This is a genomic window from Algoriphagus alkaliphilus (assembly GCF_900103735.1).
Taxonomy (GTDB): Bacteria; Bacteroidota; Bacteroidia; order Cytophagales; family Cyclobacteriaceae; genus Algoriphagus; species Algoriphagus alkaliphilus.
In genome coordinates this window covers 1,904-97,403 of record NZ_FMXE01000018.1, presented here as the reverse complement: position 1 = coordinate 97,403, position 95,500 = coordinate 1,904, and the positions used below count along the sequence as shown (strand labels likewise).

At 43.9% G+C, this 95,500-nt stretch carries 73 protein-coding genes and 1 pseudogene; 47 read left to right on the top strand and 27 right to left on the bottom strand.

Translation table 11 applies throughout. The annotated features are described in order from the left end of the window. Positions 1 to 306 precede the first annotated feature (306 nt). Together BLQ81_RS13270 and BLQ81_RS13265 are read left to right on the top strand one after the other, a co-directional pair. Positions 307 to 564: a hypothetical protein gene (locus BLQ81_RS13270; RefSeq protein WP_092730771.1), complete on the top strand. Its 258-nt coding sequence runs from the start codon at positions 307 to 309 to the stop codon at positions 562 to 564. Continuing rightward, the gene (locus BLQ81_RS13265) at positions 561 to 1,334 is read left to right on the top strand and encodes an XRE family transcriptional regulator (protein WP_092730769.1); all 774 of its coding nucleotides are present in this window, start codon (positions 561 to 563) and stop codon (positions 1,332 to 1,334) included. Before BLQ81_RS13270 ends, BLQ81_RS13265 begins: the two co-directional genes overlap by 4 nt. On the opposite strand, the gene BLQ81_RS13260 is transcribed toward BLQ81_RS13265, so the two are convergent. Next, positions 1,331 to 2,413 carry a toll/interleukin-1 receptor domain-containing protein gene (locus BLQ81_RS13260; RefSeq protein ID WP_092730767.1) on the bottom strand — a complete coding sequence of 361 codons (1,083 nt, stop codon included), beginning with the start codon at positions 2,411 to 2,413 and terminating at the stop codon, positions 1,331 to 1,333. The genes BLQ81_RS13265 and BLQ81_RS13260 overlap by 4 nt on opposite strands. A gap of 66 nt (positions 2,414 to 2,479) precedes the next feature. Beyond that, entirely contained in the window at positions 2,480 to 3,244 is a 765-nt protein-coding gene (locus tag BLQ81_RS13255; RefSeq protein ID WP_092730765.1) for a hypothetical protein, read from the bottom strand. Positions 3,245 to 3,316: 72 nt separating this feature from the next. Between BLQ81_RS13255 and BLQ81_RS13250 the strand changes: the two genes are divergently transcribed. Further along, complete coding sequence (locus tag BLQ81_RS13250; protein WP_092730763.1) at positions 3,317 to 3,928, top strand: 2OG-Fe(II) oxygenase; 612 nt, start codon at positions 3,317 to 3,319, stop codon at positions 3,926 to 3,928. Here the strand turns inward: BLQ81_RS13250 and BLQ81_RS13245 are convergent. Together BLQ81_RS13245 and BLQ81_RS13240 are read right to left on the bottom strand one after the other, a co-directional pair. Further along, positions 3,925 to 4,350 carry a DUF2141 domain-containing protein gene (locus tag BLQ81_RS13245; protein ID WP_092730761.1) on the bottom strand — a complete coding sequence of 142 codons (426 nt, stop codon included), beginning with the start codon at positions 4,348 to 4,350 and terminating at the stop codon, positions 3,925 to 3,927. The two genes, BLQ81_RS13250 and BLQ81_RS13245, sit on opposite strands and share 4 nt — an antisense overlap. Beyond that, on the bottom strand, positions 4,347 to 5,459 hold the full coding sequence (locus BLQ81_RS13240; protein WP_092730759.1) for an AMP-binding protein: 1,113 nt from the start codon (positions 5,457 to 5,459) through the stop codon (positions 4,347 to 4,349). The genes BLQ81_RS13245 and BLQ81_RS13240 overlap by 4 nt, the downstream gene beginning before the upstream one ends. Before the next feature lie 71 nt (positions 5,460 to 5,530). Here BLQ81_RS13240 and BLQ81_RS13235 point away from each other — a divergent pair, with 71 nt between their 5' ends. Further along, positions 5,531 to 6,364 carry a 1,4-dihydroxy-2-naphthoyl-CoA synthase gene (locus BLQ81_RS13235; RefSeq protein ID WP_092730790.1) on the top strand — a complete coding sequence of 278 codons (834 nt, stop codon included), beginning with the start codon at positions 5,531 to 5,533 and terminating at the stop codon, positions 6,362 to 6,364. Positions 6,365 to 6,993: 629 nt separating this feature from the next. Here the strand turns inward: BLQ81_RS13235 and hutG are convergent. Continuing rightward, entirely contained in the window at positions 6,994 to 7,950 is a 957-nt protein-coding gene (hutG, locus tag BLQ81_RS13230) for a formimidoylglutamase (protein ID WP_092730757.1), read from the bottom strand. A gap of 84 nt (positions 7,951 to 8,034) precedes the next feature. Between hutG and BLQ81_RS13225 the strand changes: the two genes are divergently transcribed. Beyond that, a complete protein-coding gene (locus BLQ81_RS13225) occupies positions 8,035 to 8,658 on the top strand; it encodes a Uma2 family endonuclease (protein WP_092730788.1) in 624 nt (207 codons plus the stop codon). Positions 8,659 to 8,736: 78 nt separating this feature from the next. Here the strand turns inward: BLQ81_RS13225 and BLQ81_RS13220 are convergent, their stop codons facing one another. From BLQ81_RS13220 to hutH, 5 genes are all read right to left on the bottom strand, one after another. Next, complete coding sequence (locus BLQ81_RS13220) at positions 8,737 to 9,039, bottom strand: type II toxin-antitoxin system RelE/ParE family toxin (RefSeq protein WP_092730755.1); 303 nt, start codon at positions 9,037 to 9,039, stop codon at positions 8,737 to 8,739. Next, positions 9,027 to 9,194 carry a hypothetical protein gene (locus BLQ81_RS13215; protein WP_217636667.1) on the bottom strand — a complete coding sequence of 56 codons (168 nt, stop codon included), beginning with the start codon at positions 9,192 to 9,194 and terminating at the stop codon, positions 9,027 to 9,029. Before BLQ81_RS13215 ends, BLQ81_RS13220 begins: the two co-directional genes overlap by 13 nt. Positions 9,195 to 9,425: 231 nt before the next feature. After that, the gene (locus BLQ81_RS13210; RefSeq protein ID WP_092730751.1) at positions 9,426 to 11,429 is read right to left on the bottom strand and encodes a urocanate hydratase; all 2,004 of its coding nucleotides are present in this window, start codon (positions 11,427 to 11,429) and stop codon (positions 9,426 to 9,428) included. 162 nt (positions 11,430 to 11,591) lie between these two features. Beyond that, a complete protein-coding gene (hutI, locus tag BLQ81_RS13205) occupies positions 11,592 to 12,845 on the bottom strand; it encodes an imidazolonepropionase (RefSeq protein ID WP_092730749.1) in 1,254 nt (417 codons plus the stop codon). 250 nt (positions 12,846 to 13,095) lie between these two features. After that, a complete protein-coding gene (gene hutH, locus BLQ81_RS13200; RefSeq protein WP_092730747.1) occupies positions 13,096 to 14,661 on the bottom strand; it encodes a histidine ammonia-lyase in 1,566 nt (521 codons plus the stop codon). Between the two features lie 252 nt (positions 14,662 to 14,913). On the opposite strand from hutH, the gene BLQ81_RS13195 reads away from it, so the two are divergent. The 3 genes from BLQ81_RS13195 (at position 14,914) to BLQ81_RS13185 (ending at position 18,182) form a co-directional block, all read left to right on the top strand. Then, positions 14,914 to 15,780 (top strand): LysR family transcriptional regulator, encoded by an 867-nt coding sequence (locus BLQ81_RS13195; protein ID WP_092730745.1) that lies wholly within the window; start codon positions 14,914 to 14,916, stop codon positions 15,778 to 15,780. Positions 15,781 to 15,994: 214 nt separating this feature from the next. After that, a complete protein-coding gene (locus BLQ81_RS13190; RefSeq protein ID WP_217636666.1) occupies positions 15,995 to 16,798 on the top strand; it encodes a helix-turn-helix domain-containing protein in 804 nt (267 codons plus the stop codon). Positions 16,799 to 17,066: 268 nt separating this feature from the next. Beyond that, positions 17,067 to 18,182 (top strand): glycoside hydrolase family 16 protein, encoded by a 1,116-nt coding sequence (locus BLQ81_RS13185; protein WP_092730741.1) that lies wholly within the window; start codon positions 17,067 to 17,069, stop codon positions 18,180 to 18,182. Between the two features lie 17 nt (positions 18,183 to 18,199). Here BLQ81_RS13185 and menD read toward each other — a convergent pair whose 3' ends face one another. From menD to BLQ81_RS13170, 3 genes are read right to left on the bottom strand one after another with little or no spacing between them, the layout of a single operon-like run. Continuing rightward, a complete protein-coding gene (gene menD, locus BLQ81_RS13180; protein WP_245693263.1) occupies positions 18,200 to 19,927 on the bottom strand; it encodes a 2-succinyl-5-enolpyruvyl-6-hydroxy-3-cyclohexene-1-carboxylic-acid synthase in 1,728 nt (575 codons plus the stop codon). Then, positions 19,885 to 21,102 carry a chorismate-binding protein gene (locus BLQ81_RS13175; RefSeq protein WP_092730739.1) on the bottom strand — a complete coding sequence of 406 codons (1,218 nt, stop codon included), beginning with the start codon at positions 21,100 to 21,102 and terminating at the stop codon, positions 19,885 to 19,887. Before BLQ81_RS13175 ends, menD begins: the two co-directional genes overlap by 43 nt. Beyond that, a complete protein-coding gene (locus BLQ81_RS13170; protein ID WP_092730737.1) occupies positions 21,099 to 21,521 on the bottom strand; it encodes a hotdog fold thioesterase in 423 nt (140 codons plus the stop codon). The genes BLQ81_RS13175 and BLQ81_RS13170 overlap by 4 nt, the downstream gene beginning before the upstream one ends. A gap of 53 nt (positions 21,522 to 21,574) precedes the next feature. Between BLQ81_RS13170 and BLQ81_RS13165 the strand changes: the two genes are divergently transcribed. Beyond that, entirely contained in the window at positions 21,575 to 22,204 is a 630-nt protein-coding gene (locus BLQ81_RS13165; protein WP_092730735.1) for a histidine phosphatase family protein, read from the top strand. On the opposite strand, the gene BLQ81_RS13160 is transcribed toward BLQ81_RS13165, so the two are convergent. The 3 genes from BLQ81_RS13160 to BLQ81_RS13150 form a co-directional block, all read right to left on the bottom strand. Further along, complete coding sequence (locus BLQ81_RS13160; protein ID WP_092730733.1) at positions 22,194 to 22,604, bottom strand: hypothetical protein; 411 nt, start codon at positions 22,602 to 22,604, stop codon at positions 22,194 to 22,196. The two genes, BLQ81_RS13165 and BLQ81_RS13160, sit on opposite strands and share 11 nt — an antisense overlap. Before the next feature lie 100 nt (positions 22,605 to 22,704). Next, entirely contained in the window at positions 22,705 to 23,475 is a 771-nt protein-coding gene (locus BLQ81_RS13155; RefSeq protein ID WP_092730731.1) for a zinc ribbon domain-containing protein, read from the bottom strand. A gap of 3 nt (positions 23,476 to 23,478) precedes the next feature. Next, on the bottom strand, positions 23,479 to 24,579 hold the full coding sequence (locus tag BLQ81_RS13150; RefSeq protein ID WP_092730729.1) for a Nif3-like dinuclear metal center hexameric protein: 1,101 nt from the start codon (positions 24,577 to 24,579) through the stop codon (positions 23,479 to 23,481). 40 nt (positions 24,580 to 24,619) lie between these two features. On the opposite strand from BLQ81_RS13150, the gene lpxK reads away from it, so the two are divergent. The 7 genes from lpxK (at position 24,620) to BLQ81_RS13115 (ending at position 34,391) form a co-directional block, all read left to right on the top strand. Beyond that, positions 24,620 to 25,681, top strand: coding sequence for a tetraacyldisaccharide 4'-kinase (lpxK, locus tag BLQ81_RS13145; RefSeq protein WP_092730727.1), 1,062 nt, complete (start codon positions 24,620 to 24,622; stop codon positions 25,679 to 25,681). 95 nt (positions 25,682 to 25,776) lie between these two features. Beyond that, positions 25,777 to 27,633: a putative porin gene (locus BLQ81_RS13140; RefSeq protein WP_092730784.1), complete on the top strand. Its 1,857-nt coding sequence runs from the start codon at positions 25,777 to 25,779 to the stop codon at positions 27,631 to 27,633. 153 nt (positions 27,634 to 27,786) lie between these two features. Beyond that, positions 27,787 to 28,398: a tRNA-(ms[2]io[6]A)-hydroxylase gene (miaE, locus tag BLQ81_RS13135; protein ID WP_175454232.1), complete on the top strand. Its 612-nt coding sequence runs from the start codon at positions 27,787 to 27,789 to the stop codon at positions 28,396 to 28,398. Between the two features lie 170 nt (positions 28,399 to 28,568). Continuing rightward, the gene (locus tag BLQ81_RS13130; RefSeq protein WP_092730725.1) at positions 28,569 to 29,813 is read left to right on the top strand and encodes an ABC transporter permease; all 1,245 of its coding nucleotides are present in this window, start codon (positions 28,569 to 28,571) and stop codon (positions 29,811 to 29,813) included. A 286-nt stretch (positions 29,814 to 30,099) separates the two neighbouring features. Then, positions 30,100 to 31,791: a GMC oxidoreductase gene (locus BLQ81_RS13125; RefSeq protein WP_092730723.1), complete on the top strand. Its 1,692-nt coding sequence runs from the start codon at positions 30,100 to 30,102 to the stop codon at positions 31,789 to 31,791. Between the two features lie 117 nt (positions 31,792 to 31,908). Beyond that, the gene (locus BLQ81_RS13120) at positions 31,909 to 33,201 is read left to right on the top strand and encodes a prolyl oligopeptidase family serine peptidase (RefSeq protein WP_092730721.1); all 1,293 of its coding nucleotides are present in this window, start codon (positions 31,909 to 31,911) and stop codon (positions 33,199 to 33,201) included. 116 nt (positions 33,202 to 33,317) lie between these two features. Beyond that, positions 33,318 to 34,391, top strand: coding sequence for an acyl-CoA dehydrogenase family protein (locus BLQ81_RS13115; protein WP_175454231.1), 1,074 nt, complete (start codon positions 33,318 to 33,320; stop codon positions 34,389 to 34,391). Between the two features lie 53 nt (positions 34,392 to 34,444). Here BLQ81_RS13115 and BLQ81_RS13110 read toward each other — a convergent pair whose 3' ends face one another. Continuing rightward, complete coding sequence (locus BLQ81_RS13110; protein ID WP_092730719.1) at positions 34,445 to 35,005, bottom strand: YdeI/OmpD-associated family protein; 561 nt, start codon at positions 35,003 to 35,005, stop codon at positions 34,445 to 34,447. A 249-nt stretch (positions 35,006 to 35,254) separates the two neighbouring features. On the opposite strand from BLQ81_RS13110, the gene katG reads away from it, so the two are divergent. Next, on the top strand, positions 35,255 to 37,471 hold the full coding sequence (katG, locus tag BLQ81_RS13105; RefSeq protein WP_092730717.1) for a catalase/peroxidase HPI: 2,217 nt from the start codon (positions 35,255 to 35,257) through the stop codon (positions 37,469 to 37,471). 478 nt (positions 37,472 to 37,949) lie between these two features. Next, the gene (locus BLQ81_RS13100; protein WP_092730715.1) at positions 37,950 to 38,480 is read left to right on the top strand and encodes a UpxY family transcription antiterminator; all 531 of its coding nucleotides are present in this window, start codon (positions 37,950 to 37,952) and stop codon (positions 38,478 to 38,480) included. 34 nt (positions 38,481 to 38,514) lie between these two features. On the opposite strand, the gene xseB is transcribed toward BLQ81_RS13100, so the two are convergent. The 8 genes from xseB to ligA form a co-directional block, all read right to left on the bottom strand. Continuing rightward, entirely contained in the window at positions 38,515 to 38,703 is a 189-nt protein-coding gene (gene xseB, locus BLQ81_RS13095) for an exodeoxyribonuclease VII small subunit (RefSeq protein ID WP_092730714.1), read from the bottom strand. Beyond that, positions 38,700 to 40,007, bottom strand: a complete 1,308-nt coding sequence (xseA, locus tag BLQ81_RS13090) for an exodeoxyribonuclease VII large subunit (RefSeq protein WP_092730712.1) — start codon at positions 40,005 to 40,007, stop codon at positions 38,700 to 38,702. Before xseA ends, xseB begins: the two co-directional genes overlap by 4 nt. A gap of 7 nt (positions 40,008 to 40,014) precedes the next feature. Further along, on the bottom strand, positions 40,015 to 40,875 hold the full coding sequence (gene dapA, locus BLQ81_RS13085; protein ID WP_092730710.1) for a 4-hydroxy-tetrahydrodipicolinate synthase: 861 nt from the start codon (positions 40,873 to 40,875) through the stop codon (positions 40,015 to 40,017). Positions 40,876 to 41,171: 296 nt separating this feature from the next. Further along, a complete protein-coding gene (locus tag BLQ81_RS13080; protein WP_092730708.1) occupies positions 41,172 to 43,514 on the bottom strand; it encodes a cation:proton antiporter domain-containing protein in 2,343 nt (780 codons plus the stop codon). Between the two features lie 257 nt (positions 43,515 to 43,771). After that, complete coding sequence (locus BLQ81_RS13075) at positions 43,772 to 44,491, bottom strand: LytR/AlgR family response regulator transcription factor (protein WP_092730706.1); 720 nt, start codon at positions 44,489 to 44,491, stop codon at positions 43,772 to 43,774. Next, positions 44,475 to 45,215, bottom strand: coding sequence for a sensor histidine kinase (locus BLQ81_RS13070; protein ID WP_092730704.1), 741 nt, complete (start codon positions 45,213 to 45,215; stop codon positions 44,475 to 44,477). Before BLQ81_RS13070 ends, BLQ81_RS13075 begins: the two co-directional genes overlap by 17 nt. A gap of 171 nt (positions 45,216 to 45,386) precedes the next feature. Then, entirely contained in the window at positions 45,387 to 46,394 is a 1,008-nt protein-coding gene (locus BLQ81_RS13065; protein WP_092730778.1) for a virulence RhuM family protein, read from the bottom strand. Between the two features lie 130 nt (positions 46,395 to 46,524). Further along, positions 46,525 to 48,978, bottom strand: coding sequence for an NAD-dependent DNA ligase LigA (gene ligA / locus BLQ81_RS13060; protein WP_092730702.1), 2,454 nt, complete (start codon positions 48,976 to 48,978; stop codon positions 46,525 to 46,527). Between the two features lie 378 nt (positions 48,979 to 49,356). Between ligA and BLQ81_RS13055 the strand changes: the two genes are divergently transcribed. From BLQ81_RS13055 to BLQ81_RS13000, 12 genes are all read left to right on the top strand, one after another. Beyond that, positions 49,357 to 50,043: a GNAT family N-acetyltransferase gene (locus BLQ81_RS13055; protein ID WP_092730700.1), complete on the top strand. Its 687-nt coding sequence runs from the start codon at positions 49,357 to 49,359 to the stop codon at positions 50,041 to 50,043. Positions 50,044 to 50,103: 60 nt separating this feature from the next. Beyond that, positions 50,104 to 50,736, top strand: a complete 633-nt coding sequence (locus BLQ81_RS13050; protein WP_092730698.1) for a TetR/AcrR family transcriptional regulator — start codon at positions 50,104 to 50,106, stop codon at positions 50,734 to 50,736. 97 nt (positions 50,737 to 50,833) lie between these two features. Beyond that, on the top strand, positions 50,834 to 52,894 hold the full coding sequence (metG, locus tag BLQ81_RS13045; protein ID WP_092730696.1) for a methionine--tRNA ligase: 2,061 nt from the start codon (positions 50,834 to 50,836) through the stop codon (positions 52,892 to 52,894). Positions 52,895 to 53,390: 496 nt separating this feature from the next. Next, positions 53,391 to 53,531, top strand: coding sequence for a PAS domain S-box protein (locus BLQ81_RS23140; RefSeq protein ID WP_092730777.1), 141 nt, complete (start codon positions 53,391 to 53,393; stop codon positions 53,529 to 53,531). 67 nt (positions 53,532 to 53,598) lie between these two features. Next, entirely contained in the window at positions 53,599 to 54,240 is a 642-nt protein-coding gene (locus BLQ81_RS22955) for a PAS domain-containing protein (protein WP_262481057.1), read from the top strand. A 68-nt stretch (positions 54,241 to 54,308) separates the two neighbouring features. Beyond that, on the top strand, positions 54,309 to 59,426 hold the full coding sequence (locus BLQ81_RS13030) for a PAS domain S-box protein (protein WP_092730694.1): 5,118 nt from the start codon (positions 54,309 to 54,311) through the stop codon (positions 59,424 to 59,426). Positions 59,427 to 59,434: 8 nt separating this feature from the next. Continuing rightward, positions 59,435 to 59,857, top strand: coding sequence for a response regulator (locus BLQ81_RS13025; RefSeq protein WP_092730692.1), 423 nt, complete (start codon positions 59,435 to 59,437; stop codon positions 59,855 to 59,857). Positions 59,858 to 59,973: 116 nt separating this feature from the next. After that, positions 59,974 to 61,437, top strand: coding sequence for a potassium/proton antiporter (locus BLQ81_RS13020; protein WP_092730690.1), 1,464 nt, complete (start codon positions 59,974 to 59,976; stop codon positions 61,435 to 61,437). A gap of 712 nt (positions 61,438 to 62,149) precedes the next feature. Next, on the top strand, positions 62,150 to 63,577 hold the full coding sequence (locus BLQ81_RS13015; protein WP_092730688.1) for a circularly permuted type 2 ATP-grasp protein: 1,428 nt from the start codon (positions 62,150 to 62,152) through the stop codon (positions 63,575 to 63,577). Positions 63,578 to 63,588: 11 nt separating this feature from the next. After that, the gene (locus BLQ81_RS13010) at positions 63,589 to 64,569 is read left to right on the top strand and encodes an alpha-E domain-containing protein (protein WP_092730686.1); all 981 of its coding nucleotides are present in this window, start codon (positions 63,589 to 63,591) and stop codon (positions 64,567 to 64,569) included. After that, on the top strand, positions 64,566 to 65,309 hold the full coding sequence (locus tag BLQ81_RS13005; RefSeq protein WP_092730684.1) for a peptidase: 744 nt from the start codon (positions 64,566 to 64,568) through the stop codon (positions 65,307 to 65,309). The genes BLQ81_RS13010 and BLQ81_RS13005 overlap by 4 nt, the downstream gene beginning before the upstream one ends. 3 nt (positions 65,310 to 65,312) lie before the next feature. Further along, complete coding sequence (locus BLQ81_RS13000) at positions 65,313 to 66,179, top strand: transglutaminase family protein (protein ID WP_092730682.1); 867 nt, start codon at positions 65,313 to 65,315, stop codon at positions 66,177 to 66,179. Between the two features lie 135 nt (positions 66,180 to 66,314). Here BLQ81_RS13000 and BLQ81_RS12995 read toward each other — a convergent pair whose 3' ends face one another. Further along, entirely contained in the window at positions 66,315 to 67,091 is a 777-nt protein-coding gene (locus BLQ81_RS12995) for a DUF6503 family protein (protein WP_092730680.1), read from the bottom strand. Between the two features lie 213 nt (positions 67,092 to 67,304). On the opposite strand from BLQ81_RS12995, the gene BLQ81_RS12990 reads away from it, so the two are divergent. The 7 genes from BLQ81_RS12990 (at position 67,305) to BLQ81_RS12955 (ending at position 79,282) form a co-directional block, all read left to right on the top strand. Further along, positions 67,305 to 68,522, top strand: coding sequence for a PepSY-associated TM helix domain-containing protein (locus BLQ81_RS12990; RefSeq protein WP_092730678.1), 1,218 nt, complete (start codon positions 67,305 to 67,307; stop codon positions 68,520 to 68,522). Positions 68,523 to 68,963: 441 nt separating this feature from the next. Further along, on the top strand, positions 68,964 to 70,061 hold the full coding sequence (locus BLQ81_RS12980; protein WP_092730674.1) for a glycoside hydrolase family 130 protein: 1,098 nt from the start codon (positions 68,964 to 68,966) through the stop codon (positions 70,059 to 70,061). Positions 70,062 to 70,140: 79 nt separating this feature from the next. Continuing rightward, positions 70,141 to 70,809, top strand: a complete 669-nt coding sequence (locus tag BLQ81_RS12975) for a response regulator transcription factor (protein ID WP_092730672.1) — start codon at positions 70,141 to 70,143, stop codon at positions 70,807 to 70,809. Continuing rightward, entirely contained in the window at positions 70,806 to 72,185 is a 1,380-nt protein-coding gene (locus BLQ81_RS12970) for a sensor histidine kinase (RefSeq protein ID WP_092730670.1), read from the top strand. The genes BLQ81_RS12975 and BLQ81_RS12970 overlap by 4 nt, the downstream gene beginning before the upstream one ends. A 72-nt stretch (positions 72,186 to 72,257) precedes the next feature. Then, entirely contained in the window at positions 72,258 to 76,580 is a 4,323-nt protein-coding gene (locus tag BLQ81_RS12965) for a CusA/CzcA family heavy metal efflux RND transporter (RefSeq protein WP_092730668.1), read from the top strand. Further along, positions 76,580 to 77,737, top strand: a complete 1,158-nt coding sequence (locus BLQ81_RS12960) for an efflux RND transporter periplasmic adaptor subunit (RefSeq protein ID WP_092730666.1) — start codon at positions 76,580 to 76,582, stop codon at positions 77,735 to 77,737. The genes BLQ81_RS12965 and BLQ81_RS12960 overlap by 1 nt, the downstream gene beginning before the upstream one ends. A 435-nt stretch (positions 77,738 to 78,172) precedes the next feature. Beyond that, positions 78,173 to 79,282: a sulfatase-like hydrolase/transferase gene (locus BLQ81_RS12955; RefSeq protein ID WP_245693261.1), complete on the top strand. Its 1,110-nt coding sequence runs from the start codon at positions 78,173 to 78,175 to the stop codon at positions 79,280 to 79,282. A 318-nt stretch (positions 79,283 to 79,600) separates the two neighbouring features. On the opposite strand, the gene BLQ81_RS12945 is transcribed toward BLQ81_RS12955, so the two are convergent. Next, a complete protein-coding gene (locus tag BLQ81_RS12945; protein WP_092730662.1) occupies positions 79,601 to 79,948 on the bottom strand; it encodes a single-stranded DNA-binding protein in 348 nt (115 codons plus the stop codon). Between the two features lie 274 nt (positions 79,949 to 80,222). Here BLQ81_RS12945 and BLQ81_RS23135 point away from each other — a divergent pair, with 274 nt between their 5' ends. From BLQ81_RS23135 to BLQ81_RS12890, 10 genes and pseudogenes are all read left to right on the top strand, one after another. Beyond that, a complete protein-coding gene (locus BLQ81_RS23135) occupies positions 80,223 to 80,417 on the top strand; it encodes an ORF6N domain-containing protein (RefSeq protein WP_092730660.1) in 195 nt (64 codons plus the stop codon). Continuing rightward, positions 80,408 to 81,322, top strand: a pseudogene (locus BLQ81_RS12935) (ORF6N domain-containing protein). Before BLQ81_RS23135 ends, BLQ81_RS12935 begins: the two are co-directional and overlap by 10 nt. Positions 81,323 to 81,355: 33 nt before the next feature. Continuing rightward, positions 81,356 to 81,592 (top strand): UPF0158 family protein, encoded by a 237-nt coding sequence (locus BLQ81_RS12930; RefSeq protein WP_092730658.1) that lies wholly within the window; start codon positions 81,356 to 81,358, stop codon positions 81,590 to 81,592. A 253-nt stretch (positions 81,593 to 81,845) separates the two neighbouring features. After that, positions 81,846 to 82,424 carry a YdeI/OmpD-associated family protein gene (locus BLQ81_RS12925; protein ID WP_092730656.1) on the top strand — a complete coding sequence of 193 codons (579 nt, stop codon included), beginning with the start codon at positions 81,846 to 81,848 and terminating at the stop codon, positions 82,422 to 82,424. Between the two features lie 112 nt (positions 82,425 to 82,536). Continuing rightward, positions 82,537 to 83,373 carry an N-acetylmuramoyl-L-alanine amidase-like domain-containing protein gene (locus BLQ81_RS12920; protein WP_092730654.1) on the top strand — a complete coding sequence of 279 codons (837 nt, stop codon included), beginning with the start codon at positions 82,537 to 82,539 and terminating at the stop codon, positions 83,371 to 83,373. A 635-nt stretch (positions 83,374 to 84,008) separates the two neighbouring features. Then, positions 84,009 to 85,499 carry a hypothetical protein gene (locus BLQ81_RS12915; RefSeq protein ID WP_092730652.1) on the top strand — a complete coding sequence of 497 codons (1,491 nt, stop codon included), beginning with the start codon at positions 84,009 to 84,011 and terminating at the stop codon, positions 85,497 to 85,499. Between the two features lie 105 nt (positions 85,500 to 85,604). Then, the gene (locus tag BLQ81_RS12910; protein WP_092730650.1) at positions 85,605 to 90,710 is read left to right on the top strand and encodes an adenylate/guanylate cyclase domain-containing protein; all 5,106 of its coding nucleotides are present in this window, start codon (positions 85,605 to 85,607) and stop codon (positions 90,708 to 90,710) included. Positions 90,711 to 90,990: 280 nt separating this feature from the next. Next, positions 90,991 to 92,814 (top strand): Xaa-Pro dipeptidyl-peptidase, encoded by a 1,824-nt coding sequence (locus BLQ81_RS12905; RefSeq protein ID WP_092730648.1) that lies wholly within the window; start codon positions 90,991 to 90,993, stop codon positions 92,812 to 92,814. 1,043 nt (positions 92,815 to 93,857) lie between these two features. Next, the gene (locus tag BLQ81_RS12895) at positions 93,858 to 94,301 is read left to right on the top strand and encodes a nucleotidyltransferase family protein (RefSeq protein ID WP_245693260.1); all 444 of its coding nucleotides are present in this window, start codon (positions 93,858 to 93,860) and stop codon (positions 94,299 to 94,301) included. Continuing rightward, positions 94,291 to 94,641 carry a HepT-like ribonuclease domain-containing protein gene (locus BLQ81_RS12890; RefSeq protein WP_092730642.1) on the top strand — a complete coding sequence of 117 codons (351 nt, stop codon included), beginning with the start codon at positions 94,291 to 94,293 and terminating at the stop codon, positions 94,639 to 94,641. The genes BLQ81_RS12895 and BLQ81_RS12890 overlap by 11 nt, the downstream gene beginning before the upstream one ends. The last annotated feature ends 859 nt before the right edge of the window (positions 94,642 to 95,500 follow it).

The window sequence follows — 95,500 nt, the reverse complement described above, 5'->3', positions numbered from 1 at the left end:
GGAAAGCCAAATCTTTTTGCTCACTGGCAACTGGTACCACCAACTCTTGGTAAGAAAAGGAGGCCTAACTTTGGAAGCGTCCGCCGCGGCGGAGAGACTATCACGCACGGTGCTGTGAGAGGTTTGGGGTGAAATTCCCCTTACCTACTCGACTAAAAAATCAATTACTAACATATCAAAAATGTCCGATTTAGAAGTTTGAGAAAACTATGACAAATGATGTCAGAAATATTTGTTTATTTTTAAGTAGTTTGAATGTTTATAATAGCAACATTTCTATCTTAGCTGGCGTTATATGAATCAGTTATGGAATCAGCAGAAAAAATCAGCATCACCACCAAGACTCTAGCTTCGGGCAATTGTCAGGTTAAGTTTTTTGTAGAAGATGAGCAACGGCCTCAGTATGGGTATTTGCTTGTTACAGAGCCTAAGCCTGTAGGTGATATAATTGAGGAAATAAAGAATCGCCTCGAAAAAAGAAGAATGGCCACAATGAATTTGAATCCGTTTTTCCCCTTGTCTCCTTCATCTGATGACCCTAATTTTTACCTCTTTTCGGCATGAGTTACCTGGCATCAAATCTTCGTTTTCTGCGCAAGCAAAAAAATATCACCCAAAATGATCTGGCAGACCAACTGGATGTGCAGCGCACCATGATCTCGGCTTATGAAGACGGTAGGTCTGAACCTAAGCTGGCTACCCTGCAAAAATTGGGTGATATCCTTGGGGTTGGAGTGGAGGAACTTCTTGAGCATGACATTGAAAAGTTGGGAAGAAAGGCTATTCAGAATCGCGGAATCAATATACTCACCATCGCTGCAGATGATTCCGATAAGGAAAATATTACCCTAGTAGGTCAAAAAGCCTCAGCCGGATATCTGAATGGTTTTGCGGATCCGGAGTACATGGAGACACTCCCACAGTTTCATCTACCCAATCTTTCGCGACAGGCTACTTATAGGGCTTTCGAACTTTCCGGCGACTCAATGCTTCCGCTGGTTCCCGGTACGATCGTGATCGGTGGATATGTGGATCAATTGAAGCAAATCAAAAGTGGTAAAACCTATGTCCTAGTCACTCAGACAGAAGGGGTTGTTTACAAACGGGTCTTCAATTATTTGGAAGAGAACGGAAAGCTGTTTTTAGTCTCTGACAATGAGCACTACAAGCCCTATGAAGTTCGTGGTGAACATGTTCTGGAAATATGGGAAGCTAAAGCGTTTATCAGCACCGATTTTCCCAATCCCGGTGATAAAAAGAAACCTCTCACGCTGGATGATCTCGGTGAAATGATCCGGGATATTCATGCAGATCTCAGGAAAATCAAAGGCTAGTTTCTTGTCAGTGTTATTTGAGATGAGGAACCTGCAGATGGGAAAATCACCTGGCCAGTCCAGCTTTTTCCTGAATTGCCTGTACTCATTTGGATTTGCCCACCAATCCCGACAAAAGAATTAAAGTAGTCGGAATTCAGCTTGTTTCCTTCGATCCGTCCCGAACCATAGCCGATTTGTACGTTTAGGATGTTGTATTCATAAAATGCGAATTCCGATCCGTTCTGTGAAAAAGCAAGTGTGGATTGGTTTCCCTGAAGATCCTGGAGAATCCAATAGCCTGAAATGTCAAAATAATCAGGGGAATCCACTTTAGGCTGAGTGGGCGCAGGATCTTTGCTGTCCAACTGAAGACTGTTGTAAATGTCGTCCCCACCCGGATTTTCGGTTCTGATATCCGCTTTATTTTCAGTTCCTACATCTGTGTTTTCAATGGTAAAGGGATCGGGATAAATGTTCTCCTCAGGAACGCACATTCCAACCAGTATCAAAAATCCCACAATTCCGCCCAAAGCCCACAAGTAGTTTCTTGCCCACCAACTTTTTGGCTTGGAAATAGGGGGGACAAAAGGTCTTGGAGTTGGACGCGGTTCTGGTGTAGGCTCCGGTTTTTTTGTAATTAGTTTTTCGAGAACCTCAGTCAATTTGCCTACATCATAATTCCATCTCGAACTGGTTAATTCTTGGGCATGTTTGAGTGACAGCTCTTTCAAATCATCCGGAAGTTCATCCGAATCAGGCATTTCCGCTCCGTTTACAAGCACTGGAATAACCCTTAGTTCTCTTTTTAAAGCCTCTGCTATTTCTTTTCTGACCCAATCGTCCGGCTTTTGAATCCGCTTTGTGCCAGTTGAGTCGCTTACTTTTAGCCAATGCGGGCCAATCATGGCCAAAAGAACCTTACTGTCATTTAGTGCTTTGGCGATCGATTGGTCAAAATTCAATCCTGCCTCCAGCGTCTCAACATCGTAAAAGATATTCTCTTGACCGAATATCTGTTCCAACTTATCCTTAAGTCTTCCTGATTCACCTGAGGTGTCCTCGCGACGGTAGCTTATAAAAATTTTTCCATTTCCCATAAAAAAAGCCAATATATACCTATCTAAAGATAAATAAATCAGGTAATTAAATGCAAATATGGAGGATTATTCTCCTTCGATTAAATCAGCAAAACCCGTCCTGATTTTCTTAACGGCATCAAAACTTGGATCAATATTCATGACTCCTTTTCCAAGTTCGTGCCAATAGCCATCTCCGCAATTGATGTAAGCGCCTCGCTTAGTTCCCGCTTCTTCTTTTGCCAATTCATAGTGATAGTCGGGCGTGAATACGATCTTTATCAATTGAATGGCATATTCCCAATTGACCACACGAGAAGCTCCTTTTTTTTCAAAAATGACTTCCCGAACCGAAAAATGAACGGTTAGGCTACAGTCGGTGATTTGATCTCCTTCGACTTGTCGGTAATCGATTTTAAGTGGGGCTTCTTTTTTGACGGTTTCATAGATGGCCTGAATTAGATCTTGCGCCATCAATTGCCATTCTTCTTGATTGGAAGGGATTTTCACACCCTCATCTTTCCCTTTTTCCAGGGGTGTCACGGTTATTCCTCCGTCTTCGATTTCTTTGCTCGACCAGCGGGTTGTTTCATACAGTTGTAGCAAAGGCTTGATCCATACCGAATTCAAGGTGCCCTTGTGGCTGTAATCGTCATTTGGGGTAAAGCCTTCGTCAAAAATCTCCTCTTCACTCAGCTCTTCCCGCTCTGTATAGTGTAGATCCAAAACTGTACTCAAGTCACCACTCGACCAATCTAAGGCCAAACGAAAAACATGGCTGTAAGGAGGGGGGATAATTCCTGAGTCGTATTCCAAAACCAGACCCGTGATGCTGTTTTTTGTTGATGTCATTGCGTAAGCTTTGCGCAAAAGTATGGTTTTTCGGTCAATTTAGTGGTTATTTTGCGCTCCAAACAAAAATCCATGGAAGAGCAGCTCGATCATATTTCTGCAGAGATATATCAGAAATCCTATGTCATTGTCGATAATTTCGTCGACAAGGAGTTTCAAAGCGCCTTACTCGCGGAACAGATGCAGCTGCTCGGTCAGGGGAAATTCCGCCATGCTGCTGTGGGAAAAGGAGGGCAGAAGCAAGTCCGGACGGAAATCCGAGGTGATGAGGTGCATTGGATGGATGCCGATGATTTGAGCCCCTTACAGGCTGCTTATTGGGAAAAATTGGAAGAAATCCGAAAAGCCCTGAATCAAAACTGCTTTCTGGGATTGAGGTCTTTCGAAGGACATTTTGCAAGATACCCTATCGGGTCTTTTTATAAACGACACCTGGATCAGTTTCAAGCTGTTCCACACAGGGTAGTCACCGTAATATTGTATCTGAATGATTCCTGGACTCAGGATGAGGAAGGGGCCTTGAGAATGTATATTCCTCAGGAGGATGGTTCGGAACTCATCGAAGACGTGTTGCCTGTGGGCGGCAGATTGGTGATTTTTCTCAGCGGTGAAATCCCCCACGAAGTGTTACCCACCAAAAAAGAGCGAATCAGCATCACGGGATGGTTTAGGAATATCGACTAACGGAGATTAATCACAATCGCTTTTCGGTTATCCTTAAGCTCAAAAACCGTCTTTTCGTAGTCAGGAGGCCCAAAATAGGCTTTGGCATTATTGGAGAATCCATATTTTTCGATAGGATATCCAAATGGATTGGTATTGATGCTTCCGTTTTCATCCTCATCGTGAAATACTGCAATTGAATATTTTCCTGGCTTCAGGCCACTGATTTTGATCTTGCATTTTCGTTCTGATAATGGAACGGAAAAGGATCTCACAGCCAATTGCACTTGATCAGGATAGCCTTTTTTAGAATCGAAAATCAAAATCCTGACTACTCCTTTATCTGATTTTGCACCTTGGACCTGCAGGTCAATTTCTCCTGAATGCTGCAGAAAACTGAGGTATAGGACTATTGCAAGAATATTCAAAAGGATTGAACTCATATTTGGTTGAAAGTCATCAAGCGGTTGATTTTTCCACTTTCAGTTTCAATAAAAGCAGGAAGAAAATAGATTTTTTTTGGAGTTTCAAAATTCCCCAATCGGGACTTTGTTCTTTCTTGCAAAAGTTTCGCCAGTTCTTCGTTCGGCTCGGTATTTTCCAAAATCAAAATCAGTCTTTCTCCAAGTATTTTATCCTTTTCTCCAAAAAAGAAAAATCGGCTATCCGGGAAAAATTCCCGAATCAATGACTCCGATTTTTGCTCCAGCAATTCCGGATGAAGCTTTATTCCTCCTGAATTAATCACGAAATCTGCCCGACCAAGCCAATAAAAACTGGTTTTTGTGGTCAATTCCACCAGATCATTCGATTGAATTTTGTCCAGCCTACTCATCGGTGATTTGATCCAAAGTGCACCACGTTCATCCTGTCCTATTTCCACCTCGGGAAGTGTGTGATAGTGTGAGTCTCCTGTTTCGATTTTGGCTAAGGCAATATGAGATACCGTCTCAGTCATCCCATAAGTTTGCCAAGCTGAAATGTTGTTTTCCATCAGGCGTGTTTTTAGATTTTGGGAAACCGGCGCACCACCAATGATCAGATTGGATACTTTTTTGAGTTTGACCAAAGTCTGAAAATCTTCAAGACAAGTTTCCACCTGAAGCGGAACCATAGCTATGAAATCGGGTGAAAAATCCTTTGGTAAATCCTGAAATGGATTGGACTTTGGCTCCACCAGCGAAATCGGACAATCCCAAAGCATTGCACGAACCAACATCATTTTGCCTGCGATGTATGCTGAATTGAGGCAGCAAAGAAGTTGGGTTTCAGAATTTGTCCCAAAAAAAGCTCCTGTAGCCTCGGCGCTTGCCAGCATTTGGGTTCGGGTGAGTTCTGTTTCCTTTGGAATTCCTGTCGAACCGGAGGTTTGTTGAAGGAATATTTCCTGCCCGGATAACCAAGCTTTGCAAAAGGTAAACGCAGCCTCCACAAATTCCGGAAAGCCTTTACCCTCCATTTCGAAATCTTCTTTTCTTTGAAAAATCTGATTATTGAAATGAAGTTGGAACATCGAAAGTTTTTGGTTTTGGACTTTTACAGACTTGGCCATACCTCTTTAACAATTTTCAGGCAAGGCTGTTATCTTGCACAAAAATCGAAATTTTAAACAAAATGAACACCATGGAGTGGATTACTGCCAAGGAATACGAGGATATCACCTACAAAAAGTGTAATGGAGTCGCTCGGATTGCTTTTAACCGACCCGAAGTAAGAAATGCTTTTCGTCCAAAGACCACAGCCGAACTTTACGATGCTTTTTACAATGCGCAGGAGGACACCTCGATAGGGGTCGTTCTATTAAGTGGAGAAGGGCCTTCTTCAAAAGACGGAGGTTGGGCATTTTGCTCAGGTGGAGATCAGCGGGCCCGTGGAAATAAGGGGTACGTGGGGGAGGACGGTTATCACCGATTGAATATCCTTGAAGTACAGCGCTTGATTCGATTTATGCCAAAAGTAGTGATTGCGGTGGTTCCGGGTTGGGCAGTAGGAGGAGGGCACAGCCTTCATGTCGTGTGTGATTTGACCTTGGCCAGCAAGGAGCACGCAATTTTTAAGCAAACTGATGCGGATGTCACCAGCTTTGACGGGGGATACGGCAGTGCCTATTTGGCAAAAATGGTTGGGCAGAAGAAAGCCCGCGAAATCTTCTTTTTGGGGAGAAACTATTCCGCACAGGAAGCATACGATATGGGAATGGTCAATGCGGTGATTCCACATGCTGAACTCGAATCCACGGCATATGAATGGGCTCAGGAGATCCTGGCCAAATCACCGACTTCGATCAAGATGCTTAAATTTGCCATGAACCTAACCGACGACGGAATGGTAGGACAGCAGGTTTTTGCCGGAGAAGCGACCCGACTGGCTTATGGAACTGAGGAGGCAATCGAAGGCAGAAATGCCTTTTTGGAGAAACGAAAACCGAACTTTAAAAACATCAAGTGGATTCCCTGAGGGAAAGAAAATCATGAAGAATTTCTCTTAAAGGGCTTTTTAGTGTCACTTTGAGTCTTAAATATTCCGGGAACATACAAAAAGGAAATGACGGGGTTTTTCACACCAAATAAGTCAATAAATGTAAAACTACGTTTGATTTAGCCTGCGTAAACAAAACATCGATCGGAAGGGCGCGGTGGGAGGATTTGCTAGCGAGACAACGTTCGGCCCAGTGCGGTGAGGACCGAGTGTTGAGAATCTCTCCAGTGGAGAGATTTAGCGAGGGGCCAGCTTGCAGGGTGGCGCAAATCTTGACCTTTTTCCTCCCCTACACCTGGCTACTAGCTAAAACTGTCCACTGGACTGTTTTTATACGCTAGTTCCTGGGTTAAGCCAAAAGAACGAAGAAAAAGAATAACCTAACCTAAACTTAGAACCAGAATTAACTGCTTAATGGCGACAAATCACACTTCATGAAATCATAATATAATTTTGAATAATTAGGAAAAACAAAATTTAACGCAATCTGTCATTAGTGCGCCTGACCAACGAGAGTTGGGCAGTTCGAAAGGTCCTCGAACCTCTAGACTCCCGTCTGTCGGGTACTCGGACTGACACTACAAAAAAGTCAGACTCTCTTTTTTGACTTAAGAAAAAACTTTCCTCACAATGTACTCTATCGATCTAGCCGCCAGTCTTGCCGTAGCATTGTCCTGATCAAATTGTGGGTTGAGTTCTACCACGTCCAAACTGATCAGCTTTTTGCTTTTCACAATCAGTTCAAACACTTTGAATGCTATCTGAGGATTGAAACCCATAGGCGATGGGGCAGAGACTCCCGGCGCAAATGCCGATGAAAACCCGTCCAGGTCAATGCTGAGGTAGATTTTATTGACCGAATCGATAAACCAGATGATCTGCTCCTCGATGTATTCCCAGTTGTGAAGTCTAAAATCCTCCATGACGATATACCGTGCTTTGAATTTTTCTGCTGCTTCAAAAAGTGAACGGGGGTTTGCGGCGCGTTGAATTCCCAAAGCCAAATAGTTGAAATCATCCGGGTTTTCTTCGGCAAGCTGTAGAAAAGGAGATCCGGAGTGTCCTTTGTCTTTGACCTTGGGACGAAGGTCAAAATGAGCGTCCAAGTTGATAATTCCCAGTTTTTCACCTTTCCCTTTTACAAATTTTAAAGCTCCCCTTCCATGGGCATAGGCCAAATCATGACCACCTCCCAGAAAAACCGGAAAATGATTGGTAGTAAGGAGGTCGAAAGTGGTTTTTGATATCAGGTCATGGGAGGCTTCCATGTCTTGATCTAAGGTGAAAATATCTCCGTAATCCAATAAGGGTAGTTTTTCAGGTAAATGCAGTGCCACAGAGCCAAGCATTTTCCTGATGGCTGACGGGCCTTCAATAGTCCCGATCCGACCTTGATTTCGGATGACACCTTCTTCTCCTGAGTACCCTAAAATTCCAATTTTTTTAATCGGATCTTCCCTGAGTTTCAGGTTTGCTACAGGTTGGATGGCTTGATGCCAATATTCAATTTGATCAGATTTTCGGCCAGACCAATGAAATGGAGAGGGATTTTGATGCAGGTTCATGTGTATTGGATTTGATCAACTTTTATTTTGCACTAACTTAAGGAAAGTTGTCTGTTAATTTTATTGGCAAAAGTGGAAAGCATCATGAAACCGTATCGAATTCCCCAAAAAGAAAACATAGACCTGGATACTTTTCAGGAGTCCAATGATTCTTTTGCTGGCTATACCTACGCGGATTACCTCAAATGGGACTTTGAGGAAATTGTAGAGTTGATCAAGGGAAAGGTTTTTAAAAAAGCAGCTGCACCAAGTAGAAAGCATCAAGAGGTTTCTTTGAATTTATCTCGAATTCTTGGGAATTTTTTATTGGGCCAAAAATGCAAAATTTACGCAGCACCATTTGATGTACGCTTTTCCAAAAATCAAGAGGATAGAAAAGTTGATTCAGTGGTTCAGCCAGATATCTCGGTGATTTGTGATCCTTCTAAATTGGATGATAAAGGCTGTTTTGGTGCGCCGGATTTGATTGTGGAAATTCTTTCTCAGGGTAACAGCCGTGTAGAACTTCAGAATAAATATGAACTCTATGAGGAGTTTGGAGTTCGGGAATATTGGATAATATATCCCATGGAATGTTCACTGTTAATCTATTCTTTGATCAATGGAAAATACCAGCCCTCCCGACTTTTTACTTCAGGCCAAAAAGTTGGATCCTCTGTACTTTCGGGCTTTGAACTGGATTTGGAGGAGGTGTTTTCGGAGGATTGAGTAGCAAAACTTTTCCAAAGTTTAGAACTTTGGAAAAGTTGTCATTTTTTAAATCAGATTTTTATACTTGAATTTGGGTTAAAGCTCCAACTTCCTTTTCGCGAGGTCTCTTGATGTATGATGGATGGAAACTATGTCAATCCTTAATTCACTTTTTATCCTATAAATAATCAAATAGTTCCCTTCTACGAGCTGTCTTACTTCAGGATGATTGAAAAAGTCTAAAATTTGACCAGAAAATGGGTTTTTCTTTAAAATCTGAGTTCGTTGCTTGATGCTTTGAATTTGATGCTTTGCATATTTTTTAGAATCCCTGCTTATATAATCAGCGATTTCTTTCAAATCCAAAACTGCCTGATCCGTCCATTTTATTTGAACCATTTTTCAATTTCAGTGTCCAATTCCTCTTCTGAAATAACCTTGTTTTCATCAGAATCTTTCAGTCCCTTTTCAATTTTTTGAACTAGGATCAATTGCTCTACCAGATCATCCAAGGTGAATTCGTTGGGTAGTTTTTCGAGTTGTTTAGTAACCAAAGATTTTGTTAACATGGCAATTCCTTTTAATCAAATATATCGAAAATCTGTAGATCCGCTTTCCTACCAGTAGCCAAATAAATTAAGTTTTGAAGTTCCAAAAAACGAGCCGTGGACAGTTGACTGTCGTCTGTGGACGATTATCCGCCATCTTCATACCTCATTTTTTCTTACTGGCAGAATTGCGGATAATCATGATCGAAAATAATCCATCAGGAATTGATTTTTGAGTTATGAAATAAAGTCGATAAAATTTAAGACCTTTTCTTCTACCAAATTCGGAATGGTCACCTTCAGCCCCGGACTGCGGTCCATTTCCCGCTGTATGGCTTCCAAAGAACCCGGATTTCTTGCCCAGGCTCGCCGGGCAATTCCGTTGTTGACATCGTAGAAAAGCATGGATTTTAATCGTCTTTCGGATTCCGCACTTCCGTCCAAAACCAATCCAAAACCTCCGTTGATCACCTCGCCCCAACCCACTCCGCCTCCGTTGTGGATGGAAACCCAGGTCGCGCCGCGAAAGCTGTCCCCGATCACGTTGTGAATGGCCATATCGGCCGTGAACCGGCTTCCGTCGTAGATATTGCTGGTTTCCCGATAGGGGGAATCTGTCCCGCTGACATCATGGTGATCCCGTCCCAATACAATCGGTGCGGAGATTTCTCCCGATTGGATTGCTTGATTGAAGGCTTGGGCGATTTCCGTACGGCCTTCGGCATCGGCGTAGAGAATTCGCGCTTGGGATCCGACCACCAAGTTGTTCTTTTCCGCTTCCTCGATCCAGGTGATGTTGTCCTGCATCTGTTGGGAAATGGATTCGGGCGCATCTTTCATGATTTTTTTCAAAACTGATGCGGCGATCTGATCTGTTTTCTGAAGATCCTTGGCATCTCCCGAAGTGCAAACCCATCGAAAAGGCCCAAATCCGTAGTCAAAACACATTGGACCCAAGATGTCCTGCACATAGCTGGGATATCTAAAGTCTATCCCATTTTCCGTCATCACATCCGCACCAGCCCGAGAGGCTTCTAGTAAAAAGGCATTGCCGTAATCGAAAAAGTAAGTTCCCTGGGCCGCATGTCGATTGATCACAGCTGCCTGACGACGAAGGGATTCTTGTACTTTTCCCTTAAACTTCGCAGGATTTTCCGCCATGAGCAGATTGGATTCTTCGAAAGAAAGCCCTGCAGGATAGTAGCCTCCAGACCAGGGGTTGTGCAGGGAGGTCTGATCTGAACCCAATTCTACGAAGATGTTTTCGACATCAAATCGTTCCCAGACATCGACGATATTTCCCAAAAATGCGAGAGACATTGCTTCTTTCCCAAGCTTAGCCTGTTTCACTCTTGCTACCAATTCATCCAAATCCTCGATCAGTTCATCCACCCAGCCCTGTTCATGGCGTTTTCGGGCAGCTTCAGGGTTGACTTCAGCACATACAGTCACGCATCCCGCAATAGTACCTGCCTTGGGTTGTGCTCCGCTCATACCACCAAGCCCCGCTGTCAGGAAGATTTTTCCATTGGGACTTTCTCCGGGTTTTAGCTTTTTTCGGAAGGCATTCATTACTGTAATAGTGGTTCCATGAACGATACCCTGTGGGCCAATGTACATGTATGAACCTGCGGTCATTTGTCCATATTGGGTAACTCCAAGCGCATTGTACCGCTCCCAATCGTCGGGTTTGGAGTAGTTGGGAATCATCATTCCATTGGTCACGATCACTCTTGGGGCCTCCTTCGAAGAGGGGAATAGCCCCATGGGATGCCCGGAATAAATATGTAATGTCTGTTCCCCTGTCATTTCGGACAGGTATTTCATGGTCAGCAGGTATTGCGCCCAATTTTGGAAAACCGCCCCGTTTCCACCGTATGTGATCAGTTCCTCGGGGTGCTGTGCTACTTTGGGATCCAGATTGTTTTGAATCATCAGCATGATGGCTGCGGCTTGCCTGGATTGGGCCGGATATTCAGAAATCGGCCGGGCATATATCTGGTAATCCGGAATAAAACGATACATGTAGATGCGCCCAAACTCTATTAACTCTTTTAAAAACTCAGCGGCCAATTCAACATGCCACTCCTTCGGGAAATAGCGCAGGGCATTTCGCAGAGCCAGTTTTTTCTCATCAGAAGAAAGAATGTCCTTTCGTTTGGGAGCATGGGAAAAATTTGGATTCCGATTCTTTTTCGGAGGAAGAAAAGTAGGAATACCTTGCTTGATTTGATCCTGCATGGGATTTACGAATTTTGATTTACGGGCCGAATTTTAACCTCATTGCTCTATTTCAGGATTTTTGTTTTTACCTGATTTTTCACTTTTTGACCACTTACAAATCACTACTTACTGTCTTGACTTGATACTTATGTCTATTTTCTAATGTCTTACGTCTTTTCCTCATTCTTCCCTGCCTCCAAGCTTCCCACCCTCCAGACTTCCAATCTTCCACACCATCTCCGGCTTCATCTTACCCTGGTGGTAGAGAATTTCCCGATAGTCGGCCGTTGGGAAAAGTACAAAATCTGCCAACAATCCTGCTTTCAATTTTCCTCTGTCTTCCAAACCCAAAGCCGCGGCCGCGCGGAATGTGATTCCTGCCAGGACTTCTGCAGCACTTAGTTTTTCGAAGGTAGCCAAAATGGAAGCTTGAGCGAGTAGATCTCCCATTGGAGCCGAGCCTGGATTCCAATCTGATGCAATTGCCAAAGCCCCTCCTTGATCGAGGAGTTTTCGAGCAGGGGTAAAGGTGCAACCCAGGCCGATTGAGGCTCCGGGTAGGGCAACTGAGATGGTGTTTGAAGTGGTCAAAAGCCAAATTTCGCTGGCTGTGGAAGCCTCAAGGTGATCTGCTGAAAGCGCGCCGAATTCTACAGCCACTTTAGATCCTCCGGTTGTAAATTGATCCGCATGAACAGTAAGATCAAAACCCATTTCCCTTGCTTTTTTGAAATAAGGAGCAATTTCTTCCGGGGAAAATGCGCTTTTCTCCACAAAGGCATCGATGCGATTGGTCAATTTTTCGGTTTTAAGAATTGGAAAAAGTTCGGATGAGATGTGCTGAAGGTATTCTGAATTCGTTCCCTCGTAATCCCTCGGTTTCATGTGCGCGGCAAGGCAAGTTGAAATCAGATCGGCAGGTGTTGATTGATTGGCAAGTTGGATTGCACGAAGCATTTTCAACTCTTCCTCAACCGAAAGTCCATAGCCACTCTTTACTTCGATTGTAGTGACTCCATCCGAAAGGTGGCGATTTGCATTTAATACTGTTTTCTCTGCCAATTCTTCCAGTCTCAGTTTTCGGGTTTGGGTGACCGTGTCCCAGATTCCGCCGCCGGCTTGGGCGATTTCCAGATAGGTTTTGCCTGCATTGCGCATCGCAAAATCTCCGGCTCGCGAACCGCCAAAGCAGCTATGGGTATGGCAATCGATGAGACCGGGCATGGCGACAAAATTCCCTTCCAGCTCAAAAAGCTCCGCTTGAGGAAATTCTTTCTTGAGGCTTTGCCAGGAACCGACCTCCAGGATTTTCTCTCCTTCGATCAGGATCCCAGCATTTTCCAGGATTTCTAATTGCTCGTCTTTCAAAGCTCCTTTGAGAGGAAGCCTTTCCATGGTGAGGACTTGGGTGATCGGGCCGATTAGTTTTTTCATTTTTCTTTTTTCCCGCAGATTATCGCGGATTTTATATTCGCTGATCTCCGCAGATCTGCGACTTTTTCTGCGGAAATCAGCGGTACATTTTAATAATTAAATTTCTCACTCCACTCAGTCTCAAAAGCCAAGCCTTCCGATTCAGCCACCATTTTGTATCCTTCATTCACTTTGTTCTCTCTCACAGATGCCACAGATTTACAAGGATTTAGTCTGGATCTGTGATAATCTGCGGCATCTGTGAGCTTTTTTAATAGCTAAATAGAACGCTCCATTCCGTCTCAAAAGCCAAGCCTTCCGATTCAGCCACCTGCCTTGCCAAAGCTACCAATTCCCCACTCTTGACCAGATCAATAGCAGTCTCCATGTCCTCGTAAAGAATCCGATCGGATACTACCGGATCAATGTCTTTTCGCACCCGCTCATAGATCGCAGTCAGAATTTCGCCTGACTTCATAGGCGCATGATAATCCATCGCCTGAGCAGCATAAAAGAGCTCGATCCCCAGGATTTTCTCCACATTGCCAATCACCCGCAGCGCTTTTCGGGCTCCGATACTTCCCATGCTGACATGATCTTCCTGCCCAAGGGAAGTAGGAATGGAATCTGCCGATGCAGGAAAACAAAGGCCTTTATTTTCTGAAGCCAGAGCCGCTGTAGTGTATTGAGGGATCATCAGGCCTGAATTTAACCCCGTTTCTTTCAGTAAGAGCTTGGGTACTCCAGGCGTATCACCTTCGATGGAAAGGTAAATTCGGCGATCAGAAATATTCCCTAGCTCTGAGGCAGCCAAACAGGCATAATCGAGGGGCAGAGCAATGGGTTGCCCATGAAAATTTCCGCCGGAGATGGTGTTTTCAGCATCAAAAACCACGGGGTTGTCCGTCACAGAATTTATCTCAGTTTCAATGCAGTCTTTGAGGTGAAGCCATGCATTCCAACTTGCCCCATGCACCTGCGGCATGCAGCGAAGGGAGTATGGATCCTGAACACGCGCGCAATTGAGATGCGAATTGACGATTTCGGATTCGTGAAGGAGATTCAGGATAGTTTGTGCTACATGCTGGTTTCCCACAAATGGACGCAATTGATGTAATTCTGCTGTAAATGGCTTGATCGAGCCCATCAATCCTTCAATCATCATCGCACCCGTGATATTGGCGTGGGTCAGAAGGTTGTGTAGCCTATCCACTATTTTGACACCAAAAGCTGCCATAAACTGCGTTCCGTTGATCAAGGCAAGCCCTTCTTTTGGGCCCAACTGGAGCGGAGACTTGTCAAGTTTTTCCAATATCTCCCCGGCTTTTTGAATGGTCCCTTTGAAGTGGACTTTTCCCAAACCGATCAGGGGTAAAAACAAATGGGAAAGCGGTGCCAAATCTCCCGATGCCCCGACAGAACCTTGTTCGGGAACAACCGGGATCACATCATTTTCCAACATCCAAAGAATTCGTTCCAGCGTCTCCAACCGAATTCCTGAAAACCCCTGGGCTAAGGCTTGGATTTTCAGCACGAGCATCAAGCGAGAGATTTCCTCAGGTATGTATTCGCCAACTCCGACGGCATGGCTTTTCAGGAGATTTTCCTGCAAAGTTGTCGTGTCTGCTGACGAAATTCTTGTGGTGCAGAGTGGACCAAAACCCGTATTGATGCCGTAGACGGCCTTTTCACCCTGAGCGATTTTTGCGACAGCATCCGATGAGGCTTTCACCTTTTGAATGGTTTCATGACTAAAAACGCCATTGATTTCTTTTCTGGCAAGCCTCAGGGCGATGGAGGAGCTGAGGAGGTCTTGGCCGTAGTGGAAGGTTTTCATGATTGTGAGAAATCCTTTGAGGTCTTCAGAAACCTCGAAGGATTATTTACGCTGTTAGAATTTCAGAATTTTGAAGATACAAACCGGGGCAGAATCAGAACATTTCGGTCTGTGAGGATACAGACAGAGGCATAAATTATAGTCTAAAACATTCGAGGTCTTCATGACCTCAAAGGTTTATTCAAAATTACTGCTTCTTTTTGATGCTTATTGATACTATTTTTGTCAGTATTCAATAACTGGCAGGTATCAATGGAGCTCAGGCATTTACTTTACTTTCAGGCAGTGGCCGAAGAGTTAAACTATCGGAAAGCTGCCGAACGGCTGTATATTTCCCAACCAGGACTCAGTAGACAGATCAAGCAGTTGGAGGAATTGTTGGGAGTGCAGCTTTTCGAGCGGGATAAAAAACACGTTGAATTGACCGTAGCAGGGGTATATTTTAAGGATGAAGTCGATTTTGTGATCAATCATCTGGAGTCTGCCAAAAACCAATTGAAGCTGATTGATTCAGGGAAAGTAGGGGAACTTCGAATCGGCTTTCTGGGTTCGGCATCCAATCGGGTCTTGCCTGATCTGTTGACAAAGCTCAACTCGGAGCAACCCTTGATCACCACAAGTTTGGAGGAGCTGAGCAATGCCATGCAGGTAGAAATGATCCAAAAGGATAAGCTGGATATGGGTTTTGTCCGATTGGCTTCTGTTCCCGATGATTTGGTGATGAAGCCGGTTTTGAGAGATTCATTTTCCCTGGTCGTTCCTGAAAGTCATCCGATCCCTGTTCAGGATTTCAAATCTATTTCCCAGTTTAGGGACGATTCTTTCATCCTGTTTTCGAGTGATTACTCCAATTATTACTACGAGCAGATTTTGAGTATTTGTAAGGATTCCGGCTTTTCGCCAAAAATCCGTCATAAATCGGTTCATGCACTGACGATATTTCGATTGGTGGAAAATGGATTGGGCGTGGCGATTGTTCCGACTTCCCTGAAAGAAGGCTATGACCTGAAGGTGCGGTTTATGGAAATTCCCGGAATCCCACAGTTTACCGAGCTTTCGGTGATTTGGAAGCCAGTAAATCGCAACCCTGCTCTGATCAAAGTGCTACCTCTAATTTAAAAGATTGGGTGGCCAAATTTTCCAATCCTTGTGCTGAGCGGAGCCGAAGCATTGCAATTTTTGAATTTTCAAATTTTTCAATCGCATCGCAAATTCCCCTATTTTAACCCTAAAATCAAATGTCGGGCGAATGTCGGGTTAAAACCGACTCCTGTACGTCCAAAGTCAAAATCCAATCCCAGATCTTGCCATGGTTAATCAAAATCTACTACTTATGAAGCAACCGGAATTGGGCAGAAAAATCTCTGAACTGAGAAAAGCCAAAGGACTGACGCAGGAAGAACTCGTCGAAAAATGCAACCTGAACGTGCGCACGATTCAGCGCATCGAAGCAGGGGAGGTGACTCCAAGGAGTTATACAATAAAGGCATTGTTTGAAGCCCTGGACTTCAAGTGGGAGGAACTTAAAAATGGCTTCGTGGATGAAGACAAAAAAGTCCCGGCATACCTTTACTTTGCCTTCGCAGCAGGATTGATTTATTTTTTTCTGGCCTTTTTCGAAATAGGGATGGAATACGAATGGATCGAAAACGGACCCAATGCTGATGCTTCAGCATTTATTGGTGTAAAAATCGGCACCTTCCTCACTTATGTCGCCTTTTTATATGGATGGATTAGACTGGAATCTTTCATCCCGAATTTGATTCTGAAAATTTCGCTTTGGACAATGATCGGAGCGAATCTGATCTGGTATTCTATAGATTGCTATGGACTTATTACGGGTCAATTGACTTTGGAGGATTACTATTTAGTCAAGTTGATTTCCTTTGGCTTTTGTTATGCCTTCATGGGAATTGGATATCTCACTTACAAAAAACGCTGGTCTAACATTCCGCAAATCGTGGGTGCTTTGGGACTTATCGCCGGAATCTTGATATTCTCAGGGGTAGGAGTGATTTTTGGACTTATTCCATTGACACTTTTCGAAATAGGGCAATTGGGATTAATGATCTGGGCAATAAATAAAATCGGGAGATCTTCTTCTCCCGATTTCAACGCCGAGCGAATAGTCGACTGACTTTCATCTGTTTATATTTTGTTTTTTAATGGTCAGATGGAATGCCCCGGATAATCATTCCCCTGTGTGAGAAGCCTTTCTCATGGGCATTTCATGTGTTTATAATTTTTTCTTTGAGGCCCCATGCCCGCCTGTAGTCGGACAGGGAATCTCGCATGGTCGATAATCATCCCAGTGTGTGACTTTTTAGTCATGCCTTTCTGCCTCAGGCAGGCTCGATTTCATCTTAAGTTATATTCGATTATATTCATGGCATAAATCACACGTCATGAATCGGGGAATTCAATTACTTAGCCTCTTTTTTAGCCTAATCTTATTTTCCTCCTGCTCAGAAGATCCCACAGATGATCCAAAAAAATTGCCTGATAACTTACTTGTTTCTGTAGATCTTCTCGGAAATGGACTTGTCAAAGCCAATTTCACAGCAGATGATGCTGTTTTTTTTAAAGTGAACTTCGGTTCTGCTGGGGAGTCATTGCGAAGAGTTGAGGGAAATTCAGCTACTCATACTTACACCCAAAGAGGCGAGTTTATTCTGGTTGTTCAGGCTCATTCTTCTGAGACCGATTTTGTGGTTTCTTCTCAAACAGTAAGTTTGAATGCCGCCGCCTTGGGTTTGGATCCAAATACAGGATATAGCAGTCCATCTAATTATGATGGGTATAATTTAGTTTGGGCAGATGAATTCAACGGTTCAGTGCTTTCCTCTGATTGGATATTTGAACTGGGGGATGGCTGTCCGAGTCTATGTGGATGGGGAAATCAAGAGCTGGAGTATTACAAAAAAGAAAATACAAGCCTGCAAAATGGCAATCTGACCATCACTGCCAAACGGGAAAATGCAGGGAGCAGAAATTATACCTCATCAAGGCTGATCACCAAAGGAAATAAATTCTTCACTTATGGCAGAATAGATATCCGGGCAAAACTCCCCAAAGGACAAGGTTTGTGGCCTGCGCTTTGGATGTTGGGCGAAAATATCTCTGAGGTCAGCTGGCCGAAGTGTGGAGAGATTGACATCATGGAAATGATCGGTGGCAGTAAAGACAACCAAGACGGGACAGTCCACGGGACAGTTCATTGGGACAATAACGGAAACTATGCAAATTATGGAGGGAGCACCAAGTTGCCCTTTGGGATCTTTAATGATGAGTTTCATGTCTTTTCGATCAATTGGGATCAGCAAAAAATCGTGTGGCTGCTTGATGGTGTTCAATACCACGTCATAGACATCACTCCTCCGGGCTTGGATGAATTTCACAAACCTTTCTTTTTTGTCCTAAATGTGGCCGTGGGTGGAATCTGGCCCGGTAGTCCTGATGCAAGTACAGTTTTCCCTCAGGAAATGAAAGTAGATTACATCCGGGTTTTTCAGAAGAAATAAACAAGCCGATAATTCAATCAGGATTCATCCAAGACCGCTCTAATCTTTCCTTTAATTTCCTTCAAAAGCTCCGCGTTTTTGGAACTGGAAGTTTCAATTTCAAGGATTTTTGGGTGGATAGAGGGTTCATAAAAGTCGCTCAATGAAGTTTTTAATTCCTCCATGCTCGTCACTTTGAGGTAGAAAAATCCAAATTCTTCCGCAAGATGATTTGCGGAAAGCTGCTGTTTGGTTTCAAAGAATTCCTCCAGTTCAGGCTGTGCAGCTGGCCCGTCGATTAATCTAAAAATCCCTCCCGCATGATTATTGAGCACCACAATCCGCAAATTGGGCGTGGTGTAATTGTGCCAAAATGCATTCCTGTCATAAAAGAATGCCATATCTCCGGTAATCAGAGTGACTGGTTCTTTGGTGGTGAAGGTGCAGCCTACCGCTGTACTGTTCGAACCGTCAATTCCGCTTGTGCCACGGTTACAGATGATTTCCTGATTTCTTTTCCCAAGAAAATTAACATAACGAACCGCCATGCTATTAGCCAAGTGAATTTTAGAAAACGGGGGTATTTTTTTCAGGAGGAAAAATAAGGCAGGATACTCGCCAAATTCAGTGGTTTCGAATACTTGAGGGAGAGCTTGATTAACCTTAGTTTCCAGACTACTCCATTTTGAGAAATAATCCTGACTTTGAAGGGGAAGATGTAGAAGGAGCCAATTCAAAAATGCAGCAGGGGAACAGGCCAAAATACGGGTGAGTCGCTGGTAGGTGTCTTTGGCCTGCCCATCTGCCTGAATATGCCAATGGGATGCTTCTGATTTTCTCAGAAATTGCTTTAGCGACTTTGAAATCACTGATTTGCCAAAGCTGATCACCAAATCCGGTGCTAAATCCTGGTGAAGATTTTCATTCCCCAGCCAATGATCATGGAGGTTGATGCAGTGATCTCCCTGCAGGTTGGATATAGAATCTGTAATTACTACGGCTTTTTTGTTTGTTGCCAATTCATTCAAAAGCGATTGAATCTGTGCATTTGGTTTTTGTTGACCGGGAACGATTACAAGCCGCTTGACTTCATTCAGTCTGTTTTTGATATGCTTTAGACTTTCCTCGCTGAGTTGAGTTTGGCTGGTGACGCTAGTAAATTCACGCGGATGATCCGGGAAAACAAACTTCTCAGCTTCCGCAGGATAAAAGGGCTCACGAAGTGGAATATTAATGTGGACCGGACCTGCTGGAAATAGCTTGGCAAGATTAATTGCTTCATTTACGATTCGCCCGGCATGCCAAACTTGGGCTTCATTTGCAAATGAATCTGGAAATTGGAAGCTTTTTTTAACATGTTTGCCATAGACATCCGCTTGAAAAATCGTCTGTCCATCCCATTGATCAACCCATTCAGGTGGCCGGTCTGCTGTCAGAATTAAAAGTGGAACCTGTTGGAAAAAAGCCTCTGCGATTGCCGGATAATAATTTAACGCTGCCGAACCAGAAGTACAAACCAACACCACCGGCTGTCCGAGTTGCTGGGCCATCCCAAGCGCCATGAATGCAGCCGAACGTTCATCGGAGATGGTTCGGGCATGTATATCAGGATGACGTACAAATGCCAATGTCAAGGGAGCACAACGCGAACCCGGAGAAAGGATAGCATGTTCGATTCCTTTTTTTGCGCAAATTGCGACAAGGTCTAAGATGGGCTGGATAATCAAGTGGATGGTGTTTGGATGAATTTTCCGATGATCTGGCATTTGAGTTCAGTTTCCTCCCATTCTTTTTCGGGATCAGAATCTTCTGTCACTCCTGCACCCGCATAGAGAATTGCCTTTTCCCCTTTGAATGAAGCAGTTCGGAGATTTACAAAAATTGATGTTTCGCCTTCAATATTTACCGGGCCGAGAAATCCGGCAAAAAATGAGCGGTCAAAACCTTCATTTTCTTGCAAGAATTCATGTGCTTCTTTTCTCGGCATCCCGCAAACAGCAGATGTCGGATGTAATAAATCCAACATGACAGAGCCCAACTGAGGAAATCTGGTGGCTTTCATGTCTACTTTAAAGTCAGTCCTGAGATGAAGGAGATTTCCGGCCATGATTGTTTTGGGGCCATGCTCTTCGTATTCCCTCAGACGGATCTTTTTAAAGCAGTCCACAATATAGCGGCATACCAAAGCCTGTTCCTCGATCTCTTTCTGTGTCCATGCCGCTGATTTGAGAGGATGTTCACCAATTGCTTTTTGAGTTCCGGCAAGGGCCATGGTGTAAAAATGGTCACCCCCCGTTTTGATCAAGGTTTCGGGGCTGGCTCCAACCCAAGTGCCTACCTTGGGAATGTGGAAAAAATTAACAAAGGAATTAGGGTAAGCTTGAAGCATCTGTAGAAGTGCATTTCCAAGATCAAAATTTTCCGGAACTGAAATCAACTTGGTACGGGCGGGGACTACTTTTTCAAGCTTTCCTGCATCGATCGCTTCCACTCCATGCTGAACAAGACGCATGAAATGACTCTTTTCATCAGCCTGAAGATTTTCAGAGCACGAAGCTTCAGATTTTTTTCTGACCAGGTGATTGATCGCTGCTTTTATGGAAGTCAGCGATTGATCTTCGGAAGATTTGACCCACTCAGGCAAATCCTCTTTTACTGTTTCCTGATCAAGGATAAAGCTAAAATATCTGGTTGACTTGATGAAATAGGCCTTTTTATCTTCCTGATCTGCAAACGGATGGACGATAAACCCCGCTGGAAGCTCCTCAAAAGCTAAATCTACTTTGTAAGGGATTTCTTGGTCGTCCAGGAGAAATTCCAGTTTTTTAGATAGGGGTTTCCTCCAAATCGCAAATGAACCACCTGAGGTAAAACCCTTAAGAAAAAGGAAATCCAAAATTTCGGATTGAGTCGTGCCTGTTAAATTTGCCGTTTCGTTCATTTTTTTTCTAAAATGGCCATCGTTATTCTGCTAATGCAGCACAACTGTCTTGCTTCATTGAAAATTTTTATCTCCCAAACCTGTGTTGTCCTTCCGATATGAATAGGTCTAGCGACGCCTTTCACAGTTCCTTCTCTTACTGATTTGAGGTGGTTCGCATTGATTTCCAATCCAACACAGCTAAATTTTGTGAGATCTAAAGTGAGCGATGAAGCCACGCTTCCCAATGTCTCGGCCAAAACAACGTTTGCTCCCCCATGTAACAATCCCATAGGCTGCTTGGTTCGATGATCTACGGGCATCGTAGCCTCAAGATAATCTTGACCGATGCCGGTAAATTCTATACCCAAATGATTCACCAAAGTTTCTTCTCTCGTGAAATTGAGTTGATCAAGGGATGGTTGAGATAGAAAAATCATTAAAATATGGGCTGAATAAAGTTTATTTGGACTCCGAACAAAAATAGAGAAACTTGAATCTAAAAAAAATTTACCTGGTCAGACATGGGCAAACTGACTTCAATCTCCAAGGAGTAGTGCAGGGTAGTGGAATAGACGCGCCAATAAATGCGACGGGCCAAGCACAGGCTAATGCCTTTTTTCAATCATACAAGGATGTCGCTTTTGATCAGATTTATCACTCTGCACTGATCAGGACTAAGCAATCCATCCAGCAATTTATTGACTTGGGAATTCCCACTAGGGCATTGTCAGAACTCAACGAGATCTCATGGGGTGACTACGAAGGTACGCCAATGACTCCTGAAGAAGGGGAATATTATCGCCACATGCTGCATCAGTGGCAACAGGGGAATTTGGATTATGCAATAGCTGGGGGGGAAAGCCCAACCAAGGTAGCTGAGCGAATGAGAAGGGGGATTGAAATAATCTTAAATGGTTCAGGTGAAAATATCCTCGTATGTATGCATGGAAGGGCAATGCGGATTTTCCTTAGCCTTATTCTTAACTACGACATGAGGTATATGGATCAGTTTGAGCATAACAACCTGTGCCTTTACCAGCTTGAACAGTTATCGGATAACACCTTTACGGTTAAAAAATTTAATAGCCAAGAGCACCTTAAGACTTTGATTAAGACCTAGAAGTTTTTGCTGCTTTTTTCTTGGCGGTAAGTTTCTCCTCATACATGGAGAGGTATGATTGGTATAGGTTTTTGTTTTCTGTAAGATCAAAAAGTCGGAAGGCAAGGTGTTGGAGTTGGATTTTATTCCCGTCTTGGAGGTTGATAAGAAATTCCCCCAGAAAACACTTATCGAAATCGCAGCTTGGGATTTCAATTGTCAAAGCCAATTCGGAATTTCCGGAATAATGCTTGGTGGTAAAGAAAGAAGAAAATTGGGATTCAATTTCCCTGATCGTGGTTTTGCTTTCTTTTAATTCTTTGCTTTTGAAAATCACCAAAAAAGTTTTGGATTCAGGATCCTTTGCGAATACCGAAACGCAGCAAAGCATGGCAAAAAGAAGTGTTACAATTTTTTTCATAGCATCAATATAGTGTTTATGCTTACGACAAAGCAAAAAAAATGGACACAAAAAAATCCCCGAAATTTTATTTTCGGGGATTTCTATAAAATTTTAACAATTAAGCCTTAGCGGATCTTCTTTTGGCCTTTGTGTTTTCCTCCTCAACTTCATCTTCTACCCCTGCTAGGATTCGTCCACAATGCTCGCAAACGATAAGTTTTTTCTTCTCTCGGATGTCTGCTTGTCTTTGAGGTGGGACAGTGTTGAAACAACCTCCGCATGCACCTCTTTTAACCATAACTACACCAAGACCATTCTTGGCATTTGCTCTGATTTTAGTATATGACTTTACAAGTCTGTCATCTACTTTTTTCATCGCTTTGTCTCGGTCAGCCTGAAGTTTGCCTTCTTCGGATTCGCTTTCGGAAACAATGGTGTCAAGCTCATTTTTCTTTAAATCAAGATCTTTTTGGCGATCTTTCATTAAATCATTCAGCTCTTCCAAATCGACCTTCTTCTGATCGATTTTCATACCAGCTTCAGAGATTTTCTTTTTGGAAACCTGTATTTCAAGATCCTGAAGTTCCAATTCTTTGGTGATGGCATCGTACTCACGATTGTTTCGTACGTTCATCTGCTGGTCCTGATACTTTTTGATCAGCTTTTCGGACTCCTTGATGTTTTCCTTAAAACGTTTGATTTCGTCCTCGAAAGATCCAATGTCAGTTTTGAATTTGTCGAGTCGGGTTTCGTAGCCTGCTATCTCATCTTCAAGATCTTGCACTTCCTCAGGGAGTGCTCCTCTTACTTTTACGATGGCATCTAGTCTTGAATCTATGAGTTGAAGGTTGTAGATAGCTTCTAGTTTTTGTGCTACTGTACTTTCCATGTACTATCGGTAGGATGTGGGATTAGTAACTACTTTTGTCAAATAGAGTGCAATATTAGGGAAATTTTGTGACAAATGCTCCCCAAGTAATTCTTTTGTGAAAATTTCACTCTCGTAATGTCCGATATCGCAAAGGATAAGCTGACCTTCTGCGTCAAAAAACTCGTGATACTTTACATCAGCCGTGACAAAAACGTCTGCACCGCATCGCTTGGCATCTGGGAGAAGAAAAACTCCCGCCCCTCCGCAAACAGCCACCTTACTTATTTTTCGATCAATCAATTCGGTATACTTAAGTATCCTGAGGTTCATTTTTTCCTTTAGATAATTTAAAAATTCATGCCCGTCCATTGGGTTTTCCAATTGACCGATCATCCCTGCCCCAACCTTCTGATTTTCATTTTCTAAGGTGCTAAGATAGAAAGCGACCTCTTCGTAGGGATGCACTTTCTTCATGGCCGAAATGACCCGGCTGCTTTGGTAAGTGGGTAAAATCACCTCTATTCTCACTTCCTTTTCAAATTGTGGAACTCCCGGTTTCCCGATATGTGGTCTTGCATTTTCAGAAGGGGTAAAGGTACCCATTCCTTCCACCTGGAAGGAGCAATCCTTGTATTCACCGATTTGTCCGGCTCCTGCTGCAAAAACCGCGTCCAGCACCTTTCCTTTATCTTCCAAGGGGACAAAGAATACCAGTTTGTTGAGGAATTCCTTTTTTGGCTGGAGAATTTTGGTTTTAATGAGCCCCAGCCGATCGCAAATTCGCTTGTTTACCCCTAATGCCACGTGATCCAGATTGGTGTGGATGGCAAATATGGCGATGTCATTTTTGATTGCTTTGATCACTGTCCGCTCTACGTAATTGCGTCCGGTTAAACTTTTCATTCCCTTAAATACGATCGGGTGATGGGCAATGATCAAATTTGCGCCTAAGCTAATTGCTTCGTCTACCACAGCCTCTGTACAATCAAGTGAGCAGACCATGCCCTTCAATTTAGCATTTCGATCACCGCAGATCAAGCTTGCATTGTCGTAGTTTTCCTGATACGCCGATGGGGCCAACTGTTCCAAACAAGAAATAACATCCTGAATCCTGTATCCCATAATTTTTCTTTTCTTTGGTCAAAAATAGTAATTCCTGACGATGCCGTGGTATGCCTTTCTTTTTGCTCCTTTTGCACTGATATTTCGGGGTATCACTGAGGTCCGTAATTTTTTGTATGACCGTCAAATTCTCAAAAGCTTCAAATCTCCCATTCCTACCTTGATCGTGGGAAACCTCAGCGTAGGAGGGACAGGCAAGACTCCAATGGTTGAATTTCTGATTAAAAACCTGAGAGATGAAGTTAAATTGGCCAGTCTCAGCCGGGGTTATGGGAGAAAGACTAAAGGATTTATTCAAGCAAAAGGAGACAGTGAGCCCTGTGAAATTGGTGACGAGCCACTCCAGATTTATCGAAAATTCGGTGCTGAAATCCCTGTTTTTGTTGGAGAAGACAGGGTCTCCGCTTTGGAGAAAATTGCGCACCGTATTCCAATGACCGACATTGTACTATTGGATGATGCCTTTCAGCACAGAAAGTTGAAGGGTGATTTTTATTGTTTGCTGACTCCTTTTGGGTCCCTTTTTACAAATGACTTCCCATTGCCGATGGGTCGATTGAGAGAAAGCCGAAATGGTGCCAAACGAGCTGACATTATTGTAGTGACGAAATGTCCTGAAAAGCTGCCCCAGGCACAAAAACAAATAGTCAGGCACGGGTTAAAGCCATACATTAAACCTGATACACCTGTTTTTTTCTCAGAGATAGGCTACGGAAATCCCTACCCACTGGATCACTTTGAACCCTTGCGTGAGCCAATTATCCTGATTTCGGGTTTGGCCAATGACCTTCCTTTGATTTCTTATTGCAAAAGTCGATTTAAACTGTTGGATGTTCTAACTTTTCCAGATCATCACCAGTATCAAGCCGGTGACCTCAATAAAATTCAAGAGATGGGGGACAAACACAAAAGTGAAAGGCCCGTTTTACTCACTACAGAAAAAGATGCAGTCAAACTTAAATCTTTGTCAAATCGGGGATTTTTGGGGGAAATTCCGATTTTTGTACTTCCCATCGAAGCAAAATTTGAATCAGAAGACAAGCAAATGTTGCTAAGTCACATCCGGGAAAAATTCACAAAAAAGTGTTCAGGAAAGGTTTAGTCTTCGTGTTTCTATTTTCTTTATTGGGACTCCAGGCTCTGATTGCCCAGCGTCCGATCCCACAACGGCCAATTTCGCAGGGTCAAAATACAGGAATGGGCCAAAATCCCAGACAAGTCCGTGAGTTGACAGAACAGGAGGGACAAGAAGAGACTGACGGCAGAAGACCACTTTTGGACGACAGCACCCGACAGGTCTATGGGCCAAAAACGTCTCTTTATTTTTTCGAAAAAGACCTTAAGCGTAACCGACTCCAGCTTTACGAGCAAGACACGCTTTTGAATAATTTCCATAATTACGATCCTGTAGCTAAAACAAATTGGAAATATCAAGACCTCGGGAATATCGGAACTGCAGCAAAACCGGTATTCTATGAAGTCCCGGAGTTAATTGGGCTCAGCTCTGGATTTCATGGCTATGATTTGTATTTCAGGGATCCGGCAAAACGTAGGTATTTTGATACCAAATCCCCATTCACTGAGATGTCTGCCTTTTTTGGTGGGGGAAACCGGAATATGCTTGACCTTGCTTTTGCGCGAAATGTGACACCACGCTGGAATCTTGGACTGGAGTTTAACACACAAAGAGTCCGAAAAACTCTTAATCCTGTGAGAAGAGATGATAATATGACGGAGCAAAATGCCTATTCATTTCACACCAATTACCGGTCAGAAAATGGTCGGTATTGGCTATTGGGATCATTTTCCAGAATGAAGCATGAGGTTTCCGAAATAGGAGGCATCATCCCTCCGGAAGTAGATCCTACCTCGCTTTATTTCACGTATGAGGATGCTAAAGTTTGGCTCCAAAACTCACGTGCCAGAGACCTGAGGCAGGATTATCATGTATATCATGAATACAAATTGGGCAATGGACTTCAGATTTATCACACGCTGGACCGGAAAAACCAAAACATCCTTTTTGAGTCCGCCCTGAATACCTCCGACTCGCTCTTTTTCAATCGGGAGAGGCTTAATAACCAGCAAGACACTACACTTAACAAAAGCGATTTTGCAGAGTGGAGAAATGAGGTCGGTGTAAAGGGTTCTTACAAAGGATTCTACTACAATGCATTCACCCGGTTTAGAAATGGAAGGATGGAAAGTCCTTTTTTCCCAACTGAAAGACAATCCTTCAACGAGCTGTACATCGGAGGGGAATTGATTGGTAAACTCTCTGAAAAGTGGTCAATCAGTGCAGATGGAGAATATTTAATTCCCGGTGCTTTTCGGATTCATGGCTTGTTTGTTTCCCCTTGGCTGGAATTAGAATATACTAAGGCTCTCTACAAGCCTACTTCGCTTCAGCAAATTTATTATGGCAATCACTACCAGTGGGATAATGATTTCAACAACATAGGCGTAGACCAAATCAAAGGCAGAATCAAAGTGGATTTGGATCGCCTGAGCTTGAGACCGAATGTGACCATCAATAGGGTAAACAATTATGTATTTTTTAACGAACAAAAAATTGCCACGCAATCCTCCGGGGAGGCATTTATGCTGATGCCGGGACTAATTGCCAATGTGCAGATAGGAAAGAAATTCCGACTTGATGCAGAGATAGTCTACACAGAGGTGACGGGGGCAGGAGCGGATAATTTCAGAATTCCCCGGTTTTTTGGAAATACCAGATTCTATTTCGACAGTCCGATGTTTGACGAAAATGTGTTTGTACAGCTGGGGATTGACATTCGATATAAATCCTCCTATTTCGCAGAGGCCTATAATCCTTCCTTCCAGCAGTTCCACCTGCAGAATACCTTCGAGGTATATGCCTATCCTGTGGCAGATTTATTTCTTGATTTCCGAATCAATCGAACTCGGGTGTTATTCAAATACAACCATCTCAATGCAGGGTTTATGCGGCAAGAGGGGTATTTTGTCACCCCTGATTACACGGGCTACAAATCCTTTTTGGACTTGGGGATTACTTGGTATTTGTTTGATTGAACAGAGATTTGATTTGAACAAAGGGCCACTTCTAAATTCGATATTATGCATTTGGTTTTCGAAATTTCAGAAATAATAAATAGTTAATTTTGAACATCGAATGCCGAAAAGTTTACACTATCCGAAATCCGAATTCACAAATCCAAAATCCAGATGACTTGGGAAGAAAGCACCAGACAAAAAATGCTTCACCTGAAGCTGCCTACAGATCCACGATGGGTGGGAATACCAGAAATGCAAATCGAAGAGATCTTGGTGGATCATGCCTATTGCGAACAAAAGGCAGCTTCATCCTGCATCAGTTTGATTCTTCGGTTCAATGATTTGGATGAATTGGTAGATACTCTGACCCCGATTGTCGCTGAAGAATGGGGACATTTTGAGCGGGTTTTGGAACAGCTAAGGAAACGTGGGATGAAATTTGGATTTCCCCGCAAAGACAATTACGTGATCAAACTCAATGAATTTGTCAAAAAAGGAGGAAGTCGCAACCAACAGCTTACGGAGCATTTGCTGATGAATGCACTGATCGAAGCGCGGAGTTGTGAACGGTTTAAACTTCTCTCCAAAAATATTGCTGATCAGGAACTTCAAAAGTTCTATTATGAATTGATGATTTCAGAAGCAGGACATTTTGTGACCTTCCTCGAGTTGGCAAAAAAGTACCAGGATCCCGAAAAAGTCACTGCACGATGGAAGGAATGGCTGGACTATGAGGCCAAGGTGCTGAAAAACATGGTAGTTCGGGGTGATCGGATGCATTAAGGCTAGATTCAGCTGTGATGAAGACCTTTGATATATTCAACCACTTTGATGGTTTTAGTTGAGTATTTAGTTAAATATTCCTTTTCAAATCACCATTTCTACCGTATTTGCTTATTATTAATGCTGTCAAATAGCAATTTTTCCAAAAGCTGTTCTAAAACGAACAATCCATGAATCTGATCGAAAATATCCGCGAGGCGCTCAACTCAGTGAAAGTCCATTTACTTCGCACCGTACTCACAGGCGCGATTATCGCGATCGGAATATCTTCTTTGGTTGGAATGCTGACAGCCATTGATGGAATCAAGGCTCAGATTGCTGAAAGTTTTGCCGGCCTGGGAGCCAATTCATTTGACATCAGAAATAAGGGCTTCAGTGGCGGCAGGGTGGTGCAGGATGGGAAAACGGAAAAAAACTACCCGAGTGTCACCTTCAGGGAAGCTCAAAAATTCAAAGAAGATTATAGTGCAATCGGAATTTCGACTGTTTTTAATGTCGTATCCGGAGCTGCTGAAGTGAAAAGAGGGTCTAAAAAAACAAATCCAAATACCAGAATCAGAGGGGGAGATGAAAATTACCTTTCAATCAAAGCAATGAAACTTACGAAAGGCCGAAATTTCAGCAATATGGAGATCCGCTATGGTAATTCCGTTGCGATCATCGGTAGGGAAATTGAAGAACTTCTCTTCGAACCGGGAGAAGATCCAATTAATCAAAAAATTACTTTTTTGGGACGTCCTTACACGGTTGTAGGGGTGTTGGATAAGCAGGGAGGGGTAGGCCAAGATCAAGGTGCCGATCGGCAGATTTTGATTCCAATCGAAAATGCTTCCCGATTGGATAAAAGAGGAACCTTCAATTATCGAATCACAGGGGTGGCCTCAGATCCCGGAAAGCTGGATTACGAAATGGGACAGGCAATCGGCATTATGCGGAAAGTCCGTCAGGACAGGGTTGGACAGGAGGATTCATTTGAGTTGACCAAGAGTGAATCTGTTGCCGAAAGTTTGGAAGAGGTAGCTGGATATCTTCGAATTGGTGGTTTTGGCATCGGTTTTATCACACTCCTCGGAGCTTCGATCGGATTGATGAACATCATGCTGGTCTCGGTGACTGAGCGAACCCGAGAGATCGGGATCAGAAAGGCACTCGGAGCGACCCCACTTCGAATCCGTCAGCAATTTTTGATAGAGGCTATCGTGATCTGTATGATCGGAGGGATTTTTGGGATGCTGCTCGGAATAGGAATAGGAAACCTTATTGCCAATTTTATCGGGCCGGGAGGATTTTTGATCCCCTGGCTATGGATGATCATTTCTTTTGTGATTTGTATCATAGTTGGATTGTTGGCAGGTTACATTCCTGCCTATAAAGCCAGTAAATTGGATCCAATTGAATCGCTGCGATACGAATAGTCGAAAATACTATACCGCTCAAAACCATCCAGGCCTGCAACTTGTATAGACATAAGAATAGGGGCGAACTTAAGTGCCAGGATATGACTATACCCCAATCCAAGCACCCCCAGCCGTGGACCAAGGAAGTCGACCGTTTGCAAAGAATAGATCTAGGAGGAAACCAATATCCCAATAACTAATAACTATTAACCCCCAAACCTCCCAACCCCATTACTCCCCAACATCCTTACTTTTTAATCGAAATTTTCTTAAAAGTCCGCGCACAAACGCTTATTTTTCTTTCATGAATTCGAATCAATACGACGCTATTGTAGTAGGCTCAGGCATTTCCGGAGGCTGGGCGGCGAAAGAACTTTGTGAAAAAGGTTTGAAAACCCTTGTACTTGAACGGGGAAGACAAGTGGAGCATCTGAAGGATTACCCAACGATGACTTCCAATCCCTGGGATATGCCGCATCGCAATCAAATTACCAAAGCAGATAAACTTGAAAATCCCGTTGTCAATCGCTGCTATGCCTACAAAGAAGACACGGAGCATTTTTTTGTCAAAGATTCCGAACATCCTTATGTGCAGGAAAAACCCTTTGATTGGGTGCGTGGATATCAGGTAGGGGGGAAGTCACTAATTTGGGCAAGACAAACACAGCGATGGAGCAAATTTGATTTTGAAGGACCGGGTCGGGATGGCTTTGCCGTGGATTGGCCAATTCGGTATGAGGACATCGCCCCCTGGTACAGTTATGTGGAAAAATTTGTCGGCATCAGCGGGAATTACGATGGGCTGGAAACCTTGCCCGATGGGGAGTTTTTGCCAGCCTGGGAAATGAATTGTGTGGAGAAGGAAATTCAAAAGCGGATTTTGGACGCTTACGGCGACCGAAAATTTGTCATCGGGCGTTGTGCTCACCTCACCCAGCCTAATGAAGTTCATCTGGCCCAAGGAAGGGGAAAATGTATGGCCCGAAATCAATGTTACCGTGGCTGTCCTTTTGGAGGATACTTCAGTAGCAATTCATCCACCTTGCCAAAGGCCGCAAAAACCGGAAATCTCAGCCTTCGCCCAGATGCTGTGGTTCATTCCCTGATATGGGATGATCAAAAAGGGAAAGTCACCGGCGTAAGGGTTATTGACCGGGTGACAAATGTTGCCGCAGAATACTTCGCCAATGTTATTTTCCTAAATGCCGCGGCGCTGAACACCAACCTCATCCTTTTGAATTCGACTTCCAACAGATTCCCAAATGGTCTGGGAAATGATTCCGGCGTATTGGGAAAATACATTGCCTTTCATAATTACCGCGGCTCGCTCAACGCTGGTTTCGAGGGATTTGAGGATAAATACTATTCAGGAAGACGGCCTACGGCGGTGATGCTTCCAAATTTCAGGAATGTGAAAAAGCAGGAAATGGACTTTCAACGGGGGTATATGAGCTTCTACACCGCCGGGAGATCTGGATGGGGCGGGGCTCGAAATATGTCGTTTGGACCAGAATTCAAGGAAGCCAATTCAGTTCCCGGACCCTGGTCTGTTTATATGATGATGCAGGGAGAGACGATTCCAAAAGAAACCAATGCCGTTACGCTCAGCACCGGTCAAAAAGACCAATGGGGCATTCCCCTACTGAAAATTGATGTGGCATACGATTCGAATGATGAGCGATTGCTGAAGGATTTTCTCGAACAGGCTGAGGAAATGCTCACCAAAGCGGGTTGCACCAATATCCGAAAATCAGACAGCGGTCAGGCACCGGGCTTGGATATTCACGAAATGGGCGGAGCAAGAATGGGAAGAGACCCTAAAACATCCATCCTAAATGGATTTAATCAAATGCATTTGGCTCCCAATGTTTTTGTGACTGACGGGGCTTGCATGACTTCTACCGGAACACAAAATCCCTCCATCACCTACATGGCCCTGACCGCTAGGGCGGTGGATTATGCAGTGAATGAGCTTAAGAAAGGCAATATCAAATAAGTCGGAAAGCCAAAGCGATAAATCTGATTTTCGCCTTTTGAATAATTTCCTGTGAGATGAATTATTCTTTCTTGAATTTCAATCACGTAATCAACCAAACCCATAACCTATTATAGAATGAAAAAATACCTACTCTTGACACTCTTTCTGTTTCTGTCTCCTTTCCTTCTGATGGCACTGGAAAGTGATCCTCCAACTCCCGGAACCTACAAGCTGGTAATCGAAGGCTTTGACTGGGGGCCACAAGTGAACAAAGTGATCCTCAGTATGGATCAGCCTGCGAAGGAGGTAAATACCGCAGATTTTGAAGTGTTTGTGAACCGCAGCTCAAAAGAAGGGGAGATTCCAGCTGCGCAAAGTTCAGGAAAACGAAGTGTCGTCTACGCTTTTGCTTCCGACGAAAATGGCTCAAGGAAGGATGAAGGCAATTTTGTGACTTTAGTACTCTCCGTAAGCCCCGTCCAACCATTGGGTTCGCCAATTCAATACATGCGTATGGGCACTCGGGCCTCAAATATCTGGATAGATTATGGTCTCACTGTAGTGAGTTCAAAATCAGGTAAGGTCTGGAATCAGGAGATTGGACGGATCCGATCAATCGTTGACGAATTTGACTTGACCGGTACATTCACGCATCAAAACACCACCTTGACTTATGGCGCTTTTGCACCTAAGGGCAGCAAGGATAAGGCACCCCTGATTATCTGGCTGCATGGGGGAGGAGAAGGAGGTACAGACCCCACTATCGCCATGATGGGGAATAAGGCATTTAATTACGCTTCGCCGGAGATTCAGGTTCTTTTTGGAGGGGCTTATGTGCTGATTCCTCAGACTCCGACTTTCTGGATGAATGCCGGAGAAGGAATGACCCGTGGACAGACAAATGATATTTACAATGCCGCTGTTTTTGCTTTGATTCAGGACTATGTTGCCAAAAATCCCCAAATCGATCCGACCCGAATCTACGTCGGAGGCTGCTCTAATGGTGGATACATGTCCCTAAAGCTTATTTTGGAACATCCGGATTACTTTGCCGCAGGCTACATTTCTGCCTTGGCTTACAACAATGAGTTTATCACTGATGCTCAGGTTCAAAAGATCAAGAATGTGCCGATGTGGTTTGTGCATTCCAAGGATGACATGACCACCAAACCCGACGAAACGGTAGTGCCTCTTTATCACAGATTGAAGCAAGCTGGTGCAAAGAATGTAGTATTCACTTACTACGACAACGTTACTGATATCACGGGATTTTATGGGGGAGAAAATTTCAGATACAATGGACACTGGTCCTGGATTTATAGTCACGCCAATGTTGCCCGCACTGATTTTGACGGTTCGCCTGTTATGTTGAAAGGTCGTCCGGTCACGATCATGGAATGGATGGCTGCCCAGAAAAAGAAGAAGTAATCCATTGAAAGCCAACTTTTCCAAAGTTCTAAGCTTTGGAAAAGTTTCTTTTTTCCAGACCGGTCAGGTTTTCAAAACCTGACCGGTCTTCTTCCGCTTTTTATTAAACTTACCTCATGATTTCTTCCGAACTAATTAATTCTATCTGGGTCCCAAAAGCTGAAAAACTCGGTTTTCTAAGCCCTGAAATGTTGGACGTGATTTACCTTGAAAAGTGGTTTAAACTATTCGTTCCTATGGAATTGGACGGACTGGGATTGACACTGCCGGAAGCATTGCTTTTGGAGGAAGAAATCGCCCGGCTCGATGCCAGTCTCGGATGGACGGTCACCCTTTGCGCCGGAGCTGGCTGGTTTGTGGGTTTCTTGGAACCAAATCTCAGTCAGGAGATTTTTTCCGATCCCAAAGTTTGCCTTGCCGGAAGTGGATTTGTGGGAGGAAAAGCTAATCGGGTGGGGGATACTTATCAAATCGAAGGGAGCTGGACCTATGCTTCCGGGGCTTTGCATGCCACTTGTTTTACTGCGAATTGTGAGATGCTGGAAAATGGAAAACCCCTTTTGGATGCTAAGGGAAAACCAGTTGTTAAGGCGTTTATCTTGAAAAAGGAAGAAGTACAGATTCTTGACGGCTGGAGTTATATGGGGATGATTGCCACTGGAAGTCATGCGTTTAAGGCGGATAATTTGACGCTTCCCTTACACAGGGCTTTTGAAATTTTACCCGATAAGGTAATCAGGCCTGAACCTATTTACCGCTATCCCTTTTTGCAGTTTGCAGAAGCCACTTTAGCAGTCAACATTTTGGGAATCACCCAACATCTGCAAGAGCTGATCAAGGAATCTTTTTGGATAAGGAACGAATATCGGAAATATGATCAGAAGCAGTTGAAGTATGTTAAAAAGCTGGAAAGAAAGTCTGCTGAAAAGCTGGAATCGCTGCGAAGGAAGTTTTACCGACAGGTGGAGGACTCTTGGGAAGAACTCAAAAAGAGGGGGCAAATCTCCAAAAAGTCCCTGAAATCAATCAGCCTGGCCAGCCGAAAACTCACCCAAACCTGCCGGGAAGTAAATGCCCGAATGTACCCATTTGCAGGTTTGGAAGCTGCCAAAACCCATACTGAACTCAATCGGGTTTGGCGTGACTTTAACACGGTCAGTCAACATGCCTTGTTGACTTTTCCTTTTTGAAAAATACTTCCAGGAATCACTTCGATCTTGGCAAAGAATGACTTATTCTAAAGCTACCTGTATTTGTCATTCAGGCCTATGCCTTCTTTGATCATGGGGATGATCTTTTCAATTCTGGCATATTGGGTTGCCTCTCGCTTGGCAGTGACAAGGTACTCCACATATTCTTTTTGCTTGAATGGAGGCAGTGCATCAAAAGAAAGTTTCAGCGATTCTTCCTGTTCCAGTTTTTCCTGAAGAATGGAAGGAATTTCCAAATCAGCAGATTTTTCAGGTTTCCAGACTTTGCCCGCTTCTTCATTTTGGATTGCCTCCCGGAGGTAGTTTGAAATTTCTCCTTCATCTATTTCTCCCAAAGATTCAAATCTCCAGTGTCTCATCGCTTTGGTTTTTCCTTCTTGGGCATTGATCAAAACCTTCAAAGGATCAGAAAGGAATACCCCGTTATAGAACCAAAGGCAAAAATGATTTTTGAAACCTATCGCCCCCACCACATTTTTCCCCCGGTGTGTGTAGACTCTTGTCCCCCATTTGGATGCGGGTTCCAGTCCGGTTTTTTCAATTATAGTTTGAAGGACTTGAATCTCCTCAGTCCAAAGCTCTTCTCGGTTCATGGGATCCGGTTTAATTAAAGATCAAAATGCTGGTATGGAAAGATACTAAATATAGGGTTTTTAGGGGTTTTCTGTTCAGTATTTCAGTTTAACAGGGAAGTTTTAAGCGTTGATTTCTCATGGTTTTGTGCCTTGGAAAAATTGTTTTCATGACAAGAGTCATAGTTTTTATCAATGAAAAAAATATTTTAATACAAATACTTTTTGGTAAATTCGTACTCTACTTTAAATCAATTAACAAGTTATACTATGAGCTCATACAACATGAATGAAGGTGACATCAGCAAATGTCCCTTTCACAATGGTCAACTCTCCCAAGCAGCTGGAGCAGGGCCGAGAAATCGAGACTGGTGGCCGAACCAGCTGAAATTAAATATTTTACGTCAGCATTCTTCACTCTCCAATCCCATGGGTGAGGACTTCAATTACGCTGAGGAATTCAGGTCTTTGGACCTTTACGAAGTGAAAAAGGATATTGCAGAAGTACTTCAGTCCTCTCAGGACTGGTGGCCGGCTGACTACGGTCATTATGGTCCTTTCATGATCCGAATGGCTTGGCACAGTGCAGGTACTTACCGTGTTCAGGATGGGCGTGGTGGTGCAGGATTCGGCACGCAACGTTTTGCTCCCTTAAACAGTTGGCCGGATAATGCCAACCTCGACAAAGCTCGTTTATTGCTTTGGCCGATCAAGCAGAAATATGGCAAGAAACTTTCATGGGCTGATTTGATGATCCTTACAGGTAACGTCGCTCTTGAAACAATGGGCTTCGAGACCTATGGATTTGCCGGTGGTCGTGCTGATGTATGGGAGCCTGCAGAGGATATCTATTGGGGTTCAGAAGGTCAGTGGATGGGTGATGATAAAAGGTACAGCGGACAGCGCGAGCTGGAGCAGCCCCTTGGAGCATCACACATGGGCTTGATCTATGTCAACCCTGAAGGTCCACAAGGACAGCCTGATCCACAGGGTGCAGCCCATGATATTCGTGAAACCTTCGGACGAATGGCAATGAACGATTATGAAACCGTAGCCTTGATCGCAGGTGGACATACATTTGGAAAAACTCACGGTGCAGCAGATCCTACGAAATATGTAGGTCCTGAGCCCGAAGGAGCTAGCATCGAGGAGATGGGCTTGGGTTGGAAAAATACCTACGGAAGCGGAAAAGGAGCTGACACCATCACTTCCGGTTTGGAAGGAGCATGGACTTCTACGCCGGCCAAATGGGGTCATGACTACTTTAAGTTTTTGTTTCAATACGATTGGGAATTGGTCAAAAGCCCCGCGGGTGCACATCAGTGGGAAGCAAAGAATGCAGATACGATCATACCTGATGCACACATCGAAGGCAAATTCCATAAGCCATTTATGCTGACCACAGATTTGGCCTTGCGCGTTGACCCTGCTTACGAGAAAGTTTCAAGACATTTCTTGGAAAACCCTGACGAGTTTGCCGATGCTTTTGCAAAAGCTTGGTTTAAGCTAACTCACAGAGATATGGGTCCAAAGTCCCGCTATTTGGGTCCTGAAGTACCATCTGAAGATCTGATATGGCAGGACCCAGTTCCTGCAGTGGATCATGAATTGGTTGACTCCAATGACGTTGCAGGATTGAAAGCAAATATTCTGGCTTCGGGCCTTACGGTATCCGAACTGGTCTCTACAGCTTGGGCCTCCGCTTCCACTTTCCGAGGTTCGGATAAGCGGGGCGGTGCTAATGGCGCACGCATTCGACTTGAACCTATGAAAAATTGGGTAGCAAACAATCCCGCACAACTTTCAAAAGTATTGGGAACGCTGGAAAGTATTCAGGGGGAATTCAACAGCACTGCTTCCGGAAATAAGAAAGTGTCTCTTGCAGACCTGATCGTATTGGCCGGATGTGCAGGGGTTGAAAAAGCAGCGAAAGCTGCCGGATTTGAGGTTTCAGTGCCTTTTACTCCCGGTAGAACAGACGCTGCTCAGGAAGATACGGAAATTGATTCCTTTGCATTCCTGGAGCCGAAAGCAGATGGTTTCCGGAATTATTTCAATGCAAAAAATATGGCCTCTGCCGAGGAAATGCTGGTAGATAAGGCGCAACTTCTGAATTTGACTTCTCCTGAAATGACTGTCTTGGTCGGAGGTATGCGTGTATTGAATGCCAACTTCGATAAATCAAGACATGGAGTATTTACTCAGTCTCCCGAAACTTTGACCAATGATTTCTTTGTAAATCTTCTGGACATGAACACCACCTGGAGACCTACTTCTGATTCACAAAATGTTTTTGTGGGAAGCGACAGCGTAAGCGGCGAACCAAAATGGACCGCAACCCGGGTAGACTTGATCTTCGGATCTAACTCGGAATTGAGAGCAATTTCTGAAGTATACGGATGCGAAGATGGCAAAGCAAAGTTTGTAAAGGACTTCGTGACAGCTTGGAATAAAGTGATGAACCTGGACAGATTTGACTTAGTCTAAAGCCGATTTCCGGAAGTTTATTTAAGAAGCGGTTCCAATTTGGAACCGCTTTTTTATTTTCATGTATATCCACTTTTTTACCAGTAACCTTAATTAATAAGAAAATTGACTAAAAACGCTTGAATCTATCCGCCGCGGCGGATCGGTAATCGGTCATCCGACCCCTTGACCAAAGGAATAAGGCTAACTGGCATCATTGCAGATAATCATATTTAATTTTATGTATGTCCGCTTTCTTACCAGTAGCAAAATAAAATAAGGTTTGAAGTTCCAAAAAACGAGCTTCGCCACGGCGCACAGGTGTGGACTGTTGACAGTCGTCTCCACCACGGCGGACAAGTGTGGACGATTATCCGCAACTTTATATAGCCTAATCTTACTTACTGGCAGGATTGCGGATAATCAAATTTAATTTTTCTCCAATCACTTCCAGCAAGGTTTTTGTATTTTTGCATTTCCCAAAAATTGGCTTTTAGAGATGGTGGATTTGAAATGGTATGTGATGTACACCACATCGCGTTCCGAAAAGAAAGTAGCAGACAGACTTACAGAAAGGGGCTGGGAGGTCTACCTTCCGATCGTAGAGGAACTTAGGCAATGGTCTGACCGCAAAAAAAAGGTACAACGTCCATTATTTAATGGATATGTTTTTGTCAAAACAGAGCGGAGTAAACTTTGGGAATGTCTCCAAGTACCCGGAGCGGTGAAGTTTGTTCATTTCTCAGGACATCATGCAACAATCCGGGATGAGGAATTGGAACTTATTCAGCGCGTGGTTACTACCGGAGTGGCAGTCGAAACCGATGGATCAGAAATAGGTCCTGGGGAAAAAGTCAAAGTCATTGGTGGTCCACTTCAGGATATGGTTGGGGAATGTATTGAAAAAGGAAATAAAGACTACTTACTGATAAGAATCCCGGGAATTATGCAAAACATGATGATAACCATTGAAAGAAAATTTTTGCAGGTCATTGAAAGCCAAAAGGCCGAAAACTTATCCACTCGCTGAAACGGGTAGATTATTCCTTGTTCTTTGGCACTGATCAGGCCCCTTCAAAGGCCGCCTGAATATCAGATTCAGTTGCTTTCAGTTTGGTTTTGCAATGCTTCACCAGTTCTGCCGCCTCTTTGACTAAGTTGGAAAGTTCATCCACTGATTTGTTTCCTTCTTCAAGTTGCAGAAGAATGGTTTCCAGTCGTATCATGGCCTCAGAATAGCTTTGATCTTTCATTTTTGCTTGATTTCAGTGATTGTACTGCTTATTTTTTGATTTTGTGTAAAGGTCTCAATTTGATCTCCGGTCTTCGCTTCAATCAAATGAATGGGCTTACCCTCCAGTTCGGTTCGGGAATAGCCTCTTTTCAGAATTGAATCAGGATCGAGTTGCCGTAGAAGTGTTTCCTGACTGGCCAGCTTTTCATTTTGCTTCATCAAAAATGAATTCAAGCTTCGTTTTAGGCCTTTTTCAAATGTTTCCAGGTTATATACCTGAATCTTAACTTGGTTTTTTGAAGCGCTTTCTATTCGGTTTGCCCGATTTTTTATCTTTTCGATTTCCAGCGAGATCCGGTTTTTGGAAAGTGATTTTGCCCGAAGCGCATAGTGATGAATTTTATTTTCCTCCTCTCGCAGCTGCTGCCGGGTCGATCTGTCCAATCGTTGGAGCATCATGATGAGATTTTCCTCAAATTCCCGAAATCCGGACAATATAAACTCCGCTACGGCAGTGGGAGTCTTTAGACGGGTGTGAGCTACCAAATCCGCCACGGTCTCATCCCGCTCATGCCCAATTCCGGTGAAAACAGGCAAGGGAAAATTTGCAATTGCTGCCCCCAATCGATATTCATCAAAACAGTCCAAATCCAGCTGAGCTCCTCCGCCACGGATGATCACCACTGCCTCGATGTCCAATCCATTTATTTCAGACTTCACCTTTTCAAGGGCCAAAAGCAAACTTCCTACTGCCTCATTGCCCTGCATCAGCGAATTGAACAGCTTATGATAAACTTTGTAACCATAGCTGTTCTTTTCAATCTGATTAACAAAATCACCATACCCCGCTGCCGTTGCACTGGAAATAATGGCGATTCTTTGAACAACTGCCGGAAGTTGAAACCTTCCGTTTAGTTGAATCAGTCCCTCCCGAGTTAGCCGATCAATGGTTTCTTGACGTAGCCTTGCCCGTTCCCCCAAAGAGAACGAAGGGTCGATATCCTTCACATTGATGCTCAGCCCATATACCGGGTGGTAAGTAACAGCTACCTGAGCAAGCACTTTCATCCCGTTTTTCAGGCTGATTCCGGTGACGGATTCAAATTTTGCCGCAACAGACCGGTAAGTGAACTGCCATAGATTTGCGCGAATTTTGGCTAAAATCTGGTTCCCCTGCTTTTCAACCAACTCAAAATACACATGTCCCTGTGGGGCCTGCCGAAAATCTGATAATTCTCCCACCACCCAATAGACAGGCTCGAGTTCATGCTCCAGAGTCAGCCGGATTTGCTCGGTCAATTGGGAAATGGATAGCGGCGACATGCTTGGCTTAGTTTTGGAAAGCTGCCTTGATCTTGTTGTTAAGATCTAAACTTGCTCTGAGCATTGGAAGACGAACCTGATCACTCTCGATGATACCCATGTGGAAGAGAAGATTTTTGACCCCTACAGGATTTCCCTCCACATACATCAGGCTATTCATTTCCAACAAGGAAAATGTCACTGCCAGTGAGTCTTCCTCCTTACCATGGGTCAGTATTCTGAATTTCTCAGGAAAGGCATTGGCCATCACTGAAATAACGCCGCTTCCTCCTATTCCCATCAAAGCTTTGGTAAGGATGTCATCACCTGAAAGCAGTAAAAAGTCTTTAGGCATGACCGAGGCGATTTGCATGCACTGTTCCAGATTGCCACTTGCTTCCTTCATCGCGACAATATTCGGATGATGCGAAAGCTTTAGCGTGGTGGCCGCTGTCATATTTGACATGGTTCGGCCCGGAATATTGTAAAGAACTACCGGGACAGGAGAAGCCTCTGCAATGGCGCTGTAATGGGCGATGATCCCTTCCTGACTTGGTTTGTTATAGTAGGGACTCACGGAAAGAATGGCCGCTACACCATAGAAATCAGTGTTTTTGATTTCATTCACTACCGAATGTGTATTATTCCCTCCGATTCCCAGCATCACAGGCACCCGCCCGGCATTGTATTCCAGACAAGCTTTAAGCACTTGTTTCTTTTCAGATGAAGTCAAAGTGGTAGCTTCTCCGGTAGTGCCAAGGACCACCAGATAATCCACTCCGCCGGATATAACATGGTCGATCAGTTTCTTCAGACTTGCAAAGTCGATAGATTGATCGTCATGAAATGGTGTTACGAGTGCTACTCCGGTGCCTTTGAATGCGTTCATTTTTAGCTGATTTTAAGGCAGCAAAGATAAGGTCTTGGATGGTTTTTAGAGTCCATTTATCCAAAAATCAGGAAAAAGAGGGGGCTTAAGGATTTTTTCAGGTTTGGTCTTGTATGTTGAAAGGGAGATAGGCTATCCTTATCCGATGATCTCAAATTAGCTCTTGTAATTCGTATGGACTGTTTCGTCGAATGACTGAAAAGGCACAAGCGTTTTAAATGTCAGATGATTTGGAAATCGAGGCCGCCGGGGCGAATTCACACCAGAGGAATTTTAATAATGCTTGATTTGGGATTTCAGTAGCCTTGTTCAGGTAATTTTCTTGTGAGCCTTGTGGCGCTCGCCTCTACTTTGAATTTTTCCGGATTCTTCTCCGCCAAAATCAATACAGATGGAATATCCGAAAGCCAGTCTTTTTTACTTTCCACTAATTTTTTCCAGCTTTTGAAGGAAATGACCATCAAATCCTGTGATTTCAAAAATTCTGGATTAAGGTAGTTTTCCGGTCTAAGTTGAATATGATGTGGAGCCACATGTTCAATGGCTCGGATAGCTTCTTTGATTTCCGGTCTGCTTTTTACTTGATCCCCGGTGTCGATCAAAGTGATTTGGGCACCGGAATTATTGATCCATTTTTGAGCGTATTGTACCAAAAAGTCATCTTTTGGTGATATAATGGGAATGAATATTCGGTCGGCTTGCTTGAATCCCTTGTCTATCCATACTCCGACCGGCACCTGAGAAGTTCGAATAATCCTTCTTGTCATTTCATCAAAGGGGAGGTTTTCGAAAAGATTTTCCTTCCCGGTAACCTGATTTAAGATTCTGTCAGGACTTATAATACGTGTCGTAAAACCCAAAACTTTGCCCAATAAACTTCCCTCAAAGATAGACTGCCCCACTCCAATAAGCAGAAGATCATAATTCCCTTTCTTTGCCACCTCGATGATGTCTTCTTCGATACCGGAGGAGGCTTTGAATAATGTAGTGACTTTTTGATTTAACTGATGCGCTTCATGGATGACGGGGCCGAAACTCTCCCGCTCATAAGCCGCTTGATTAAAGTAATTCAGTTCATCCACAGGACTTAGGTGCATCGCTGTGATGGAAGCATTTCCGTTGAGTTTACTGATCAGACTGTGAGCCAACCGGACAAGGGATCTTCCACGCTCAGGATGACCAAACGAGACCAAAATGCGATAGTTACTTTTCTGTATGATCTCCTGTGGGATTAGAGAGGGTTTGGAACGGAATAACCAATTGATCAGGTCAAGGGCCGGGCCAGTCATAAAGGTAGTCACCAGTGCCATGATCACCATCATGGCAAAAATCTCCGGAGTCAATACGCCCAAGTCATAGCCGATATTGAGGACCACCAGTTCCATCAGTCCACGTGTGTTCATCAGGGCGCCGATAGTGAGGCTGTCTTTCCAGTTTTGTCCTACAAATCGAGCAGCGATGGCACTCCCGACAAATTTCCCCACAACGGCTACCACAATGATCATTCCTGTCACCTTCCAAAGATAAAAGTCATTTAACAGGCCGATTTCTGTCCGCAAACCCGTGTAAACAAAGAACAGGGGGAGCAGAAGAACGAGAGAAACATCTTCCACTTTTTCAATAAAAATGTTTCTGAATTTTGTGTTTTCCGGCATGATGGCACCCGCCATAAACGCCCCGAAAAGCGCATGGATCCCAATCACCTCAGTGGCGTAGGCCGAAATGATCAGGGTAAGGAAAAAAATTGCTACAATCGGCTTGCTGAGATTCTCACGGGAGGTGTGCAGATCTCCAATTCGCTTTAGAAAAGGCCGGACTAGCTTGATCATTACAAACACATAGGCCACAGCCAAACCGATCACATATAGTGAACTTACGAATGAACCAGCTTTCACAATTGCAATGACTGCTGCCAATAGGCACCAAGCGGTGATGTCATCAGCTGCTGCACAAGTGATCACTATTGTTCCCAATCGGCTTTTTTGCAGGCCTCTCTCCTGAACTATCCGAGCCAATACCGGAAACGCGGTGATGCTCATGGCAATCCCTAAAAATAACCCGAAAGACAAAAACTCAACACCGATTGGAGCAAATGAAGTGTAAATGAAATATGCCAGCCCAATTCCCAAGGTAAAAGGAATGACAATACTGGCATGGCTGATGACTACCGCATCGTCTGCTTTATTTCGGAGTACTTTCAAATCCAGTTCCATGCCAATGACAAACATGAATAGAATCAGTCCGATTTGACTGAGAAACTGGAGATTACCCAGTGATTCAATCGGGAAAAGAGCCAGGGAAAATTGTGGAAATACCCAGCCCAAAAGCGATGGGCCTAATACAATTCCAGCGATGATTTCTCCGATGACGGTGGGCTGACCGATTTTCTTACTGAGCCATCCAAAAACCCTCGCTACCATGATTATAGTCACGATTTGGGCTAAGAGAATTGCCAAAGGATGGGTTAAGTTGTGTGACATGGAATCAATAAATTCCTGCCACTGACTGGTTTCATTTTGTGAAATCCTGATTTTCCGCCCCACTTCAAGGAGCTTGCCTTTGATGGAAATGGTGTACATCAACCCGGAAAATATTCCAATAATCAGGACGTAAAAAATTGCATTCCGGCGCTTCCCCATAAGCTGAGTGATTTATTTATTTGGTCCGGGTGATGCAGGTATCCTTTCTATCAAGCAGTGTGCTTGTCACTTTTTTCAATAAAACGATACCTGGCCTGGCTTGGATCAGGCAACCATCCCCGGATGTAATCGGCCAATAGACCGTCCAATTCCTCACTAATTTCCCACTAAAGTTGAACTAATTCAGTGTAAGATTTTATAGGGATGTTGTAATTTGGATCTGAAATGTAACAAACCGGGATTTTATTGTAATGAGTTCAGTATTTCATTTTTCTGAGGAAGTCCTCTCGGTATCGCTCACTCAAATTCAAGATTACCGATTTCCCGGATTTATTAGTCACTAGGGTGGTGATCTGATCGTGGGAAAAAAACCTGACCATACTCAGATTCAGAATTTCCTGCTTGTTGATTCTTACAAATGATCCTTCAGGAAGTGATTTTTGAAGGTTTTCAAATGAAATGTTTTTAAGAAGGAGGGAAGTGCCGTCTTTCAGATTTGCTTCTTTGTCTCTGCTGTCTCCATTCGAAGTGCCAATCCATGCAAGCTGATCTATTGGGATAAGCGCCTTTCCCCTGTCGGTATTACAGGTGAAAAATCGGGAAGGCTCTTGCCTTGCATTGATCTGAATTCTGGCTTTGTCGATTGCCTTTTTAAGACGATCAATAGAAACGGGCTTTCGCAGATAGTCCACCGCATTTAAGTCAAATGCTTCTGCAGCATATTCCTTGTAGGCCGTTGCGAAAATTATTGCCTTGCCCTGCAGAAGGTTTGCGACCTGAAGACCGTCAAACTGGGGCATTTCGATGTCAATGATACAAAGGTCAAAATCCAAGGATGGAAATTCCTTCAAAAAACGGGAAGGATCAACGAATGATTTTACGACTGAAAGCCCCGGAATCTGCTCACACAACATCTTAAGGTAAGTCAATCCGGGGAGTTCATCGTCCAGTAGCAGGCATTTAAGCTCCTTTTCCATTCAGGTCGATTTTTAGTTGAGCCAGAAAAACTTCACCCTCTTTGAACCTGTCCAGGGTATATCGACCCTTGTAGAGAATATTCAGTCGCTGATCCAGAGTCTCAGCACCCAAGCCGCTGTTAGCTTTGTGAAGCGTAGGCTTTCCGGTCACCTTGTTTGATACAAGAATGGAAAATACGCCCTCTTTTAGTTCGAGTATGATTCGGATAAAGGAATCCCCACTTTGAAGATCTGCATGCTTGAAGGCATTTTCGATCAGATCAATGGAAATCAGGGGTGCCAATATTTTTGAACGGTAAAGCGGGTCGTTATCCTGTATTTTGGTTTTCACACTCAATTCAAATAGAGGACTGAGTTTGATTTTGTTGATTTCGATAAGATTCAGTGCAAAATCGATTTCCTCTTTTGGGCTCACATACTTTTGGCGGCTTTCGTAGAGGATGTAGTCCAACACATTGGCTAGCTTATCCAAAGCGAAATAAGTTTGGTAGGCATGCGACTGTATGGAATTCAGGATGTTTTTGAACAGATGCGGATTCAGCTTGGATTCCAGTGATTCAAGTCGCAGGGAATCTGTTTTTTGTTCCAGCTGATTAAGGAGTTCTGCTGCCTTCCGATTTTCTAACGAAGTTTTATTCAATTTTTGAGAAAGGAAAAAAATCAGAACCCCCCCTCCGATCAGCAGGGCGAGCAAGACTAGGATTAAGGATTGTTCAAAAGACACCTGACAGGATTTGGTTGGTAAATGCCCCGGAAAAATAGGCAAAAGCCTTTTAAAAATTAGGCAGATTAGGAAATGGAATTTAATTCAAGTGCATTGATCCAAGAATCGAAATCCAGCATCTCAAAAAACTCCTCTTCCGAGATCAACGGCACCCCGAGTTTTGTGCTTTTTCTACTTCAATTTCTCTTGCTTTTTTGTATTGGAGATCAACTTATCAAAATCTGACTGATAAGTTTGGTCTTGGATCACCCGAAACTTATCGAATTCTCCCCCGGCCTTAAGTTTGGCTTCCAACATGGAGACTTTTCCTTTGTCCCGCAGGATAGGATAGCTGGAGAGTTCGAGGAAACTATCGAGAAACTTGGCCCATTGCTGCATCGAAAAGGCCATCCCCCTTTGCGCGTTGTTCTCAGCCAAGTCCAGGTAAGCGGACACGATCCGGTTCAGTTCCTGAATATGCTGATGGGCAAGGTAATTTTTGGCAATGCTGACATCGCTTTTTTGGATTTTTCCGTCAGGGGCATCTTTCCAGGTTTTTAGTCCCATGTAGAGCTTGGTGGCATCGGCCTCAGTATAGATGATTTCTGCAGCGGTTTTTCCTGTGATGGCCCAATGAAGTTTGCTTTGGACCATGCCAAAGAACTCCTTGGTTTGAGGACTTTTCGGGTCATAGTCGGTACTCAGCGAATAGAGATCAGTGATCTTTTGGTAAAACCTGCGTTCACTTGCCCGTATTTCCCGGATTCGCTCTAGCAGTTCGTCGAAATAATCCTGCCCGAAGTGCTTTCCTTGCTTCATTCGCTCATCATCCATTACAAATCCCTTGATGATAAACTCGTTGAGCGTCTGCGTGGCCCACTTCCGGAAGTCCGTCGCCTGCATAGAGTTGACCCGATAGCCAACGGCAAGGATGGCTTCTAGGCGGTAAAATTCCATATTTCGGCTTACGCTTCGTTTTCCTTCCTGTCGAACTATTTCCAAAATGGAAACAGTTGCTTCCTTTTCCAATTCTCCTGTATCGAAGATATTTTTCAGGTGTTTGTTGACAGCGGGTACGTTCACCCCAAAAAGCTCCGCCATAGCCTTTTGGGTCAGCCAAAAGGTGCCGTTTTGAAAATAAACCGAGACTTTGACAGATTGGTCTGGATTATGGAAAAGTAAAATATCTCTGGGCTGCATATTTTTTTTTACTTCATCTTTTGGATTCAAGCAAGTCAAATCTTGGACTTACACCTGACTCAATTTAACCCGAATTTTGCATTGACCTGCGCAGTCTCAAATCTCGTTTCTTGTATCTAGCTTCTTGCCTCTATTCCCCAACCATCCTCAAAAACTCCTCCTCCGAAATCAACGGAACACCAAGCTTCTGCGCTTTCTCTTTTTTACTGGGGCCCATTTCTTCGCCTTCGATGATGAAGTCGAGGTTTTTGGAGACGGAGGAAATGTATTGTCCCCCATGGGCCTGCACAAAATCCACGATCTCGTCCCGCTTGAAGTTTTGGAGTTTACCGGAAGCCAATATCCGCTTGCCTGTCAGAGCGTTGCCCAGTTGTTTGGATTCACTTTGCTCGATCTCAAACTTCAATCCATGGGCCTTCAGACGATTGATGATTTCCAGATTTTCAGCCTGAGCAAAGAACTCCTGCATGCTAAAAACCAGTGTTTCGCCCACCCCATTGATTTCCAACAGCTGTTCGGCTGTAGCCGCTTGAAGTTTTTCGATGCTGCCAAAATGCTTTGCCAGCAATTGGGCCGTGTTTTCTCCGATATTCCGGATGCCCAGTGCAAACAGTACTTTCTCAAAAGGCTGCGCCTTGGAAGCTTTGATCCCCTCCAGCATATTGGAAATCACCCCTTCCTGAAAGGTGTTTGCCTTCAATTTTTTGATCCGCTCACTCAGTTCAGCAGGCAACTCAAGATTGAGATCCAGGAGAATCATGTGTACTGTCCCATGCTTTTTGCTGGCCTCCAGTAGCTGCTCAAACTCGATCCGTCTTCCCAAGAAGATTTCCAAAACCACCGCGACAGGAACATAGTCCTCCAATTTGGTCAGGTCAGCATTCCGACTTAGGTGCTCAAGTAGGTATTCAACCATCCCCACATTGGCAGGCACCTTTTTCTTCCAAATTCGGATTTGGGCCTGAAATTCCCTGAGCTTTTCCCGAAGGGGTAAATGTGAAAACTCAGTCAGGAAATCCTGAATCTGCTTGAAGGAAATGGTTTCTGTCAGTGCAAAAAGTGCTTTTTCCAGAGAAATATACAGCAGTCCGGACACTTCCCGCTCGTACTGATCCTGACTCATTTCGAGACCCAACAACTCAGCCTGCTTGGGTTCAAGGTCAAAAATATCCGCGTAGTTACGGATAAATCCCTGATCAATCAGCGCACGAATCCGCTCCGTTCCCAGCGAATCGATGTCCATCGCCCGCTTGCTGACAAAGTGCTCAATTCGTCCCAAAACCTGCGGAGGACAGGCTGCCGCGTTGGGGCAGTAGTGCTTGGCTTCCCCATCCTTACGGATCAACTCCGTATTGCATTCAGGGCACCTGTCAATGTACCGAATCGGAAGCGTACCCGGTCTCCTTCTTTCAGTGGTGACAGCAGTAATTTTTGGGATGATCTCTCCGCCTTTTTCCACTGCGACAAAATCGCCCTCATGAATACCCAAGCGTTCGATTTCATTGGCGTTGTGAAGGGAAGCACGCTTGACCGTAGTTCCGGCGAGACTGACCGGTGCAAGATTGGCGACAGGAGTGATCGCTCCCGTTCGGCCCACTTGATAGGTAATGGACAAAAGCTCCGTTTCAGCACTTTCAGCCTTGTATTTATAGGCAATGGCCCACCTTGGGATCTTGGCAGTGAAGCCCAATTCTTCCCGTTGATCGTAACCGTTGATCTTGAGCACGATCCCATCAGTGTCCAACGGAAGCGTAAATCTCTTTTCCCTCCATTCTTCAATGTATTCCAAGACCTCATCGATTCCCCTGACTTTTTTATAGGTAGGAGAGACGTTGAATCCCCAGCTTTCGATCAGGTGAATCGCCTCGTCATGGGTGTTCACACCGATTTCCTCGCCCAAAAGTTGATAAAAATAACAATTCAGACGTCGCTTGGCCACGACCGAACTGTCCTGCATCTTCAGCGTACCGGAAGCGGCATTTCTTGGGTTGGCCAGCAGTTGATCCCCGGCAGCTTCTTTTTCCGAATTGATTTTTAGGAATTCTTTCAAGGGAAGAAAAATCTCCCCACGCACTTCAAAGTTTGCAGGGATGTTGTCACCTGTGACTGTCAAAGGAATATTTCGGATCGTACGGACATTGGCTGTGACATCGTCGCCTTTGGTGCCGTCGCCACGGGTCACCGCGCGGACGAGTTTGCCGTTTTCATACACCAAACTGATGGCCACCCCGTCGAATTTCATCTCGCAGAAATACTCGTAGTCGGTATGTCCGAGACCTTTTGCGACCCGCTCGTCAAAGGCGATCAGCTCTTCTTTGCTGTAGGTATTTCCTAAAGACAGCATCCTCGAACTGTGCTCCACAGTTTTGAATTCCTTGGTAATCGTGCCGCCTACGCGCTGACTTGGACTCTCCGGTAGCAGCAAATCGGGAAACTCCCGCTCCAGCTTGACTAATTCCTCGAGCAGTTGATCAAACTCAAAATCAGAGATCTCAATCCTACTTTCCTGATAGTAAAGCTGATTGTGATGATTGATTTCCTTGCTGAGTTGGGCGATGCGGGAAGCGGCTTCGGAGTGGGTCATGTTTTAAAAATTAGAAAGCGTAAAAATAGAAGGATTGAGGGAGATTGGAAGATTTGAAAATTGAAAGATTGGGAAATTATGAAGGATAAATTCTGAAGTCTGAAATCAAAACTTAAACGTTTCTCCGCAATTACACTGGCACCAAAGTGAAAGCAGAAGATTTGTGAAGTCAATATTTTTTCAAAATTTCAAATCGCCTTCTTAGGTAGCTCCGAAGGAGCCAGACCATTCATGCCTGTCCGCCAAGGTGGAACCCTGTACGAAGTGCAGGGTAGCCATTGAATCCCCTTCCTTTGAGCCCTGAAAGGGTGAATCTTCAAGGCATCACCCCTTCACAAGCATTTTTTCCTAATTTTGACTTCTCACCTGAAATTAAAAATGCCCCACCCCCTGGATAACCCTATTTGGAATGCGTTGAATACCGGAAGCAAGATGTTCTCCTCCGGAAATGAAAATTGCAGATTTCTTAATTCAGAGATGGGATTTTTCGCAGGCATGACAAACTATGAGGCGGGAAGTATCCGGCAGCTACACAGCATCTGCCAACCGGGTCAAAAGTTAATTCTCTTTCCTCCCGGCAGAATCGTTGTCGATAATGGCTGGAAGGTCTTAAATGACCACGAACTCCTGCAGATGGTTTATACGGGCAGTTCAAATGGGATGACTCAGGAATCCAATCTGACCGCACTGGGAGAGGATGATGTGCCTGCCATGCTTGAATTGGTAGCAATGACCAAACCTGGACCTTTTCTTTCTCGGACGATTGACTTTGGAGGGTACTTTGGGATCAATCAGGGTGCCCAGCTGGTTTCCATGGCCGGAAAGCGCCTAAGCCCGGATCCTTTTGTGGAGCTCAGCGCGGTGTGTACGCATCCTGATTTTGGAGGAATGGGTCTTTCATACCAAGTCCTGCAGCGCGTAATTCATGACATTATCCAATCGGGAAAAGTGCCCTTTCTACATGTTTATCCCGAAAACTTGCCTGCCATAAAGCTTTACACCAAACTGGGCTTTGAGCCAAGAGCGACTTTAAGGACCTATTTTTTGGAGAAAATTGGGGTATAATTAGCCACCTAAATCAGCAATCGCAAATCGTCCTTATCTTTATACCCAGAAGTTTAAGAAATGAGTAAAAAAACCAGTATCGAGGCGAAAATTCTGGAAGCGGCCTATCGGCTTTTTCTCCAAAAAGGCTACCGTCATACCACCATGGATGACATTGCCCAGGAATTGGGGATGAGCAAAAAGACCCTGTACAAGTATTACCCGGGAAAACTTGAGCTGTTGTCGGCTTCTTTCGAGGTCCTGAAAACCAAGATGACAGCAAAAGTGGAGGCGATCCTCGACAACCGCTACATCTCTTTTCCGCTGAAACTGAAATCAACCCTCACGGTAATTGCGGCACACTTGGCACCGATCAATCCCGAGCTTTTCGAAGATCTCAGAGATCATGCGCCGGAGATTTGGGAAGAACTCACCGCCTACATCAATGAATCCGCATATCTGCGATTTGCCAAATTGATCGAGCAGGGCGTGTCGCAGGGGCTGGTCAATCCCAGAATTAACGTCAACCTGATCGTGTTGCTCTATGCCGCTGCGGTTCAGTCACTCTTGGACCCGAAGTTTTACAGCCAATTCCCGGATTCAATGCAAAAAGGAATGAAAATTCCTCCATCCGATATTTACGATCAGGCCATCAGCATCATTTACAATGGGATTCTGACCGATGAAGCACGGAATGAATTTCAAAATGCCTGATCCCGCCTTCCGCTGATTTCTCTATCTTTGGCCTCGATTTGACAGATCACCATTCCTTCTTCGGTCTCAGGTATTCTGTCTTCTATTTATATTACTAATGAGCAATAAAAACTTCAAACGCTATACTGTCACCTCAGCACTTCCTTATGCCAATGGCCCACTGCATATCGGACATTTGGCAGGATGCTACGTGCCTTCCGATATCTACGTCCGCTACCTCCGATCTCAGGGTCGGGAGGTCGCTTACATCTGCGGTTCGGATGAGCATGGCGTAGCGATCACCATCAAAGCCGCCAAAGAAGGCAAGACTCCTCAGCAAGTCGTCGATCAGTACCATGAGATGATGAAGGGGAGTTTCAAAGAATTTGGGATTAGTTTTGATCACTACTCCAGAACTTCTGCCAAAATTCACCACGAGACAGCCCAGGAATTATTCCGGGATTTATATGATAAAGGGGAATTTCTGGAGCAGACGACCGAACAGTACTATGACGAGGAAGCCGGGCAGTTTTTGGCAGATCGCTACATCGAGGGTACTTGTCCAAAGTGCGGCAACGAGCACGCCTATGGGGATCAGTGCGAAAAGTGTGGCTCCTCACTCAGCCCCACCGAACTCATCAACCCCAAATCCAAACTCAGCGGCAGAACACCGGTATTGAAGGAAACCAAGCATTGGTTCCTTGATTTGGCGCGCTACCAGCCTTTTTTGAAAAAATGGATTCTGGAAGATCACGCAGAGGATTGGAAAAACAATGTATTGGGACAATGCCGATCTTGGCTCGAGGCCGGTGACGGGCTTCAGGCCCGCTCGATGACCCGTGATTTGGAATGGGGAATTCCCGTGCCGCTTCAAGGTGCCGAGGGTAAAGTACTTTACGTCTGGTTTGATGCACCGATCGGCTATATCTCCTCTACCAAAGAATGGGCAGCTGAGAAAGGAATCGATTGGCAGCCCTATTGGAAAGATCAGGAAACCAAGCTGGTGCACTTCATCGGTAAGGATAACATAGTATTCCACTGCATCATTTTCCCGGCAATTCTGAAAACGCACGGCGGATTTGTCCTTCCGGACAATGTGCCTGCCAATGAATTCCTCAACCTCGAAGGTGACAAGATCTCTACCTCAAGAAACTGGGCAGTATGGCTGCATGAGTATTTGGAAGAATTTCCAGGCAAGCAGGATGTGCTTCGCTATGTCTTGACTGCCAATGCCCCGGAAACCAAAGACAATGACTTCACCTGGAAGGATTTTCAGTCCAGAAATAACTCCGAGTTGGTGGCTGTCTATGGCAACTTCGTAAATCGGGCGGTGGTATTGACTCAGAAGTTTTATCAGGGAGAAATTCCTGGTAGAGGACCACTCAGAGGGTACGATGAGGAGGTTTTGGCTGCTTTGGAAGAATTTCCTGAGAAAATCGCCGCCTCGATCGAGCGGTATAGATTCCGTGAAGCCTTAAGTTTTGTGATGGATTTTGCCCGCTTGGGGAATAAATACCTGGCGGACACCGAGCCTTGGAAGGAAATTAAAACCGATCCGGAGCGCACCAAAACGATCCTGAATATCGCCTTGAATATTGCGGCAAATTTGGCGATTGTTTCTGAACCATTCCTGCCTTTCACTGCCGCAAAGCTGTTTGACATGTTTGGAATGGAAAATACGGCTTGGTCTCAGGCTGGAAATAGAAAACTACTTTCCGTAGGTAAAACCCTAGGTCAGATGGGCTTACTCTTCGAGAAAATCGAGGATGAAACCGTAGAAAAGCAAATTCAAAAATTACTTGACTCCAAAAAGATGAATGAAGCTGCCAATGTGTCTGTGGCACCGATGAAGGAATTGATCACCTATGATGACTTTGCCAAACTGGATATGCGAGTGGTTACTGTCTTGGAAGCCGAGCGCATGCCCAAATCCAAGAAGCTCCTGAAGCTGAAAGTGGACATTGGATTGGGACACCGGACTGTCCTGAGCGGAGTGGCGGAGCATTTCGAACCGGAATTTTTGGTAGGAAAACAAGTGACCATGCTGATCAACCTTGCCCCGCGAAAAATGATGGGCATTGATTCCGAAGGCATGATCCTGATGGCAGAAGACAAGGACGGAAAGCTGAAGCTCCTGATGCCTCATGCGGTGACAGCGAGTGGATCGACGATATCGTAGGTCTGCGTCACTGCGAACCAAGGCACGTGGCGAAGCAGTCTCCTTCAAGTAGCCGCCGGCATCAAATAGAAAGAAGAAGAATCAAAAACCTGTCAGTGTTTATAGCACCTGACAGGTTTTTTTGTGGCGAAAATGATCAGAGGGCTTCTACATGAACATTGATCATTTCCCATTGAAAATTGGCCATTGAACATTGGTCATTGAAAATTTTATCAGTCAGAGCAGGGCTTCTTGCATTTCATTTACATTTCCGGCATTTTTTTTTGAATTACCTTGAGGGATCAAATTGAAATTCACTCAGGTTTTTAATTACCTCACTTAAAGCTATCTGATCGACGAAAGCTTTAAAATTCAGGGGATTGCTGAAAGGATGAATTTCAACAATTCTATAGGCTTTGCCTTACTGGGATTTTTGGCGGTACTATTGATTATCGGGACTTAGGATCAAACCCGGAAAAACATCTTGCTGGAAGCTGATTGAAAAAATCAGGATGAGATCCTAATCATCACCCGCAATTCAGAACTTGAGTTTAGTACTGCTTTTCAGCATGCTGCCATAGGTATGGCTTTAGTTTCTGAGGAGGGTAGGTTCAAAGACGTTAACCCAAGCTTGTGCAAATTGCTCGGATATCCATAGGAAGAGCTGTTGAAGCTTACCTTTATGGAAATTACTCATCCGGATGACCTTTTTACAGACCTGAAATTTGCCAAACAGTTATATTGAGAAAAAAATTGAATCCTACTCCATGGAAAAGCGATACTTTACCAAGGAGGGTCAAACGGTCTGGATCCATCTAAACGGCTCGGCGGGTTGGAATCAGGATGGCTCACTTAGGCATTTTATCGCACAGATTGAAAATATCACAGACAGCAAACATGCCGAGAATGAACTCGAAGAGCGAGAGCGAAAATTCAAAAGTATTTTTAATTCCACATTTCAGTTTATAGGATTTTTGGATCCCGATGGAACCCTGTTGGAAGTCAATGAAACGGCATTGGATTTCTCCGGAACACTTGCTGACACGGGACTTGGACTTTCAATCTGCAGGAAAATCGTGGAGCAACACCGGGGTAATATCTGGGCCGAATCTGCCATGGATAAAGGGAGTGTCTTTCACTTCACTGGTAGCAAGGAATTGAAAGATGAAGCCGTACTTTCGTTGAAATATCATCCTATTCAATCCCTTCAGGTCTTCTTAAAACCATTTCATTTACTATTTCATGTCTTTCCCAAAAAAAACCAATCAATTAATTTTGCTTTTCAACAAATCAAAATGGTAATTGAATTAAGATTACAATGTTACCCTTTGCTTAGAAATTCTGACAGGCTTTATCACCCCAATTAAGTATTGAGGAATTCCTAACAAAAATTCACATTGGTTTACTATTAACCTAGTCCGGAGAATTTTAAGGAATGAAAAAAGGTATAAAAGGACCATCAGGTAATCCGTCTGATGGAGTGCCTGTGTCATTTTCTAAAAGTGACACTAAACAATTTGTGTATTTCTCAGTCAGGGAAGATTTTCGAATTGAATTTATTTCTCCCGAAAACCGCCTAAAAATTTCCGAAATATTGGGTTGGGATCTCCAGTCCGGCACTTTCCTGCCCGATTTACTCAGTGGTGAGGCAAAGGATTTTTTTGTTGAACAAGTACGATTGGGATATCTAAATCAATGCGTTTCATTTCGGATTTCGCTTCCCGGCAATAAAGGGAAGTTAACCGAATGTGAAGTGCTGATAATCCCTTCTCAGGGGATCGGCGGAAATGCCACCCGGCTCGTATTGACCATCCAAATGGAGGAAGAATCAAAAGAGGTGGACCGAAGCTTTTTAAGTGGAGGGGAAAAACGGTTTGAAAAGTTGATCAGTGAGGGAGTAGAAATGATTGCCGTCCTCAATCCCGTGGGCGAATTTATTTTTACAAGTAATTCACACCAGTCAATTTTGGGATTTGATCCTCAGGAGCTCCATGGGATAAATGCTTTTACACTAATCCACCCCGAGGATTTGTCCGGGCTTTATGCTGAATTTGAACGCCTTTTGAGTCAAAAGAAAGTCATTTCCCAGCCTTACCGGATTAGGAGAAAGGACGGGGAATTCCTCTGGCTAAAATCAGTGGGGACTAACCTGATCGAAGACCCCGAAATAAAGGGGATAGTTGTAAACAGTACTGAAATTTCAGAGCTGATCACTGCTGAGCGGGAATTGAAGGCATCAGAGCTGAAGTACAAATACATTTTTGAAAATAACCCGGTCCCAATGTATGTGTGGGATATGGATACGACCCAAATCCTTGCCGTCAATGAACGATTTGAGCGACTCTATGGCTATACCAAAGCGAAATTGCTCACAATGACAGTCTTTGATATCCGGCCCAAAGAAGACCACGACAGCCTGCTTGCTCTGGCAAAGGACGATGAAAAGTTTTCCAATATAGGAAAGGGAGCTTATAGAGGCATTTCCAAACACATCAAGAAATCAGGAGAACTGATGGATGTGGAGGTCAATGCCCAAGCCATAGTCTATGAGGGTAAAAGAGCTTCTTTGGTACTGATACAGGATGTTACTCAAAAAATCCTCAGCGATAGCCTGGATGCTTTAGAAATTGAACTGGTGGAAAGTGCCATCTATGCTGATGCCGATCTGGTAAGCCTGCTGGAGACGTACCTGAGGGGTTATGAAAATGCCGTCAAAGGAATCAAAACTTCCCTTTTAAAAGTAGAGGAAGGAAGGGTATTCAATTTGGCAACGCCCGGTATTGGATCAGACTTTATTGATTTGATAGATGGGGCAGAAATCGGGCCTGAGGAAGGGGCATGCGGATCGGCTGCCTTTACCGGAAAACGGGTTTTTTCAGCAGATATTTCAACAGATCCAAAATGGGAAAAGTTTAAGGATTCAGCGTTTATCCAGGGATTCAAATCCTGTATTTCTTTTCCTGTTTTCAATTCGGAGAAAGAAGTCATCGCCACCTTTGCGATCTATTTCCTGGAAAAATGGGAGGAAAAACCCGAAGAACTGGAACGCTATCAGAAAGCGGCCTCGGTATTCAGCCTGATTTTGGAAAATCATATAAAAAAGGAAGAGCTTAAGCTCAGCAATGAGCGGTATGAATATGTAAATCTTGCCACCAAAGATGCGTTGTATGATTGGGACATACTCAAAGACCAACTGTTCTGGGGAAAAAGCTACGAAAGGCTACTGGGACAATATGTAATTCCCAATGGATCTGAGGTCAATAATTGGGAGAAGCTGATTCACCCTGAATACCGAACCCGCGTTTTGGAAATACTGCAAGAAAATCTGGTCAATCCTGAAAATGAAAAGTTTCACGTAGAATACCAAATTCGGAAAAACGATGGCACCTACCTACACGTGGTAGACCGTGCAGTTTTCATCAGAGATACAACAGGCAAAGCTGTCCGGATGATTGGGGCATTGTCTGATGTGACCCGGCAGCGATTGGAGGAGTCCCGGTTGAAACTTTTGGAAAGTGTGGTGACCTATGCCAATGATGCAGTTATGATCACTGAAGCAGAGCCAATTTCTTTACCAGGCCCGAGAATCGTCTATGTCAATGAGGCCTTCACCCGAATGACAGGCTATGCTGAGGAGGAGGTTTTGGGTAAATCTCCCCGGATCCTACAAGGGCCTAACTCCGATAAAAAAGAATTGAAACGGCTTAGGGAAGCCATGGAAAACTGGCAATCCTGTGAAATCACCACCATCAATTACAAGAAAAACGGAGAAGAATTTTGGACCAATTTTTCCATCAGTCCGGTGGCCGACTCCAAGGGTTGGTTTACCCATTGGATCTCCATTCAACGGGAGGTTTCATCCCAGAAAATCGAGGAACAGAAAAAAGAATTGCTTGCCCAAGTCATTCAGGCATTTGGAGAGGAAAGGCGCTTTAATTTTGCTTTGGATAGAAGCTTGGAAAAACTCGTAAAGTTCAAGGTACTTGATGCCGGTGAAATTTGGCTGGTCAACTCAGAGAAGACGAAGCTAAATCTTATTTCGAGGTATGCGCTTTCAGATGCAGGGTCCAGATTTTTTTCGATGGTGGACATGAAACTGAGCTTTAGAATAGGAGAGGGGCTACCCGGTCAGATTTGGGAAAGAAATGATATTCTGTCTTTTGATGATTTAACAGAAGCCAACGAATTCACAAGAAAGCAGGCAATGCTGTCTTTGGGTATGAACGGTGCTTTTGGATTCCCATTACAATTCAGCGGTCAAGTCATAGGAGTAGCTTTGTTTACTACTCAAAACAAAAGTGGGTATGTGAATTCCTTATTGAAGGTATTCAGTTCTCTGAGTCAGGTACTCGGCGCAGAGATTTATCGCAAAAAGGTTGAAGACGAACTGTCTCAGATCTTTGATACGGCGCAGGACATTATTTGTATTTTGGGATTTGACGGAAAGTTTAAAAAAATCAACCGGGGAGCAAGCTGCCTCTTGGGCTATTCCGAGGACGAATTTCTTTCAAAAAGCTTTATGGAATTTGTGCATCCCGAAGATTGGGACGATACTGAAAATATTTTTGATAGCTTATGTCAGGGCCAAAACTCCATAGATTTTATCAACAGGATGATTTCCAAAAGTGGGGATTCAGTTTGGCTGGATTGGAACTGTACGGTAGTGGTGGAGGAGGAGTTGATCTATTCCGTAGCCAAGGATATCTCTGAAGAAAAAGAACTTCAAGCTCTTCTGAATAGTGCCAACAAGATGGCAAAGATCGGTTTTTGGGAAGTGGATATGGCAAGTGGTATGCAATATTGGAGTCCAGTCACTAAGGAAATCCATGAAGTACCCGATGATTTTGTCGCAGATGTGGAAATAGGGATCAGCTTTTATGCCCCTGAAGCTAAACCTATAATCATCGAGTCTTTTAACAGATGTATTCAGACAGGAGAACCCTACGATCATGAGTTGCAAATTATAACTGCGAAACAAAGAAAAATATGGATTAGAACCCAGGGGCAGGCAGAATTCCGGGATGGAGGTTGCATAAGAGTTTATGGTTCTTTTCAGGATATATCCGATCTGAAAAATACCCAGATGCATCTCAAAGAAGCCCTGCATGAAAAGGATCAAATCCTCGAAAGTATCGGGGATGGATTCTTTTCCCTCGATAAAAACTGGGTAGTGACCTATTGGAATCATGCCGCAGAAATACTCCTGCAAAAACCGAAGGATCAAGCTATAGGAAGGAGCATCAGGAATGTCCTCTCTAAAGCTATCGCAGCCAGATCTTTGCGGAGCTTCAAAGAAGCAATTGACAAAAACAATCCACTGGTCTATGAGGAGTTCTTTTCCGAGTTGGGAACTTGGTTTGAAATCAGTGTTTTCCCCTCACAAATAGGGATATCGGTTTACTTCAAAGATATCAACCTCCGTAAGACTACAGAAGAACTGATCCGTCAATCCAATGAGCGCTTTGAGAAAGTTGCAGAGGCCACGCATGAAGCGATATGGGATTGGGATGTTAAGGGGGATAATATTTATTGGGGTCCAGGGTATAAAACGCTCTTTGGCTTGGTTCCCAATGAGTCAGGGAACACCTATCAGGATTGGGCTAGGCAAGTCCATGAAGATGATTTTGAATCAGTGGAGCATCAATTCAAATTGGCATTGGAGGATAAGGGGATTTCCAATTTTCAAAATGAATACCGCTTCAAAAGGTCGGATGGGTCGTATGCTTTCGTAGCGGATCGTTCAGTCATTATACGGGATAAATCCGGTATTCCTACTAAGGTGGTAGGCGCTATTCAGGACATCACCGATCAAAAAATGTATGAATCCTCCCTGAAAGGCCTCAATGAAATGCTGGAAACCAAGGCCCGCGAATTGGCAAATTCCAATGCGGAATTAGAACAGTTTGCCTATGTGGCCTCCCATGACCTTCTGGAACCACTGCGGATGGTGACCAGTTTTCTGACACAATTGGAATTGAAATATGGTGAACAGCTGGATGAACGTGCAAAGAAGTATATCTACTTTGCCGTAGACGGCGCCAAGAGAATGCGACAGATTATCCTGGATTTATTGGAGTTTTCCAGAGTAGGAAGATTCGAGGAGGATTTGGAAAAAATTGATTTGAATGAACTGCTTGCAGAGGTCTGCAATCTTCAGTCGAATCGGATCAAAGAAAAAAGTGCGGTAGTGTTATACTCCGATATGCCTGTAATAAAGGGATGCCGAACTCCGATGATTCAGGTCTTTCAAAACCTTATCAGTAATGCCTTAAAATACAGCAAAGAATCTCCTTCCCCTGTCGTGAACATAACATGCAGAGAATTAGCGGAATACTGGGAGTTCTCAGTTCAGGATAATGGCATAGGTATGGAACCAGATCATTTTGATAAGATTTTTGTGATCTTCCAGCGATTGCATACCAAAGATAAATATTCGGGAAGTGGGATTGGACTGGCTATTGTGAAGAAAATAATAGAAAACAATGGCGGCAAGATTTGGGTTGATTCCGAATTGGGAACTGGGACGACCTTCTATTTTACGCTCAAAAAATAGCATGTATCATGAAGAAATTTCAAATTCTATTAGTAGAGGACAACGAGGGAGATATCTTGCTGACTACTGAAGCACTTGAAACAATGCAAATAGCCAAGGAAATCAGCGTGGCCAAAACCGGTAATGAAGCCATAGACTACATGACTCAGTCCGGTGATTACGCTGAAATCGACCTTCCTGATTTGGTCTTATTGGATATCAACTTACCAATCAAAAACGGTTTTGAGGTATTGTCTGCCATCAGAGCTCATGAAAAATCCAAACATATTCCGGTCATCATATTGACCACTTCCTCCTCAATTCCGGATCAAAGTGCATCTAATCACCTCAAAGCCAATCTGTTTATCACCAAGCCGACAGACATGGATGCCTATGAGCATATGGTAAGAGAGATTGAAAAATTCTGGCTGGATTTCAATCGTGACAGATAATTGAAAATTGTCCATTGATTTTTTTCCAACCCCGCCCGGAACCAATTTCGCTTCTATTTTCTTAACTTCTTGAATTCTACTTTTATTCGTAGGACTATAATTCCCCTATCTTTTTTATGCAAATCACTACTGAAAACATCCTTTTAGTTGGCTCATTACTTTTGATCTTAAGTATAATAGCCAGTAAAACAGCAGGCAAAGCAGGCATTCCTGTTCTGCTGCTCTTTCTGGGCGTGGGGATGGTGGCAGGTACTGACGGGATCGGTAAGATTGCCTTTGATGACCCCGGTGCTGCACAGTTTTTGGGGATTTTGGCTTTGACCTATATCCTTTTTTCCGGGGGCTTGGATACCAAATGGCAAGCGATCAGACCTGTATTTAAACCCGGATTACTCCTCAGTACTGTTGGCGTTTTGCTGACAGCCGTTTCCGTAGGCCTTTTTGCAAGTTGGTTTGCCGATTTGAGTTGGAAAGAAGGCCTCCTCCTCGGTGCAATCGTCTCTTCAACAGATGCTGCGGCGGTATTTTCCATTCTGCGGAGCAAAAGTATCGGACTCAAAGGCAACCTCAGGCCACTACTGGAATTCGAATCGGGAAGTAACGATCCCATGGCATTTTTCTTGACAATAGGGATGACCTCCTGGCTAAGCGTGGAGGGTTTCAGCCCGGTAGACCTGGTCCCGATGTTTTTTAAGCAGATGATTTTCGGGGCCGCCGTGGGGATTTTGTTGGGAAATGGCATCGTCCTTCTTATCAATAAAATCAACCTGGAATATGAAGGACTCTATCCGGTATTGATGTTGGGGCTGGTTGTCTTGGTGTATGCGGTGACGGATTTGATTGGCGGTAATGGATTTCTGGCGGTCTACCTGTCTGCCATCACAATGAATCAAAGCAGTATGCTGCACCATAAAAGTCTGATCAAGTTTTTTGACGGGATAGCTTGGCTGATGCAGATTGTGATGTTCATCGCCCTGGGATTATTGGTTTACCCTTCCCAGGTTTGGCCGGTGATTGGTTTGGGCTTTGTGATTGCGATGTTTTTAATTTTGGTGGCTCGCCCACTTGGGGTTTGGGCTTCCTTGTCTTTTTTCAACTTCTCCAACCGGAAAAAAGCATTCGTCAGTTGGGTTGGATTGAGGGGGGCTGTCCCGATAGTTTTTGCCACTTTTCCCCTGATCGCAGGCCTGGAGAAAAGCAGCCTGATTTTCAATATCGTCTTTTTCATCGTCCTCACTTCGGTGGCCTTACAGGCCACAACCATCGCAAAAGTCGCCAAATGGCTTCATTTAGCCGTGCCGGCAGGATTGAAGCGCAGAAGTCTCTTGGATATTGAATTGTCTGAAGACTTTAAAAATGCACTGGTGGAAGTCAATCTGCCCGAAAATTCACTTATTGACGGGAAAAAAATACTGGAATTGAACTTCCCGAAAACCTCACTCATCGTTTTGGTTAACAGAAACAACAAATACATTACACCCAATGGTGCCACTGAGTTGAAATCCGGTGATAAATTGATGGTCATGATCAACTCCGGAGTGGAAGAACACATGGTGCGTCATGCCTTGGCGCTGGAATAAGTGATTTCTGAAGTTCTGACTCAGGGAAATCGCTTTTACCACTTTCGATTAAAATGATGTCACCTCCTGGAGTTATCTTACCTGATAAACACTTCTGTAGCTATATTCCTTTCATCCCCGCCAAGGCGGGCAGGCACTTCGGGATTTGAAAGCCAGTATGGCTGAAATTATTATAGAATAGATAGGGCATGCATGTAACAAAACCCCGCAAGGGGTGACATAGATTTTAAAAGCGATTTCTCTGAGTTCTGAATAGCAAACTTCGATTTTTGAAAATAAATCATTCTGTATATCCGCTTTCCTACCAGTAGCCAAATAAATTAAGTTTTGAAGTTCCAAAAAACGAGCCGTGGACAGTTGACTGTCGTCTGTGGACGATTATCCGCCATCTTCATACCTCATTTTTTCTTACTGGCAGAATTGCGGATAATCATGAAAATCATTCTGTATATCCGCTTTCCTACCAGTAGCCAAATAAATTAAGTTTTGAAGTTCCAAAAAACGAGCCGTGGACAGTTGACTGTTGTCTGTGGACGATTATCCGCAACTTCTAAAGCATATTTCTAAATTACCGGCAGGATTGCGGATAATCAGATAAATCATTACCTCGCCTGAAATGATAAAAAAATGAACTCAAAAATTGAATTTTGTTGATAAAATTTGATTTTAAGGTTTACTTTTTATCTTGTAGGGTGTTTTTAATTTACCAAATATGAAGACAGAAGGATATTCTTCCAGTGAACATTACGACGAAATGTTTACCCCGGATGGAAAAATCAGAGGGCATTACGAAGAGTTTTTTAGCTACCTGGACAAGGCTTCCTCCAAAAAAATGGGGCAACTCCAACACTCTGCCAACAAAGCTCAAAAGGCAATGGGCATGACCTTCAATGTCTACCACGATAATCAGGGCCTTGAAAAAATCCTTCATTTGGATATTATCCCTCGGATCATTCCCAATGCAGAATGGAAAAAGCTCGAAGCCGGATTGAGGCAGCGGATCTATGCACTCAATCTTTTTCTTCAGGATATCTACAACGATCAGAAAATCCTGAAAGATGGGATCGTGCCTGCCGAACTTATCCTCGGATCCAAAGACTACCTCAGGCCCTGCATCGGACTGACTCCACCCAAAGGAATCTGGTGTCACATCACCGGCACAGATCTCGTACGGGACAAAGACGGGGAATATTACATCCTGGAAGATAATCTCCGCTGTCCCTCCGGTGTTTCTTACATGCTCGAAAGCCGGGAAATCATCAAGCGTGCTTATCCACAGCTTTTCAATGATGAAGGCGTAATGCCGGTTTCTGATTATCCGACCAAACTGCTTCGGATGCTTCAGTTCCTGTCCAACAAATCAAAACCTGTAGTGGGCGTATTGACTCCGGGGATTTACAATTCGGCGTATTTTGAGCATTCTTACCTCGCCCTACAAATGGGTGTAGAGCTGGTCAACGGCGTAGATCTCATCGTCAAGGATAAAATCGTCTACATGCAAACCACCAAAGGCCTTCAGCAGATCGATGTGATTTACCGAAGAATCGACGATTCATTTCTTGATCCCCTGACTTTCAATCCCCACTCCATGCTTGGCGTTCCGGGGATTTTCGAAGCCTACAAAGCCGGAAATGTGGCGTTTGCCAATGCCCCCGGTACAGGAGTTGCCGACGACAAAGCGGTCTATGCCTATGTGCCCCGCATCATCAAATACTACCTGAATGAAGAGCCTATCCTCAACAACGTCCCAACTTACCTCTGTCGGGAAGAGCAGGATAGACAGTATGTCTTAGATCACATTGATCAATTGGTCGTGAAGGAAACAAATGCCGCCGGAGGATATGGCATGCTGATCGGACCAAAATCCACCAAGGAGGAACACAATAGATTTCGTGAATTGATCAAGGGAAATCCTACAAATTACATCGCTCAACCAACCTTGTCCCTCTCTACGGTCCCTTGCTTGACCGATGAGGGAATCCAAGGACGGCATGTGGATTTGAGGCCTTACATATTGTATGGAGATGAGATTGAAGTGATCCCCGGGGCACTCACTCGGGTGGCCCTGAAAAAAGGCTCGTTGGTAGTAAATAGCTCCCAGGGTGGAGGAAGTAAAGATACTTGGGTACTGTACAATTAATCTAAAAAACTATGCTAAGCAGAGTAGCAAGTCATATCTATTGGCTGGGAAGATACCTGGAAAGAGCCGAAAATTACGCCCGATTCATCGATGTTAATTTCAATCTGATGCAGGATCTTCCCATGGATCTGAAGGAGCAATGGGGTCCCTTGGTGGCTGCCACAGGAGATTTGGAGACTTACAAAAAAAAGTATGTCGGATTTGAGCGGCATCAGGTCATGTTTTTCTTGACATTCGATTCTGACAATCCCAATTCCATGCTTTCCGCAGTGACCAATGCTCGGGAAAACGCCCGAATTATCCGGGAAAATCTGAGTAAGGAGACTTGGGAAAAAGTCAACGAACTGTATTACATGATGCAGACGGGTTTGGAGAAGAGGGTTTGGAAAAAGGAAGACCCACGTCAGTTTTACGAGCAAGTCAAAAATCAAATTCTTTTGCTTTATGGATTAGCCGATTCAACTGTAGCCCGCACCGAAGGATGGTACTTCAGGCAACTCGGTCAGCTTTTGGAGCGCGCGGATAAAACTTCCCGAATCCTTGATGTAAAGTACCATATTCTGCTTCCATCTGTTTACGAAGTCGGTTCGCCTATGGATTTTCTTCACTGGATGGCTTTGCTCAAATCAGTGACTGGATTTAATACGTATCGGAGACTGTATGGAACAATAGACCCTGCCGGAATTGTCGAATTTATGGTCCTTAATAAGTATTTTCCTCGCTCCATCTATTATTGCATAAAGGAAGCTGAGCGCTGTCTTCACTGTATTTCAGGCAATGCCACAGATGGGTTTAATAACTCTGCCGAAAAAGCAATGGGCGAAATGCGCTCCCGTATGGAGTACTCTGAGGTCGCTGAAGTAATTTCTGGCGGACTTCATGAATATTTAGATACAGTTCAGCTAAAAATCAACCATATTTCCGACCTCATTGACATCAATTATTTTCGGGTTAAAGAAAATAATGTCTCTCAATCTCAATCGCAAGCATGACCTTCTGTCTGGGGATTAAAACCAAAAATGGCCTTGTAGGCCTTTCTGATACCCGAATTACCTCCGGTAGTGAAACCACTACCTCCAAAAAAGTTTTCACTGTCAACAAGCGAAAACACACCTTCTTTATCATGACTTCCGGGCTGAGGTCTGTCCGAGATAAAGCAATTACCTATTTCTCTGAAGTGATTGACCGAAAAGACGATTCCTTTACCAAACTCTATCAGGCGGTCAATGAATTTGGAAATCAGGTGAAAATCGTGGCAAAGGAAGACAAAACCTTCCTGGAGGAAGCTGGCTTCAATTTTAATTTGTTTTCGATCATCGGAGGGCAGTTGGAGGAAGATTCCGAACCCAAATTGTATTTGCTCTATCCCCAAGGGAATTGGATAGAAATAAGATCAGGTACCCCCTTTGTCATCATCGGAAATACGGGATTTGGAAACCCGGTTCTCAAACGATCCCTTCATTACAACGATTCCCTCGAGTATGCCTTGAAGTGTGCCTTCCTTGCCTTTGATGCCACACGAATCTCTGCCAATGATGTCGACTTCCCAATTGATACAGTGATTCTGAGGAATGATGAATATTTTATTAAAGAAAAGCGGTTTGAGCAAAAGGAGCTGGAGCATATCTCCACTTTTTGGAACAATCGTCTAAAAAATGCAATTGCCGAACTTCCTTCTGAGGCACTTAGCAGGGCATTTGAGGATTTAGATCTTGTTCCCAGAGAGGGTTAGGTAATGCTCGTCCAAGTCACACATCTCTCAAGATATGATTATAGTTCCGAGGTAATTCTTGGGATGCACAAGTTCTATTTGATCCCGCAGCATCGGCCATACTTTAGAATCGAACATCAAAAGTTTACGATCTTTCCTGAGCCCGACGGTCAAAACTACCGTCAGGATCTTGCGGGTAACTGGTACAAACTTGCCTGGTTTTCAGTTCCGACAGACTCTTTGGAAGTTACAGGAGAATGGATATTTAAATTACATCCCTTTAACCCTTTCGGGTTTATCATTGACCAAAATTTTGAAGAAATGGGCTGGAACAATCCCTTTTTCCAATTCAGCTATGAGGAAAGAACCGCTTTTCTCATTCCTTTTTTGTCGGACAAATCAGAAAATCAATTCTCGGATTTTCTTCAGCATATCAAGAAAAAATCCAATGGGCTCGTTGATTTCCTAGTCAATCTGACTCAGGATATTTACCTCAATTGGAAACACGAGGTTCGTCACGAACAAAATATATGGGATGCGGATTTTACATTCTCTGAGAAAAGCGGTTCATGCCGGGACCTTTCGCTCATGGAAATGGAAATGCTTCGGGACTTGGGTCTCGCCACCCGATTTGTCAGCGGATACGCCTTCAACCCCGATTTGGATGAGGGTCATGAACTGCATGCCTGGATGGAAGTGTTCCTTCCCGGTGCCGGTTGGATTGGATTAGACCCAAGCTTGGGTTTGTTCACTGACCATCGCTACATTCCCTTAGCCTGTCATCCCGATCCTTCACGGACCTTGCCGGTACAGGGTACGTTCGGGGGCTTCTCAGATTCCGATTTGAAAACCTTCGTGGATATGAAGCTGCTCAATAAAGGGAAGCAATAGCGCAATTTTCAATGATCAATGACCAATGATCAAGATTTTGTCAATAGCTGATAGTTAATGGGCTGAAGCATTTTTTTACAAGCACTATGACCAACTACTAACCACTAACTATTAACCACTAACCACTAACCACCTTTAATTCGCCGCTACGGCATTTTTTTCAGGCATGGCAAAAAGCGCTGCATCCATGGCTTTTTCCACCAAAAAGACATCCGAAAATGTCACCTGATAGCTAAGGCGTTTGGTTGAGTCATTCTCAAACTGGTAACCTGTCATGATTCTCGGGAAAATCAATCCACCTGCATCCCGGTAGTCCTCGTATTTGAGGGCATTCAGCTTTGTGTTATTCTTGTCAAAAAAGGTGACAGAATAGAGTACCCAAGCCAGTTTGCCTGTTTCGGGATCCACTAGCATAAAATAGACGTCATTGGGACTGCTGCCCACATTCTCCTCAAAACTCACCTCAAAAGCTTCATAGGAAATCCCATTGACAAGCTTGTTTTCAGTCTTTTTGACGCTTACTCCCGGATCGGTGAAGATGTATGGGATGGAAAAGAAATAGAAGTACAGGTTATGGTAAAAGCGAACTGAATTCCCCTGAAAGGCTTGCCGATTTGGGCTGATCCACACTTTTTCTCCATCATTTCCCATTTGCCATGCATCAGCGTCAATCCGCACTTTTCGATCCGGCAGGCTGATGTAGTGGTTCTCCCAAGCCAGATTCGTTTCGTGAACCATCGCATAAGAAAACCCTTTGGCATTGACCCACTTGCTCCAGTCACCATGGGCATCCAATAATTTCTTGAAATCTTCCGGCTGATCTAGCCTTGGATCAGGTGTGGTGTCTTTTTGCTCGCAGGAGAAAGTGAATAACAAGGCTATAATTACCAGAGAGAAAGAAATTGTGCGCATTGCTGAGTCTAAATTTTCGGAAGATAAGCACAAGTAGGTTTTTTTCGAAGTAAAGTATTTATAGGCTTAGTAAATTCTTCGTCATCAGGACTACTACTCGTAAGCATATTTGTTTTTCAGGGCATTTGCAGATAATCAATTATTTTTCTTAGATCAATTCTAAATAATTAAAACTCTTCTTTAGATTTGTTCCAAATTAAAAATATACGCGTTATGTGGCAGCCGATCCGCAAGTTTTTAAATGATATCCATCTCTATGCAGGCCTCACCTGTGGCCTGATCGTAATTGCAGTTTGTCTCAGTGGCACGATCTACGTGTACAATACCGAAATCCGCGAAACGGCAGATTCTGAGCGGTATTTTGTAGAGTCGGTAGGTGAAAGGAAATCGCTGGATGAATTGAAAACTCAAGTTGAAGGGGAGCTAAAAGGTGTAGTAGTAAGCGTCAATGTTTTCCAATCAGAGGATCGTACGGTTCAGTTTGGAGTGAAAACACCAGAGACTGAAAAGCCAAACACATACTTTGTTAATCCATATTCCGGAGAAATTCTCGCAAATAACATCGAGAAAACCGGAACTGAGGAATTTATGGGCTACATGTTCTCCCTGCACCGTTGGTTGCTGTTGGACAAAATCGAAGAACCCATCCTGGAATCCAAGACCAACATGGAGTTGGGGAGGTTTATCAACGGAGTCGCTACCTTACTTTTCCTGTTAGGCGTGATTACAGGGCTGTTTATCTGGTTTCCTCAGAAAGTGAAAAACTGGAAACAGGGGCTGAAAATCAAATGGTCAGGCAACTGGAAGCGTATCAATCACGACCTGCACAATACCCTTGCATTTTATTCCATTTTGGCCCTTTTTATCATGGCGGTGACAGGCCCTTTTTGGTCCTATCAATGGTATAAGGAAGGTTGGCAGAAAACTTGGGACATCTATCAGGCACCCGCGCAGAACGGCAACCAAAGCATGGGAACTGCCGAAAAGCCTGCTGAAGTCTTGCCTTTGGAAATGCCGGCATTCTCGCTCGACGGGGTTCTTGCCTTGGGAAATTCCAGATTGAATTACAATGGAAATCTTAGAATTACGCTTCCAAATAAGCCGGGAGAAAATATCTCGATCAGTAAGTCACGCACAGGCTTTTTCGCGAAAGCAGGAGCAGATCAGTTGACCGTAGAGCCCGGTAATCTTGAAGTGAAGGAAGCGAAATTGTTTTCGGATTTGACTGTCAGACAACAAATCGGCAGATCGGTTAAGTCCCTGCATACCGGAGAAATCTTCGGGCAATTCACCAAGTTCCTTTGGTTTGTGGCATGTCTGATTGCTACTTCATTGCCGATCACCGGAACCTTGATTTGGTGGAATAAGCACAAGAAAAAGAAACACGCTAAAGCAAAAAAGTCAGCCCTGCCAAAGGCTGAATTGGCATAAATAAAAGGTTCACTTTTCCAAAAATGGCTCCTGGGTTTCCCGGGAGCCTTTTTTTTGGATCAGCCTAGCGCAAGTCTTTCAGACTTGTGCTAAATCAAATGCAGTCTTCAGACTGCCTAAGTGGATTTCCAGATTTCCCTGCAGAGAGAGATTTGTAAGACTTTTTCACTTTAGGGATTTGGTGATTTTTGTTTTCCCGCAGATCCCCACAGAAAAAGACACAGATAATCACAGATCTGTTTTACTGGCTGATAAAAAAAAGCTTTAGCTTTTCTCTGTGCTCTCAGAAAAGGTTGAAAAAAGAATTTGGGTATGCAGTTCTTTTTAAGTTTAGTAGAAGCCAAATAAATCTCTCTTTTTTCTCTGTGGTAAAAAAAATATCTCAGAGATGTTCGATACAAAAAAGCCTTTGGCTTTTCCTCGAAGCGGTTATCTTGCAGCATGCGAAAATTTCACCTGATTCTTGCCTTTCTGATTTCTCTCCCTGCATTGGCCCAAGAAAAACCCTGGATGCTCGGCCCATTCCAGAGACCGGAAAACGCCCAACCCATCATTGCCCCAATTTCAGACACGGAATTCAAAGATCCCATGACCGGCAAAACCGTCAAATGGGAATCTATGGCCACCTTTAACCCCGCAGCTATCGTCCGAAACGCAGAGGTGCATGTAATCTATCGTGCAGAGGAAAAACTCGGTGAAAAGGAAATCGGCGGCCACACTTCCCGACTCGGAATGGCTACTTCATCCGATGGATTTCGCTTCAAGCGGGAAAAAGTACCCTTCTTCTATCCTCAAACTGATTCTCAAAAGGAATTTGAGTGGACGGGAGGAACGGAAGACCCCCGGATCGTGGAGACAGAAGAAGGCCTATACGTGCTGACCTATACCCAATGGAACAGGGATGTGCCAAGACTTGCCGTGGCTACTTCCAGGGATTTGAAAAACTGGGAAAAGCATGGCCCGATTTTCAAAGAATGGAAAGAAGGTAAATACCATAACGTCGAGTCAAAATCCGGGGCCATCGTCACCGAACTGAAAAACGGCAAACTCCTCGCCGCCAAAATCGACGGAAAATACTGGATGTATTATGGTGTGCCTCACATCTGGCTGGCCACATCAGATGACCTCGTGAATTGGGTTCCTCTGGAAAACCATGAAGGAAACCGTGTCCCCGTACTCAGTCCAAGGCCTGGTTTTTTTGATTCCTGGCTCGTGGAGGCAGGGCCGCCCCCGCTGCTCACCAAAGACGGCATCGTGGTACTCTACAATGCCGGCAACTCCCGGCAAGTGGGAGTGAAAAACCTTGGAAATAGAGTCTATACCGGCGGGCAGGCGCTTTTTGACGCTGCCGAACCCTGGAAGCTTTTGGATCGTGTGACGGATCCGTTTATTCAACCCGAATTGCCTTTTGAAAAGTCAGGTCAATACCCCGAGGGAACTACCTTCTTGGAGGGCTTGGTGTATTTTCAGGGGAAGTGGCTCCTATACTATGGTACCGCTGACAGCATGGTGGGCGTGGTCAGTGCGCCTGCCAAATAAAACTTAAGTGAATCTTAAGCAAGCAATACACTGACTTTCAGCTGAATTTCTAAATTTTGCTTTTTCAATACCTTTACTCATGCGCATCCTGATAGTTGAAGACGAAGCCGGAATTTCCAATTTCCTAAAGCAGGGATTGGAGGAGGAGGCTTTTGCCGTTGATGTAGCCGATAATGGAAAGGCAGGATTGGAACTTGCCCTCTCCGGAAATTACGATTTGCTCCTCCTGGATTGGATGCTGCCCGGAATCAGCGGAATCGAGCTTACCCGTCAGTTTCGCAAAGATTTCCCCCAAACCCCAATTATTTTTCTCACAGCAAAGGACACCCTCGATGAGACGGTTTTCGGGCTGCAATCCGGAGCCAATGATTACATCAAAAAGCCATTCTACTTTGAGGAATTGCTGGTGCGAATCCGTGTGCAACTGAGAGGAAAAACGGATTTGGAAGAAAAATTGACTCTTGGACCGATCACCATTTTTCCTGACCGACACCTAGTCATGAATGAAGATCTGGTAATCCCGCTCACACAAAAGGAATTTGCCCTCCTGGAGTATCTGGTACGAAATAAAAACAAGGTATGCCGACGCACGCGGATCATCGAAAGCGTGTGGGACATCCACTTCGAATACAACACCGGGGTGATTGATGTTTTCATCAACTCGCTTCGCAAAAAATTGAACTTACATATCGAGGAAGATTACATTCAGACGATCCGGGGAGTGGGCTATATGGCGAAGGAATTATGATCTCATCCTACAAAGAACGGATCGCAAGCCGACTCACCTTGGTCACCTCAATGATTATTTTGGTGGTTTTTGGGGTGATTTACTTCGTGGCCAATCTTACGGTGATCGATACGATTGACCGGGAACTCGGCCTGGAAACAGACAAGCACAAGGGGCAGATTTTTTTGGTAAACGGGGAGATCCGTTTCCTTCACATGGATGAGTGGGAGGAAATGGAACACAGCCAAATTCAGCTCAATCCCATTTTCATCGAAATCGTGGACCTAAATGGAAAATCCATGGACAGGTCCCCAAATCTCCGCGAAAACCACCTGAGCTTTTCCCCCGAAAAATCCGCCAAAAAGGAAGCCTGGACGCTCAGACTGGGCGCAAGTGAAGTCAGACAAATGCAGATTCCGCTTATTACAGCGGGAAAACAGGAAGGATACCTCCTGGTAGCCAAATCCTTTGACGATTCCAGGGAGCTGCTTAACAATCTCCGGAATGTGCTCCTGATCCTTTATCCGGGCATTCTGCTTTCGCTGTTTTTGACCATGCGATACCTGGCAGGAAAAAGTATTGAACCCATACAGCAGATCATCCGCAAAACCAATCAAATCACACAAAGTAACCTCAACGAACGGATTCCCCTGGCCGAAGCCAATGATGAAATCGGCCAACTCACCCGATCCATAAATGAACTCCTCGAGCGTTTGGAAGCCTCGCTAAATCGGGAAAAACAATTCACCTCAGATGCCTCCCATGAGTTGAGGACGCCCCTGTCGGTGCTTCGAGGCACTCTGGAAGTGTTGATCCGCAAGCCGAGAACTGCTGAGGAATATGTCGAAAAAATCAAAACTTCCCTTTCGAGCATCGACCGGATGTCCGCCACGATCGACCAACTGCTGGCTTTGGCGAGAGAAGAAAAAGGGAAAAACCTGGTGAAGGAGGAGCTCGAACTGATCACTTTTCTGGAAGAAATAGTCGACGAAACAGCCTCGGAGCAAAATCGAAAAATCACCTTTCAGTCCCAGTCAGGGATTCCGATCTACCTCAAAGCAAACGAAAAATCCCTTCAGCTGATTCTGGGCAACTTGCTTCAAAATGCCATCAAATATTCTATGCCCGAAACTGAAATTTTTGTCAAAACGGGACTGAATGTGGGGACTCCCTACATCGAGATTTGCGACTCGGGCTCCGGGATTTCAAAGGAATATTTGGAGAAAATTTTTGACCCCTTTTTCAGGGAAAAAGAAGCCGTGGATCAATTGATCCCGGGGACAGGACTCGGTCTGGCGATCGTAAAAAAACTTTCACAAGAATCAGGGATAAAGGTTTCTGTAAGCAGTGAAAAGGGCAAGGGAAGTACCTTTCGATTGGATTTTCCGAATTCTTAAGGAAATCTTAAGAAAGCCCTAAGCTTGAATAAAGGCTGTTAAAGGATCTTTGAGCCAAAATCCTGCACCTTCATGCTAGACCGAATTATTCAGTGGAGTATCGCGCATAAGCTCATCATTTTTATTTTCATTGCCATTTGGTTGGGATTCGGGATTTACTCCTTAGTCAATCTGCCGATCGGTGCAGTGCCTGACGTCACCAACAACCAAGTCCAGGTCATCACCACCTCCCGAAATCTCGCCACCGAGGATGTTGAAAAATACCTGACCTACCCCGTCGAACTGGAGATGGCCAACCTACCCGGTGTCTTGGAAATCCGCTCCGTTTCAAAATTCGGACTTTCGGTAGTGACCATCGTTTTCGAAGAAAGCATGGGTACCTATCTCCCAAGACAGCTGATTTCTGAGCGCTTGATCATGGCTCAGGAGCGGATACCTCAGGGATTCGGCACTCCTTTTATGGGACCCATTTCTACAGGTTTGGGGGAAATCTACCAATACATCATTGATGTCAAACCCGGCTATGAGGATAAATATTCCATCACAGATCTCCGCACCATTCAGGATTGGGTCGTCAGAAGGCAACTTGCAGGAATCCAGGGAGTGGTGGAAATCAACACATGGGGAGGCTTTCTCAAACAATACGAGGTAGCCATCAACCCCGATCGCCTCAAGGGGATGAATATCAACTTGGCCGCAGTATATGATGTGCTGAGTAAAAACAACTCCGTAGCAGGTGGCAGCTACATCGAAAAAACCAACGAAAGCTTTTTCATCCGGGGTGAAGGTCTCGTCACCAGCCTGGAAGACATTGGAAATATCGTGGTAGAAGTCCGAAATGGAGCTCCGATTTACATCAGGGACATTGCCGAAGTCCGCTTCGGACATGCCAACCGCTTCGGTGCAATCACCGCCAATGGCGAAGGTGAAAAAGTCCTCGGTCAGGTCATGATGCTCAAAGGGGCAGATGGAAAAGGAACCATCGACCGGGTAAAGGAACGTATTGCCGAAATGCAAAACACCCTGCCCGAGGGCATCGTGATCAATGGCTTTTTGGACCGGTCCGAACTGATCGATCGTACCACCTTCACCATCGCCGAGAACCTGATTTTGGGTTGCCTCATCGTAGTTTTTGTGGTGGTATTGCTATTGGGTAATTTCCGCTCGGGCTTGGTGGTCGCTTCGGTGATTCCCCTGAGTTTGTTATTCGCACTTTCCATGATGTACATCTTTGGTGTCGATGCCAATCTTATGAGTTTGGGAGCTATTGACTTTGGAATTATCATCGATGGTGCCGTGATCATTGTGGAGTACATCGCCTTCCGATTTACCAGATCAACCGCGCTCTTTGAGGGACTATCCCGGGGCGAAAGACAAATCGAAAAGGATAAAATCGCATTTTCCGGAGCTTCCAAAATGATGCATTCGGCCATTTTTGGTCAGATCATCATCATCATCGTCTTCATCCCGATACTTTCGCTTTCTGGTGTGGAAGGCAAGATGTTTCGTCCTATGGCCGAAGTTTTCAGCTTCGCCTTGATCGGAGCGATGATTTTAGGATTAACCTATGTGCCTGTAGTTTCTTCAATTTTCCTGAAATCTGAAGCACCGGGACCTAGAAACGTGTCGGTTCTCCTGATCAATTTTCTGAACAGGATCTACGAACCCACCATCAATTGGGCCTTAAATCATTCAAAGGCTGTTCTTGCAGGAGCAGCGGCAATATTGCTTGGTGCCATTTTTCTTTTTTCCACCATGGGTTCTGAGTTTGTGCCGACTTTGGACGAGGGCGATTTTGTGATTCAGCCGGTGCTGAAAACTGGAACCACCCTCTCCAATACCGTGGAGACGGTGACCAAAATGGAGGAGATACTCGTGAAGTTCCCCGAAGTGAAGCAAGTCGTCACCCGTATCGGTGCCGCAGAAATACCCACTGACCCGATGTCTATGGAGGAAAGTGACGTGATCGTGACCTTACATCCCCCTTCCCAGTGGACGACTGTCGAGACCAAAGACCAATTGGCAGAGGAATTCAAAAAAGCCCTGGAAGCAATACCTGGTTTGGACTACGAGTTTACCCAACCCATCGAGATGCGATTCAATGAGCTGATCACCGGCGTACGGGCTGATTTGGCAATTAAAATTTTCGGCGAAGATCTCAATGTCCTCTTGAAAACCGCCACCGAAATTGAATCAGCAATCCAGGGAGTGGAAGGTGCAGCGGATATTATTCTGGAAAAAGTCGACGGACTGCCTCAGATGAAAATCGAATACGACCGCGCTAAAATCGCCAAGTTTGGACTCAATGTCGAAGACCTCAATCAGGTCGTGACCATGGGTTTTGCAGGATTGAGTGCCGGAACCGTATTCGAAGGGGAAAAGCAATTTGACCTCGTGATCCGATATGCAGAACCGTTCCGAAAGGATATTTTCAATCTGGAAAATGCCGCCATTCAGCTGCCCACCGGAGGAAGTGTGCCCCTCCACGAACTCGCGAAAATCTCCTACACCAAAGGCCCGGCAAAAATCTCCCGGGACAACACCCAACGTAGGGTGGTCATCGGTGTGAATGTGAGAAATCGGGACTTGCAATCTGTGGTGGATGACATTCAGGGTATCGTTTCCAAAATTAATATTCCGGAAGGCTATCGGGTAGATTATGGTGGCCAGTTTGAGAATCTGCAACAAGCCCGTTCCCGACTGTTGATCGCCGTTCCTGTTGCCCTGATTTTGATTTTCATTCTCCTGTATTTCGCATTTTCATCCACCAGAGATGCCTTTATGATTTACACGGCGATCCCTTTTTCGGCCATTGGCGGTATCCTCCTTCTTTGGCTGCGAGACATGCCTTTTAGCATCTCTGCAGGCGTGGGATTTATTGCACTTTTTGGAATCGCCGTGCTCAATGGCATCGTCATGATCGAACATTTCAAATCCATGAGAGATAAATTTACTTCCATCCGGGAATTGGTAATCCTGGGAGCAAAAGAACGCCTGCGTCCGGTATTGCTGACCGCCTCCGCCGCGGCATTGGGCTTTTTGCCCATGGCCGTCTCCGGTTCTGCCGGTGCTGAGGTACAGCGCCCCTTGGCTACAGTGGTCGTTGGAGGCCTGATCTCAGCCACCTTACTCACTCTGGTAGTGTTGCCGGTATTGTATGTGCTTTTCAACTCCAGGAAAGCAGGAGGGAGCAAAATTCCAAAAACCGCAGTCATGCTTTTGCTGCTCCTGACGGGATTGGCGGTGCCCGCTTTTTCACAAACCGAAGTCCAAACGCTTAGCCTCGAGCAGGCGCTTCAAATGGCTCAGCAACAGAATTTGGGCATCCAAGCTGCTCAAAAAGGCTTGGAATCTGCCGCGGCAAGAAGCAATTCGGCCTGGACTATTGGCAAAACACAGGTTTACCATGGATACGATAAAAATGACATTGCCGAAAACGGAGTTTACAACCGCGTGTGGGGAGTAAGGCAAAGCTTTGATTTCCCCTCACTCTATATGGCCCAGAAATCTGTCCTCCAGGCTGCGGAAATGCAGGAAGCGGCACAACTCCAACTGAGTGCCAGACTCCTCAAAAAGGAAGTTAGTCAGGCATTTGTCACCGCACAGTTTTGGCAGGGACTGGAGCAGCATTACCTGTTCTTGGATAGCCTCTATGGGGAATTTGCCAGAGCAGCCACCCGCAGACTCGAAACAGGTGAGTCCAATCTATTGGAAAAGCTTACGGCGGAAAGCAAGCAGCGGGAGATTGGGTTGAAAAAAACCGAGGCAATCCGAAATTTTGAAATTTCAAAAAACCTCCTCCGCCAACTTCTCAATATCGAAGGAGAAATCCAATTGTCCGGAGAAGCTGTCTCCTTCAACAGTCTTGCCGGGCTCGATAATCACCCGGCCCTTTTGCGCTATGAATATGCGATTCTTCAAGCCGAAAGTCAGGTAAAAGTGGACCGGAGAAGCTTGCTCCCCGACATGAATCTGGACATCTTCCGAGGTACCAATCCCGCTGCCGGTGCCATTGTCTATCCCGCTTTTCAGGCGGGAATCGGTATCCCCCTGTTTTTTGGATCCCAAAGCGCAAAAATTAAGGCCGGAATAGTTCGACAGGAACAAATCCTGCTGGAGTCACAGGCTTTTAAGCAAAAACTCGAAACCAACGCTGCAAAAATTCAATTGTCCCTGGCCCAAAACCAGCAAGTAATCCAATATTACGAATCGGAGGGAAATGTGCTCTCCACTCAACTGAGAGAGCAGGCAATCCGCTCCTTTAAAGAAGGGGAAATTGATTTCTTTCAATACGTCCAACTGATCGAAAACTCCCGGAATATCACCCTGCAGTACCTGCAGGCTAGATTGGACTACCAACTCAACCAATTAGAACTTATTTATCTCAATAACTGATGGAAGCATTTCGATCAAAATTTTACCCTTTCAGCATTTTGGCCTTGGCTTTAGCTTTGGCATCAAGTTGCGGAAATTCCGAAAATTCAACTGGAGAAGGCATTCAAGTGGCTGAAGCACCCGAAGGTGCCCGGGAGATTTTCCTCACCGAAGTTCAGTTCAACACCATGAAAATGGAGTGGGGGAGCCCGAAAAAGGAAAACTTCTCCACTGAAATCAATGTGCAGGGCACCGTCAAGGTTCCGGTCGAAGGCATGCAGGAAATTTCGGCCTACTTCGGAGGATACGTGAGTGACCTCAAACTGATCGAAGGACAACCAGTACGGAAAGGGGAGACCCTGTTTTATCTTGAAAACCCTGACTTCATTCGCTTGCAGCAGGATTATCTGGAGACCAGCAGTCAGCTGACTTATTTAAAAGCTGAATTTGAGCGCCAAAGAACACTCTCCGCAGAACAGATATCGGCACAGAAAAACTTCCTCAAGGCCGAGGCAGATTACCAAAGCTCCCTTGCAAAATGCCAGGGCTTGAAAAAGCAGCTAAGCCTGATCAATATCAACGCCGAGGACCTGACACCTGAAACTATCCGCTCCAAAGTCCCGGTTTACTCCCCCATCAAAGGCTTTGTGGAAGATGTGTTTGTGGTGCCGGGCCAGTTTCTTCCTGCCTCCGGCAAGGCGGTTTCATTGCTGAACAAGGATCATTTACACATCGAACTGATCCTCTTCGAAAAGGATGCCCCACAGATTCATATCGGTCAGAAAGTTGCATTCGCTATGCCTGACAATCCGGAACGGGAAATTATGGCCGAAATCCATGTCGTGGGTCAATCGGTAAATGCGCAGCGTCAGATCAACGTACATGCGGACTTGGAAGATGAAAAAGAAGGCCTTGGGCTTTTCCCGGGCATGTTTGTGCAGGCAAGGATACAGCTTGACCCAAAACAATCCTGGTCATTGCCTGAAGACGCCCTCGTGGAACTTGCCGGGGAGTATTACATTTTGCTGCAAAAGGAGAAAACCGACCTGGGCTACAAACTCGAGCGAATCAGGGTGATTCCCGGTGGAAAAAGTCGGGGAAATATTGCCATAGAAGCCCTCACCGCGCTGGACGAAAATTCAGTCATTCTGGTAAAAGGAGGATTTAATTTGCTTTGATCCATGCCGAGGTACAGAGCCGGCAGCTTGTTGGAACCGCACATCGAGCACAAAGCAATTTAATTCGACCTGTATGAATATGCTTCAGCCCATTCTTTACTGAATTGACAATCCCTGAATAGGAACGCGGCTTTAGCCCGTTCCCAAATTCAAGATGTTACAGCCAACCGGGCTTTAGCCCAATACTGAAAGAAGGAATTTTTATCTAAAGCCTATCAGCTTCAATAGAATCGATTAAACTCCCCCATCTAAAGATGGAAGGGATTCAATGTGGGAATTACACCAATAATTCCACATATTGAATTGGAATTCCCTGAATAGGAACCTAGCTTCAGCCTAATTGCAATACATTTTTTGAATAGGAACGCGGCTTTAGCCCGTTCCCAAATTCAATATGTTACTTCAACCGGGCTTTAGCCCAATAATTGAAAAATCATGCCCAATCAAAAAATGAAAATTTCCAATTTCCTTTTTCTGGCACTCTGCCTCTTGGCTTCCCAACCCGCCTTTTCCCAAAACAAAACCCACAAAACCGAAAACATCGTCCTCATCACCCTGGACGGACTCAGGTGGCAGGAGCTCTTCAAAGGTGCCGATTCTCTTTTCGTCGATGACACCGGAATGATCAAATCCATGGGCTCCCTTTTGGGGGACTTCTGGCATGAAGATCCCAAGCTTCGCCGCAAAATGCTTTTTCCATTCGTCTGGAACACAATCGCCACACAAGGACAGATCTACGGCAACAGGGCCCATGGAAATATGGTCAACAATCAAAACAAAATGTGGTTTTCCTACCCCGGATACAATGAGGTTTTGAGCGGATTTGCAGATGACGAGCGGATCAACTCCAACTCCAAAATCAACAACCCGAATGTGACTTTTTTGGAATATTTAAACCAAAAGCCGGAATATAAAGGCAAAGTAATGGCTTTTGGCAGTTGGGACGTGTTTCCATACATTGTCAATGAAGAGCGAAGCGGAATTCCGGTCAACGCAGGTTTCGATAAGGCGGAAGGAGCGGGCCTAACGGATGTCGAAAAGACCCTCAACCGACTTCAATCAGAAATCCGTGGACCTTGGGGCGGGGTTCGATTGGATCCATTCACGCATCACTTTGCCATGGAAGCAATGAAAAAATACAAGCCGCGCGTGACCTACATCGCCTACGGTGAAACAGACGACTGGGCCCACGACAACGAATATGACCAATACCTCTGGTCGGCACGGCAGACCGATGCCTACATCAGGGAAATCTGGGAATACATCCAGTCAGATCCTCAGTACAAGGACAAAACTACCATGATCATCACCACAGACCATGGCCGCGGCACCAACAAATCCTCCTGGAAAAGCCACGGTTCCAGCATACCGGATGCAGGAGAAATTTGGATGATGGCCATCGGGCCCGATACACCGGCTACCGGCGAAATGAAAACCCAAGGACAATGGCAATCAGCAATGATCGCCCGCACCATTTTCCAATTGCTGGGAATGGATTATCCCGATGCAAAGGCTGCCCCGGCTATTAAGGAGATGGTTCGGTAGTTGTTTTTTTTGTGGAAAGTAAAATGTAAGTAGTATGTGATGAGTAGTTTAGAGCACCCTCACAACCTACTGTTTACCATTTACAATTCCACAAGGATTTCAATCCTACTTCCCCTTTTAGTAATAATTTCCCGCAGATTTGCACAGAAAAGAGCACCGATTTTCGCAGATTTTCAGGAACTCAAATTCGGTATTAATGTGGAGATGAACCTCCTTTAAAGAATTCAAATTTTTTGCTTTTGGTAACAGGGTAAGTCGTGAGGAATAAGCTACACCCTCACAACTTACCACTTACTTTTTACAGATCCACCAAGGATCTCAGTCCTCCTTCCCTTTCTTACCCATTAGAATAAAGTCGCTGACTACGATCTCGGCCATGTAGCGCTTTTCACCATTCTTGTCGGTGTAGCTGCGGTTGGTGAGTTTACCTTCAATACCGACTTCCGAACCCTTGTCTGTGTACTTGGAAAGTGTCTCTGCAGGCTTGCCCCAGATGACCAAATTATGCCAAGTAGTTTCGATGATTTTTTCACCTTTTTGATTTTTGTAGGTTTCGTTGGTCGCCATGGTGACGTGGCCTACGACTTTGCCGGACTCGAGGGTTTTCAATTCTACTTTGGCACCCAGGTTACCGATGAGCTGAACTTTGTTTCTTAGCGTGTTCATGATTTTAAAATATTAAGAGTGAAATATTTGATTAACAATTTCCGCTAGAGGATAACTGATGGTCCAAAGTTTGGGGGCAGCGAAAAAAGTAGTCGTTAGCTAGTCGTTTGTATTCGATTGTAGTCGTCTGTTGTCGGGTAAAGCGGGTTTTTGGGGTGCAATGGGCTTTTTTAAGTGGTGGGGAATTGGTAGGTTAGTGAAGATGTTTTGACCGGTTTACGATATGGAATTATGAATTTCAAAGGAGAACTCTACAATTTGGAAACCACAGACTATGATTTCCAATGCTCAAAATCTTTCTGAGCTATTTGGGGTCGAAATAAAAAGATTTAATGAGCTAGTCAAAAGAAGCAAAAAGCAATTTCCCAAGAGTTTCATATTTCAACTATCTCAAAGTGAGTTGGATAATTTGCGGTCGCATTTTGCGACCGCAAACATTGATTCTTTGATAGTCACACCATGGAATTAATCAATCAGCAACATATTGAAAATAAGATATTTACTATCAGGGGTATGCATATAATGCTTGATAGTGATCTTGCAGAACTCTACCAAGTATCCACAGGCCGACTCAACGAGCAAGTGAAGTGAAATGGTGATCGCTTTCCTTCCGATTTTATGTTTCAACTGACTTGGCAGGAGTGGGAACAGCTGTCATCTCCAAGTGAGCTATCAAGTGATCAGACTTTAAGATCGCAAAATGCGATCTTAAAAGATAATCGTGGGAAACACAGGAAATATTTGCCTTATGTATTTACTGAACAGGGAGTAGCCAGTTTATCAGGAGTTTTGAAAAGTGAATATGCTGTAAAAGTGCATGTTGAGATTATGCGAGCCTTTGTTTCCATGCGTAGATTTCTTCTGCAAAATGCCACCGTCTTCCAGCGTTTGGATCAGGTGGAACTACGACTATTGCAAAATGACGAAAAGTTTGACCGATTATTTAAAGCACTAGAGTCAGGACGACCCGAACCAGACAAAGGAATATTTTTCGATGGGCAGATTTTTGATGCCTATGCTTTTGTGTCCGATTTGATTAAAAGAGCAAAAAGAGAAATTATTTTGATAGACAATTACATAGACGAAAGCGTACTTACCCTACTGACCAAGCGAAGGATCGGAGTAACAGCTATTCTCTTTACCAAAAGCGTTTCCAAAACCCTGCAACTGGATCTGGATAAGCACAACGCTCAATATCCTGGAATAACCATAAAGACCTTTACCCAAAGCCATGACCGATTTTTGCTGATCGATCAAAGCGAATTGTATCATCTTGGGGCTTCTCTAAAAGATCTGGGGAAAAAGTGGTTTGCCTTCTCCCGAATGGATAGCTTATCCGCTTTAGTGCTAAATCAACTAAACGAAGTAAGATGATTTTTAAACTGAATGAGGTATGTGAATTCATAAATGGCGGAGCCTGGAGTGACAAGGAATATGTCGAGAAGGGAACACCTGGAAAACTTTGCTCAATACATTTCTGACCTAAAGTTCCGAGAGCGGATTTTAGACCGACTTTCCAATAGAAAGCCTTTTCAGAATTTCAAAATTCTAATTGACTCATCAGCATATCGAGAAGATTGGTTTGACTTCAAAAAGGAAGCTTACAACCAATATGTAAAAAGACTAATCGAGGAACGAGAATAGAAAGTCTGCTTTATAAAACAGGTCTAAAAAAACCAATACAACTCAATACCAAACTCACCATGGGAAAATTGGCAGAAATAAAAACAAAAGAAAATATGTGTATCCGCACTGATGCACGTGGACTAGATTTGGGGTATTTTGTATGCGGATACACGTCCACAGACGACTGTCAACAGTCCACAGCACATTCAATTGGAACTTAATTCTACCTTTATTTGGGTACGTGCAGCTAACCGAATACACATAAAAGAAAATGATCCAAACCGACAATTTTGAGAAACTTGAAGTTTCCTCCAAGCCCGAGTTAAGGACATGGTTGGAAGAAAACCATGGTCAGGAGAAGAGCGTTTGGCTGGTGACATTTTTGAAAATCGTACCTGAGAAATACCTTTCTACAGATGATGTTTTGGACGAATTAATCTGTTTTGGTTGGATTGATGGCATACGCAGGAAATTAGACGATACTCGGACCATGCAGCTTATTTCACCGCGCCGAGTGCAGCATTGGGCCAAAACCTATAAGGACCGAGCAGCCAAATTGATCGCTGAAGGTAAAATGCATCAATCCGGCTTTCTGTCAATCGAAAATTCCAAGCAATCGGGTTTGTGGGATTTTATGGATGACGTGGATCAGCTTATGGTGCCTCAGGATCTGCAGGATGAACTGGAAAAGCATATTGGGGCAACCGAATTTTTCTTTGCAATTAATGATTCCAGCAAGCGTTTTGTCTTGCGTTGGTTAAAGCTCGCCAAAACCGAAAAAACCAGAAAGGCCCGGATTTTGGAGTTGGCGCAACTTTCCGCTAGAGGAGAGAAAATGAAGGGGAGTTGAATTGTTTTAGCTTTCCTTCTGAATAGGAAGGGAATTCACTTCCTTAAATCCATTAATTATTGACAAATTTGAATTCGGCTTTAGCCAAAATCCTGAAAATAAACCCCTCCAAATGCGCCTTTTAACTCTTTTCCTTTTCCTCCTTTCGTTTTCGCTTAGCGCCCAAACCGTCTGCACCCTGGAAAGCCGCGCACGCCTCGATGGCATCCTGACCGAACTTTCCCAAAAAGAGCTAAGCGGCAAATCAATCGACCAACTCACACTGGAAATCGGTCAAAGCTTCCTCGGCACGCCCTATGTCGAAAAAACATTAGAACTCCCCGGTGAAGAGAAATTGGTCATCAACCTGACCGGCTTGGATTGCACGACTTATCTGGAGACAGTGGTGACTATGGCTCAGATTGCCAAGTCGGGAAACTTGACGTTTGAGGGTTTCGAGCAGGAATTGGAGCGGCTTCGGTATCAAGATGGGGTAAGAAAAGACTATTCCTCCCGACTGCATTACTTCTCGGACTGGATCTACCAAAATCAACAAAAAGGCATTATCCGGGATATCACTCAAGAAATCGGTGGGACGCTTTATCCGAATCAACCCACCTTCATGTCCGAAAACCCACGCTTCTACACACAGCTTTCCAACCCGGAATTTCTGAAAGCCATCAAAGCAGACGAAGCGGAAATCGCCAAAAGAACCTATCATTTTATCCCAAAAGCAGAGATCCAGTCACTTGAAAAAAACATCCAAGCGGGAGACCTGATCGCAATTACCACTTCGATGAAAAACCTGGATATCGTACACGTGGGTTTTGCCATTGAAAAAGAAGGAAGAATCCACCTGATGCATGCAGGAACCGGAAATATGCAAGTTGAAATCTCTGCTAAACCTCTAAGCGAATACCTCGCTGCCAACAAATCTCAATCAGGAATTATGGTTTGTAGGCTTTTGTAGGTATACCTTTGAGTGCGCCGTGGCGTACTCGAAGTTTGGTAATTTTAAAAAAAGCGTGTTAAGAACTTCCCCCTTTCAAAGGATGAGAAATCGATTTTTAAATTTATATCATCCCTTGCAAGATTTACATGAATGCTTCTCCAATGTTTTCTATAATTATTTCAGCCATTCTGGCTTTTAAATCCCGAAGTGCCCCCGCCTTGGTGGGGAAAACAGGATTATAGCTTTAAACGTGGTTGTTTTTTAGGATAACCCAAAAGGGGCGACATCATTTTTACAGAAAAAGTCAAGAGCGATTTCCTTCGCCTACTGAGGGTTTTAAGGGGATTTGTGACTCGGTGAATAGTTTACAGGTTAGTGTCTAAATATTGATACTGGAGACTTTTAAAAACATCAAGTCCAGCTGTGGAAGTGGTGGAATAGACGGACTAACCATCAGCGACCTCGAGAATGGATAATTGCAATAATATTTACAAACGCCGGAACCACATGAATCATTCGAAATTTGGTGTTTTGAAGTTTGTCTGGAGCTTAGGATTCAAGACTTTTTATTGAAATATTGAATAATTCCAAGATTATATTCTTTGTAATGCTTAAATTTTTTATATTTATTCCAAACTTTACTGACCAAACCAATGAGATTTTTCAAGAGCGTTTTTTACCTCTTTATTGGATTACTTTTTTTGAATACGGCATGTTCAAAAAGTGACTCCGGCAAGATTAATGAGGTATCGGAAATACAGATTTTAGAGCCATTTGCTGACAATAATGGGCTATTTCCTTCACCAGAGGTGTTTGATGGACCATTTTTTAAGGCTAATTACAATTATCCGGAGGTTGTCCCCGAGCGGAGCTATCCTTGGGAAGAAGTGCTTAATGGGCAGCCCTTGACCAAGAACAATGCTGAAAAATATATCATGGCGGTGAGGCAATATATCGCTGAGGATATGACCATTATGATTGACCAACCTGAAGTCTGGACGGGAAGCACCAACAGACAAAACTGGTATAATATGGCTTGGAGTGCTCAAAACTATGATTCGACTGGATGGGAAGGTCTAGAATCTGTTTATGGTACAATGACCGGGCAAGTAATTAAAAGTGATATTTTCACAGATTATGGATTTGATAGACCGATGCAGAACCATGTCATAGTTTATTATAATGATATTTCAGCCTTGACTTTAAATCAATTGTGGAAATCGTATAGTCCTACTGGTTTCTTTCCAAATTACACCACAGAAGCCGCGCAGTTCAAGCAAAATGCTATAGTCATAAAAGCTGCTGGGACTACAGCCTCAGCTGCGGATTGGAATGTTCTTGAAGGTGCAGGTACTTTTCCCATTTACAGGGAGGTGCTTTTCGGTCCAAATGTTGGGAAAGGTCCAATTTTGCAAGAATTGACTTGGATTCAGTTTGATATCATTATAAAAGATACGATTGCTTCACCAGAAACAGGATGGGTTTTTTCAACCTTCATTTATGACGCTAATAGTCCTGGAACTACCACATTTGACAGGTTAACATTATTAGGAATCTCCTGGGGTAATGACCCTGGAAAAATGAATGGCAATGAAACGCTTGAGGAAACCTACATAAATCCAAATGCCCCCGCTTATGCAGGGGTCACACTAGGATATGGTAACCGTCTTTCTGGGCCTATAGATGTGGCACTAGTCGGAGGAGTTCAGATAGAACCGAAACCGGTCGACTCTGTTTTGGTTTTAGGCCCAAATAATGAAATAATTGGCAGCAATAAGTACCTGCACTTTACTGCATCAGCATGCCTTAGTTGTCATAGTACTGCTTCATGGCCTGAGCAAAATGATTTTTACCCTTCCCCTGATCCAGGACAAAAACTAGTGTTCAGCGATACCCTGTTTAATCCCTCTTCAGTAGAATGGAGCAATTACTTTCAAAATAGGTCTGGAACTGAAATTATGATAAATTCAGGAGGTGTAAAAAAATCAATCATGGCATTAGACTATGATTTATATATGCAGTTTGCGCTTAATAATTCACTTCTTGGTTTGAGGTATTTGCCCAAAGGCATAAAAATACCTGAGGGTTATACGCCTTTGAATTTAGATAAACATAAACATCAGGTGAAACTTCGATCAAAATAACTTACTATCTGAAATTCCATATGGTCACTAAAATCAATTATAATCATATTGAATGTGAATTTTTTATAAGGACAAATAGAATTTTTAAGTAATACTCCTATCGTCATGACTAAGTTTAATTACATCTCAAAAAACAAATTGATCGAAAATTCAAAGTATATAATACATGTAGGCGAGCGAGAAGAGGATAAAAAAAAAGTTTTACTAAAATCATTAAAATCTGCATATCCAACCCACCACGAATTAAATAGACTGAAATTCGAATATTCTTTACTTCAAAAATTGAAGCACAATTCGATTCTTGAAGCATTGGAGAGGATACCGAGTGAGAATAGTTTGACCATTGTTATGGCATATCCTCAAGGTGTCAATCTAAGATCCCTGATGAATAAGTCTGTTGATTTGGAGGATTTTTTAAAAATTGCAAAGCCACTAACTGAAGCTGTCGCATTTTTACATTCTCATCAAATCATTCATAAAAACCTTAATCCTGAAACCATCTATTTTCACGAAGAAGATGGTAGTATACAAATAACCGGGTTTGAACTTGCTAGAGAGCTGGCTCGTGAGTCATTCCACTCCTCTACAGAAGAGGCTTTTGAGGCGAATTTGGCTTATGTTTCTCCCGAGCAAACCGGAAGAATGAACCGTGCATTGGACCAGCGTTCAGATTTATATTCTTTAGGGGCAATTTTGTATGAATTATTGGCTAATGTCCCCCCCTTTATTTCCGAAGACCCTCTTGGACTGATTCATTGTCACATAGCCAAGCTTCACAAACCCCTAAACCAACTTTTGCCCAATATTCCTCCGGTTATCTCAAATATCGTAGATAAATTATTGGCGAAAAATACGGGGCAGAGATACCAAAGTGCGCTCGGTGTACTCCATGACCTCAATCGCTTTTCGGAATTGAAATCTTTGTCTGAGGATCAAAATTTCCAGATAGGCAAAAAAGACGTCTCCAACAGATTTAATTTTTCCGATAACTTGTTTGGACGGACAGCAGATCTTGAAATACTCCTTCAAAGCTATGAAAAGGTAAAAAACGGGGAATCTGTGATCGCTTTGGTAATGGGACCTTCCGGAATGGGAAAATCAGCCCTTGTGAAAGAGGTCAGAAAATCTATTAATCAAAATCAAGGGTTTTTTATCCAAGGCAAGTTTGATCAATTCAAGCAGAATACTCCCTTAAGCTCATTATTTTTGGCTTTTGCTCAGCTAGTTCGGAAAATCTTAACAGAAAACGAACAGAAGATTGAACATTGGAAAGAGAAGGTACTCCAGGCTGTCGGCACGAACGGACGTGTATTGACAGATGTAATACCGGAAACCAAATTATTGATTGGAGATCAGCCTCCTTTACCCCAATTGGCAAATGCAGAAGCTACGATTCGCTTTAATCTAGTTTTTAACAATTTTGTCCAGGTTTTCTGTCGTAAGGAACATCCTTTGTGCATTTTTTTGGATGACTTACAGTGGATAGACCACACCACTTGTCAATGGATTGATAATCAATTTTCTAATCTGCACCTGGGACATTTTTTCTTAATTGGAGCTTACAGAGATAATGAAATAGCTTCCTCTCATCCGGTGATGTTAATGATAGATCAATTAAAGCAAAAACATGTCCCGATCAATACTGTAAAATTATCACCTCTAAGTACTCAATCCATTTCAAGCCTAATTGGAGAAACTATTCATCTTGAGCCCGAAAAGTGCCAAGATATTGTCGAAATAATAGCTCTAAAAACTCAAGGCAATCCTTTTTTCATCAGGCAAGTGCTACTTTCCTTATATGAGAGAAATGCAATTTTTTTCTCTAACGAAAAGCAATCTTGGGATTACGATATTCAAAAAATCAAAGAAACAGCAATCAGTGACAATGTCATTGAGCTGATGCTTGAATTATTGGGACGATTGCCTTCTGAAGTTTTGGACACATTGAAAATTGCCTCCTGCATTGGAAGTAATTTCGATCTGAATACACTGAGTGAGGTAAGTGACTTAAGCATCGAGGAAACTACTAATCAACTTTCGGAAGCTATTCAACTGGGAATAATTTTATCAAAAGGAATCCATAACAATGATTTGTTTTCTAATTTTTCTTTTCAACATGATAAAATTCAACAGGCAGCTTTTTCTCTACTCACCAAAGATGAGCGCCAACTTACACAGTTAAAAATAGGGAGACTTTTGTTATCAAAAACGATAACTCCAGAGGAAAGTGATAAGCTATATGATATCACTGACAACTTAAATGAGGCTCAAAGTTTAATCACAGATGAATCCGAAATAGCCAAATTAGTGGAGCTTAATTTGGCAGCAAGTAGAAGAGCACAAAGCGCAACAGCCTATCGGACTGCTTTAGATTATATCAATCAGGCGATGAAATTGGTCAAGGAAGAAGCTTGGAATCATCCCACATCACTCACTCGGGATCTTTATATCCAAAAAGCTGAATCAGAACACCTCTGTGGCAATAATGATATTGCTGCGGAGATTTTCGATATAGCAGTAGCACATGCCAAGTCCGATTTGGATAAAGCAAAGGTTTATTTAAGAAAAATATATTACTATAATAATATAGGAAAATTTGAAGAAGCCTATGAAACAGGCAGAATAGCAAGTGGTCCATTAGGAGTGAAATTGCCAGCCAAATTTGTGCCCCCACAATTGATTAAGGATTACATTGAATACCGATTATTACGCGGTAAACGCACTATAAAGGACCTCATCAATGTGAAAGAAATGACTGATGAGAAGCAAAGAATGGCTGTTCTTTTAATGGCTAATGTGACTAAATCAGCCTATCAAATCAAACCTGAACTTAGCATAAATTTAGCGGCAAAAATTGTCAATCAATACCTTAGGTACGGACATGCCAATGGAAGTTGTGTGGGTTTTATAGCATTTGGAGCAATTTTTCATGGCGCCATACTTAACCAAAAAAAGTCTGGATTTGAATTTGGACAATTGGCATTAGATCTAGTAGAAAAATATAAAACGTATCAATATAAATCAGAAACTCATTTTGTAGTAGGATACTTTGCGATTCCTTGGTTTCGTCCCGCTGAGGAAATGGAACGACATTGGCAGATTTCTTACAATGCTGGATTGGAAATTGGCGATTTTTTCCATGCAAGTTGTTCGGCTTGTGGAACCACTCAAAGTTATTTCATGCGAGGGCTGAATTTTGATGAAAACCTTACCGCTGCTAATAGATATTTGGACTTCCTAAATAATATAAATTATAAGGAAGGAATCATGACTGTCAGGGGTGTTCAGCAGGCAATTAGAAATCTTCAGGGTAAAACCAATTCTAGAGATTCATTTTCTGATGATGAATTTGATGAAGAGACCTATGTAAAAGGCTTGTCCAGCTTTGGTTCTCGTCATTTTGCCCATTATTTTTTTATAAACAAAATGAGAACATTATACCTGTGGGGGGAAATGGAGCAAGCTTATAAAATGGTCAAGCAATCAGACAATTATCTTCCTGACTCACCTGGCATGCTTCATACTGCCGAACATTTCTTTTATAAAGGAATGATCGTAGCAGCATTATATTCCGATGCCAAAGGTATTCAACGGTCAAAATGGAAAAGGGCATTAAAAAATATCTGCAAGCGTTTTAAGAAATACTCCGAAAATAGCTCCTCTAATTTCATTCACAAATATCAGATGCTAGAAGCGGAATATCACCGAATTAATGGCGATTCAATTCAATGCCAAAATCTCTATTATGCGGCAATTGAATCCTCCAAAAAATATGGATACTTGCATGTTCAGGCTTTAGCCAATCAATTATTAACTCAGTTTCATCAAAATTCCTCACAAATTCGCCTAGCGGGGTTTCACCTCAGAGATGCTGTCTATGATTATAATGCTTTAGGCGCTTCCGCCTATGCGGAATATCTTCTTGAGAAATATAATTCTATTTCATTAGCAACAATTGAAACATCAAGATCTAGTCCGCAAGGAAATGTAAAAAGATCCTTGGGAGATTCAATTGTTTCCAATATTGACCTGAAAACAATTTTTAAATCTTCAGAAGCCATCTCTCAACAAGTGAGGCTCAAGGATTTATTGTCTACAATGATGAAAATCATTATTGAAAATGCAGGCGCTCAGCGAATAGTATTATTTCTTAAAGAAGATAATCAATTAATGGTACAAGCAGAATGCCTGGCAGATAATCATGAAGTTCAGATTTTTTCAAAAGTTGCGTATAGCCAATATCATAAAACGCCTAATTCGGTAGTGAATTTTGTGATTAATACGAATGAACCTGTGATATTGGACGATGCCTCCCAAAGCGGGAAATTTGGCAATGACACTTACATTGTTGGTCATCAAGTTCGCTCTATTTTATGTGTGCCACTCTCCAATTTGGGTAAAACAATTGGTGCGATTTATCTGGAAAATAATTTATCCGATGGGGTATTTACTCAAGACAGAATTGACCTCATCATTTTGTTGAGTGGTCAAATGGCTATTTCTATTGAAAATGCTATGCTCTATGAAAATTTGGAAGAAAAGGTGAAGGAGAGAACCGAACAATTGAAGTTGGAGAAAGAAAAATCTGACAGCTTATTGTTAAATATTTTACCATCTTATATTGCTCAAGAACTGAAATCTACCGGAAAAGCGAAGGCGAAGCATTTTAAACAAGTCACAGTTCTTTTTGCTGATATCGAAAACTTTTCTAAAATCTGTGAGCAGCTAGGGGCAGATGAATTGGTTTACGAGCTTAATTACTTTTATACTGCTTTTGATAAAATTATCATGAAGCATAACATCGAAAAAATTAAGACAATTGGGGATTGCTATATGTGTGCAGGAAGTCTAGATACCGATGAAGCCATTAGTCCGAAACCTGTGATAAATGCAGCTATGGAAATTCAGCTATTTATGAACGAAGAAATTGAAAGAAGAGTAAATTCAAATCTTCCGACTTTTAACCTCCGAATTGGAATACACACCGGTTCCGTGGTAGCAGGGATAGTTGGTTTAAAGAAATTTGCTTATGACATTTGGGGCGACACCGTCAACATCGCCTCTCGAATGGAAAGTAATGGGAAAGTTGGAAAAATAAATATCAGTGGAGATACTTTTATTCTAATCAAAGATGATTTTACCTGTACACATCGAGGTAAAATTGAAGTGAAAAATAAAGGGATGTTAGACATGTATTTTATCGAAAATTAACTAAGCCATTTGGCTAAATCATTGATTTTCTTCTTATCTGAAAAGATAAAATAAAATGTCATGATCCTATACGTATGGGAAAACACAGGTGGCTGCGCCGATATACCCGATAGTTATCAGCTTTTTTCTTGTGCTGGTTATTTGAGTCATTTGAATCCAATTTCGCTTGGTAGTCATAAAGCGAGGATATTTTTGGTGATATTGAAAAGCCCTAAGTGAATTCATGTAAAACACATTTTATATTTTGTAAAAGTTTAACACCCCATTAAATCCAATAAAAATGAAAATTATATCCCGAGCCTTACTTTTTGTTCTCTTTCTATCTCTTGGAACTCCGGATTTACTCGCTCAAGTCAAGCCGATCTTCGAAAACGGAGAAGCACAGATTATCCCCGAACTGAAGGATTCCGCCAATTGGATCCGTCATGACCTTTGGGTGGAAACAGAATTCGATACCGACGGCGACGGAAAATTAGACCGGATGCATGTCGATGTCACCCGACCGCGACAGACGGAAACAGAAGGATTGAAACTCCCCATCATCTATGCCAGCAGCCCATACTATGCCGGAACAGCAGGCAATGCCCCGATATTCTGGGATGTCAAACATGAATTGGGCGCCCCTGCAACACCCCGAAATACCGTGGAAGTCCAGCGAAGAGGCCAACGGCCGATCATCTCCAATGATGAAATCATGGCTTGGGTTCCCCGTGGATACATCGTGGTGCACTCTTCCTCACCGGGTACTGGCCTTTCCCAAGGTGCCCCAACTGTCGGCGGAGACAATGAATCCCTGGCCCCCAAAGCCGTCATAGAATGGCTGACGGGCAAAGACAACGGCTACACCTCCCCGGATGGAAATGAAAAAGTCATGGCCTTCTGGTCCACCGGGAAAGTCGGCATGACCGGAACCTCCTATAACGGAACCCTTCCCCTCGCCGCCGCAACCACCGGTGTCAAAGGCCTCGAAGCCATCATCCCCATCGCTCCCAACACCTCCTATTACCACTATTACCGCTCCAATGGCTTGGTTCGCTCACCCGGAGGATACCTGGGCGAAGATATTGATGTGCTCTATGATTTCATCCACAGCGGGGACGAAGCCAAAAGACCCTACAACAACAAAACTGTCCGCGACACCGAAATGGCACAAGGCATGGACCGCGCCACAGGAGACTACAATGACTTCTGGGCAGGACGCGACTACCTCAATGACATGGAACCCATGAAAGCCGCTCTGCTGATGGCCCACGGATTCAATGACTGGAACGTAATGCCCGAGCACAGCTACCGGATCTACGATGCCGCCCGCGCCAAAGGAATCCCTTCCAAAATCTATTACCACCAAAACGGGCACGGTGGCCCACCGCCATTCCCGATGATGAACCGCTGGTTTACCCGCTTCCTGCATGGCGTGGAAAATGGCGTGGAGGATGAGCCCAAAGCCTGGATCGTCCGCGAGCAGGACGAAAGATCCAAGCCCACAGCCTATGCCGATTACCCCAACCCCGAAGCCAAAAATGTAAGCCTGTACCTCAAAGCCGGAGCTCCGGCGGCAGGATCCCTCAGTACAGAAAAACTGAGTTCCGGGGCCAAAGAAACCTTGGTCGACAATTATTCCTTTTCCGGATCGGCTTTGGCACAGGCGGATTACACCGAGCATCGCCTGATCTACCTCAGTTCGGTGCTCAAGGAGGCAGTCCATATTTCAGGAATCCCAAAAATCACGGTGAAACTCGCCTCAAATAAGCCTGCCGCCAATCTTTCCGTATGGCTCGTCTCCCTGCCCTGGATCGAAGGGCGAAACTCCAGAATCACCGACAATATCATCACCCGGGGTTGGGCCGATCCACAAAACCATTCCTCCATTAGCGAATCGGAGCCTTTGGTGCCGGGGAAATTCTACGAAGTAAGTTTTGACCTGCAGCCCGACGATCAGATCATTCCTGCAGGACAGCAGATCGGACTGATGATTTTCTCCTCAGATCAGGAGTTTACCATCCTTCCAAAGCCCGGAACCCAACTCACCATCGACCTGGACAGCACCCTCCTTACCCTTCCCATCGTAGGAGGAAAACCAGCCCTGGACCGAGCCATCAAGTAAATTCAAACTTATTTCCCCTTCACAGTGTCACTTTGGAGTCCAAGGGTTGTCATTCGACATTCGATAGTAAAAAGTATGAGGCAAGTATTAGGATGTACCAAGTACAAGGTACGAAGTACAAAGTACGAAGTACCAAGACCAACATCGGTCATCCAACCTTACCTCACCCCCAACCCCTCTCCTGAAGAGAGAGGGGAGCTTACGACGAAGTGAATCTATAGTTATCGTCCAAATCATTGATGCTGCTCATATCGACCTTAACAATTCAACAATTAACCAAAGCCAAACTTAAAAAAACCTTCGCGTTCCTTTGTGCTCTTTGCGGTTAAAACAGTAGGTAGTAAGCAGTATGCAGAAGCAAGAAACAAGAACCAACAAGCAAGACTGCGTAGTATCGAAGAGCGAAGCTCTTTCTTTGAGACCTTGAAAACGATACCAAGAGCCTAAAAGTCAGAAAGTTCAATAAAACCTTAATCAAAGGCAAACTTAAAAAAACCTTCGCGTCCCTTTGTGCTCTTTGCGGTTAAAACAGTAGGCAGTAAGCAGTATGCAATATGCAGGATGCAGAAGCAAGAGGCAAGAACGGAGACAAAGCCCAGTTAAAGCACCCACTGCCGTGGACCGTGGACAGTCGACCGTTGACTAAAAATAAGTATCAAGTAGCAAGACGCAAGTTTCAAGACACTAGAACCAAGAACGAGATACCAACTGAACATCCCGCTGCTGTGGACCGTGGACAGTCGACCGTTGACTAAAAATAAGTATCAAGTATCAAGACCGAAGGCGGAAGACCGGAGATCGTAGCAGTCATTCCAACAAAAGCTTTGCTTTTAATCCTTTGTGACCTTGAAAAACGACTCTAGCGCCAAAAAGAATTGAAGTCCAAAACAAAGACCGCCTGAGCTTAACTTAAAATATTCTTCGTGCACTTTGCGGTAAAAAAAATGCCAAATTATAGACAAACTACCGACTGACATCCCGCTGCTGTGGACCATGGACTGTGGACCGTTGCCTAAGAATAAGTGTACCAAGTACAAAGTACCATGTACCAAGTCGAAGCATCTGTCGCTCAATACAAAACTATTACTACCAATAATTATCTTTGTCCAATGAACTTGGAAAATAAAGATATTGATAATCAAGTAAACGAGCCGGAACTTGCTTCATATGCATTGATCAATGGTCTGGGTTTAATCAATAAAGCTTTACCTGACTTGAGGAAAATTTGTAGCCGTTACCATGTTGAAAGATTGGATCTTTTTGGGTCAGCGCTGAAGGGTCCATTCTCCAAAAAATCAGATATTGATTTTTTAGTCAAGTTTACCCCGGTACCATTGGAAGACTACTTTGAAAATTTCATCAATTTCAAAATTTCCTTGGAAAAACTTTTGGGTAGAAAAGTTGACCTAATTGAGAAACAAACACTTAAAAACAGTTACTTAATAGAATCCATTGAAAATGATCACTTGAAAGTCTATGGAAAATAAGACAGCAAAGTGGCTCTTAGATATTATTAATTCTATAGGTGAAATTACAGAATTTCAAGAAAAGGAAGATATCATCTCTTTTTCTCATTACAGAAGTAATAAATTGGTTAAGCGTGCCATTGAAAGAAACCTCTCCATAATTGGAGAAGCAGTAAATCGAATTAAGCAAAGTGATTCCGATACTTTCAGCAAAATTGAGCATGCTAGAGCGATTATTTCTTTAAGAAATCATTTCATTCATGCATATGATGGTATTTCAGATGAAAATATTTGGTCAATCCTTATCAATCACCTACCTAAATTGGAAGCAGAGGTGAAAACACTTATTGGTGAACAGTAATAACAGATAACCATTTTTCAGGTAAAGTCGAGACAAAAAACATCTGATTATCCTGTGCCCCGTGGACAGGGGACTGTCGAACGATGACAATTCAAAGTATCTAGTAGCTAGCGCAAGTACCAAGACACTAGAACCAAGACTGCCAAGTACCAAAGAGCGAAGCTCTTTCTTTGAGACCTTGAAAAAGTCAAGCACTGCCCAAAAGCCCTGAAGTTCTTTAAAACCTCAACCAAAGCCAAACTTAAAAAAACCTTCGCGTCCCTTTGTGTTCTTTGCGGCTAAAACAGTAGGCAGTTTGCTGAATCAAGAGACGAGAACCAAGAAGCAAGACTGCGTAGTATCGAAGAGCGAAGCTCTTTCTTTGAGACCTTGAAAAAGTCAAGCACTGCCCAAAAGCCCTGAAGTTCTTTAAAACCTCAACCAAAGCCAAACTTAAAAAAACCTTCGCGCCCCTTTGTGCTCTTTGCGGTTAAAACAGTAGGCAGTATGCAGTATGCAGAAGCAAGAGACGAGAACCAACAAGCAAGAACGAGATACCAACTGAACATCCCGCTGCCGTGGACCGTGGACAGTCGACCGTTGACTAAGAATAAGTGTACCTTGTACCTCGTACTTCCAAATCCCTTCACTTTTTCCTTAAAAAACTTGCAAAACTCAAAGCCCCGAGTAAATTTGTTACTCATTGAGTAGTTTTTTGACTCATGCCCGCTAATTCCCTTGGGACTGATCGGGCGAAGCTTTATAAAAGAGGCAGATTTTATTAAGAAGCAAGACTTTAGTATCAAGTAGCAAGACACAAGTAGCAAGACACCGGAACCAAGAAGCAAGAAGGAAGACAAACTAGCAACCGAACATCCCG

What these genes read in the sequence shown, in the direction of transcription:
- hutI (WP_092730749.1), bottom strand. Translation starts at nt 12,845, where the DNA reads ATGAAAAAACTAATCGGCCCGATCACCCAAGTCCTCACCATGGAAAGG.
- ligA (WP_092730702.1), bottom strand. Translation starts at nt 48,978, where the DNA reads ATGACCCACTCCGAAGCCGCTTCCCGCATCGCCCAACTCAGCAAGGAA.
- BLQ81_RS12995 (WP_092730680.1), bottom strand. Translation starts at nt 67,091, where the DNA reads ATGCGCACAATTTCTTTCTCTCTGGTAATTATAGCCTTGTTATTCACT.
- BLQ81_RS13175 (WP_092730739.1), bottom strand. Translation starts at nt 21,102, where the DNA reads ATGAACGAAACGGCAAATTTAACAGGCACGACTCAATCCGAAATTTTG.
- BLQ81_RS13140 (WP_092730784.1), top strand. Translation starts at nt 25,777, where the DNA reads ATGGGCCAAAATCCCAGACAAGTCCGTGAGTTGACAGAACAGGAGGGA.
- BLQ81_RS13025 (WP_092730692.1), top strand. Translation starts at nt 59,435, where the DNA reads ATGAAGAAATTTCAAATTCTATTAGTAGAGGACAACGAGGGAGATATC.
- BLQ81_RS13265 (WP_092730769.1), top strand. Translation starts at nt 561, where the DNA reads ATGAGTTACCTGGCATCAAATCTTCGTTTTCTGCGCAAGCAAAAAAAT.
- BLQ81_RS12920 (WP_092730654.1), top strand. Translation starts at nt 82,537, where the DNA reads ATGCGCCTTTTAACTCTTTTCCTTTTCCTCCTTTCGTTTTCGCTTAGC.
- hutH (WP_092730747.1), bottom strand. Translation starts at nt 14,661, where the DNA reads ATGAAAACCTTCCACTACGGCCAAGACCTCCTCAGCTCCTCCATCGCC.
- BLQ81_RS12925 (WP_092730656.1), top strand. Translation starts at nt 81,846, where the DNA reads ATGATCCAAACCGACAATTTTGAGAAACTTGAAGTTTCCTCCAAGCCC.
- dapA (WP_092730710.1), bottom strand. Translation starts at nt 40,875, where the DNA reads ATGAACGCATTCAAAGGCACCGGAGTAGCACTCGTAACACCATTTCAT.
- menD (WP_245693263.1), bottom strand. Translation starts at nt 19,927, where the DNA reads ATGCCAGATCATCGGAAAATTCATCCAAACACCATCCACTTGATTATC.
- BLQ81_RS13110 (WP_092730719.1), bottom strand. Translation starts at nt 35,005, where the DNA reads ATGAACCGAGAAGAGCTTTGGACTGAGGAGATTCAAGTCCTTCAAACT.
- BLQ81_RS13195 (WP_092730745.1), top strand. Translation starts at nt 14,914, where the DNA reads ATGGAGCTCAGGCATTTACTTTACTTTCAGGCAGTGGCCGAAGAGTTA.
- BLQ81_RS13245 (WP_092730761.1), bottom strand. Translation starts at nt 4,350, where the DNA reads ATGAGTTCAATCCTTTTGAATATTCTTGCAATAGTCCTATACCTCAGT.
- BLQ81_RS13050 (WP_092730698.1), top strand. Translation starts at nt 50,104, where the DNA reads ATGAGTAAAAAAACCAGTATCGAGGCGAAAATTCTGGAAGCGGCCTAT.
- BLQ81_RS13155 (WP_092730731.1), bottom strand. Translation starts at nt 23,475, where the DNA reads ATGGAAAGTACAGTAGCACAAAAACTAGAAGCTATCTACAACCTTCAA.
- BLQ81_RS13130 (WP_092730725.1), top strand. Translation starts at nt 28,569, where the DNA reads ATGAATCTGATCGAAAATATCCGCGAGGCGCTCAACTCAGTGAAAGTC.
- BLQ81_RS13260 (WP_092730767.1), bottom strand. Translation starts at nt 2,413, where the DNA reads ATGGGAAATGGAAAAATTTTTATAAGCTACCGTCGCGAGGACACCTCA.
- miaE (WP_175454232.1), top strand. Translation starts at nt 27,787, where the DNA reads ATGACTTGGGAAGAAAGCACCAGACAAAAAATGCTTCACCTGAAGCTG.
- BLQ81_RS13020 (WP_092730690.1), top strand. Translation starts at nt 59,974, where the DNA reads ATGCAAATCACTACTGAAAACATCCTTTTAGTTGGCTCATTACTTTTG.
- BLQ81_RS13220 (WP_092730755.1), bottom strand. Translation starts at nt 9,039, where the DNA reads ATGGTTCAAATAAAATGGACGGATCAGGCAGTTTTGGATTTGAAAGAA.
- BLQ81_RS13015 (WP_092730688.1), top strand. Translation starts at nt 62,150, where the DNA reads ATGAAGACAGAAGGATATTCTTCCAGTGAACATTACGACGAAATGTTT.
- BLQ81_RS13075 (WP_092730706.1), bottom strand. Translation starts at nt 44,491, where the DNA reads ATGGAAAAGGAGCTTAAATGCCTGCTACTGGACGATGAACTCCCCGGA.
- BLQ81_RS13240 (WP_092730759.1), bottom strand. Translation starts at nt 5,459, where the DNA reads ATGGCCAAGTCTGTAAAAGTCCAAAACCAAAAACTTTCGATGTTCCAA.
- BLQ81_RS12960 (WP_092730666.1), top strand. Translation starts at nt 76,580, where the DNA reads ATGGAAGCATTTCGATCAAAATTTTACCCTTTCAGCATTTTGGCCTTG.
- BLQ81_RS13185 (WP_092730741.1), top strand. Translation starts at nt 17,067, where the DNA reads ATGAATCGGGGAATTCAATTACTTAGCCTCTTTTTTAGCCTAATCTTA.
- BLQ81_RS13190 (WP_217636666.1), top strand. Translation starts at nt 15,995, where the DNA reads ATGAAGCAACCGGAATTGGGCAGAAAAATCTCTGAACTGAGAAAAGCC.
- metG (WP_092730696.1), top strand. Translation starts at nt 50,834, where the DNA reads ATGAGCAATAAAAACTTCAAACGCTATACTGTCACCTCAGCACTTCCT.
- BLQ81_RS13080 (WP_092730708.1), bottom strand. Translation starts at nt 43,514, where the DNA reads ATGGGGAAGCGCCGGAATGCAATTTTTTACGTCCTGATTATTGGAATA.
- BLQ81_RS13100 (WP_092730715.1), top strand. Translation starts at nt 37,950, where the DNA reads ATGGTGGATTTGAAATGGTATGTGATGTACACCACATCGCGTTCCGAA.
- BLQ81_RS12905 (WP_092730648.1), top strand. Translation starts at nt 90,991, where the DNA reads ATGAAAATTATATCCCGAGCCTTACTTTTTGTTCTCTTTCTATCTCTT.
- BLQ81_RS13065 (WP_092730778.1), bottom strand. Translation starts at nt 46,394, where the DNA reads ATGCAGCCCAGAGATATTTTACTTTTCCATAATCCAGACCAATCTGTC.
- BLQ81_RS12915 (WP_092730652.1), top strand. Translation starts at nt 84,009, where the DNA reads ATGAGATTTTTCAAGAGCGTTTTTTACCTCTTTATTGGATTACTTTTT.
- lpxK (WP_092730727.1), top strand. Translation starts at nt 24,620, where the DNA reads ATGCCGTGGTATGCCTTTCTTTTTGCTCCTTTTGCACTGATATTTCGG.
- BLQ81_RS13010 (WP_092730686.1), top strand. Translation starts at nt 63,589, where the DNA reads ATGCTAAGCAGAGTAGCAAGTCATATCTATTGGCTGGGAAGATACCTG.
- BLQ81_RS13030 (WP_092730694.1), top strand. Translation starts at nt 54,309, where the DNA reads ATGAAAAAAGGTATAAAAGGACCATCAGGTAATCCGTCTGATGGAGTG.
- BLQ81_RS12980 (WP_092730674.1), top strand. Translation starts at nt 68,964, where the DNA reads ATGCGAAAATTTCACCTGATTCTTGCCTTTCTGATTTCTCTCCCTGCA.
- BLQ81_RS12955 (WP_245693261.1), top strand. Translation starts at nt 78,173, where the DNA reads ATGCCCAATCAAAAAATGAAAATTTCCAATTTCCTTTTTCTGGCACTC.
- BLQ81_RS13225 (WP_092730788.1), top strand. Translation starts at nt 8,035, where the DNA reads ATGAAACCGTATCGAATTCCCCAAAAAGAAAACATAGACCTGGATACT.
- BLQ81_RS13115 (WP_175454231.1), top strand. Translation starts at nt 33,318, where the DNA reads ATGATTTCTTCCGAACTAATTAATTCTATCTGGGTCCCAAAAGCTGAA.
- BLQ81_RS13005 (WP_092730684.1), top strand. Translation starts at nt 64,566, where the DNA reads ATGACCTTCTGTCTGGGGATTAAAACCAAAAATGGCCTTGTAGGCCTT.
- BLQ81_RS12970 (WP_092730670.1), top strand. Translation starts at nt 70,806, where the DNA reads ATGATCTCATCCTACAAAGAACGGATCGCAAGCCGACTCACCTTGGTC.
- BLQ81_RS13055 (WP_092730700.1), top strand. Translation starts at nt 49,357, where the DNA reads ATGCCCCACCCCCTGGATAACCCTATTTGGAATGCGTTGAATACCGGA.
- BLQ81_RS12945 (WP_092730662.1), bottom strand. Translation starts at nt 79,948, where the DNA reads ATGAACACGCTAAGAAACAAAGTTCAGCTCATCGGTAACCTGGGTGCC.
- BLQ81_RS13125 (WP_092730723.1), top strand. Translation starts at nt 30,100, where the DNA reads ATGAATTCGAATCAATACGACGCTATTGTAGTAGGCTCAGGCATTTCC.
- BLQ81_RS12990 (WP_092730678.1), top strand. Translation starts at nt 67,305, where the DNA reads ATGTGGCAGCCGATCCGCAAGTTTTTAAATGATATCCATCTCTATGCA.
- BLQ81_RS12930 (WP_092730658.1), top strand. Translation starts at nt 81,356, where the DNA reads ATGGCGGAGCCTGGAGTGACAAGGAATATGTCGAGAAGGGAACACCTG.
- BLQ81_RS13170 (WP_092730737.1), bottom strand. Translation starts at nt 21,521, where the DNA reads ATGATTTTTCTATCTCAACCATCCCTTGATCAACTCAATTTCACGAGA.
- xseA (WP_092730712.1), bottom strand. Translation starts at nt 40,007, where the DNA reads ATGTCGCCGCTATCCATTTCCCAATTGACCGAGCAAATCCGGCTGACT.
- xseB (WP_092730714.1), bottom strand. Translation starts at nt 38,703, where the DNA reads ATGAAAGATCAAAGCTATTCTGAGGCCATGATACGACTGGAAACCATT.
- BLQ81_RS12965 (WP_092730668.1), top strand. Translation starts at nt 72,258, where the DNA reads ATGCTAGACCGAATTATTCAGTGGAGTATCGCGCATAAGCTCATCATT.
- BLQ81_RS13000 (WP_092730682.1), top strand. Translation starts at nt 65,313, where the DNA reads ATGCTCGTCCAAGTCACACATCTCTCAAGATATGATTATAGTTCCGAG.
- BLQ81_RS13235 (WP_092730790.1), top strand. Translation starts at nt 5,531, where the DNA reads ATGGAGTGGATTACTGCCAAGGAATACGAGGATATCACCTACAAAAAG.
- BLQ81_RS13210 (WP_092730751.1), bottom strand. Translation starts at nt 11,429, where the DNA reads ATGCAGGATCAAATCAAGCAAGGTATTCCTACTTTTCTTCCTCCGAAA.
- BLQ81_RS13255 (WP_092730765.1), bottom strand. Translation starts at nt 3,244, where the DNA reads ATGACATCAACAAAAAACAGCATCACGGGTCTGGTTTTGGAATACGAC.
- BLQ81_RS13160 (WP_092730733.1), bottom strand. Translation starts at nt 22,604, where the DNA reads ATGAAAAAAATTGTAACACTTCTTTTTGCCATGCTTTGCTGCGTTTCG.
- BLQ81_RS12910 (WP_092730650.1), top strand. Translation starts at nt 85,605, where the DNA reads ATGACTAAGTTTAATTACATCTCAAAAAACAAATTGATCGAAAATTCA.
- BLQ81_RS12895 (WP_245693260.1), top strand. Translation starts at nt 93,858, where the DNA reads ATGTACCAAGTCGAAGCATCTGTCGCTCAATACAAAACTATTACTACC.
- BLQ81_RS12890 (WP_092730642.1), top strand. Translation starts at nt 94,291, where the DNA reads ATGGAAAATAAGACAGCAAAGTGGCTCTTAGATATTATTAATTCTATA.
- BLQ81_RS13150 (WP_092730729.1), bottom strand. Translation starts at nt 24,579, where the DNA reads ATGGGATACAGGATTCAGGATGTTATTTCTTGTTTGGAACAGTTGGCC.
- BLQ81_RS23135 (WP_092730660.1), top strand. Translation starts at nt 80,223, where the DNA reads ATGATTTCCAATGCTCAAAATCTTTCTGAGCTATTTGGGGTCGAAATA.
- BLQ81_RS12975 (WP_092730672.1), top strand. Translation starts at nt 70,141, where the DNA reads ATGCGCATCCTGATAGTTGAAGACGAAGCCGGAATTTCCAATTTCCTA.
- BLQ81_RS13250 (WP_092730763.1), top strand. Translation starts at nt 3,317, where the DNA reads ATGGAAGAGCAGCTCGATCATATTTCTGCAGAGATATATCAGAAATCC.
- BLQ81_RS13120 (WP_092730721.1), top strand. Translation starts at nt 31,909, where the DNA reads ATGAAAAAATACCTACTCTTGACACTCTTTCTGTTTCTGTCTCCTTTC.
- katG (WP_092730717.1), top strand. Translation starts at nt 35,255, where the DNA reads ATGAGCTCATACAACATGAATGAAGGTGACATCAGCAAATGTCCCTTT.
- BLQ81_RS13270 (WP_092730771.1), top strand. Translation starts at nt 307, where the DNA reads ATGGAATCAGCAGAAAAAATCAGCATCACCACCAAGACTCTAGCTTCG.
- hutG (WP_092730757.1), bottom strand. Translation starts at nt 7,950, where the DNA reads ATGAACCTGCATCAAAATCCCTCTCCATTTCATTGGTCTGGCCGAAAA.